This is a genomic window from Halovivax asiaticus JCM 14624, assembly GCF_000337515.1.
Classification (GTDB): Archaea; Halobacteriota; Halobacteria; order Halobacteriales; family Natrialbaceae; genus Halovivax; species Halovivax asiaticus.
Genome location: NZ_AOIQ01000014.1, coordinates 1 through 109,583, shown reverse-complemented (window position 1 = coordinate 109,583; position 109,583 = coordinate 1). Strand labels below are relative to the sequence as shown.

The 109,583-nt window shown below is 66.5% G+C and carries 123 protein-coding genes and 2 pseudogenes (1 of these 125 running past the window's edge); 66 read left to right on the top strand and 59 right to left on the bottom strand.

Annotation, left to right across the window (positions count from 1 at the left end; all coding sequences use genetic code 11):
• A protein-coding gene (gene arsN2, locus C479_RS08140; protein WP_007700759.1) for an arsenic resistance N-acetyltransferase ArsN2 crosses the window boundary here: on the top strand, positions 1–316 show its 3' portion. It extends 134 nt beyond the left edge of the window; only the last 316 of its 450 coding nucleotides appear in the window; the start codon falls outside the window, past its left edge; it ends in the stop codon at positions 314–316.
• Between the two features lie 20 nt (positions 317–336).
• Here arsN2 and C479_RS08135 read toward each other — a convergent pair whose 3' ends face one another.
• From C479_RS08135 to C479_RS08120, 5 genes are all read right to left on the bottom strand, one after another.
• Positions 337–1,641: an MFS transporter gene (locus C479_RS08135; RefSeq protein WP_007700757.1), complete on the bottom strand. Its 1,305-nt coding sequence runs from the start codon at positions 1,639–1,641 to the stop codon at positions 337–339.
• Between the two features lie 115 nt (positions 1,642–1,756).
• Entirely contained in the window at positions 1,757–2,623 is an 867-nt protein-coding gene (locus tag C479_RS08130; RefSeq protein WP_049907168.1) for a DMT family transporter, read from the bottom strand.
• Positions 2,624–2,759: 136 nt separating this feature from the next.
• Complete coding sequence (locus tag C479_RS16515; RefSeq protein ID WP_007700749.1) at positions 2,760–2,924, bottom strand: hypothetical protein; 165 nt, start codon at positions 2,922–2,924, stop codon at positions 2,760–2,762.
• 238 nt (positions 2,925–3,162) lie between these two features.
• On the bottom strand, positions 3,163–3,498 hold the full coding sequence (locus C479_RS08125; protein ID WP_007700746.1) for a hypothetical protein: 336 nt from the start codon (positions 3,496–3,498) through the stop codon (positions 3,163–3,165).
• Positions 3,495–3,890, bottom strand: a complete 396-nt coding sequence (locus tag C479_RS08120; RefSeq protein WP_007700743.1) for a hypothetical protein — start codon at positions 3,888–3,890, stop codon at positions 3,495–3,497. The genes C479_RS08125 and C479_RS08120 overlap by 4 nt, the downstream gene beginning before the upstream one ends.
• Before the next feature lie 238 nt (positions 3,891–4,128).
• Here C479_RS08120 and C479_RS08115 point away from each other — a divergent pair, with 238 nt between their 5' ends.
• The 7 genes from C479_RS08115 (at position 4,129) to C479_RS08090 (ending at position 8,391) form a co-directional block, all read left to right on the top strand.
• Complete coding sequence (locus C479_RS08115) at positions 4,129–4,356, top strand: hypothetical protein (RefSeq protein WP_007700740.1); 228 nt, start codon at positions 4,129–4,131, stop codon at positions 4,354–4,356.
• Positions 4,353–4,508, top strand: a complete 156-nt coding sequence (locus C479_RS16245) for a hypothetical protein (protein ID WP_161607166.1) — start codon at positions 4,353–4,355, stop codon at positions 4,506–4,508. Before C479_RS08115 ends, C479_RS16245 begins: the two co-directional genes overlap by 4 nt.
• A gap of 355 nt (positions 4,509–4,863) precedes the next feature.
• On the top strand, positions 4,864–5,061 hold the full coding sequence (locus C479_RS08110; protein ID WP_007700739.1) for a hypothetical protein: 198 nt from the start codon (positions 4,864–4,866) through the stop codon (positions 5,059–5,061).
• Between the two features lie 152 nt (positions 5,062–5,213).
• Positions 5,214–5,492 carry a type II toxin-antitoxin system HicB family antitoxin gene (locus C479_RS08105; protein WP_007700736.1) on the top strand — a complete coding sequence of 93 codons (279 nt, stop codon included), beginning with the start codon at positions 5,214–5,216 and terminating at the stop codon, positions 5,490–5,492.
• A complete protein-coding gene (locus C479_RS08100; RefSeq protein ID WP_007700733.1) occupies positions 5,489–5,938 on the top strand; it encodes a type II toxin-antitoxin system VapC family toxin in 450 nt (149 codons plus the stop codon). The genes C479_RS08105 and C479_RS08100 overlap by 4 nt, the downstream gene beginning before the upstream one ends.
• 96 nt (positions 5,939–6,034) lie before the next feature.
• Positions 6,035–6,874, top strand: a complete 840-nt coding sequence (locus tag C479_RS08095; protein WP_007700731.1) for a DUF6997 domain-containing protein — start codon at positions 6,035–6,037, stop codon at positions 6,872–6,874.
• 227 nt (positions 6,875–7,101) lie between these two features.
• Entirely contained in the window at positions 7,102–8,391 is a 1,290-nt protein-coding gene (locus C479_RS08090; RefSeq protein ID WP_241430174.1) for an HNH endonuclease, read from the top strand.
• Between the two features lie 20 nt (positions 8,392–8,411).
• On the opposite strand, the gene C479_RS08085 is transcribed toward C479_RS08090, so the two are convergent.
• Positions 8,412–8,648: a hypothetical protein gene (locus C479_RS08085; RefSeq protein ID WP_007700725.1), complete on the bottom strand. Its 237-nt coding sequence runs from the start codon at positions 8,646–8,648 to the stop codon at positions 8,412–8,414.
• 561 nt (positions 8,649–9,209) lie between these two features.
• Here C479_RS08085 and C479_RS16240 point away from each other — a divergent pair.
• Positions 9,210–9,350: a hypothetical protein gene (locus C479_RS16240; RefSeq protein WP_161607165.1), complete on the top strand. Its 141-nt coding sequence runs from the start codon at positions 9,210–9,212 to the stop codon at positions 9,348–9,350.
• Between the two features lie 15 nt (positions 9,351–9,365).
• Here C479_RS16240 and C479_RS16910 read toward each other — a convergent pair whose 3' ends face one another.
• The 3 genes from C479_RS16910 to C479_RS08080 all read right to left on the bottom strand — a co-directional run bounded on the left by C479_RS16910 (position 9,366) and on the right by C479_RS08080 (position 11,102).
• Entirely contained in the window at positions 9,366–9,491 is a 126-nt protein-coding gene (locus tag C479_RS16910; protein WP_275039661.1) for a hypothetical protein, read from the bottom strand.
• A 16-nt stretch (positions 9,492–9,507) separates the two neighbouring features.
• The gene (locus C479_RS16905; RefSeq protein WP_007700723.1) at positions 9,508–9,630 is read right to left on the bottom strand and encodes a hypothetical protein; all 123 of its coding nucleotides are present in this window, start codon (positions 9,628–9,630) and stop codon (positions 9,508–9,510) included.
• A 296-nt stretch (positions 9,631–9,926) separates the two neighbouring features.
• A complete protein-coding gene (locus C479_RS08080; RefSeq protein WP_007700721.1) occupies positions 9,927–11,102 on the bottom strand; it encodes a S1C family serine protease in 1,176 nt (391 codons plus the stop codon).
• A 175-nt stretch (positions 11,103–11,277) separates the two neighbouring features.
• Between C479_RS08080 and C479_RS08075 the strand changes: the two genes are divergently transcribed.
• From C479_RS08075 to C479_RS08055, 5 genes are all read left to right on the top strand, one after another.
• On the top strand, positions 11,278–11,826 hold the full coding sequence (locus C479_RS08075; protein ID WP_007700719.1) for a metallophosphoesterase family protein: 549 nt from the start codon (positions 11,278–11,280) through the stop codon (positions 11,824–11,826).
• A 224-nt stretch (positions 11,827–12,050) separates the two neighbouring features.
• Entirely contained in the window at positions 12,051–12,785 is a 735-nt protein-coding gene (locus tag C479_RS08070) for an SCO family protein (RefSeq protein WP_007700715.1), read from the top strand.
• 3 nt (positions 12,786–12,788) lie between these two features.
• Positions 12,789–13,355 (top strand): TlpA family protein disulfide reductase, encoded by a 567-nt coding sequence (locus tag C479_RS08065; protein WP_007700712.1) that lies wholly within the window; start codon positions 12,789–12,791, stop codon positions 13,353–13,355.
• A 137-nt stretch (positions 13,356–13,492) separates the two neighbouring features.
• Complete coding sequence (locus tag C479_RS08060; protein ID WP_007700709.1) at positions 13,493–14,173, top strand: cytochrome c biogenesis CcdA family protein; 681 nt, start codon at positions 13,493–13,495, stop codon at positions 14,171–14,173.
• Between the two features lie 195 nt (positions 14,174–14,368).
• Complete coding sequence (locus C479_RS08055; protein ID WP_049907167.1) at positions 14,369–14,548, top strand: hypothetical protein; 180 nt, start codon at positions 14,369–14,371, stop codon at positions 14,546–14,548.
• A 60-nt stretch (positions 14,549–14,608) separates the two neighbouring features.
• Here C479_RS08055 and C479_RS08050 read toward each other — a convergent pair whose 3' ends face one another.
• Positions 14,609–17,170 carry a heavy metal translocating P-type ATPase gene (locus C479_RS08050; protein ID WP_007700706.1) on the bottom strand — a complete coding sequence of 854 codons (2,562 nt, stop codon included), beginning with the start codon at positions 17,168–17,170 and terminating at the stop codon, positions 14,609–14,611.
• A 102-nt stretch (positions 17,171–17,272) separates the two neighbouring features.
• Positions 17,273–17,467 carry a hypothetical protein gene (locus C479_RS08045; RefSeq protein WP_007700702.1) on the bottom strand — a complete coding sequence of 65 codons (195 nt, stop codon included), beginning with the start codon at positions 17,465–17,467 and terminating at the stop codon, positions 17,273–17,275.
• Positions 17,468–17,566: 99 nt separating this feature from the next.
• On the opposite strand from C479_RS08045, the gene C479_RS08040 reads away from it, so the two are divergent.
• The 4 genes and pseudogenes from C479_RS08040 (at position 17,567) to C479_RS08025 (ending at position 20,233) form a co-directional block, all read left to right on the top strand.
• Entirely contained in the window at positions 17,567–17,764 is a 198-nt protein-coding gene (locus C479_RS08040; RefSeq protein ID WP_007700699.1) for a hypothetical protein, read from the top strand.
• Positions 17,764–18,270: pseudogene (locus C479_RS08035) on the top strand (cytochrome c oxidase subunit II); the annotation flags it as partial. The gene C479_RS08040 and the pseudogene C479_RS08035, both read left to right, overlap by 1 nt.
• A 68-nt stretch (positions 18,271–18,338) precedes the next feature.
• Positions 18,339–20,030: a b(o/a)3-type cytochrome-c oxidase subunit 1 gene (locus tag C479_RS08030; protein ID WP_241430178.1), complete on the top strand. Its 1,692-nt coding sequence runs from the start codon at positions 18,339–18,341 to the stop codon at positions 20,028–20,030.
• Positions 20,030–20,233 (top strand): hypothetical protein, encoded by a 204-nt coding sequence (locus C479_RS08025; RefSeq protein WP_049907166.1) that lies wholly within the window; start codon positions 20,030–20,032, stop codon positions 20,231–20,233. The genes C479_RS08030 and C479_RS08025 overlap by 1 nt, the downstream gene beginning before the upstream one ends.
• A 146-nt stretch (positions 20,234–20,379) precedes the next feature.
• On the opposite strand, the gene C479_RS08020 is transcribed toward C479_RS08025, so the two are convergent.
• Positions 20,380–20,679 (bottom strand): winged helix-turn-helix domain-containing protein, encoded by a 300-nt coding sequence (locus C479_RS08020; protein ID WP_007700688.1) that lies wholly within the window; start codon positions 20,677–20,679, stop codon positions 20,380–20,382.
• 210 nt (positions 20,680–20,889) lie between these two features.
• Between C479_RS08020 and C479_RS08015 the strand changes: the two genes are divergently transcribed.
• On the top strand, positions 20,890–21,117 hold the full coding sequence (locus tag C479_RS08015; protein ID WP_049907204.1) for a DUF2249 domain-containing protein: 228 nt from the start codon (positions 20,890–20,892) through the stop codon (positions 21,115–21,117).
• Positions 21,118–21,308: 191 nt separating this feature from the next.
• Complete coding sequence (locus tag C479_RS08010) at positions 21,309–22,031, top strand: hypothetical protein (RefSeq protein WP_049907203.1); 723 nt, start codon at positions 21,309–21,311, stop codon at positions 22,029–22,031.
• 135 nt (positions 22,032–22,166) lie between these two features.
• On the opposite strand, the gene C479_RS08005 is transcribed toward C479_RS08010, so the two are convergent.
• A complete protein-coding gene (locus C479_RS08005) occupies positions 22,167–23,501 on the bottom strand; it encodes a hypothetical protein (RefSeq protein ID WP_007700680.1) in 1,335 nt (444 codons plus the stop codon).
• A gap of 187 nt (positions 23,502–23,688) precedes the next feature.
• Here C479_RS08005 and C479_RS08000 point away from each other — a divergent pair, with 187 nt between their 5' ends.
• The 3 genes from C479_RS08000 to C479_RS07990 all read left to right on the top strand — a co-directional run bounded on the left by C479_RS08000 (position 23,689) and on the right by C479_RS07990 (position 27,043).
• The gene (locus tag C479_RS08000; RefSeq protein ID WP_007700676.1) at positions 23,689–24,063 is read left to right on the top strand and encodes a CGCGG family putative rSAM-modified RiPP protein; all 375 of its coding nucleotides are present in this window, start codon (positions 23,689–23,691) and stop codon (positions 24,061–24,063) included.
• Between the two features lie 390 nt (positions 24,064–24,453).
• Positions 24,454–25,719 (top strand): hypothetical protein, encoded by a 1,266-nt coding sequence (locus C479_RS07995; protein ID WP_007700673.1) that lies wholly within the window; start codon positions 24,454–24,456, stop codon positions 25,717–25,719.
• A 127-nt stretch (positions 25,720–25,846) separates the two neighbouring features.
• Positions 25,847–27,043 (top strand): TIGR04053 family radical SAM/SPASM domain-containing protein, encoded by a 1,197-nt coding sequence (locus tag C479_RS07990; protein WP_007700670.1) that lies wholly within the window; start codon positions 25,847–25,849, stop codon positions 27,041–27,043.
• A gap of 154 nt (positions 27,044–27,197) precedes the next feature.
• Here the strand turns inward: C479_RS07990 and C479_RS07985 are convergent, their stop codons facing one another.
• The 3 genes from C479_RS07985 to C479_RS07975 form a co-directional block, all read right to left on the bottom strand.
• Positions 27,198–27,905, bottom strand: a complete 708-nt coding sequence (locus C479_RS07985) for a helix-turn-helix domain-containing protein (RefSeq protein ID WP_007700657.1) — start codon at positions 27,903–27,905, stop codon at positions 27,198–27,200.
• Between the two features lie 105 nt (positions 27,906–28,010).
• Complete coding sequence (locus C479_RS07980; RefSeq protein WP_007700647.1) at positions 28,011–28,883, bottom strand: ABC transporter permease subunit; 873 nt, start codon at positions 28,881–28,883, stop codon at positions 28,011–28,013.
• On the bottom strand, positions 28,880–29,797 hold the full coding sequence (locus C479_RS07975) for an ABC transporter ATP-binding protein (RefSeq protein WP_007700646.1): 918 nt from the start codon (positions 29,795–29,797) through the stop codon (positions 28,880–28,882). The genes C479_RS07980 and C479_RS07975 overlap by 4 nt, the downstream gene beginning before the upstream one ends.
• Before the next feature lie 301 nt (positions 29,798–30,098).
• On the opposite strand from C479_RS07975, the gene C479_RS07970 reads away from it, so the two are divergent.
• Positions 30,099–30,710 (top strand): nitrous oxide reductase accessory protein NosL, encoded by a 612-nt coding sequence (locus tag C479_RS07970; protein WP_007700645.1) that lies wholly within the window; start codon positions 30,099–30,101, stop codon positions 30,708–30,710.
• Between the two features lie 71 nt (positions 30,711–30,781).
• On the opposite strand, the gene C479_RS07965 is transcribed toward C479_RS07970, so the two are convergent.
• From C479_RS07965 to C479_RS07950, 4 genes are all read right to left on the bottom strand, one after another.
• Positions 30,782–31,693 (bottom strand): ABC transporter permease, encoded by a 912-nt coding sequence (locus C479_RS07965; protein ID WP_007700644.1) that lies wholly within the window; start codon positions 31,691–31,693, stop codon positions 30,782–30,784.
• Complete coding sequence (locus tag C479_RS07960; RefSeq protein ID WP_007700643.1) at positions 31,690–32,496, bottom strand: ABC transporter ATP-binding protein; 807 nt, start codon at positions 32,494–32,496, stop codon at positions 31,690–31,692. The genes C479_RS07965 and C479_RS07960 overlap by 4 nt, the downstream gene beginning before the upstream one ends.
• Before the next feature lie 13 nt (positions 32,497–32,509).
• Positions 32,510–34,444, bottom strand: coding sequence for a right-handed parallel beta-helix repeat-containing protein (locus C479_RS07955; RefSeq protein ID WP_007700642.1), 1,935 nt, complete (start codon positions 34,442–34,444; stop codon positions 32,510–32,512).
• A 78-nt stretch (positions 34,445–34,522) separates the two neighbouring features.
• On the bottom strand, positions 34,523–35,215 hold the full coding sequence (locus C479_RS07950; RefSeq protein ID WP_007700640.1) for a LiaF transmembrane domain-containing protein: 693 nt from the start codon (positions 35,213–35,215) through the stop codon (positions 34,523–34,525).
• A 103-nt stretch (positions 35,216–35,318) separates the two neighbouring features.
• On the opposite strand from C479_RS07950, the gene C479_RS07945 reads away from it, so the two are divergent.
• The gene (locus C479_RS07945) at positions 35,319–35,768 is read left to right on the top strand and encodes a universal stress protein (protein WP_007700638.1); all 450 of its coding nucleotides are present in this window, start codon (positions 35,319–35,321) and stop codon (positions 35,766–35,768) included.
• Positions 35,769–35,867: 99 nt separating this feature from the next.
• Here C479_RS07945 and C479_RS07940 read toward each other — a convergent pair whose 3' ends face one another.
• Positions 35,868–37,019: an aminotransferase class V-fold PLP-dependent enzyme gene (locus C479_RS07940; protein WP_007700635.1), complete on the bottom strand. Its 1,152-nt coding sequence runs from the start codon at positions 37,017–37,019 to the stop codon at positions 35,868–35,870.
• Positions 37,019–38,485, bottom strand: coding sequence for an FAD-dependent oxidoreductase (locus C479_RS07935; RefSeq protein WP_007700623.1), 1,467 nt, complete (start codon positions 38,483–38,485; stop codon positions 37,019–37,021). Before C479_RS07935 ends, C479_RS07940 begins: the two co-directional genes overlap by 1 nt.
• A 310-nt stretch (positions 38,486–38,795) precedes the next feature.
• On the opposite strand from C479_RS07935, the gene C479_RS07930 reads away from it, so the two are divergent.
• Together C479_RS07930 and C479_RS07925 are read left to right on the top strand one after the other, a co-directional pair.
• Positions 38,796–40,049, top strand: coding sequence for an MgtC/SapB family protein (locus C479_RS07930; protein ID WP_007700621.1), 1,254 nt, complete (start codon positions 38,796–38,798; stop codon positions 40,047–40,049).
• A gap of 168 nt (positions 40,050–40,217) precedes the next feature.
• Complete coding sequence (locus C479_RS07925; protein ID WP_007700619.1) at positions 40,218–40,688, top strand: Hsp20/alpha crystallin family protein; 471 nt, start codon at positions 40,218–40,220, stop codon at positions 40,686–40,688.
• Between the two features lie 92 nt (positions 40,689–40,780).
• Here C479_RS07925 and C479_RS07920 read toward each other — a convergent pair whose 3' ends face one another.
• From C479_RS07920 to C479_RS07905, 4 genes are all read right to left on the bottom strand, one after another.
• Positions 40,781–41,248: a VanZ family protein gene (locus tag C479_RS07920; protein ID WP_007700617.1), complete on the bottom strand. Its 468-nt coding sequence runs from the start codon at positions 41,246–41,248 to the stop codon at positions 40,781–40,783.
• A gap of 203 nt (positions 41,249–41,451) precedes the next feature.
• Complete coding sequence (locus tag C479_RS07915; RefSeq protein WP_007700616.1) at positions 41,452–41,703, bottom strand: HalOD1 output domain-containing protein; 252 nt, start codon at positions 41,701–41,703, stop codon at positions 41,452–41,454.
• A gap of 89 nt (positions 41,704–41,792) precedes the next feature.
• Positions 41,793–42,488 carry a DsrE/DsrF/DrsH-like family protein gene (locus C479_RS07910; RefSeq protein WP_007700614.1) on the bottom strand — a complete coding sequence of 232 codons (696 nt, stop codon included), beginning with the start codon at positions 42,486–42,488 and terminating at the stop codon, positions 41,793–41,795.
• A gap of 1 nt (position 42,489) precedes the next feature.
• A complete protein-coding gene (locus C479_RS07905) occupies positions 42,490–42,735 on the bottom strand; it encodes a sulfurtransferase TusA family protein (RefSeq protein ID WP_007700612.1) in 246 nt (81 codons plus the stop codon).
• A 254-nt stretch (positions 42,736–42,989) separates the two neighbouring features.
• Between C479_RS07905 and C479_RS07900 the strand changes: the two genes are divergently transcribed.
• The 6 genes from C479_RS07900 (at position 42,990) to C479_RS07875 (ending at position 47,846) form a co-directional block, all read left to right on the top strand.
• Positions 42,990–44,183 (top strand): MBL fold metallo-hydrolase, encoded by a 1,194-nt coding sequence (locus tag C479_RS07900; protein WP_007700610.1) that lies wholly within the window; start codon positions 42,990–42,992, stop codon positions 44,181–44,183.
• 20 nt (positions 44,184–44,203) lie between these two features.
• Positions 44,204–44,722, top strand: a complete 519-nt coding sequence (locus C479_RS07895; RefSeq protein WP_007700608.1) for a YeeE/YedE family protein — start codon at positions 44,204–44,206, stop codon at positions 44,720–44,722.
• Between the two features lies 1 nt (position 44,723).
• On the top strand, positions 44,724–45,194 hold the full coding sequence (locus tag C479_RS07890; protein ID WP_007700607.1) for a YeeE/YedE family protein: 471 nt from the start codon (positions 44,724–44,726) through the stop codon (positions 45,192–45,194).
• Positions 45,195–45,246: 52 nt separating this feature from the next.
• Entirely contained in the window at positions 45,247–46,422 is a 1,176-nt protein-coding gene (locus C479_RS07885; protein ID WP_007700605.1) for an inorganic phosphate transporter, read from the top strand.
• 461 nt (positions 46,423–46,883) lie between these two features.
• Complete coding sequence (locus C479_RS07880; protein ID WP_007700603.1) at positions 46,884–47,408, top strand: DUF7342 family protein; 525 nt, start codon at positions 46,884–46,886, stop codon at positions 47,406–47,408.
• 3 nt (positions 47,409–47,411) lie between these two features.
• Complete coding sequence (locus C479_RS07875) at positions 47,412–47,846, top strand: hypothetical protein (RefSeq protein WP_007700596.1); 435 nt, start codon at positions 47,412–47,414, stop codon at positions 47,844–47,846.
• Positions 47,847–47,878: 32 nt separating this feature from the next.
• On the opposite strand, the gene C479_RS16510 is transcribed toward C479_RS07875, so the two are convergent.
• On the bottom strand, positions 47,879–48,037 hold the full coding sequence (locus tag C479_RS16510) for a hypothetical protein (RefSeq protein WP_007700588.1): 159 nt from the start codon (positions 48,035–48,037) through the stop codon (positions 47,879–47,881).
• Positions 48,034–48,312 (bottom strand): hypothetical protein, encoded by a 279-nt coding sequence (locus C479_RS16380; protein ID WP_007700581.1) that lies wholly within the window; start codon positions 48,310–48,312, stop codon positions 48,034–48,036. Before C479_RS16380 ends, C479_RS16510 begins: the two co-directional genes overlap by 4 nt.
• Before the next feature lie 412 nt (positions 48,313–48,724).
• Here C479_RS16380 and C479_RS07865 point away from each other — a divergent pair, with 412 nt between their 5' ends.
• Together C479_RS07865 and C479_RS07860 are read left to right on the top strand one after the other, a co-directional pair.
• Entirely contained in the window at positions 48,725–49,531 is an 807-nt protein-coding gene (locus C479_RS07865; RefSeq protein ID WP_007700575.1) for a hypothetical protein, read from the top strand.
• Between the two features lie 144 nt (positions 49,532–49,675).
• Positions 49,676–50,236, top strand: coding sequence for a DUF7342 family protein (locus C479_RS07860; RefSeq protein ID WP_007700573.1), 561 nt, complete (start codon positions 49,676–49,678; stop codon positions 50,234–50,236).
• Between the two features lie 84 nt (positions 50,237–50,320).
• Here the strand turns inward: C479_RS07860 and C479_RS07855 are convergent, their stop codons facing one another.
• The gene (locus C479_RS07855; RefSeq protein WP_007700556.1) at positions 50,321–51,043 is read right to left on the bottom strand and encodes a hypothetical protein; all 723 of its coding nucleotides are present in this window, start codon (positions 51,041–51,043) and stop codon (positions 50,321–50,323) included.
• A gap of 106 nt (positions 51,044–51,149) precedes the next feature.
• Between C479_RS07855 and C479_RS07850 the strand changes: the two genes are divergently transcribed.
• Both C479_RS07850 and hemE read left to right on the top strand, forming a co-directional pair.
• Positions 51,150–51,785: a metal-dependent hydrolase gene (locus C479_RS07850; RefSeq protein WP_193788368.1), complete on the top strand. Its 636-nt coding sequence runs from the start codon at positions 51,150–51,152 to the stop codon at positions 51,783–51,785.
• 102 nt (positions 51,786–51,887) lie between these two features.
• Positions 51,888–52,895, top strand: coding sequence for a uroporphyrinogen decarboxylase (gene hemE / locus C479_RS07845; RefSeq protein WP_007700545.1), 1,008 nt, complete (start codon positions 51,888–51,890; stop codon positions 52,893–52,895).
• Positions 52,896–52,972: 77 nt separating this feature from the next.
• On the opposite strand, the gene hemH is transcribed toward hemE, so the two are convergent.
• From hemH to C479_RS07825, 4 genes are all read right to left on the bottom strand, one after another.
• The gene (gene hemH / locus C479_RS07840) at positions 52,973–54,040 is read right to left on the bottom strand and encodes a ferrochelatase (protein ID WP_007700542.1); all 1,068 of its coding nucleotides are present in this window, start codon (positions 54,038–54,040) and stop codon (positions 52,973–52,975) included.
• 55 nt (positions 54,041–54,095) lie between these two features.
• Positions 54,096–55,415, bottom strand: coding sequence for a protoporphyrinogen oxidase (gene hemG, locus C479_RS07835; RefSeq protein WP_007700539.1), 1,320 nt, complete (start codon positions 55,413–55,415; stop codon positions 54,096–54,098).
• A gap of 219 nt (positions 55,416–55,634) precedes the next feature.
• Positions 55,635–56,006: a hypothetical protein gene (locus C479_RS07830; protein WP_007700536.1), complete on the bottom strand. Its 372-nt coding sequence runs from the start codon at positions 56,004–56,006 to the stop codon at positions 55,635–55,637.
• Between the two features lie 126 nt (positions 56,007–56,132).
• Positions 56,133–56,972 carry a universal stress protein gene (locus C479_RS07825; RefSeq protein ID WP_049907200.1) on the bottom strand — a complete coding sequence of 280 codons (840 nt, stop codon included), beginning with the start codon at positions 56,970–56,972 and terminating at the stop codon, positions 56,133–56,135.
• 140 nt (positions 56,973–57,112) lie between these two features.
• On the opposite strand from C479_RS07825, the gene C479_RS07820 reads away from it, so the two are divergent.
• A complete protein-coding gene (locus C479_RS07820; protein ID WP_007700529.1) occupies positions 57,113–57,868 on the top strand; it encodes a ZIP family metal transporter in 756 nt (251 codons plus the stop codon).
• A 189-nt stretch (positions 57,869–58,057) separates the two neighbouring features.
• Entirely contained in the window at positions 58,058–59,701 is a 1,644-nt protein-coding gene (locus C479_RS07815) for a potassium channel family protein (RefSeq protein WP_007700526.1), read from the top strand.
• A 29-nt stretch (positions 59,702–59,730) separates the two neighbouring features.
• Here the strand turns inward: C479_RS07815 and C479_RS07810 are convergent, their stop codons facing one another.
• Together C479_RS07810 and trxA (C479_RS07805) are read right to left on the bottom strand one after the other, a co-directional pair.
• Positions 59,731–60,291 carry a DUF1684 domain-containing protein gene (locus tag C479_RS07810; RefSeq protein WP_007700518.1) on the bottom strand — a complete coding sequence of 187 codons (561 nt, stop codon included), beginning with the start codon at positions 60,289–60,291 and terminating at the stop codon, positions 59,731–59,733.
• Between the two features lie 77 nt (positions 60,292–60,368).
• The gene (trxA, locus tag C479_RS07805) at positions 60,369–60,806 is read right to left on the bottom strand and encodes a thioredoxin (protein WP_007700514.1); all 438 of its coding nucleotides are present in this window, start codon (positions 60,804–60,806) and stop codon (positions 60,369–60,371) included.
• A 262-nt stretch (positions 60,807–61,068) separates the two neighbouring features.
• Between trxA (C479_RS07805) and C479_RS07800 the strand changes: the two genes are divergently transcribed.
• Together C479_RS07800 and C479_RS07795 are read left to right on the top strand one after the other, a co-directional pair.
• On the top strand, positions 61,069–62,508 hold the full coding sequence (locus C479_RS07800; protein WP_007700511.1) for a cytochrome ubiquinol oxidase subunit I: 1,440 nt from the start codon (positions 61,069–61,071) through the stop codon (positions 62,506–62,508).
• A 14-nt stretch (positions 62,509–62,522) separates the two neighbouring features.
• Positions 62,523–63,642 (top strand): annotated as a pseudogene (locus tag C479_RS07795) (cytochrome d ubiquinol oxidase subunit II).
• Positions 63,643–63,733: 91 nt separating this feature from the next.
• On the opposite strand, the gene C479_RS07790 reads toward C479_RS07795, so the two are convergent.
• The gene (locus tag C479_RS07790; RefSeq protein ID WP_049907198.1) at positions 63,734–64,687 is read right to left on the bottom strand and encodes a ZIP family metal transporter; all 954 of its coding nucleotides are present in this window, start codon (positions 64,685–64,687) and stop codon (positions 63,734–63,736) included.
• A 177-nt stretch (positions 64,688–64,864) separates the two neighbouring features.
• On the opposite strand from C479_RS07790, the gene C479_RS07785 reads away from it, so the two are divergent.
• On the top strand, positions 64,865–65,332 hold the full coding sequence (locus tag C479_RS07785) for a cupredoxin domain-containing protein (RefSeq protein ID WP_007700489.1): 468 nt from the start codon (positions 64,865–64,867) through the stop codon (positions 65,330–65,332).
• Positions 65,333–65,422: 90 nt separating this feature from the next.
• Here C479_RS07785 and C479_RS07780 read toward each other — a convergent pair whose 3' ends face one another.
• Positions 65,423–66,268, bottom strand: a complete 846-nt coding sequence (locus C479_RS07780; protein ID WP_007700488.1) for a universal stress protein — start codon at positions 66,266–66,268, stop codon at positions 65,423–65,425.
• A gap of 389 nt (positions 66,269–66,657) precedes the next feature.
• Here C479_RS07780 and C479_RS16505 point away from each other — a divergent pair, with 389 nt between their 5' ends.
• From C479_RS16505 to C479_RS07755, 6 genes are all read left to right on the top strand, one after another.
• Positions 66,658–66,807 (top strand): DUF7512 family protein, encoded by a 150-nt coding sequence (locus C479_RS16505; protein ID WP_007700484.1) that lies wholly within the window; start codon positions 66,658–66,660, stop codon positions 66,805–66,807.
• Positions 66,808–67,851 carry a sulfite exporter TauE/SafE family protein gene (locus tag C479_RS07775; protein ID WP_007700483.1) on the top strand — a complete coding sequence of 348 codons (1,044 nt, stop codon included), beginning with the start codon at positions 66,808–66,810 and terminating at the stop codon, positions 67,849–67,851.
• A gap of 202 nt (positions 67,852–68,053) precedes the next feature.
• Complete coding sequence (locus C479_RS07770; protein ID WP_007700480.1) at positions 68,054–68,455, top strand: helix-turn-helix domain-containing protein; 402 nt, start codon at positions 68,054–68,056, stop codon at positions 68,453–68,455.
• Between the two features lie 5 nt (positions 68,456–68,460).
• Positions 68,461–68,784, top strand: a complete 324-nt coding sequence (locus tag C479_RS07765) for a hypothetical protein (protein ID WP_007700477.1) — start codon at positions 68,461–68,463, stop codon at positions 68,782–68,784.
• A 62-nt stretch (positions 68,785–68,846) separates the two neighbouring features.
• Positions 68,847–70,346 carry a dihydrolipoyl dehydrogenase gene (locus C479_RS07760; protein WP_007700473.1) on the top strand — a complete coding sequence of 500 codons (1,500 nt, stop codon included), beginning with the start codon at positions 68,847–68,849 and terminating at the stop codon, positions 70,344–70,346.
• Between the two features lie 245 nt (positions 70,347–70,591).
• Positions 70,592–71,110, top strand: a complete 519-nt coding sequence (locus tag C479_RS07755) for a DUF2243 domain-containing protein (protein WP_049907164.1) — start codon at positions 70,592–70,594, stop codon at positions 71,108–71,110.
• Positions 71,111–71,175: 65 nt separating this feature from the next.
• Here C479_RS07755 and C479_RS07750 read toward each other — a convergent pair whose 3' ends face one another.
• Complete coding sequence (locus C479_RS07750; RefSeq protein ID WP_007700465.1) at positions 71,176–72,336, bottom strand: MBL fold metallo-hydrolase; 1,161 nt, start codon at positions 72,334–72,336, stop codon at positions 71,176–71,178.
• Positions 72,337–72,719: 383 nt separating this feature from the next.
• Here C479_RS07750 and trxA (C479_RS07745) point away from each other — a divergent pair, with 383 nt between their 5' ends.
• The 3 genes from trxA (C479_RS07745) to C479_RS07735 all read left to right on the top strand — a co-directional run bounded on the left by trxA (C479_RS07745) (position 72,720) and on the right by C479_RS07735 (position 74,657).
• Positions 72,720–73,079: a thioredoxin gene (gene trxA, locus C479_RS07745; RefSeq protein WP_007700463.1), complete on the top strand. Its 360-nt coding sequence runs from the start codon at positions 72,720–72,722 to the stop codon at positions 73,077–73,079.
• A gap of 11 nt (positions 73,080–73,090) precedes the next feature.
• Positions 73,091–74,179, top strand: a complete 1,089-nt coding sequence (locus C479_RS07740; RefSeq protein ID WP_049907197.1) for an NAD(P)/FAD-dependent oxidoreductase — start codon at positions 73,091–73,093, stop codon at positions 74,177–74,179.
• 64 nt (positions 74,180–74,243) lie between these two features.
• Positions 74,244–74,657 carry a hypothetical protein gene (locus tag C479_RS07735; protein ID WP_007700460.1) on the top strand — a complete coding sequence of 138 codons (414 nt, stop codon included), beginning with the start codon at positions 74,244–74,246 and terminating at the stop codon, positions 74,655–74,657.
• A gap of 66 nt (positions 74,658–74,723) precedes the next feature.
• Here C479_RS07735 and C479_RS07730 read toward each other — a convergent pair whose 3' ends face one another.
• From C479_RS07730 to C479_RS07720, 3 genes are all read right to left on the bottom strand, one after another.
• Entirely contained in the window at positions 74,724–75,173 is a 450-nt protein-coding gene (locus C479_RS07730; protein ID WP_049907196.1) for a universal stress protein, read from the bottom strand.
• 68 nt (positions 75,174–75,241) lie between these two features.
• Complete coding sequence (locus C479_RS07725; protein ID WP_007700456.1) at positions 75,242–76,024, bottom strand: ABC transporter permease subunit; 783 nt, start codon at positions 76,022–76,024, stop codon at positions 75,242–75,244.
• On the bottom strand, positions 76,024–77,076 hold the full coding sequence (locus C479_RS07720; protein ID WP_007700452.1) for an ABC transporter ATP-binding protein: 1,053 nt from the start codon (positions 77,074–77,076) through the stop codon (positions 76,024–76,026). Before C479_RS07720 ends, C479_RS07725 begins: the two co-directional genes overlap by 1 nt.
• A 125-nt stretch (positions 77,077–77,201) precedes the next feature.
• Here C479_RS07720 and C479_RS07715 point away from each other — a divergent pair, with 125 nt between their 5' ends.
• Complete coding sequence (locus tag C479_RS07715) at positions 77,202–77,624, top strand: universal stress protein (protein WP_007700450.1); 423 nt, start codon at positions 77,202–77,204, stop codon at positions 77,622–77,624.
• Between the two features lie 54 nt (positions 77,625–77,678).
• On the opposite strand, the gene C479_RS07710 is transcribed toward C479_RS07715, so the two are convergent.
• Positions 77,679–77,927, bottom strand: a complete 249-nt coding sequence (locus C479_RS07710; protein WP_007700448.1) for a hypothetical protein — start codon at positions 77,925–77,927, stop codon at positions 77,679–77,681.
• Between the two features lie 136 nt (positions 77,928–78,063).
• On the opposite strand from C479_RS07710, the gene C479_RS07705 reads away from it, so the two are divergent.
• Both C479_RS07705 and C479_RS07700 read left to right on the top strand, forming a co-directional pair.
• The gene (locus C479_RS07705; protein WP_007700446.1) at positions 78,064–78,942 is read left to right on the top strand and encodes a YqcI/YcgG family protein; all 879 of its coding nucleotides are present in this window, start codon (positions 78,064–78,066) and stop codon (positions 78,940–78,942) included.
• The gene (locus tag C479_RS07700) at positions 78,939–79,523 is read left to right on the top strand and encodes a cysteine hydrolase family protein (protein WP_007700440.1); all 585 of its coding nucleotides are present in this window, start codon (positions 78,939–78,941) and stop codon (positions 79,521–79,523) included. The genes C479_RS07705 and C479_RS07700 overlap by 4 nt, the downstream gene beginning before the upstream one ends.
• 12 nt (positions 79,524–79,535) lie before the next feature.
• Here C479_RS07700 and C479_RS07695 read toward each other — a convergent pair whose 3' ends face one another.
• Both C479_RS07695 and C479_RS15850 read right to left on the bottom strand, forming a co-directional pair.
• Entirely contained in the window at positions 79,536–79,919 is a 384-nt protein-coding gene (locus C479_RS07695; protein WP_049907162.1) for a helix-turn-helix domain-containing protein, read from the bottom strand.
• A gap of 83 nt (positions 79,920–80,002) precedes the next feature.
• Positions 80,003–80,143, bottom strand: a complete 141-nt coding sequence (locus C479_RS15850) for a DUF7560 family zinc ribbon protein (protein WP_007700434.1) — start codon at positions 80,141–80,143, stop codon at positions 80,003–80,005.
• Between the two features lie 181 nt (positions 80,144–80,324).
• Here C479_RS15850 and C479_RS07690 point away from each other — a divergent pair, with 181 nt between their 5' ends.
• Positions 80,325–81,062: a helix-turn-helix domain-containing protein gene (locus tag C479_RS07690; RefSeq protein ID WP_007700431.1), complete on the top strand. Its 738-nt coding sequence runs from the start codon at positions 80,325–80,327 to the stop codon at positions 81,060–81,062.
• 91 nt (positions 81,063–81,153) lie between these two features.
• Positions 81,154–81,618: a pyridoxamine 5'-phosphate oxidase family protein gene (locus C479_RS07685; protein WP_007700429.1), complete on the top strand. Its 465-nt coding sequence runs from the start codon at positions 81,154–81,156 to the stop codon at positions 81,616–81,618.
• Between the two features lie 121 nt (positions 81,619–81,739).
• Here C479_RS07685 and C479_RS07680 read toward each other — a convergent pair whose 3' ends face one another.
• The 5 genes from C479_RS07680 to nirK all read right to left on the bottom strand — a co-directional run bounded on the left by C479_RS07680 (position 81,740) and on the right by nirK (position 85,212).
• Positions 81,740–81,877, bottom strand: a complete 138-nt coding sequence (locus C479_RS07680; protein ID WP_049907195.1) for a DUF7560 family zinc ribbon protein — start codon at positions 81,875–81,877, stop codon at positions 81,740–81,742.
• 127 nt (positions 81,878–82,004) lie between these two features.
• Positions 82,005–82,541 (bottom strand): TlpA family protein disulfide reductase, encoded by a 537-nt coding sequence (locus tag C479_RS07675; RefSeq protein WP_007700424.1) that lies wholly within the window; start codon positions 82,539–82,541, stop codon positions 82,005–82,007.
• The gene (locus C479_RS07670) at positions 82,538–83,395 is read right to left on the bottom strand and encodes an SCO family protein (protein ID WP_049907194.1); all 858 of its coding nucleotides are present in this window, start codon (positions 83,393–83,395) and stop codon (positions 82,538–82,540) included. Before C479_RS07670 ends, C479_RS07675 begins: the two co-directional genes overlap by 4 nt.
• Before the next feature lie 56 nt (positions 83,396–83,451).
• A complete protein-coding gene (locus C479_RS07665; protein WP_007700418.1) occupies positions 83,452–84,036 on the bottom strand; it encodes a plastocyanin/azurin family copper-binding protein in 585 nt (194 codons plus the stop codon).
• 90 nt (positions 84,037–84,126) lie between these two features.
• Positions 84,127–85,212 (bottom strand): copper-containing nitrite reductase, encoded by a 1,086-nt coding sequence (gene nirK / locus C479_RS07660; RefSeq protein WP_049907161.1) that lies wholly within the window; start codon positions 85,210–85,212, stop codon positions 84,127–84,129.
• 628 nt (positions 85,213–85,840) lie between these two features.
• Between nirK and C479_RS07655 the strand changes: the two genes are divergently transcribed.
• The 3 genes from C479_RS07655 to C479_RS07645 all read left to right on the top strand — a co-directional run bounded on the left by C479_RS07655 (position 85,841) and on the right by C479_RS07645 (position 89,962).
• The gene (locus tag C479_RS07655) at positions 85,841–86,275 is read left to right on the top strand and encodes a DUF3054 domain-containing protein (RefSeq protein ID WP_241430173.1); all 435 of its coding nucleotides are present in this window, start codon (positions 85,841–85,843) and stop codon (positions 86,273–86,275) included.
• A gap of 60 nt (positions 86,276–86,335) precedes the next feature.
• Positions 86,336–88,987, top strand: coding sequence for a heavy metal translocating P-type ATPase (locus C479_RS07650; protein WP_007700410.1), 2,652 nt, complete (start codon positions 86,336–86,338; stop codon positions 88,985–88,987).
• A 102-nt stretch (positions 88,988–89,089) separates the two neighbouring features.
• Positions 89,090–89,962 (top strand): arylamine N-acetyltransferase family protein, encoded by an 873-nt coding sequence (locus C479_RS07645; RefSeq protein WP_007700408.1) that lies wholly within the window; start codon positions 89,090–89,092, stop codon positions 89,960–89,962.
• A 26-nt stretch (positions 89,963–89,988) separates the two neighbouring features.
• On the opposite strand, the gene C479_RS07640 is transcribed toward C479_RS07645, so the two are convergent.
• From C479_RS07640 to C479_RS07615, 7 genes are all read right to left on the bottom strand, one after another.
• Positions 89,989–90,711 (bottom strand): hypothetical protein, encoded by a 723-nt coding sequence (locus C479_RS07640; RefSeq protein ID WP_007700407.1) that lies wholly within the window; start codon positions 90,709–90,711, stop codon positions 89,989–89,991.
• A gap of 28 nt (positions 90,712–90,739) precedes the next feature.
• The gene (locus C479_RS07635; protein WP_007700404.1) at positions 90,740–92,485 is read right to left on the bottom strand and encodes a cytochrome c oxidase subunit I; all 1,746 of its coding nucleotides are present in this window, start codon (positions 92,483–92,485) and stop codon (positions 90,740–90,742) included.
• A gap of 1 nt (position 92,486) precedes the next feature.
• Complete coding sequence (locus C479_RS07630; protein ID WP_007700401.1) at positions 92,487–93,032, bottom strand: hypothetical protein; 546 nt, start codon at positions 93,030–93,032, stop codon at positions 92,487–92,489.
• A gap of 4 nt (positions 93,033–93,036) precedes the next feature.
• Positions 93,037–93,186: a hypothetical protein gene (locus C479_RS16500; protein ID WP_007700399.1), complete on the bottom strand. Its 150-nt coding sequence runs from the start codon at positions 93,184–93,186 to the stop codon at positions 93,037–93,039.
• Positions 93,187–93,387: 201 nt separating this feature from the next.
• Positions 93,388–94,881: a heme o synthase gene (cyoE, locus tag C479_RS07625; RefSeq protein ID WP_007700396.1), complete on the bottom strand. Its 1,494-nt coding sequence runs from the start codon at positions 94,879–94,881 to the stop codon at positions 93,388–93,390.
• Entirely contained in the window at positions 94,874–95,173 is a 300-nt protein-coding gene (locus C479_RS07620; protein ID WP_007700393.1) for a DUF2249 domain-containing protein, read from the bottom strand. Before C479_RS07620 ends, cyoE begins: the two co-directional genes overlap by 8 nt.
• 145 nt (positions 95,174–95,318) lie before the next feature.
• On the bottom strand, positions 95,319–95,552 hold the full coding sequence (locus C479_RS07615) for a DUF2249 domain-containing protein (RefSeq protein ID WP_007700391.1): 234 nt from the start codon (positions 95,550–95,552) through the stop codon (positions 95,319–95,321).
• Between the two features lie 145 nt (positions 95,553–95,697).
• Between C479_RS07615 and C479_RS07610 the strand changes: the two genes are divergently transcribed.
• Complete coding sequence (locus C479_RS07610; protein WP_007700389.1) at positions 95,698–96,372, top strand: helix-turn-helix domain-containing protein; 675 nt, start codon at positions 95,698–95,700, stop codon at positions 96,370–96,372.
• 90 nt (positions 96,373–96,462) lie between these two features.
• Here C479_RS07610 and C479_RS07605 read toward each other — a convergent pair whose 3' ends face one another.
• Complete coding sequence (locus tag C479_RS07605) at positions 96,463–97,197, bottom strand: helix-turn-helix domain-containing protein (protein WP_049907160.1); 735 nt, start codon at positions 97,195–97,197, stop codon at positions 96,463–96,465.
• A 247-nt stretch (positions 97,198–97,444) separates the two neighbouring features.
• On the opposite strand from C479_RS07605, the gene C479_RS07600 reads away from it, so the two are divergent.
• From C479_RS07600 to C479_RS07590, 3 genes are all read left to right on the top strand, one after another.
• Positions 97,445–98,734, top strand: a complete 1,290-nt coding sequence (locus C479_RS07600) for an MFS transporter (protein ID WP_007700385.1) — start codon at positions 97,445–97,447, stop codon at positions 98,732–98,734.
• A gap of 144 nt (positions 98,735–98,878) precedes the next feature.
• Positions 98,879–99,535, top strand: coding sequence for a trimeric intracellular cation channel family protein (locus C479_RS07595; protein ID WP_007700382.1), 657 nt, complete (start codon positions 98,879–98,881; stop codon positions 99,533–99,535).
• A 117-nt stretch (positions 99,536–99,652) separates the two neighbouring features.
• The gene (locus tag C479_RS07590) at positions 99,653–100,996 is read left to right on the top strand and encodes a sodium-dependent transporter (RefSeq protein WP_007700379.1); all 1,344 of its coding nucleotides are present in this window, start codon (positions 99,653–99,655) and stop codon (positions 100,994–100,996) included.
• A 104-nt stretch (positions 100,997–101,100) separates the two neighbouring features.
• Here the strand turns inward: C479_RS07590 and C479_RS07585 are convergent, their stop codons facing one another.
• Together C479_RS07585 and C479_RS07580 are read right to left on the bottom strand one after the other, a co-directional pair.
• Entirely contained in the window at positions 101,101–101,442 is a 342-nt protein-coding gene (locus C479_RS07585; protein ID WP_007700377.1) for a cupin domain-containing protein, read from the bottom strand.
• An 81-nt stretch (positions 101,443–101,523) separates the two neighbouring features.
• A complete protein-coding gene (locus C479_RS07580; RefSeq protein ID WP_007700375.1) occupies positions 101,524–102,831 on the bottom strand; it encodes a hypothetical protein in 1,308 nt (435 codons plus the stop codon).
• 362 nt (positions 102,832–103,193) lie between these two features.
• Here C479_RS07580 and C479_RS07575 point away from each other — a divergent pair, with 362 nt between their 5' ends.
• From C479_RS07575 to C479_RS07565, 3 genes are all read left to right on the top strand, one after another.
• Entirely contained in the window at positions 103,194–103,937 is a 744-nt protein-coding gene (locus C479_RS07575) for a DNA polymerase sliding clamp (RefSeq protein WP_007700373.1), read from the top strand.
• Positions 103,938–104,206: 269 nt separating this feature from the next.
• Complete coding sequence (locus C479_RS07570) at positions 104,207–108,109, top strand: S8 family serine peptidase (protein ID WP_083893851.1); 3,903 nt, start codon at positions 104,207–104,209, stop codon at positions 108,107–108,109.
• A gap of 66 nt (positions 108,110–108,175) precedes the next feature.
• Positions 108,176–109,583: CARDB domain-containing protein (locus C479_RS07565; protein ID WP_007700361.1), on the top strand; the 1,408-nt coding region annotated here is incomplete at its 3' end.

The following is a 109,583-nucleotide window of genomic DNA, read 5'->3' as shown; positions in this document are numbered from 1 at the left end:
CGGCGGCGACCGGGTCGGCGTCGGCGGACTGGAACGATACGGCGACGCTGGGCTCCTTCGATCCCTCGTCGTCGAGGAATCCGCACGCGGCCTCGGCTACGGGACGGCGATCTGCGACGCGCTGGCGGATCGTGCGCGGGCCGACGGCGTCGAGACGCTCTATCTACTCACGACGACCGCCGAGGATTTCTTCGCGGCTCGCGGGTACGAGCCGATCGATCGCGACGCGGTCCCCGAGGTGATCCGCGAGACGCCGGAGTTCGCCGACCTCTGTCCCGCGTCGGCCGTCTGCATGCGGCGGTCGCCGGAGACGTGACGTGAACGTCGCTGTCGCCCTTACCTCTCTTCCTCGGTGCTCGCCGCCGTCTCCGGCATCACTAGCGTGAGACCGACGACGACGGCCATGATCGCGGCCAGGAGGAGGTAGCCCTCGTCGAAGTAGCCGTTGTCGCCGAGGACGCCGAAGACGACCGGGCCGGCGGCGCCGAGGGTCGCCGTCGTCGTCCGGACGACACCGAGGCCGGTCCCCTTCCGTTCTTCGCTGAACGCGTCGGCGATGAACGACTGCGTGACGGCGCCGGAGCCGAGCATCGTGCTGATCAGCGCTGTCGTCGGGACCAGCAACCAGAACCCGGAGACGAACGGTAAGATCGCGAGGCCGACCGCCGGCGGGGCGAGGACGGACACCAGTGCGCCTCGCATCCCGATTCGGTCGTAGGCGGCGCCCGCGACGGGTTTGACGACGACACCGACTGCGAAGAAGAAGCTAAAGAGCAGGCTGGTGGTGGCGGGAGAGAGCCCCTTCACCGTCTCCAGGTAGATGGGATACAGCGCCGTCACCGACTGCCAGATGAAGATGTACAGAAAGAGGATGACCGTCATGAACCCGAGCGAGGGGTCGCGCAACTCACCGAAGACCGCCAGCGTCTCTCGGAGGACGCCCTCGTCCGAGTCGGCTCCTGTCGCGTTGTTCGCCGCTGGAGCGTCGGGATCGTGGGGACCGTCGCCGTCGGTCGCGGTGTCGTGGCCGTCCATCGATCCAGGTCCCGTCGCCGGGACGACGAGGAAGAGTGCGAGGGCGCCGACGAGCAACAGCGGGGCGACGAAGCCGAGGCCGGCCTGCCAGGCGACCGCGGCGGCGACGGCGACTGCGATCGGTGGCAGGATCGTCTGGCCCACGTCGCCGGTCGCCATCGTCACGCCGAGGGCGCTCCCCAGCCGGTCGGGGTAGAGCTTCGAGAGGATGGTGATCCGCGCGATCGGGTACATCGAGTGACCGAGTCCCCAGGCTGCGACCGCGCCGAAGAGGACGATCGGCGTCGGTGCCGTGACGACGAACCCGAGTGCGACGGCGACGATGGCTGCTCCGGTTGCCATGACCGCCCGTTCGCTGTACCGATCGGCGAGGAGCCCGCTCGGCAACTGCCCGACCGCGGCGAACAGCCAGAGGACACTCACGAGGAGGCTGGCGACCGAGAGGCTGAGTCCGTAGGTGTGCCGGAGATCCTGCAGGAGTACCGGGAAGATCATTCGGGCGCCGACGAACAGTCCCCACGTGCTCGCGACCACGGCCAGCGACGGACCGCGCCCGTCCGCCCACAGGGCCCGCGCCTCCGTCGTCAGCGTTCCTCGGACGTCCATACGAGAAGTCGTAGTGGCCGCTCCGGCGCGCTCGTTTGTAAGTGACTCTTCCGCGGTTCGGCTTTCCGCTTCCCAGGTCTCGACGCCGTGATCGTCGTGCGGCCGTCTCGCACCCTCACGCCCGTTCGCGCTGGACGAGGACGACGCCGCCGACGACGAGCGCACCGCCGAGGAGGGTCACGACCGTGATCGGCTCGCCGAGGACGGCCGCGCCGAGGGCGACGGTGACAGCAGGCTCTGCGGCACTGATGATACTTGCTCGACTCGCGCCGATTCGTTCGAGGCCGGCGAAAAAGGCGAGGACGGGGATCGCGGTCGCGACGACGGCGATCGCGATGGCAACGCCCCACGCGGTCGCGTTCGCCGGAGCCGCGAGGGTGTCGGTCGCGAGGCCGAAGGCGACGAAGCTCGCGGCCGCCGCGGGGAGGACGAACGCCGTCAGCGTCTCGGCGTCGACGGATGCGAGCGTCCGCTGGCTCACCAGAATGTATCCCGAGTAGACGATCGCCGCGCCGAGTACCACGAGGACGCCCCGCGGATCGGCTCCTGCGGGGTCGGCGCCGGTGATGAGTGCGACGCCGCCGAGCGAGCACCCGAGCGCGGCAAGGAGCGTCCCCGTCACCCGGTCGGGGTGGGTGAGGAGGACGAACCCGACGACGAACGCCGGGTAGGTGAAGAGGACGATCCCGACCAGCCCGGCCGTCATGAACTCCAGCCCGAGGAAGTAGAGGCCGCTCTGGGCTGCGTAGCCGACCGCGCCCAGCCCGAGCGCGACGGCGAGCGTGCGCCCGCGGAGCAGCTGGAGTCGACCGCGGTACCACAGGATCGTCCAGAGGAGGATCGAGGCGATGGCAAAGCGCAAGGCGAGCACCGACGGAATCGAGAGGCCGGCGTCGGCGGCGAGGACGCCCAGCACGCCGAGCGTCCCGAAGCCGACGGCGGCGGTGAGGACCAGCCCGATCCCGACCGTCTCCTCGTCCATGCACGCTGGCTGTCCCGCTGGCTCATAAACGGGGTCGGTTCGCGACGACTCTCGCTTCGCGCCCGTCGCACGCTGGTGATCGGCGCGTTCCACCGGATCGAAAAAACGGGGACGGGGGCGAGCCGCCTCGCCGCGGTTACAGGCGTTCTCGAAGTTCGCCGATGCGTTCTTCGAGCGTATCGATCGCATCAGTGACTTCCTGACGAGCGGTCTCGCTCATCTCGTCGGCTTCGTTCGCGGCCGTCTCGAACGTGTCTCGGACGCGTCGAAGCGCTTCGTCGGTGGTATCTGAGTCACTCATGCTGCACGCGGGGTGTGTGACTCGTCGCTCATAAAATCACGTGGTTGGTGTATTAATAGCGCTTATTTTCACAATGGAGAGATGAACGTCGACGGCTCGAACAGGTTCGGTGGGACAGTCCGTGACCTTTCGGCCCTGAGGGCGCGTCCGTGTCGACGATGCAGTAGCGGTCGTCGACTTCGAACCGGCGCTTCGAGAGTCGTGTGAATCGGCTCTGGTGGTCGGGGCCGACGGTCGATTATTCGCCGTCGACGTACGAGAACAGTCCCTCGAGTGCAGCGTTTACGACGTCAGGCGTGAGGTGTCCCTGTCGAAATTCGACGTCGCGCTCTTTCGGTGAGTGCGTCGACCAGGGAAGGATGTAACTTCGTCGTGGGGTACCGCCATCGATCCAGTCCTCGTCGGATAGTGGGATGGCTCCGTCGTGCCCACTCGTCGAGAGTGCGAGCGTGATGTACTGTTCGTCGTCGAACGGGTGCGATCCGTTGTTCACGACGACCCACGGTCGACCGGCGTCCGGATCGGTCTTGAACGGATCGCGACACCAGACGACTGCGCCACGGTCGTGCGTCATTCGTGGTCTCGTGCTCCACTCCCCTCACCAGTTGATTCGTCTCCATCGGCTGGGTCCGCCGCGTGGGCGAGCCACTCGCTTCGGTCTTCGAATCCGAAGCGCTCGTCGAGACTGGCCGTGATGCGGTGGAGGGCGGCCGCATCGTAGAGCCGATCTCGATCGTCGGTGATCGCCCAGTACGATCCCCGGTGTCGGACGAGGTCCTGTTCGCGGAGTCTGACCAGCACCGGCCCGATCGACCCCTGGGCGATTCCGACTCGATCGGCGATCTCGCCCGCCTTCCAGGCGCGATCGTCGCGGGCTGCGAGGAATGCGAGGACCCGCTCGCCGTTCGTGGGCTCCTCCCACGTGTCGGGATCGGTTTCCTCGAACTGCTCGATGTCGATCGACATGAATAGCACTTCGTCGTCCAGTGTATTGGGTGTATTGGAAAACCTACGGTATCTTGTGTATTGGGTCGATCGAGGTAGCTGTTCCCTCTGCTTGACCCACGGGAGGCCGTTCTCGCCAGTTATTCACGGACGCAATGCGTCGGAGCCGCCGTATTTTCGAGCGATCGTCCGTTTCCTGTCGATCCAGCCGATAGAGAATGTAACAACTATTGGGATTGCAGTCACGACATTCTTGTAGATGAGCACGCAGTCGGGATGGATCGCTCCCGATCACGTCGAGCTAGTCGGTATCGTCGTGATCGGACTGATCTTCCTCGCGATGGCGCTCCAGCGCCTCGACGACCCGACTAGCAGGCAGGGAATCGCCACGATAATCGGCACGTTCGGAGTATTTCTCCTGTTTCTCTGGTATCTGTACGCCAAACCGACATCAGAACTGACGCTGCCCCCCTGTGGCTCGGCGTGAGTCTCCTCGTCATCGTCGGTATCATCGCCGGCGCGGTGCTCTCTGCCAACAGGCCGATCGACCGGGAACTGGTCGCCAATTTCGCTCCTGCCCTCGCGATCGGTGTCGTACTGGCACTCGTCTACGTCGCCCGATCGATGCTGGACCGCTGATCACGAACCGACAGCGAGCGGCGACTATGGTTGGCTCTGGTCAGGGATTGGCTCCGTCGATTCGCTAGTAAGCGGGAGAGATGGAAGGTCCCGTATCCTGTCGAGTACCAACCGGAGTGCGTTAGTTGCCATGTATCCGGGTCTTCGGCCAGACAGGCGAGGCAATCGACCTGCGATTCAGCGTCGTTCCATCGGCGTCGCGACTCCTCCCCTCAAGATTGGTGTTCGTTTCCTTCTGGGGTTTGGTAGGCAGGCGCTCGCCAAACTGCCGTACTGCCCGATACCCGACGAGCGCACGCCCTGGTGTCAACCAGTTAACCACAGGTTCTTACGTGATGGCGATTAACACTGGTGTATGAGCGATGCAGACGATGTCGCCGATCTGGGTCGGCGAGCGATTCGGACCTCGCGAACGGAGGCCCTTCGAGAGCGGATGCGAGCGGTGATCGACGACCACGACCGAACGGTCGACCTGAAGGCCGTCAGGCAGGAAACGAGCGGCGGTGACTCCCTTCAGTCGATCGTCGACGACGGCCGATCGGAACGGGTCTAGGCGATTCACTCGAGTCGTTTCTTCTGAACGCGTCTCGCGTAATCGATTCTATCGGACACGACCGGCGGAGGTTTATATGCGATCGTGCCCAACAATCGTTTAGGAACGCCCCGCCGACCACGTCGCAACCGACTCCACTCCACCCCAGTCCAATGAGTACCGACACAGGTGACACGCCCGAATCGACGGCCATCCACCTCACCTACGAGGACGAGCGGTGGGTGGCGACCGACGAGGGGACCAACGTCAGTGCTCGCGGAAAGACCAGAACGGAGGCACTCGCTGCTCTCGACGCGAAACTGGCGGGGGACTCCAACACCGTCCCAACCGAGGATCCGTTGTTTACCGCACCCTCGTTTTCGAGCGGGCTAGACGACACCTCCGTCGACGTCGATGCCGCGCTCGACCGAACGGCCGACTCGGACCGATGAACGACTCCACCGTCGATTTTCACCCACTGTTCGTGGATACCGGCCCGCTTTACGCCCGATTCGATTCAGCAGACAGACACCACGACCGAACGGTCTCCGTTCTCTCGCGCATTCGCGAGGGCTCACTTCGGTATCGACCACTGTACACCAGCCGGTACGTCCTCGGCGAATTGACGCGGCTGTTGTTGTACAATATCGGCCACACCGCCGCGTCGACGGCGCTTTCGACGATCCGAAACAGCGACCTGTTCGTCGTGCTGTCAGACGAACAGCGCTCCTTTCAGGCCGCGTGCGAAACGTTCGCTCGATACGACGATCAAACCATCTCACTCGTCGATCACCTTTCGGCTGCACTGGCAGAGACGCACGATATCGACCACGTGTTCTCGTTCGACTGTGACTTCGATACGCTCGGATACGTCCGCGTCCCAGACATCCACTCCTGATCACCCACCGCGGTGAACGCGTGCCACGGTGTAACGACGTGATGCCCGCTTGGCCAGTGGCTTCACGTATACTCTCGAAAACGGGACGACTACTGCATGGTCTTCGAGTCGGCACTTGCGGAGTTACGCGAGTCGGAGCAGGGCGTCTTTGGCCCGACGTCCTTTCGCGGCTACGTCGACCGCCACGGGATCGAGGCGGGGCGGACGCCGCGACACATCTCCGTGGATTCGCTCGCGGATCTGGATCCGGAGTTGCGAGACGAGGACGTGATGGTCCTCCGGATGGGGTCGACGCCCGACGGCCGCGGGACGGGCTTCGTGCTGGTCGAGGCTCGCGACGGCGTCGGAGAGTTCTTTCTGGAGGACGAGGCGCTCTTCGGCGGGGTCGAGGCGACGTCGATGGACGGGCCGGTGGATCGGGAGCGGCTGTTGAGCTTCGAGTTGCTCCCTTCGCTGTCGGAATCTTCACTCGTGAACCTCGGACTGGCGTCCGGCGTACTTTCGGAGGCTCTTGATCTCGATCGGACGGGGGCGCTGGCACCGCCGGCGACTGGCCAGTCGACGTTTTCGTTCGACGTGCGTCCGCGGAGTGACCTGCCGGAACCGGTTCGGCATCGATCGGGCCAGGTCGAGATCGACACGCTGTTCGCCGAACGGCGGGACGGCGAGCTGGCGCTGTTCGTCATCGAGGCCAAGACCGGTCCGCGGGCGTCGCTCGCGAAGCACAAACTGGTGTACCCGCTGCTGGCCATCGCCGACTCGGTCCCTGCTGAGATCGAACTGGTGCCGGTGTACCTGCGATGCCGGCGGGCCGAGGGACAGGTTCGGTTCGATGTCGCCGAATGCTCGTTTCCGGATCTCAGGGAACGGGTCGGCGGGGTGGAGGAATTGTCGAGTTGTCGTGAGCGGGCGATCAAGTTGGAACTGGGGGCGTGAGGAAGATATTGGCTTTCAATTCCGGGTTTCCGTGGGCAGACCCACTCGCATGACTGCAATCTGGGGCGGTTGCGTCCACTGGTACGAGCGCGTCTGGAAGTCAACCTCTGACTTCGGAATTTACTAAATCTATGCCGGGAAAATGGCTTTGATATTCCTACCATAGTACAGAATTGCCAAATATTATAAGACAAATTGCCTATCTAGCCGAATATTATATGGCTCGGATGACTGCCGAACGATTTTTCGGTGGGGTCGACGGTCGGCTGTCGTATCTCCACTCTACGCTCCAGCACATTTCGGAGTCAACGCCGTCTCACTCCGACCTTCAGGCCTGGGTTCAACAGCAGACGCCTGCGGGATCGTCACAGGCTATCCGCCGGAATATTGCGTTTCTCGAGCAGATCGATCTGATCGAGGAGGTTGATGGACGCTACCGCCCGACGAACAAGGGCGAGGTGTTCTGGCAACGGGACGAACCGCTCGTGATGTACGAAGGGCTGGCGACGAACGTGGACGGCTTTCGGGAGATCTGTCGCGCGATCTCGAGCGGCGCACGAACCAGTTCGGCGATTCGGGACCAACTCAAGCAGGCGTTTCCGGACTACGAGCTTTCGGACGGGGTCATCGCGAAGCATCTGGAGTGGTTGCGGGCTCTCGATCTGGTCCCTGAATCGGATGGTGTCTACTCCATCCCGATCGAGGACGGCAACTTCAGAGTCGGGGAGATGTACAACCGGTGGTTCATCCACGATGTGTTGAAAGGCGAACGGTACAAGGGAATCGCGACACCGAGTGCGCTGGACATAGTCATGCTCTTTACCGGCGAATCGGGGTCGGCGTACGGCTACGAGGACACGTTCCTCCCGGACGACCGGTTCGTCTACACGGGCGAAGGCGTCGAGGGCGATATGACGATGGACGGCGGCAACGCGGCGATTCGCCACCATCGGGAGAACGGCGAATCGCTCCACCTCTTCGAGTCGACGGACATGCCGTGGCTGGTCACCTATCTCGGCGAATACGAGTACGAAAAGCACGTCATCGACGCGCTTCCGGACGAGACGGGCACCGACAGGGACGCGATCCGCTTTACGCTCGCGCCGGTCGGCGGGACGGATGTGGAGATTGCAGAAGGGTCACCGGAATCGCTCTCGTTGGATCACCTCTACGAAAAAGCGAAGCAGAGCTCCCCGACGGTCCGCGGCGACGAATCGAGATCGACCACGACTGCAACTCGCCGATCGTACCAGCGCTCTCGGATTGTCCAAGAGTACGCGCTTCGCCAGGCCGACGGCGTGTGCCAGGGCTGCGGCGACGAGGCGCCGTTTCTCGACAGCGGCGGCGAGCCATTTCTGGAGGTACACCATCTCACCCGCCGCAGCGACGGCGGTCCCGACGATCCCGATAACGTGATAGCTCTCTGTCCGAACTGCCATCGGCGCGTCCACGAGGGGCGAGACGGCGACGCATTCAATCGGAAACTGAAAGAAGAAGAGGCGAACCGCGACCGCTGAACGGGATTGCTTCGTCTTGGTTAGCTCTGCCCCGCCTGCCGTTTCACCCGATCCGAAAACTCGGAGAGATTCATCGCGGCGGCACAGTGCGGACAGCAGTACCGAACGGCGTGCCTGTATTCGGCCTCCAGCACCTCCGGCGGCTCGACGTCTACCCGAAAGAGCCGCGATGGTGCCACGTTCCGATCACACCGGTAACACCCCTGGGAGCGAGGCGCATCGCCGGTCCCGTCGCGCGTCCGTTCGACGGATTTCATCCGAGGTCACCCCGGTCCGCCTCCACGAACCATGCGGTGACACTCGGCCCCCATCCCCGAAAACGAAGCTGAACGACGGGTAGCGATACGACTCTCTAAACCAGTGGCGTGCGAGACCTTTTTGTCTCGAAGGTGTCTTTCGGAACATGGCAACCAGGCTCTCGTCTGGAAGCCACGTCTCGGGTGCTAGGACACCCGGGGCATTTCCTCTTCGCGCATGCCCCCGCGACGTGATGGAGACGCGAGCTTCCGGGTTTGGATACGCGCCAATATGTAATATATCTACTGGATAGTGGGTGGATTTTGTGTCTGTGGCCGATTTTGTGCAGCCGCTTCTGGTATTCCTGGTCTCGCGGCGCCTAGGGCCATCTTTCGCGAAATGAATGCAGGTTTGGTTTTGGTCACGAATAACGGTGCGTCACTGCCCGTTACCCATCCAACCCTGTCTGCATTTGACGGCTGACCGGAACGCTCCTGCCGTCCGGATTTCACAGTCGACTCCCTACCGGCTTCTGGAGCGTGGGGAACGGTTATGCGAACCAAGGATGAACTGAAGCTAGCATGAGCAAGTCTGACCCGCCAGATGGCGATCAGCAGGCGGACGATCCCGAGGAGTCAGTCCACCCACTGAAAGCGGGCATCGACGCCGCGAAGGACGGAGACACGGCGTCGCTCGAAACCCATCTCGACGAAACGGAATAGCGGGCTTGCCGGGCCCTACGTCTGAAGCGCTTCTCTCACGGCTTCGAGCGATGTGAAGTGACAGTCGAGAGCTTCCTCGATAGCCCGGTCGATGGTTTCTAATTCCTCGTCTTCACCATCGCGGCCGTCTACGCCACTCATGATTCGAAATAGAGTATTACTCGTCCCCGTCAGTGTCCGCCATCTCTCTAACGGCTTCCCGATCCTTCAGCAATTGTGCTTTCGACTGACCGGTCGTTTCGACCAGATCGTCGACGGTCGGGATATTCGTTAGGGTCATTCTCGTCTCCAACTTCTTGGCGTACTACTGTATAGTTTTCGCCTCCTACACATGCTGGGAATACCTGCCTACTGCGAGTGTATATCGCAAACGTTCCCTCGTATCGACGATCAGTGGGATCACGACGGACCCGACAGTCAGACTCCACTCGTCGAGCGCTAGTCTGGTAATACTAACGCTTCTAACGGTACGACGCCCAGCGTGGCGTCTCCCCGTCGACCAAGACGAAGACCAGAAACCATCTGGTGTCTGGATCGATGGTTTAGTCTCTCACTTTCGATAATCGCCGAATCCCCTCACGCCCCGTTCATCTGCGGTCGTTCCCCAAGCGTGACCTCGACGGTCTGTTCCTGCCCATCACGGACGATGGTCAGTTCGATCGTGTCTTCGGGTGCCGTCTCGGTCAGCAAGTACGAGAGCAGGTCGTCCCGCGTCGACACCGACTGGCCGTCCACGGCGACGATGACGTCACCGCCGACGGGGACCGTCGCGCCGTCGACCTGCACCGACTGGTCCGCGCCCTGGAGGGCGTCGCTGGCGGGTGTCGCGCCGAGCACGCCGGCGACGTAGACGCCCTCGGTGACCGAGAGGTCGTTCGCCTCGACGATGGGCTGGGAGAGCGGGAGCGCCCGAACGCCGAGGTAGGGATAGGCGTACTCGCCGGTCTCGATCAGTTCGGGCACGATGCGATCGACGAGGGCTGCCGAGATCGCGAAGCCGATGTTCTCGCCGCCACCGGCGCGGTTGACGCCGAGGACGTCACCGGTGGCGCAGTCGACGAGCGGGCCGCCGCTGTTGCCCGGATTGATCGGTGCGTCCGTCTGGATCGTGTTGGGTAGTCGGCCCGCCTCGGTCGGCATCGAGCGGTTCACCCCGCTGACGATGCCCGAGGTGATGGTGCTTTCGAGGCCGTATGGACTCCCGAGTGCCGCCACGCGCTGACCGGGCTGGGGCGTCTCGTTCGCGACATCGAGCGGTTCGAGGGCGTCGGATGTGGCGTTCACCCGGACGACCGCGAGATCGGCGAACGCCGACGCGCCGACGACCGTCCCGTTGTGGAGGCCGCCTTCGCTGTCTCTGATGCCGACCGACTCGTTCTCGCCCACGACGTGCTCGTTAGTCACGACGTACGTCGCGTTTTCGCTCGTCTCGTAGACGAACCCGGAGCCGAGTCCCTGCCCGAGCTGGATCTGGACGATCGAGGGGATCGTCTCCTCGTAGAGGGAGACGTAGTTACAATCGGTGCGGTTTCGCGCCTGCTCGCCCCCGGACTGATTGTCCTGTGACTGGTTTGTCTGTCCTTGCGCCTGTGCTGCGGGCGAGTCACCAACCGCGTGCAGGTCGTCGCTCGCCGCTGTCACGCCACCGCTCGCCCGTGTCTCGTCGCCACCCACCGCCACTCCCGCGGCCGGAACGCTGGTGACCATCGCCAGGGTCACGAGGAGGAGCGCCAGGATTCGTATCCGATGCATACCGTATTGTCGCCACCGACGATTCAGAAATAGGGTCGGCCTGCGAACGGCCCGGCCGATCGCCGAGCCGAATCGTCCTCCGTGCCGGTCGCCGGGCCGAATTGCCGGCCGGAGCGGTCGCCGACTCGAAAGCTGCTCCCAGCAGATTTTTCAACAGGCCGATCGATTCCGGAACGTGACACTCGCGATCATTGCTGATTCTCACATTCCCGAACGTGAGGCCGACATTCCGGATTCGTTCCGCGAGCGTATCGCCGATGCCGAGCACACGATCCACGCCGGCGACTTCGAGACGCCGGCGGTGCTCGACGAGGTCCGCGACCTCGCGACGGCACTTACGGCCGTTCATGGAAACGCCGATCCGGCAGATATGGGACTGCCGTCGGTCGCCGAACTCACTATCGACGGCGTCACGTTTGTCGTGACACACGGGACGCTAAACCCGGTGGAAGCGGCCGTCTACGGTGACGACGGATTCGTCATGAGCGGCGAGGACTGGAACCGGGCCATCGCCGATACGGCTCGCGCCCGTACTCGCTCGTGGGACGGCGAGGGGGTTGTCGGCGTCGGCGGCCACAGCCACCGCGTCGAAGACGCCGTCTACGAGGGCGTCCGGGTGCTCAACCCTGGGTCCGTCACCGGCGCCGACCCTGCGGAGCGGGCGACGATGCTGACCGTAGAGGTCGACGAGGGCGCCATCGACGTGACGCTCCACGAAGCCTGACTCCCGTCGCTGACGTGCCGTGTTCGGTCCTGGTACACCCGGGCGGAACGATGTATCGACCTCGCTCGTGACTCTCGAGACTCCTGGCTCGTGGCCCGGTTTGGCCCATCGTCGAACTGTGCGGGGGACAGACACAAACCCACGCTAGACCGTTCCTGCGCTCCGTTTCCCACGTTCAGGGAACAACCGTCCCTTCTTTACCGCTCGTCTCCTCAGGATCGAGCATGAAGCGGCGCACGTATCTTGGCGCGAGCGGCCTTGGGGGGCTGTCGGCGCTTTCGGGTTGTCTCGAACCGTTTTCGGCAGCGACCGCCGACGAACCCGAGACTGCCGATGGGGCCGTCCTCCCCCCGCCAGACCAGACACGTGGAGAAGCCAGTCACCCGACGTATGGCGACGAGATCCCGTCCTACTCGGTCTCCGACGCCCTCTCCAGCGAACCGGTCTCCGACGAGGACTTCCGTGGCGAGCGCGTCCAGCTGTACACCTTCGTCTACACCAACTGTATCATGGGCGCGTGCCCGGGGCTCATCCGGTACCTCATCGAGATCAACGAGGGGGTTCGCGACGCGGGCTATCGCGACGAGGCGGCCTTCGCCCCGTTCACGTTCGATCCAAAGCGTGACACGCCCGAGATCCTCCGGACGTATCTGACCGATCGAAACGTCGACCCGTCGGCCGATGACTGGTTCTTCCTCCGTCCTGAGACACAGGAGGCGGCACACGAACTCCTCTTCGAGCGGCAGGGCGGCCGGTTCGGCCTGCCGATCCAGCAGGCGCCGGCAGAGGAGATCGCGGCCGAGGGCACGGATCCGGACGTCGAGTACGGGTTCACACACTTCGTGTTCATTTTGCTCGTGAACGAGAACGGGATCGTCGAACGGTCGTATCCGGGCGCGACGGATCGCTACACCCCGACGGACATCGAAGACGACATGCTCGCGGTCATCGAAGGCTAATCCATGAAGCGACGGGAAGCCATCGCCGGCGCGGCGAGTCTGGGCGTGCTGGGGGCGGGCGGAGCCCTGGCAGTCGGCGGCTTTCCCAGTTTCGGCTCGTCGTCGGACGGTTCGAACGAGAACCCACAGATCGACGAGCCGGTCACCGTCCCAACGGTCGACCTCTCTTGGAGCGACGGCGAGCCGGTCACGGTGCCGATCGCCGACACCGTAACGGTCCTCGAGTTCTGGGCGACGACCTGTACGGTCTGTCCGGACGCCGTCCCGAAGGTCACCGCGGCGGCCGAACGAACCGGCGACGACGTCGCGTTCGTCGCGATCACCGCGGAAGACGTCGGTCCAGACGACTTCTCCCCCGAGTACATCGAAGACACGTGGCGCGAGTTCGGCGGCGGCGAGTGGCCGATCGGCTACGGAACGTTCGAGGTGCAGGTCCAACTCACGTCGGCTGCGACGCCGGCGACGGCGATCATCGACGCCGACGGCGTGACCCAGTGGACGCACACGGGCATCGTCTCGACCGAGACCATCCTCGAAGAGATCGAGGCGGCCGGCGGCACGGTCAGGTGATCGACGCATGTGTCCCGACACTCCCCGACGCGCGACGGTCGACGCCCGAATGTGGACGTTGGTCGGGGCCCCGTCGACCGATGGTGGTGTCCGGCCTCACGCTGCGGCCACGCCGACCGATGGCGGGGTGAGCTACCGTGGCTGATCTCACGACGATCGGCGCGGTCAGCTTCGCCGTCTCCGCCGGCGTGTTGACGTTCTTCTCGCCCTGTGCGTACGCGCTCCTCCCGGGATACGTCGGCTTCTACGTGGGCCGTTCGGAGGGCGAATCCACGCTCGTCGGGTCCGTCGTTCGGGGTCTCGTCGCCGGGGCGGGTGCCGTCGTCGTGCTGGGCGCGTTCCTCGCGGCGACCTACGCCATCGGCTCTCGCGTCGCCGACGTCCTGTCCGTGGTCGAACCCGCGGTCGGCGTCGCGCTGGTCGCGCTCGGGATCCTGATCGTCTTCGATCGCGCCCCGTCGCTGTCGATCCAGCTACCCGAGCGCCGGACCGGCATCCTCGGCTTTGGCCTCTTCGGCGCCGGCTACGCCGCCGCCTCCGCCGGCTGCGTCGCGCCGGCCGTCATCGCCGTCTCCGGACTGGCACTCTCTGGCTCGGCGACGTACGCGCTGGCCGTCATCGGGAGCTACGTCGTGACCGTCGCCGTCCTCATGGTCTCGGTCACCGTCGCCGCCGGAACGGGGCTCTCGGCGGGCGGTGACTGGGTGATGGCCCACCGCGGCCGCCTCGAACAGGCTGCCGGCGTCCTCCTCGTCCTCGCCGGCCTCGGGCAGCTCTACGTCTACTACGCCGTCGACTTTTCGTTCGCGGGGCCGTAGACGGCCCTCTCCGCTGGTCCTGCTGTTCTCTACTGGACCTGTGAAACGGATCGGATCACGGTTCGTTTTCTACTGACGAAATGTGAGGAACGGCTCGATCGGCGGCACTTCGACGCGTGTCGGTTGGTCGGGACGCTTCGGTTAGTTCTCGTGAAAACAACGGGTTTCTTCTGCCGTGAATTCCCACCGTGCGGTATGTCAGACCGAGAGCACACCTGGGTTGTCCTGTTGGTTGCGGGAATGACTTTCACTGTCGTCGGGCTGACGCTGCTGGGATCGACCGTCTGGTACCTCCAGTACGGGGCACTGCTGGCCGGGTTGGTACTGGCTGCCCTCTCGGTGTACCAGCAGGTGGCTGAAACGACTCCGACATAATTCGATCGCTCCGCTCGTTTCGATCGGCCGTGCGGTCGGTCGAACACCCCGATCGATCGGTTACGGAAGCGATCGCGTCGAATTCCCGACGACGAGCAGGCTGCTCGTCGCCATCGCGACCGCGGCGAGTAGCGGGTTGATGAGGCCCGCGACGGCCAGCGGGATCGCGACCGCGTTGTAGACGAACGCCCAGCCGAGGTTCTGCCGGATGCGGCCGTTCGTCGCGCTCGCGAGGTTGAAGACGGCCGGCACGTCGCGCACGTCGTCGGTCGTGAGGATGGCGTCGGCGGCGTCGCCAGCGAGGTCGGTGCCGCTGCCCATGGCGATCCCCAGATCGGCCGCGGCGAGGGCGGGCGCGTCGTTACTGCCGTCGCCGACCATGGCCACGGTCCCGCGGGCGCTCAGTCGGCGAACCGTCTCGGCCTTCCCTTCGGGCGGGACGCCCGCGAACACCTGATCGATCGCTGCCACCTCGCGGTAACGGTCGGCGCTCGCCCCCTCGTCGCCGGTCAGGACGGTGACCGTCCGGTCCTCGGCGAGTACTTCGACCGTCTCGCGCCAGCCTGGCCGCGGCTCGTCGCCAACGGTCACGACGCCGCGAGCCCGACCCGACCAGCCGACGACGACCGGGACGTCGCCCTCTGCTCGAATCGACTCGACGTCTCCGACCAGGCCGTCCGGCATCGCCCACCCTCGCTCGTCGAACAATGCGGGGTGGCCGACGACTGTCGCCTCGCCCGCGACCATCCCGGAGACGCCGCGGCGGTGCGTCTCGACGTCGCTCGCGTCGGGTAGCGTCGCCGCATCGCCGACGGGCTCGTCGCGCTCCGCCACGTCACCAGTCTTGTCTTCCTCGCTTCCAGCCACGATCGCGTCGGCGATCGGGTGCGCCGAGTGCGCTTCGAGCGCGGCCGCTCGTTCGAGGAGCGTCGACGCAGCCTCGCCGTCCGCCGGGACCACGTCGCGGACCGTCATCTCGCCGGTCGTCAGCGTTCCCGTCTTGTCGAAGACGACGACGTCGGCCTCGGGGGCCGCTTCGAGGACGTGCTCGCTCGCCAGGACGATCCCGCGGTCGGCGGCCGCGCCGACGCCCGAGGCGATGGCGAGCGGGGTCGCGAGCCCGAGCGCACAGGGACAGGAGACGATCAGGACCGTGAGCCCGGCGAGAAGTGCGTCGGACGCCGCCGCGCCCATCCACAGCGAGCCGGCGGTCACGACGGTGGCGAGACCGAGCACCACCGGGACGAAGATCGTCGCCAGGCGGTCGGCCAGGCGCTGGACGCCCGGTGTCGCGCTCTGGACGTCCCAGAGGAGTTCGACGAGTCGGTCGAGCGTGCTCTCGGCCGTCTCGCCGACGGTGACGGTGAGTGGCGTGTCGGTGACGACGGTCCCGCCGCGGATGTCGTCGCCGGGGGCTTTCGTCACCGGGAGCGCCTCGCCCGAGAGCAGCGACTCGTCGACGGCGGCCGTTCCGGTCGCGACGGTGCCGTCGAGGGGCACCCGTTCGCCCGGCCTGACGAGGAGCTCGTCGCCCGGCTCGACGGCCTCGATCGGGACGGTCTCGAACGCCCCGGCGTCGGGCGGGGCGTCGTCCACGGCCGATAGCACTCGCGCCTCGCTGACCCGGCCTTCGGTCAGGTCGCGGACCAGGCCAAGCGAGCGACGTTTCACCCGCCCCTCGTACCAGGTTCCCGCGGTGACGACGAGGACGATCGCGACGGAGACGTCGAAGTAGAGGTGCGGGCCGCCGAGGGCCATCGCCAGTGTGCTGTAGGCGTACGCCGACAGCGCCGCGGTGGCGACCAGCAGGTCCATGTTCGGCCGGTGCGCCCGCAGGCTGACGACGGCGCCCCTGAGGATCGGATACCCCGTGTAGAACAGCACGATCGAGGTCATGAGCCAGATGTTTCCGTAGAGGTACGGCCCGACGAGGCCGCCCAGGCTCACCACGGGGTCGAATCCGAGGTACTCGGGGTAGAGGAAGATGGCGTACCACAGCATGACCATCATGCCGAACAGGCCGCCGAGCAGGAGCCGGCCGACCGTCTCCTCGCCGTGGGTGTCGCCGACGGTGCCGTCCCGATCGTGAGCCTCGTAGCCGTAGCCGGAGAGTCGGTCGGGGAGTTCCTCGGCGGTGACGCGCTCGGGATCGTACGCGACGCGCACGGTGTCGCTCGCGTAACTCGCCGTGGCCTCGCTGACACCCTCCACGCCCTCCGCTCGCAGTTCGAGGAAGGCTTCGCAGGTCGAACAGTGCATCCCGTCGACGGCGAGGAAGGTGTGTTCGCCGGCCCTGGCGTCGGAGACGGTGTCGCCGGTGGCCGTCTCCTGGTGGCCAGTGTCGGTTTCGGGGCCCGTCGATCCCGGCCGGTCGGCGTCCGTCGAACGAGCGGCTCCGTCGCGGTCCCACCCGTCCGGTGGCCCTTCGACCCGCTCGCGAACGCTCGTCTCGTCGACGTCGTCGAGATCGGAGAGCGCGCTCGCTACCTGCAGACAGCCGTCACAGCAGAAGTGGCCGGGAACCTCGTCGTCGGTGATCGGCGGGTCGGGAGTCGCCAGCCCACAGAGTCGACAGCTGCCAGCAGTAGTGCCGGACGACGTCGATGCGGAAGACTGGGTCACGTGTCGAGATCACCGTTTCCAGGGTGACTGCACCCCTGTTCGCCGGAACGACGGGCGACCGATCGGTTGGTGGGGCGGCACTTGCCGGGTCGGCCGGCGGGTTCAGTGAGCAGGCTCGGCCGTACTGGCGCCGGTCGGTCCCATCGCGATCCAGAGCGAACCGGCGATGAGCAGGACGTTGACCGCCGCGACGGCGCTGACGGTGCTCGGGCGGCCGAGGACGTACCAGAGCGCGGGGACGAGTGCGGCGACGGCGATCGTCGTGACGACTCGCGGGGCGAGCGATTCGAAATCCATACGCCAACTTGGCACGGGCTTTTATTAATATTGGCTTGAATTCCCAGAGACGTGGAACGGGGATGTCCGTTCATCTCGGTTCTATTCCACCCCCTACACATGAGCCAGCCAACCGACCCGCCTGGCACGCCGCCGGATAGCGCTATCGAACGGGAACTCACGCACGACGAGTTCGATCCGATCGGGACGGCTGTCCTGATCACGCTGTACTTTCTGATCCTCGTCGGCATGTGGCTCTTCACGTACTTCGTGGAGTTCCTCGGCAATGGACCGACAGTCGTTGGGGTGATCGGCTGATGGACATTCACACCTACGAGAAGGCCTGGCTCGGCGCCGCGCTGGTCCTGATCGTGTTCTTCATCGCGACGGTGACGTACGGCACGGTGGGTGCGGGCGTCGAGATGATCGACGACTCCGGCGGTACCGTCGATCCGAACAACCTCGCCGATCACGAACGGTTCGGCGACCCGGGCGTCGAGCAAGTGGGTGAGAACGAGTACGAGGTGAACGTCATCGCCTCCGCGTTCTTCTTCAGACCCGGCTCCGACCAGCGCGGGTTCGACCCGATTCGGGTTCCCGCCAACAGCACGGTCACGTTCTACGTGACCAGCAGCGACGTGATTCACGGCTTCTCCATCCCGGGGACGAACGTCAATACGATGGTCATCCCGGGTGAAGTCGCGGAACTCACCGTCGAGTTCGACGAACCGGAGACGTACGGTCTGCTCTGTAACGAGTACTGCGGCTTCGACCATCACAACATGGAAGGGACGGTCGAGGTCGTTCCCGAAGACCAGTACGACGGAGGTGACGGCCAGTGACGTCCTACATCGATCAGTTCCCCGAGGAAGCGCGCCTCGTGAAGGCCGCGATGGTCTCCGCGTTCCTCGCACTGGCGGTCGGGGCCACCTTTGGATTGCTCCAGGTGCTCCACCGGACCGGGATGGTCCGCGTGCTCTCCTCGGCTGATTACTACACCGCACTGACAGCTCACGGAGTGTTGCTGGCGCTGACGTTCACCATCTTCTTCCTGGTGGCCCTGTTCACCTGGGGGATCACCACCAGCCTCGATCGGAACCTCCCCAGCATGCGCTTCGCGTGGGGCTGGTACGGCACGATGGTCGTCGGTGCGCTCATGGCGGTCGTCGCCATCTTCGCCGGCTTTCTCACCGAACCGCCGACGCTGTTAGGTGAGGAACTGTCGGCGAGCGTACTATTCACCTTCTACGCGCCGTTGCAGGCACACCCGCTCTTTTACCTCGGGCTGGCCATCTTCGTGATCGGCACGTGGATCGCCGGCTACGACTGGTTCCGCACGTACTGGGCCTGGAAGCGGGATAACCCGGACGAGCGGACGCCGCTGCCGGCGTTCATGGCGCTGACGACGATGCTGTTCTGGTGGCTCTCCTCGGCAGGCGTCGCCATCGCCATCGTCGTCTTCTTGCTCCCGTGGTCGCTCGGGATCGTCGACTCGGTCAATCCGCTGCTCACCCGGACGCTCTTTTGGTTCTTCGGCCACGCAGTCGTCTACTTCTGGCTGATGCCGGCGTACATGCTGTGGTACATCCTGCTGCCGAAGCTCTCGGGCGGCAAACTGTTCAGCGATCCGCTCGCCCGCGTCGTCTTCGTGCTCTTCTTGCTTCTCTCGACGCCGACCGGGATCCACCACCAGTACATGGACCCCGGCATTGCGGAGGGATTCAAGTTCATCGTCATGGTGAATACGATGTTCCTCCTGCTGCCGAGCCTGCTGACGGCCTTCACCGTCGTCGCGAGCATGGAACACGGCGCCCGCCAGCGCGGCGGGACGGGCAAACTCCGCTGGCTCGGGAAACTCCCGTGGCGTGATCCCGTCTTTACGGGCATGGCGCTCTCGGGCCTGTTGTTCGCCGCGGCCGGCTTCTCCGGCATGATCAACGCGGGGATGAACATCAACTACCTCGTGCACAACACGTTCTGGATCGTCGGTCACTTCCACCTCACCGTCGGCACCGCGGTCGCGCTGACGTTCATGGCCGGCTCGTACTGGTTCATCCCGCAGGTGACCGGCAAGCCGCTGTGGAATCGGACGGCGGGACTCGTCCAGGTCCTCCTCTGGTTCCTCGGGATGGTGTTCATGTCGAACGCGATGCACCGTGCCGGCCTGCTCGGCGTCCCGCGTCGCACGGCCGAACCGCAGTACGAGAACTTTGCGTTCGAGGGCGCCATCGGCAGCGTCGGCGAACTGGACGCCCAGGTCGTCCTCGGCGGGACCCTGCTCGCGATCTCGACGATCATCTTCCTCGTCACGATCGTCATGACGATGCTCGGCGATCGCGGCGAAGTCCCGGATAACTCCTACGCCGGCACCCTCTCCGGCCCGGAGCACTCGCCGGCGATCCTCGACAACCTCAAACTCTGGACGGCGATCGCGCTCGTCTTGATCGTCCTCGCGTACTCGCTCCCGCTGGCGGCGATCGTCCAGCGTGGCGGGCTCTTCGGGCCCGGTATCGACGGCATTACCCGCGTCTTGCCGCCGATCGACACGATCGGCGGCCTCGTCGAGTGGGTGGTGGGCCGCTGATGCGGATCGACCCTGCCCTGTTGCTCGTCGTGCTCGTGCTGGCCGTGCCGTTCATCGTAGAACTCCGGACGGTCGCCGCCTGGGTCGGCATCGACCTGTCGCTCCTCCAGACGGCGATCATCGGCGTCGCGATACTCGGTGCGATCGTCGTCTGGGCGATAACGGGTGACTCGAACGGGAACGGGCCTGAGTCGCCTAGCTAACCACCCGCCGGATTCTCGGGCTCAATCTGCACACACGCACGGTCACTTTCTGACGCTGCTCTCCGCCAGTCGCTACTCCCCTCCACGCCGCGGCCGTCTTCTGATCGACCGAGCCACCGTCACGATCTCGCTACCGCTACCCTGCCTCACCGCCCGTCTGCGGCGAGCTGGGCGGCTCGAAGGTCGTCGACGCCGATCGAAATCTCGTCGAACGTCGTGGCGTACCTGACGGTCTGGCTGAAATCGGCTCGGATCACGACGCGACGTTCGACGAGGCCGGCACGCTGGAGTCGCTCGAGTTTTCGGTACACTGTCGAGGAAGAGACGTCACAGCGCTCCGCGAGCGTGGCGGCGGCCGTCGGTTCGTCGAGCGCCTCGAGGATTGCTCGACAGGTCGGGTCGTCGAGCGCCGACACCGTCGCCCGCAGCCGCTCGTCGCCGGTCATTGGTACCCCGAAAAATGGTGGGTGGGCGGACAACCGTGTCGCCGAACCTGTTCGGATCACGGTGCGCGTCGTCGGTCCGCGCGCCATTGGTACGCGCGTTCGCCGGCGTCCCCGGTCTCGAGGCCGTCGTCGATGGTGGCCACCCTGGACGCCTTCGAGGCGAATATGATCGGCGGAAGGGCCACCCCGCCGGACACCGGACGAACAGCTATGGCGACAGTCCAGGCCGACCGCACGCTCGACGCCCGCGAGATCGACGGCGAACCGTTTGCCGACATCACCGCGGAACTCGACGCGCTCGACCCCGACGAGACGTTCCTGCTGATCAATCACTTCGAGCCGAAGCCGCTGTACGCGGTGCTCTCGAAACGCGGGTTCGACCACGAGACGACGCAGGTCGCCGACGACGAGTGGCACGTCGCGATCACCCACGCCTGAGCGGCGTCGGCGCGGCGCCGTCTCCGGCGGGCCGCTCTCGGTCGACGTCTGTTCCCAGCGAAGGGTCGCCCTCGGACGACGTCCGTTTCCGACCCATATACGCTTCCAGCGGACGCTCGCGCTCGACTGCGGTACTGGCCGCGAACATGTTCGTCACCACCGGTAGCAGGCTTCGGCTCGTCCGTCTCCGTATGGCTGGATTTGCCAATCCGTTCGCCAGGGGCGACGACGGTGGCCTCTTCGACGACTACGACGAGTTCGTCCCGGACACGATCCCCCAACCCGGGCCCTTTCTGGCGGGACTGTCCGTGTTGACCGGTGACGACCACCTCGCCTTCCACCGACTCACGCGCGAGCTCTTCGAGGAGCGCGGCGTCTACGACATGACGTTCAACTACAACCTCGCCCGGCTGAACCTCGATACGCGCCACCCCGACGCCGGCTATCGCTACGCTCGGGAGCAACTGGACCCGACGGCGCTCGTCGCCGACGGAGATCCGTCCAATGCTGACGACTCGTGCCACCGCGCCGCCTCCCGCCGCCTCGACGACTCGTTCCCGACTGGCGAACTATCCGTCCTCCGCGCGGAGTTTACGCCGACGACGCCCTTCTGCCCGCAGTGTCACACGCTCGCCATCGGCTCGTTCCGGGCGTGGAACGGGCTCGCCGATCGCCACGAGTACGATCTCGTCCGCGTGCGGGCCCACCCGATGCATCACAAGAGCGAGTCGATCAACGAGGAACTCGCCGCGATGGAGGCGGCGTATCTGGAGACGGGCGACACGTCGGTGAGCGTCGAGGCCGGCGACGTGGATGGAGGCACCGACGATGGGATGGCGCCCGGCGAGACCGGAATGGACGGGATGTACGACCAGTCGACAGACCGTCAGCGAGACGTCGATGCGCCGTTCTGAGGCGGAGCGTTGCAGTCTTCGTTCTGATCCCACATCGTGCGCTGCTCGCACGACCGCGATCGGGCCGTCTGTCCGGCGGGCGATAGCGGTGGGTGAGCGGGTCGCCAACGAGCGTCGTGGCGGGGACTGACCGGCTCACTCCGCCGAGCGAGCGAGGCGTTCGCCGAACAGGATCTGGCCGAGGCCGTCGGGACTGTGGCGGTACAGCACCAGGCCCATGTTCGCGACGAAGAGCGCGGCGCCGACGCCGACGGTGATCCCGCCCGCGGTCGCAACACCCTCCGGCAGGGTGAGGAAATCGCTCGCGACGAGTGCGGCGGTCCCTCCGCCAAGGGCGACGGCGTCAGCGGCGGCGAGACGGTCGTCGTAGAGGTCGTCGATCATGGGTACGGGTTCGAGCCCCAGCCGGTCGCTGTAGCGTTCGACCCAGACGATGAACGGAACGACGTGGTAGAGCGTCCCGAGGACGACGAAGCCGACGAGGCCGAACGCGAGCAGGTGGACGCTTCCCGGTGCGCCGTAGCGCATCGTGTACGTGAGCGGGTCGTCGATCCACGCGGGAATCGCGAGGAGTGCCCAGGCGAGCATGGCACCGGCGACGACGGCGTAACGGGTGAGCATCGGCGTCCACGCGACCTGCGTCTCGACGAGGCGGCGAGCGAGCAAGACGCCGTAGGCGCCCACGGCGACGGCGACCAGCACGCCCCCGACGCGAGCCAGCGGCGCGTGTTCGAACAGCCGGCCACCCGCCAGCGCGAGCACGCCGACCGGATAGGCCACCGTCTCGAACCGGCGGATCCAGCCATCGACGCCGTGGAGTTCCGTCTGGGTGAACATCGTCCCCAGCTGGTAGAGCGCCCCGAGGACGGTCGTGAGGACGGCGCCGAAGATCGCGAGTGTGACGTGGGCGTCGATCACGCTCATCCGGGTGACCGGCAGGTCGACGAAGACGGGTCGCGTGAAGTCGACAGCCAGCGCGAGGCCGAGGGTCGTGAGCGCGAGGAAAAATCCTAACGCGAGTGCGAAGTGGCGCTCCGTGACGTCCCACGGTCGGACAGTGAGGAGCGTTCGTCCGATGTTGTACGCGAAGACCCAGAACCCGGCCAGCATGAGCGTCCCGCCGACGGGGAGCAGGGCCAGCCGTTCGGTGAGCAGCGCCGTGGCGAAGGCGACGAGCCCGGTGGCGACCAGCGGGAGTTGTGCGGCGGCGAGTCGCCGGGAGTGAAGCGTCGCGTTCGACCAGACGGGAACGAACTGGACCATCGCGCCCATGATCGTCACGCAGACCCAGCCGACCAGCAGCAGGTGGACGTGCGCGAGCGTCCCGGTCCAGGGAACGCGGTCGAGTCCCGTCGCAGCGCCGACGAGCGCGCCGGCGAGCAGGAAGCCGAAACCGACGACGAAGTGCCGGATCGGGATCGCGAGCGGCGGTCCCCCATCGGTGTCGACCTCCCCGAGTATCGCGGCCATACACGACCTTGAGGCGCCGCGTCCCTCCCTCTCGTCGCGAACATATTCGGACTGTCGCGGACGCCACGCCGGGGCTCCGAGCCGAGGTGGCCTGGAGTGGACTGGCTGGGGCGAACATCGGGAATCGTCTGCCCAAGCGAATATGTTCGGGGATACGAGGAGGGACGCAGGTCGCCTAGTTGATCGTATGAGCAACGCCCAGAAACGAGTGAGCGGAACCGGAACGCGGACGACCGACGACGGGTCCGACGACGCGGCCGGCGAGGACCGCGAACCGATCACCAGACGCGTCCACGAGAACTCCTGGTCGGCCAATCTCGAAGAACCGCGCCACGCCGACGACCCCGACCTCGTCGTCGCGGAGGCGATCGACGCCGTCGAGGCGACGGCGGCGGGCTATCACGTCAACCTCGTCACGCACGCCGACCACGGTCACCCCGAGGGCTACCTCTGGCCGGAACTGTCGACGTACGACGACGCGGCCGAGACGCCGTCGCTCGAGTGGCGCTACGTCGATCAGTGCGGGTGTGGCGGTCACGTGACCCGCGTGCAGGTGTCCTGACTGGCAAGTCGTCGGTACACGACAGATCGACGGTACTCGGCGGGGCGACCGAACTGAGTCGCCAGCGAGACCTGCTGGGCCGGTTTCCACGGTACCGTGAACGTACACCTGCACTCGACCGGCGTAACGCGACCCAACACCGTCGGGTCGGGACTAACGATTTCGTACAGTCGCCAACCCGCGCCGCTCAAGTGTGATTCGGCCGTTGTTTTTGCCACACGGTGCCCAAGCGTGCGATTCTCGTTCCGTCCCGACACTGGCTGTGTCCCGTCGGCTCCAGCTTCCCGCCGCGATTGCGATCTCACGGCTCGATGTCCCCGGCGCCGCGTGCCTGTCCGGCCAATCGGACGGTAACTATACCGGTCGGTATGGCGGTCTCAGCCGCACACGATGACAGATCGCGATTCCACCCGGCCGCCGGGGACCGATTCCGATGACTCACCCAGTTCGGGCACCGACGAGCGACGACCGGCCCGCGACGATCCACCGGCGACAGACACCGGCCAGTCCGCTGGCGACGACGGCGGTACGAACCAGGAGGCAGACGGGGACGTCAAGCGTCGAACGTACCTGCAGGCAATCGGCGCGGCGGGTGCGGCCGGAGCGATCGGGGGGGTCGGACTGAGTGGCCTGGGGGCGCGGTCGGTGAGCGCGCAAGCGGATCCGAACGGGAGCGTCTTCGCGACGTTTTGCGGGACGTTCGCCGGTGGGCCCCAGGTTCAACAGTGTATTGCTTGCGTCGAGGACGAGTGCCAGGCCGAAGATGTCAACCCGCTGTATCCGATCGTTATGGGTCTGACTGGATCGTGTTTCACACCGGATACCATCCCGGACGGCGCAGACTACGTGACGCTCAAAGCCGGCACTGGCTGCTACGTCGCCCCTGTGAACGGAAACACCACGTTTTGCCTGCCGCCCGGCTCACCGGATATCTCCAACGCGACGTTCTACAGCTGTGGTGGCGACCCGACGCACGCGGTGACGGCGGTAGACGTCACGTGCGATCAGCTCACCGTGACCACCGAGAACGTTGCGGACGGAACGCCGATCACTGCCACGGTGGTATTCTTAGACGGAGATGGGATGGAATCCGAGGAGACCTACGAGACGACGGTCACGGACGATTCGGCGACGTTCGACCTCCCCGGCGACCTCAACCCGGCACACCTCGTACTGTCGATCGGTGATACGGTCCTCTATCACCAAGAACTGCCGCCGCAAGATCCACCGTGCGCCGAGCCGTCGCCACCGCCGACGCCGGACCCACACCTCGAGGCCATCGACATTACATGCGACGAGATTACGATCGCGACCCTGGACATCCCCGAAGGCGACGAGCTCTCCGTCCGGCTTACATTCGCCTCCGAGCTCGTCCAAACGTATACTGTTCCGGTTGATGCGGACGGCGTTGCTTCCATCCCGCTTCCAGGCGACCTTGATCCGTCTCATCTCGTAATTACGTATCAGACGGAGACGTTGTTCAATATGGACGTCATGGCGCTCGACGCGCCGTGTGCAGAACCGATGCCGCCGGAACCGCCGGAGCCGCCGGAGCCGCCCGCGCCGAAACCGCCGAAGAAGGAGATCCGCAAGAAGATGATGCGTCACAAGCGCAAGTACGAGAAGTACAAGAAGATGCTCGAGAAGTCGGACTGAGGGCTGACCGGGCACAGTCCGGATCTATCGACGCATCTGTTTCGCATCCCGAACCAGTTCGCCCGCCTTCCAGCGAACTGGGACGAGCCACCTCGATATAGGTCGGTGGCGTGTCGACCTCGGCTCGATGACCACCGGATCGCTGGACACGGCCGATCGCCCGCTCGTGCTCATCTGGGAACTGACCCAGGCCTGTGACCTGGCGTGTGAGCATTGCCGGGCCGAGGCGGACCCGACGCGCCATCCCGACGAGCTCTCCACCGCCGAGGGGAAGGCGTTACTCGACGACGCGGCCGCCTTCGGTGAGGGCCAGCTCGTCGTCCTCTCCGGTGGCGACCCACTCGTCCGCGACGACGTGGCCGACCTCGTCGCCTACGGCACGGATCGGGGCCTCCGCATGACGATCACGCCGAGCGGGACGACCTCGCTCACCGCGGACGCCATCGGCGACCTGGCCGATGCCGGGTTGCGTCGGATGGCGGTCAGTCTCGACGGTGCCTCGCCCGAGCGCCACGACGCATTCCGCGGCGAAGCGGGTAGCTTCGCGGAGACCATCCGGGCCGCCGAAGAGGCGCGCGAGGCCGGCGTCCCGCTGCAGATCAACACCACCGTCTGCGCCCAGACCGTGACCGACCTCCCGGCGATCCGCGACGTCGTCCGGGAACTGGACGCGGTCATGTGGAGCGTCTTCTTCCTCGTCCCCGTGGGACGGGGCCGCGTGCTGGATCCTATCTCGCCCGAGCGTGCCGAGGCGGTGATGGAGTGGCTCCACGCGGTCAGTCGGGAGGAGTCGTTCGGTCTCAAGACGACCGAAGCGCCGATGTATCGGCGTGTCGTGGCCCAGCACGGACGGAATGGTGGTGGAGACAGGGGTGCTGCCGGCGGACGGGCTACCGCGGATGGCGAGCGTGATAGTGACGACCGAGACCGTGACGAAATCGGCCAGCGATCTGGCGGCCCGCCCGCCGGTGTCACCCGCCGCACCGGCATCGTCGCCGGCGACGGCTTCTGCTTCGTCAGTCACACCGGCGAGGTCTATCCGTCGGGCTTCCTCCCGGAATCCGCCGGAAACGTCCGGGAGACGCCCGTCACCGAACTCTACCGCGAGAGCGACCTGTTCCGCTCGCTTCGCGATCGCGACCGCTACAGGGGCAAGTGCGGTGCCTGCGAGTTCCGCGCACTCTGTGGCGGCAGTCGCTCGCGAGCCTACGCGGCGACGGGCGACCCCCTCGCGAGCGACCCCCTCTGTCCGTACGTTCCCGCGGGGTACGACGGGCCGTTACCGTGGGACGAGGGTGGGACAGCATCGTCGGCGAGCGACTGAGTTGCCCTCGGTTGACGCCTCCTCCGTTCTCAGTGACTGGGGTGCTTGCGATTGGCAGCATCAGACGGGTCGGCAGCGTAATCGACAGGGTCCGCCCCACAGCTACCGCCGGAGCTATCTGCGGCGGCCGCTGTCCTCGTCACTCGCGTCCTCGTCAGTCGTCGAGAATCGCGCGCAGCAGTTTCGACTGGGCGGCGGCGAGGTGTTCGGCGAACGTCGAGCCGCTGATCAGCAGTTCTTCGGCCACCTCTCCCGCGTTCGCGCCTTTCGGATACTCGAAGTAGCCCATCTCGTGGGCCGTCTCGACGACCTGGCGCTGTCTGTCGGTGAGGCGGGCCCGATCGACCAGGACGGGATCGCTCCCACCGCTCCCGTCGCTCTCGGTCAGTTCCTGCAGGCTGACCCCGCCGAACTGGGCGTTGAGGTCGGTGATCGTCTCCGAGAGGGCGTCGACGTCCGGCGCGTTCACCGTGACGTGCAGGGCGCCGTCTCGCGCACGCAGCGACGAGACCGGGTTCCCGCCGTGTTCGACGACTTCGCAGACGCAGGCCGTCGACCAGTCGCGCTCGAACCGGTACGTTCGCTCCGCATCGGTCGCCGCGACTGTCTGCAAGGCGACGTCGTGGCCTCGATCGCGGGTGTGTTCGTCGGATTCCGGCCGCTCGAAAGCGTCCGTCTCACCGGCGTCGCCGGCGAGCGAGCCGTCCGGGTCCTGTACGGTGAACTCTTCGACGACCGTCTCCGCGTCGCGCGTCGACGACCGTGAGATCGAGTCGACCGGCGCGTCGAGTTCGTCCGCCGCGACCGCGACCGGACAGCCGCCCGGGTCGTCGACGACGATCGTGGCCTGGTACCCCGTCATATCCGGCTAGTCGGTATCCGCGGGCTTAACGGGTGATCACCGTTCCCAGGGCCGTAGAACGTGGCGAACGTGTTCGGCCGTGTGTCTCCCTGCCAGGCGTGACGGCTAGAGGTCGGCGGTGTCGAACCGGACGTAACCGACGACGAGCGGGAGGACCAGCCAGCACGCGAGGACGACGAACCCGATCTCCGGGGACGCGAAGAACGACTCCCCGCCGGCGGCGCCCGCTTCGGTGCCGGCCTGTGCGGGTTCGGCGTTCGCCCGCGAGGCGAGGTCGGGCAACAGGGCGACGATACTCGAGAAGTACGCGGCCGAGGGTGGGATCTGTGACACCGTGAAGGCCCACTCCGGCATCGTCGCGGGGTTCGGCATCGAGAAGCCGCCGGCGACGTAGAGGATTCCCAGGACGACGGCGTCCCACAGCAGTTCGAAGACGACGAAGAAGCCGAGCGCGAGCGTCGTCGCCCGGCTCGTCGACCCCGTCGTCGCGGAGAGTCCGACGACGATCGTGGCGTAGACGGCGACGAACGCGAGCGTCACGAACAGGAACGTGATCGCGGCGACGACATCGAGTGCGCCGAGCATCGCCGCCCCGAATCCGAGGCCGACGATCAGCCCGACGCCGAGACCGAACCCGAGGACTGCGGCCCTGCCGAGCACCTTCCCCGCGAACACGTCGGCCCGCGTGGTGGGCAGCGAGCACAGCAGCTTGATACTCCCGAGCTCGCGCTCGCCGGCGACGGACTTGTAACAGCCGACGATGGCGGCGATCGGGACGAACAAGCTGGCGATTCCGGCGGTGAAAAAGAGGAGGCCGCCGAACGTCGCGCCGCCGGGCTCGCCGAACAGTTCGGGCGCCTCGACGTATGCGAACGAAGAGAGGACCGAGACGATCACGAAGACGGCCACGAGCGCCCACAGTGCCCGCGACTGGACGGCGTCGCGGAAGTCCTTCTTCGCGACGATGCGCCAGGTCACGCGTCCACCTCCTGGGTCTCGGTCGTGTAGCGGACGAAGAGGTCCTCGAGCGACGACTCGATCACCGAGAAGTCCTGGACGGCAGCGATCTCGTCGACGGATTCGAGGACGGCGAACTTCGAACCACCCGTGATCGTGAGTCGGAGCTGGCCGTCGTCGATCGCGGCCGACCCGACGCCGTCGAGGCCGGCGACCGCCTCGCGAACTCCCTCGTCGAGTTCGGTGACGGAGACGTACAGCGTCTCCCCGGTTTCGGTCGCGTGGCGTAGTCCGTCGATGGTGTCGACGGCGACGAGTTCTCCCCGGTCGATGATCGCGACGCGGTCGCAGACGGCTTCGACTTGCTCCATGATGTGACTCGAGAAGAAGATCGTCGTTCCGCGGGCGTTCTCCTCGCGGATGATCTCGCGCATCTCGCGGGCGCCATTGGGATCCAGCCCGGTCGAGGGTTCGTCGAGGACGAGCAGGTCCGGATCTCCCACCAGGGCCATCGCGAGGATGAGCCGCTGGCGCATCCCTTTCGAGTATCCACCGGCCTTCCGATCCGCCGCGTCGGCGACGTTGACTCGATCGAGCAGCGCTACCGGGTCCTCGTCGACGCCTTTCATCTCCAGGGCGAACTCGACGTGCTGGCGACCGGTGAGTCGATCGTAGACGTGGTAGGCGTCGGGGAGGACGCCAGTTCGCTGACGGACGGCGCGCCCCTCGGACTGGGCGTCGTGGCCCAGAACGGTCACCGTTCCCGACGTGGGTCTGATGAAGTCGAGCAGGATGTCGATCGTCGTCGACTTGCCGGCCCCGTTCGGGCCGAGGAAGCCGAATATCTCGCCCTCCTCGACGACGAGGTCGAGGTCGGAGACAGCGACGACGTCGCCGAACCGCTTCGTCAGCCCCCTGGTTTCAATCGCGGCCATGGAGGCCCCTCTTCGGGTTCGTCACTCGGCGCATCGATGTGGTGGCTTGCACGCCGACTAATGCGAATCCCGCCCAGATAAGCGTTGGCGCCGTTCCCACCGGGCCGAATCGGTCCGATAGAGCTTCCCGTGATGCAGCACGGTCGGTTGGTGACAGTCATCGTGGTGAGCCGACCCCGGTCTCGATCGAGCGCGGCGACGCGGTCGATTCCACGAGTGAGTCGTCGCTCAGTGACTAGTTCCTTTTGAGTGGGAATGAAACACTGACCCTATTGTCCGGGACACCGTAGCCTCATCCAGCATGTGTCCACGCGACTCGCCGTCGTCCGACAACGATCTCCACCGACGTGCCGTGCTCGCCGGCACGGCCGTGGTCGGCTTCTCGGCCCTCGCCGGCTGCCTCGACAGTTCGGATGGAGACGCTGACGCACCTGATCCGATCGCTATCGACCCGGATCACGCCTGCGACAACTGCACGATGCGTATCGGCAACTTCGGCGGGTCGGCTGGCCAGTCGTTCTACGACGACCCAGAAGCGGTCCTCGGACCCGATGACGATACGGATCGCCCGGCCCAGTTCTGCAGCGCCCGCTGTACCTACACCTTCACGTTCGATCACGAGGCCGAGGCGGAGCCGGTGGTGAGCTACCTGACCGATTACTCGGCCGTCGACTGGTCGGTCGACACCGGCGGCGATGCTCCCACGATGAGTCGACACCTCGACGCCGACGCGTTCGCGCCGGCCGCCGACCTCACGCTCGTCGTCGACAGCGACGTGGGAGGTGCGATGGGCGGCTCGCTCTTCGGTTTTTCGACTGCCGACGACGCCGAGTCGTTCCAGGCCGAGTACGACGGCGAGCTGTACGATCACGAGGACGTCTCGCCCACGCTGATTCAGTCGTTGATGGGCTAACCGTCGCCAATCGATCCGATAGTCGTCCCTGTTTTGCGGCTAGTCAGTTCCAAGCAACGGGCCGATCGCCGCTATCGCCCGACACTCCAGCTCGCGATCGCCAGCGAACCGACGAGCCAGGTGACGAACCCGACGAGGCTGGCGAGCGGCGAGGCCGCCCGCGGGCCGGTCCCGGCGGCGGTCGTGATGACGGTCTCGAAGACCAGCCCACGATAGGCGCTCAACGGACTCACCGCGAGCGCGTCGACGAGTGCGGCGTCCGGGATCACACCCTCGACGAGGCCGAGGACGAGCGCGAGATCGAGCCCGACCAGCAGCCCGACCAGCGCGACGATAGCGAGCGCGAGCGCGCTCCGGGCACCGTTCGCGAGCGCCGAGAGGGCGATGGCGACCGCGAGGACGACCAGCGCGAACGCGGCCGTGAGGACGACGAAGCGAGCGAACAGGATCGGCGAGTCGACCCCACGCTGGGTCGCGTAGATCGCGGCTGGCTCCTCCCGGGAGACGGCGACGGCCGCGCCGGCGAGGGTGAGGGGCGCACCGACCGCGACCAGGAGGCCGACGGCACGGCCCGCGTAGACGCCGAGCACGTGCTCCCAGGCGGTGACCGGGTACGTCTCGAGGACGTCGAGTTCGCCCCGTTCCGCGTCGCTCACGATAGCACGGTAGCCGAACGCGACGGCGACGACGGGAACGAGCGCTTCGAGCGGCGTCTGGAGGTCGGCGACGGTCGGCACGTACCCCGCCGTCGCACTGCCAGTAACCGTGAGTCCGAGCAGGACCGCAGCGAGCGCCGCGGCGAGGACGACGTACGTCCGGGTCCGGGCGACGGTACGGACTTCGCGGCCGACGACGCGCCCGATGCGGCCGAGCGACCCCGGAACGCGCGATTCGTCGACAGCGGTCCGGTTCGCTGTCGGCCGGTCGTGCGACGTGGGGCCGGATTCCGTCGGCATGTCGGCGTCCGCGCGATCGGCCGTCACGCCGTCTCACCCCGAACGCGCACCCTGGAGGAGTCACCCGAGACCGCCGCCTCGTAGACGTCGAGCAACGAGTCGACGTCGAAGCGATCCGCGAGGGTCGTCGGGTGACCGCTGGCGGTGACGCCGCCGTCGGCCAGGACGGCGACGACGTCGACCGACCGCTCGACCAGTTCCATGTCGTGGGACGTGACGAGGACCGCCGTGCCGTCGGCGGCGATTTCGCGGGCGACGTCGTAGATCCGGCGGCTCATTCCCGGATCGAGGCCGGAGCCGGGTTCGTCGAGGACGACGACGGGCGGATCGCCGATGGTCGCCTGGGCGATCCCGGCCAGCCGCGTCATCCCACCCGAGAGCGCCTCGACCTGCTTGTCCGCCGCGTCTCCGAGGCCGACGCGGTCGAGTCGTGCCAGGACGTCCGCCCGGGACTCGCCGACCAGCGACCCGTAGAACGAGAGCGTTTCGGCGACGGTAAAGCCCGGCCTGAACGCCGGTTGTTGGGGCAGGTACCCGATCTCGCGTGGCACGTTCGGGCCGTGGTAGTGCACGGCGCCGTCCGTCGGTTCCTCCAGTCCGGCCAGCGTGCGGAGGAGTGTCGTCTTTCCCGTCCCGTTCGGCCCGATCAGTGCCGTCACTGTGGCGGCGTCGACGCTGAGTGAGACGTCAGAGAGGATCTCGACGTCGCCGTAGGCGAACGAGAGCGACTCGGCTTCGAGGATCGATCGTCGAGCCCGGTCGGGTCGCCGTTCGCCGTCGCTGGCGTTCGGATCGGGCGGTCGTGGCGTATCCGGTGTGTTTCCTGTCATGTGTGGCTCGTCGTCACGGCTCCGTCACCGCCGTTCCGTCGCACGCGACGGCCTCGTCGGCCCACGCGGTCCGGGCGAGCAGGTCGGGATTGTTCGGCTCGCAGCTCGGTGCGGGATCTGTGATGGACCCCGAGCGCATGCCGGAGACGGATCGTTCCAGCCCGGCGAGCGCGTCGACTGCCGGCGCGCGGGCGAGCGTGGCGGCCCCCGGCGTCGTGTGGAGTCGTCGATCGATCGGGTCGGTCGGCGAGTAGGCCCGACCCGGCGGCGTGCCGTCGGCCGGACTCGTCGCGCCCTGCCAGAAGTTACCGTCGCCGCCGTCGGCCCAGACGCGGAGCGGGCCGTGCCCGGCGGTCGCGTGCCGGTCGTTGGCGACGAAGTCGTTGGCGGTGACGCGGTTCGTCGGGAGCGCGGCCCCAGCGTGAACGCCGACGTCGTTGCCGGCGAGGACGTTTCGCTCGTACAGCGACCCCTCGGCCAGGAGCCGGAGGCCGAGATCCGTGTCGGTGACGGTGTTTCGAGCGACGTAGGACTGGGTTCCACCGACGGAAATCCCGATCCCGGCGTCGGAAACATCGTTTCCGACCACCGCCGTTCCCGTCGGGCCGGTCATGACGTAGATGGCCGTCTCCGTGACGTTTCGGACCTGGTTGTCCGCGAGCAGTGCGTCGTTCGTGTGCATCAGGTGCAGTCCGAGGGTCCCGTCACGAATGTCGGACTCCCGGAGGACCAGCCCGTCGGACTCGTCCAGATAGATCGTGTCGCGCCCGCCGACGAACGTCGAGTGTTCGACGACGGCCGGCGAGTAAAACGCCAGCAGGCCGGCGTAGGGCTCCTCGGCGTCGGGCGCCTCGGTGACGGTGACGTTGCTGACGACGACGTCCGGGCTCTCTCGCAGGATGACCCCGTTCGCCCGGGTCTCGATGGAGACGTTCGCGATCGAGGTGCCGTCGGCGACGTGGGCGCTGATGCCCGCGTCGGCCCCGCCGTAGTACGTCAGCGAGCGGTCGTCCGGATGTTCGCCCTCGTCGCCGGGGAGCGACTCCGCGCCGCGTGAGCGGGTTCCGGTCCCCGTGACGAGGACGTTCCGGATGCCGACTTCGGGTTCGGTGATCGTCACGACGGAGCCGTTGCCGTCGCCGCGGATCGTCACCGCGCCCTCGCCAGCGAGCGTGATCGGTCGATCGATCGTGAGCGTCTCGTCGTAGGTCCCCGCGGGGACGCGGACGGTGGTGTTCGGTGGGGCCCGATCGATCGCCGACTGGATAGTGGCCGCGTCCTCGCCGACGACGACCGAGACGGGGCGGTCGTCGTGGGCCGCGGCGTCCGCGACGGTTTCGTTCGCCGCGGCCGCCTGCCGGGAGACGCGCTCGCGGGCTGCATCGGCGTCGCCGCGTTCGAACTGCCGGTCGGTCAGCTGGGTCCAGGACTCGACCGTCCCGCCGGCGGACGCGGCGAAACGCTCGGCATCGGCCCGCTCGTCGAACGAGAGGATGGTTTCGCCGCCGGGGGTTCGTGCGTCGCTACCGAGGACGTACCACGCCGCATCGGCCGGAATCCAGGCTGGATCGTGTTCGACGACCGGGTAGCCTTCCTCGGAGAGTTCGACCCCAGTTCCACCGTAATCGGTGACGTAGGTGGCCAGCGGATAGCCAAAGCGCGCCTGATGGCCCGCCTGGCGCTGTGTCGCGAGATAGGTGTCGACGCCCCAGTAGCCGACGACGTACTCGTACTGCGAGTAGAAGGTCTGGACGCGCGGCAGGGAGACGTTCGGCCGATCGAGCAGTTCGTACTGCTCTTCTAACGTGAGTCCGACGGTCACGGTGTCGTCGAATGCCGCGGGTTCGGGCGACTCGGCGCCGGTTTCGACGCTGAAGAGCACCCCGATCCCCCCCGCCGCGAGCACGACGACTGCGACGAGCGCCACCACCCGGACCCGTTCGTTCACGCGCACTCGTTCGATCGCCTGGCAAAAAGATAGTCCGGTCCGTTCCCGACCGCCGGGAGTCGGGCGATCGGCTGTCGCTCAGTCCGAGACGGAGACGCCGCCGAAGGCGACGAAGCCGGTCACCACGAGGTCGACGCCATCGTTGGGATCCGTGCTCCTGGGCCGCTCGTCGGTAGCGGCGCCCAGTACGGGCAGGACGTCCATTCGCACGTTCCACTCGCGGGGGACGATGATGTCCACGCCGCCGAAGAGGGCGACGGCGTTGATCCGGCCTGGCCGCTCGTCGATCGCCGCGTCGCGCAGGTCGAGCTGAGCACCGCCGAACGCGGCGATCAGGTCCGCGCCTGCGAAGTGTCTCGAGCTGTTTCGCTTTTCGACGCCCCCGAACGCGGCGAACGCCGAGGTGAACGAATCGTCGACGTCGAGCACGGTCGACCGGTACTGCCCGAGCACGATGGACAGGCCGAACGCGATCAGCAGGAGCGGCCAGAGGTCGACGACCTGCTCGACGGTGACGTACCCAAGGGCGACGAGCTGCCACCCGCTCGCGACGCCGATCAGCACCAGGGGGCCGACGAAGTTGCGGAAGCCACTGGTGACGAGCGCCCAGACGCCGACGAGGATGAACAATGCCGGGACGAACTGCAGGAGGCTTCGTGTGGGCGCGAGCCCGGTCGTTTCGAGGAGGAGTATGACGCCGATCAGGACCACGAGGGCCCCGAGGAGGAACTGGCTCGTCGGGAGCCGGCGGGATGGTGTTCCAATAGACATGGTGTTGACACGCTTCCGGAGAAGATAAACGTCACCCCCTGCTCCAGCGGGCCGAGAGTCCCGCCCAGTCCTATTTGGGCGTCCGTCGTAGGAACACATCGTCATGCACGAGACGATCCTGGTCACGACGGACCTGAGCTCGGGTGTCGACAACGCTGTCGAGTACGCCATCGATTCGGCGGCCGCGTCCGACGCGACGCTGCACGTGCTGTACGTCGTCGACGCCGAGGCCTACAGCTCGTATCCGGGCGACGAGTACGTCCACGAGTTCGAGGGGCTGGAACACGCGCTCGAGCAGGCCGGCCGGGAGGCCGTCGAGTCGATCGCCGAGCGGGCGGCCGACGCTGGCGTCGAGACCGAAACCGTCCTGCGTCGCGGCGTTCCCCACGAGGAGATCCTCGCCTACACCGACGAGGCCGACGTCGACCTCACGGTCGTCGGATCGAAGGCTCGCTCGGGTGAATACCGTCGCCTCCTGGGGAGCGTCGCCCAGCGGGTCACCTCGATGGCCGAGCGGCCGGTGACGATCGTCAAGACGCCCGTCCAGGATTGAGGGCTCCGGGTACCGTCGTCCCCGTTCGCGGACGATTTTCCGCACCAAGCCGCCACGCCACCGGACGAACCGTCCGTTCGAAAGCGGGTCGAACCGTTCTCAGAGAATTCGCTCCAGCGCGTCGAGCAGGTCGTCGACCTCGTCCGCGGTGTTGACGGCGTGGACGGACGCCCTGACGGCGTCCGGTTCGGGAAGCGGGCGAACGACGATGCCGTGCTCGCGGACCCGCTCCGTGACGGCCTCCGGATCGTCGACGGCGATCGTCACCAGGCCGGATTCGGGTTCGGCGGGGCTCAACAGCCGGTCGTCCGGGACGCCGTCGGCGAGTCGGCTCGCCAGTCGCCGGATCTCCGACTCGATTCGCTCGACGCCGATCGCCTCGGCCGTCTCGATGGCCGTCCGGAGCGCGACGTGCGGGGCCGGGTTGATGGTCCCGATCTCGAACCGCGGGGCGCCGGGCTCCAGTTCGTAGCGCTCGGCGGTCGCCTCCACGACGCCACGGTAGCCGATCTGCCCGGGGACGAGCCGGTCGGCGACCGTCTCGTCGACGTACAGAAATCCGCCGCCCCAGGTGCCGAGCAGCCACTTGTGGCCGGCCGCGGCGACCGCGTCGGCGCCCCAGTTGGTGATGTCGAGCGGGGCCTGGCCGGGCCACTGGACCGCGTCGACGAGGACGAGTGCGCCCGCGTCGTGGGCGATGTCGACCAGCTCGCTGACCGGGAGCCGGGTCCCGTAGTTCCACGTGAGCGCGCTGAACGCGACGAGTTTCGCGCCCCGAACGGCCTCGCGGTAGGCGTCGAGATCGAGCCGGCCGCGGTCGCTCTCGACGACGCGCACCTCGGCCCCGCGCTCGCGCTCCAGGCGCTCCCAGGGGAGGATCCCGGCGGGGTGCTCCATGTCGGTCCGGACGATCGCGTCGCCGGGTTCCCACTCGAGGGCACAGGCGACGCGGTTGATCGCGTCCGTCGTGCTCTGGGTGAGCGCGACCTCGGTCGTCTCGGCGCCGACGAAGTCGGCGACCGTCTCGCGCACGTCGTCGTAGGTCTCGAACGCGGCGGGGTACATCCCCTCGCCGCTCGGCGCGTCGAACTCGTGGTACTCGAGGAAGGCCTCGGCGGCCTCGACGACCGGGCGCGGACTCGGCCCGCTGGCGCCGAAGTTCATGTAGGTCACGTCCTCGAACGCGGGGATCGTCTCCCGGAGCGCTGCCGCGGACGTCGGTGGGTCGGGCGTCTCGATTCGATCCGTCATTATTCATCCTCCATGCGTCCGCGGAGGACCTTCGCCGCCGTCAAGATCGGGTCCCAGACCGGGCTAAAGGGTGGGGCGTACGCCAGGTCGGCGTTCTGCAGTTCCGCGACGGTGAACCCGCCCGTGATCGCGGTCGCGACCGTATCGATGCGTTTGACGCCGTCGCGACCCACCACGCTGGCGCCGAGGACACGCGCCGAGTCCGCGTCGGCGACGAGCGTCACGGAGAGCTTCGCCCCGCCGGGGTAGTAGTGCGGCCGGGTCGGCGCGTCGATCGTGACGGAGACGGGGTCGAAGCCGGCCCCTCGGGCGACCTCCTCGTCGATGAGCCCCGTCCTGGCGGCGCCCAGGTCGAACGCCTTGACGATGGCCGTCCCGGCGGTGCCACCGGTCGGCGTCGGGTCGCCCCCGATCGTCGCGCCGATGGCTCGCCCGGCACGGTTGGCCGTCAGCGCCAGCGGGACGTGGTCTGGCTCGCCCGTGACGACGTTGTCCGCTTCGGCGCAGTCGCCGGCGGCGTACACGTGTTCGAGCGTGGAGCCGTCCGCGGCGTCGTACGTGCGGCCGTAGTCGTCGGTCGCGATCGCGCCGGTCGGACCGAGCTCGATGCCCGCCTCCTCGGCGAGGGCGGTGTTCGGGGCGACGCCGACGCCCACGATCACGAGGTCCGCCGCGGCGGTCGCGCCGTGGTAATCCCCGTTGGCCTCCGCTTCACGACCGCCGTCGGTCGCGCCGTCGTCACCGTCGTCGGTCTCGGCCCCATCACTGTCGTCGGTCTCGTACCGTACAGACTCGACGCTGTCGTCGCCGGCGAAGCCTTGCACGGCGGTCTCGAGGTGGAGCGCCACCCCCTGTTCGCGCAGGTGGTCTTCGACGGTGCGGGCCGTCTCCTCGCCGAACGGCTGGAGGGTCCGGGAGAGCATCTCGTACATCGAGACGTCGAGGCCGCGGGCGTCGAGCGCTTCGGCCATCTCGACGCCGACGTAGCCGCCGCCGACGATGGCGGCCGTCTCCGGGTCGTGTTCGGCGACGTACGACTCGATCGCGTCGGCCTCGTCCATGTCGTGGATCGTGAAGACGCCCGTCAGGTCGAGACCGTCGAACGGCGGTTCGATCGCGCTCGCGCCGGTGCCGATCAACAGGTCGCCGTAGGCCTGCTCGAACGTCTCGCCGTCTTCGGTCTCGACCGTGACCGACCCCGCGTCGGTGTCGATTCCGACGACCTCGTGGCCGGTCCGGAGGTCGACGTCGCGCTCGTCGCGGAACTCCGCGGCCGTCACGGCGACGAGATCGTCGAGTTCCTCGACCTCGCCTTTGACGTAGTACGGCATCCCACAGGCCGCGTAGGAGACCCACTCGCCCTTTTCGAAGACGATCACCTCGCGGTCCGGCGTCTCCCGCTTGGCCTTGCTCGCGGCACTCATCCCGGCTGCGTCTCCGCCGACGACCACGAACGGATCTGACATACGTGAACGGACGGCGGCCAGCGGTAAAGTATTTTGGAATGTGCACAATACTGTTCCGTTCGTGGGGAGGAGAGACGAGCGCGGGCTGTTCTCTCCGTGAGTCGCTGTCGCTGTGTTCTCCCCGCGAGTCGACGTCGGTACGTGGTTTCGGCCGCGCCAGTCTCCCGTCGTGAGGGGCGACACGCCCTTTTTAGGCGTCGCCGCTGTACGCGGCTGTCGGACCGCTCGAGGCGGATCACTCGCGAAGAGTCGCTATCGATACACTGCCACGTCGTCAGTTATCGGTTCCTGTCTCCGGGTCCCAGCCGCGATGATCGAAACGCTCCCCGTTCCCGATCTGTTGCTCAGGGTGTGCGTAGCCATCGCAACGGGCGGCCTGATCGGGCTCGAACGCGAGCGCCTGCCGACGCGGAAGTTCGCCGGACTGCGAACGCTCGCGCTCCTGTGCGGGGCTGGCCCGCTCGTCGTCTCCGTCGGCGACCGGGCCGGCGAACCGGCGCTGATCGGCGTCTACCTCGCGCTGGCCGGTGCGTTCGCGGTGCTCGTGGCGTACATCCGCTTCTCGCTGGACGGAGCGGACGTCGGGCTCACCACGTCGGTCACCGTCTTCGTCGTCGCGCTGCTCGGCGCGCTCGTGGGCTACGGGGCGTACTTCGAGTCGACGTCGATCGCCATCCTGCTGGTCGCCCTCCTCGCCGAGCGCGACCGGCTCCACCGCTACGTCGGGGCCATCACCGATCGCGAACTCGAGGACTCGCTGAAACTCGGCGCGCTCGTGTTTATCCTGTATCCGATCCTCCCGAGTGAGCCCGTCGATCCCTACGGCGTGCTGGCGCTCCGGGAGGTGCTGACGTTCACCATCTTCGTCCTCGTGATCCAGTTCGGCGCGTACGTGTCGATGCGCCAGCTCGGCGGCTCACGTGGCCTCGCCCTCACGGGATTGCTCGCGGGCGCGGCCAACTCGTTCGCGGCCGCCGGCGTCCTCGCCCGACTGTCGACGCAGTCGCGGGAGGCGATCGACGCCGTCTCGGCCGCCCTGTTGCTCGCGACGACCTCGATGATCGTTCGGAACGTCGCCATCGCGGTCGTCCTCGGAATCGGCCTGACGCTGCCGCTGCTGGCCCCGACTGCCGCGATGGTCACGCTCTCGCTCGCACTCGCGGCCTATCACTGGCGATACGGTGACGTCACCGGCGTGTTCGACCTCGATATCGGCTCGCCGCTGTCGATGCTGGCCGCGGCCAAGTTCGCGGTCGCGTACGTCGCGATCCTCGTCGTCTCGGTCGTCGCCGAGGAACTCTTCGCCGAGCTCGGTCTGTACGCGACGGCGTTCGCGGGCGGTCTCGTCTCGTCGGCCGCCGTCTCGGTCACCGCGGCGACGGTGTTCACCGGCGGGACGATCGGGGCCGAGAGCGCCGCCGGGATGGTCGTCCTCGGGATCGCCGCCAGCCTGGCCTCGAAGCTCGCTCTGATCGACAGGGTGGACAGCCGTCTCCGTCGACCCGTCGCGATTCCGCTGCTCGGTGTTGGGCTGGTGGGCCTCGTCGCGTTCGTGCTCATCTAAGGCGCGTCGGTTCGACTCGAATGGGCGGCCGATCCGGCGACGCCGTTGTCGGCCCGCACGACGTCGCGGCCGCTCGTGACGCGTCCCACCTTCGACCACCGCGGCATGCGCTTCACTGTGAAACGTTTAGGATCGCGGTCGGTGGAGTCCTGTGCAGGTGTTACCCACATGCGTACCGATCGCAACCCGTTCAGATCGCTCGAAGCGCAGTTCGACCAGCTCCGCCGCCAGTTCGAGTCCATGATCGAGGGCTGGGACGGCGAGGGCTACGACTCGTCGGAACTGCTGTACGCCGCTTCCGGGATGGGCGTCGATCTCGAAGATCGCGAGGACGAGTACGTGTTGACGGCGGACGTCCCGGGATTCGAACGCGACGAGATCGACGTTCGCCTCGTCGACGACACCGTCCACATCACGGCCGAGCGAGAGCGCTCGTCCCGCGAGGGGTCGGACGATCGCTACCTCCGGAGCGAACGCGAACACGAGACGATGCGACGGTCGGTCCGGCTCCCGTCGGCCGTCGAAGCTGCAGACGCCGAGGCGACCTGCCACAACGGCGTGTTGACGATCACGCTCCCGAAGGCGGACCCGGAGGAACTCGACGGGCAGCGAATCGACGTCCGATCGCCCGACCAGTGAGTTCTCGCCACCGGTGCTGAGAACGATCCCGTCGATCCTGCCGCCGTGGCTTACTGCGACCGTCGATTCAGGCTGCTCTTACTGTCCAGTTGCTACTCGCGCTGCCAGCCGTCGCGGCTGGACGGTCTCGCGACCGGTCCGTCCGATCGTATCGACCGCGATCGCGTCCGTTCGGCGTTCGAAGCCGGTTTCACGGCTGGCTGGTGCCGGTACCAGTACAGGACGCCGAGCACGGACCCGAGCGTGCCGGCGGCGACGTCGGCCCGTTCGTGCGCCCGGCCGGGGACGTAGGTCTGGAGTCGTCCCGTCGCGGTCCCGATGGCGGTCGACCAGATGACCGCCAGGAACCCGCTCCAGGCGTGGTCGACGCCGTCTTTTGCGAGCGCGTCGGCGACGGCTACCGACAGGCCGAAGTAGCCGAGCAGGTGCAGGGCCTTGTCCGGCCCGATCAGGTCGAACTCCGGGCGACGACGAAACGGCAGGGGAAGCAGCGACCCGCCGACCACCACCAGTGCGATGGCACCGACTGCCGACCAGCGTCGTGCGGGAGCACGGCTCATGTGCGTACGTCGGCAGCCGGCTATTTCATACCCGTGCGGCGTCGAGGTGTGTGAGAATCGAGCCGGGCCGTCGAGGCCGACGCCTCTTCCGGCGCAGACCGGATCGCGGTCAGGCGAGCGAGCGGCTCGGTCGGCAGATGTTGTCTGTTGTGATCGGGTACTGGTCGGTCACGAGCCGGGAACCGTATCGGCGCGTGGCGGCGTCACTCGAGTTCGACGCGGCCGTCAGCGCCGACGGTAACCTCGTGGCCACGGTAGGAAAACTGGATCGTCCCCTGTCGTGAGCCGCTGGACGAGTTCTCGAACAATTGGTCGAGCGCCGTCGGGTCGACGGCCGAGTACAGTGGGGGATCGAGCGTCGCCGGGTCGGTGTCGTCAGCCGTGGCGACGGCCCGGACGACGCGCAAACTGGGTTGTTCGTCGGTCGTGGCTGCGGGAGGGATGTTCGCGTTCATGGGTTGTAGTGGGGTGTCCGGGAGGTTCTGCGGTAGTAGGGTTCCTGTGAGCGTCTCTGACGTCGTATCCGGGTTTCGGTGGATGGTGGTTAGACCAGCAACTGGACGTCCGATTCGGCCATGTGCTGGATCGCGGTGGCGGCGCCGACGCCGGTCGTGACGCCGTCGTAGAAGTCGTCCTCGTCGTAGTCCATCAGCTCGATGGTCATCTGGCAGGCCTGGAGGTCGACGCCGCTCTCTAACGACAGGTCAATGAGTTCCTCGATGGTGGCCGTGCCGTTCTCGTCGATCTTCTTCTCCATCATCTTCGTCGCCATCGCGTCCATGCCGGGGAGCGCAGCGATCGCGTTCGGGAGCGGCATGTTCGGGTTCCCGACGGCGGACAGTTTGAGATCCTGTGAGTTCTCCTCGTGGAGGATGTCGAGACCCCAGAACGTGTGGAAGACCACGACGTCCCAGCCGAAGGCGGCGGCCGTGCTCGCCAGGATGAGCGGCGGATAGGCCATGTCGAAGGTTCCCTGGGTCGCGACGATGGTCATCTTCTTGCCGTCGTCCCCGGTGTCGGTCTCGACGTCGTTTCGCGGCTGGGCCGTCTGCTTGCGGGCCGATGGCCCGCTCGCATGGTCCGAGGGACTCTGTGAGTCCCTCGCTACTCGATCTTCCGCGGCGCGTTGCGCCGCGCTCTCTTCGAGTTCTTCGACGCGCTCGCGCAGCGCCGCGAACTCCTCGGGGTCGATCTCCGAGCCGGCGGGTCCCGTCGCGGATGGTTCGTTGTCCGTGCTCATCTTACGCGGTCTTCTCGACGTAGTGTTTGTAGACGTCGTCGCCCTCGACCTGGTCCAGGAGTGTCACGCCCTCGGTCCCCTCGGCCCAGCCCGCGAGGTCGCTCATGCTGCCGGAGTCGGTCGCGACGACTTCGAGGATCTGGCCCTCGTCGAGGTCGTCGACCGCCCCTTTCGTCTTGACGACTGGCATCGGGCAGGACTGTCCTTTCACGTCGAGCGTCTCGGTGATGTCGTATTGCGAACTCATGTTGTATCGGTGCTCTGTATTGGAGCTACCACACAATATTGGGGCAGCCCATAAAAGAATGTCGATTAGTGGGGTGGATACGAACAACCGTGATATCGAGGGGGCGAAATAGTGGGTCTATATTGGCGTATAACACACGCATACGAACAAATAACAGGCCTATCCCACACAGGGTTGGTGTGCAGTATTGTGTGGCTGGGGGATTACTATGAAAACTCTTATGTGCGAGCACCCGGTACGGAGCGGTGTACAACATGGCCGACATGGACTTACCAGAACTCGACGTGGAAATCGAATCGATCGAGCCGAGCGAGCTGAAAGCCCAGATCGACGACGGCGAGCAGGTCACACTGCTCGACACGCGAATGGAGTCGGAGTACGACGAGTGGAAGATCGACGGTGAGACCGTCGACTCAATCAACGTCCCCTACTTCGAGTTCCTGGACGACGAGATCGACGACGACGTCCTCGCACAGATTCCCGACGACCGCGAAGTCACGGTCCTCTGTGCGAAGGGGGGATCCAGCGAGTACGTCGCCGGCGTCCTCAAAGAGCGCGGCTACGAGACGAACCACCTCGAAGACGGGATGAACGGCTGGGCACGCATCTACGAGCGCGTCGAGGTCTCGCGCTACGACGGCGCCGGAACGCTCTACCAGTACCAGCGTCCCTCGAGCGGCTGTCTCGGCTACCTCCTCGTCGACGGCGACGAGGCCGCCGTAGTCGACCCGCTTCGGGCGTTCACCACCCGCTACCTCGACGACGCCGACGAACTCGGTGCCGACCTCGCCTACGCCATCGACACGCACATCCACGCGGACCACATCTCCGGTGTTCGTGCGCTAGACGACGAAGGCGTCGAGGGCGTGATCCCCGAGGCGTCCGTCGATCGCGGCGTCACCTACGCCGACGAACTGACGCTCGCCGCCGACGGCGACGAGTTCGCGGTCGGCGACGCGACGATCGAGACCGTCTCCACGCCCGGGCACACCTCCGGGATGACCTCGTACCTGTTCGACGACTCGCTGCTGGCCACCGGTGACGGCCTCTTCATCGAGAGCGTCGCCCGTCCCGATCTGGAGGAGGGCGACGACGGTGCCCCCGAGGCCGCGGGACAGCTCTACGACTCGCTGCAAGAGCGTGTCCTGACGCTACCCGACGACACGCTGATCGGCGGCGCCCACTTCAGCGACGCGGCCGACCCCGCCGCAGACGGAACCTATACGGCTCCAATCGGCCAATTGGAAGACGAGATGGACGCACTCACGATGACGAAGGACGACTTCGTCGACCTGATCCTCTCGGACATGCCGCCCCGTCCGGCCAACTACGAAGACATCATTCCGACCAACCTCGGTCAGCAGGCCGCTACCGACGACGAGGCGTTCGAACTTGAGCTCGGCCCGAACAACTGTGCGGCCAGTCAGGAATCACTGGCCGGTGACTGAACACCGTGATCGACATCGCAATGCTCGCTGACCTCTCCCCGCTGCTCTCGGCGACCGACCTCGCCCCCCTCGCCATTCCGACCGAACCGTTCCCCAACGGCATCAGCCGCTACGCCATCGGGGGGCTGTTCGTCGGCCTGGGCGCGGTACTCATCTACCTCGGGACGGGGATCATCGCCGGCGCGAGCACCTTCCTCGAGTCGACGCTGTCGTACGTCTCGGACCAGTCGCGCTTCGCGAAGTATCGCTACGATCGCGACTGGCGCGTCGTCTTCACCGTCGGCATCGTCCTGGGAGCGGCAGTCTACGCCGTCCTCTGGCAGGGCGGCGCCTGGATGACGGACGTCCAGCCCTGGCGGCTCCTGCTCGGCGGCGTGCTCGTCGGCATCGGGACCCGCATCGGGAAGGGTTGCACCTCGGGCCACGGCGTCTGCGGCGTCGGCTCGGCCTCGAAAACCTCGATCGTCGGCGTGATCACGTTCCTCGCGGTCGCGATCGTGACCGCACAGGTCGTCGCCGCACTGGGGGTGAGCCCATAACATGTCTTCGCCGGACAGAACCGAGCACCCGCTGTTCGCACCGCTCGTGCTCGTCGGCGGCCTCATCTTCGGGTTCGGACTCGCCTACAGTCAGATGGCCCGACCGGAGGTCGTGCTCGACTTCCTTCAGTTCGAGGACTTCGGCCTGGTGTTCGTCATGTTCGGTGCGGCGATCGTGACGGGGATCGCGTTCTTCCTCGTCCCCCGGATCCGCGATCGCGCGCCGATGACGGGCGACGCGTACGAACGCCGCCTCAAGTCCTTCGATCGCAACGTGCTGATCGGCGGGTCGATCTTCGGCGTCGGCTGGGGCCTCTCGGGGATCTGTCCTGGTGCGGCCTACGCCAGCCTCGGCATCGGTAACGTCACCATCCTGTGGGCGCTCGTCGGTATGTTCGCCGGCGCGTACCTCCAGGGCGTCTGGCGCAGCCGCTCGCAGGACACCGACGCAACGGCCGCCTCGGCCGACTGAGCATCACGTTTCGAACCACACTCGCTTACACATTCTATACGTGAGACGATAGATGGATCTAGCGACCGTTCTCCTGTTCGGTCTGGCCGCGCTCGCCAGCCTCTTCATGGCCTGGGTCATCGGCGCCGGTTCGAGCGGCGCGACCCCCTTCGCCCCCGCCGTCGGGGCCAACGCCATCTCGACGATGCGGGCCGCCTTTGTCGTCGGGATTCTGGGCTTCGTCGGGGCGGTGACGCAGGGTGCGAACGTCTCGGAGGCCGTCGGCAGCGGCCTCGTCGACGGTGTCTCGCTCCCGCCGACCGGCGTCATCGCCGTGTTGCTCATCGGCGCCGGCCTGATGGCGATCGGGATCGCGACAGGCTACCCCATCGCGACGGCCTTCACCGTCACCGGGTCGGTGATCGGCGTCGGGCTGGCCCTGGGTGGGTCGCCCGCGTGGGCGAAGTACGTCGAGATCGGCGCGCTGTGGCTCTTCACACCGTTCGTCGGCGGCGGGATCGCCTACGCGATCGCGACCGTCCTTCCCCGCCCGTCCGTTCCTGAGGCCCGGAGCGTCCCGATCCTCGCCGGCGTCGTCGGGGCCGTCCTCGCGAATCTGGAGTTTTCGTTCCTGGCGCCGATCGGCGGAAGTCTCGCGGCCGGCGGCGCCCGCGCGCTGCTCATCGGCGCGACCGCGAGCGCGATTGCGACCTCGTTCGGCGTCGGACTCCTCGCCGCGGCCGTGGTCCGCTGGGACGTCGGTCGCGACCTGCACGGCGGCCTCCGACGATTCCTGCTCGTCCTCGGCGGCCTCGTCGCCTTCTCTGCCGGTGCGAGTCAGGTCGGGCTCGCCGTCGGACCGCTGTTGCCTCTGCTCTCCGAGGTGTCGATGGTCCAGCCGATCGTCGTCCTCATCGGCGGCGGCCTGGGGATCCTCGTCGGCTCCTGGACCGGTGCACCCAGAATGATCAAGGCGGTCTCTCAGGAGTACGCCTCGCTGGGTCCGCGGCGCTCCATCGCGACGCTGGTCCCCTCGTTTCTCATCGCCCAGACGGCCGTCCTGCTTGGCGTACCGGTCTCGTTCAACGAGATCGTCGTGAGCGCAATCGTCGGCAGCGGCCTCGCCGTCGGCGGCGCCGCGTCCGTCAGCCCCAGAAAGCTCGGCGTGACGGTCCTCGCGTGGATCGGCTCGTTCGTCCTCGCGTTCGTCCTCGGGTACGGCGGGATGGCGGCCGTCGGTGCGGTGTAGGGCACGCGAGGTAGCTGTGGCCGCCGCGGACACTGCCATCTCGAGCCTGCAGGAGACGGCGAACTAGTGAGGTCGTCGTATTTGACGACGGATCATCGATAGAATGATGGTAATTGTCACCGGATAGGTTCCTATGGGGTCGACCGCAGAAAATCCCGACGATGGCGAGAACAGTTAGGAGGTCCCGTTGGGAACTTTCCTCTACGAGTCGCTTTCGGATCCAGAGACTGACTCGGTTGCGGTGGTCCGCGAACTCCGTGAGCAAGTGTGACGGTATTTTTCGATTTGAATGCTTTCGTCGTCGCTACTGCCGGTAGCTCGAACGCGACCTCTCCCCGATTGTATCTCAGTCGGCGAACGGACTCGCGACCTCACGGTCGCAGTGATTGATCGTCCCTGAACAGGAGAGAAGATATATTCTACCCACTGGATATATGTTCTCCGCCGCCGTAGTACCGACCATGTCCGACGATACCGGAACCGGTGACGATTCGGCCGGTCCTTCGATGACGCGCGGAGAGCGAGTCCGAGCGGCAGCGCGGACGCTCAGAACGCCGCGTACTGCCTCCTGGATCGCGGACGAGACGGATGTCTCACAGAAGACGGCCCAGAAATACCTCGACCAGCTTGTCGAAGACGACGTCCTTCGGCGGCTCGAACACGGTGGTCAGACGCTCTACTGCGTCGATCAACTCATGGCCACCTACCGGGAGGTCGCCAGTCTTCAGCGCGAACACGACCGCGAGGAGTTGACCAGCGCGCTCGAATCGATGCGGACGACGATCGCGGACTGGAAAGTCGAATACGACGTCGATTCACCCGGGCAGCTGCGTGCCAGCATCTCCGAAGTCGACGATCCGTCCGAGCGAACGGCTCGACGAGACGTCGCCGGCGAGTGGGAGCATCTGGCCGATCGGATTCCGGTCGTCAAAGCTGCCCTCACCGAATACGACTGGGCCACCGAACGGGACGCCGTCCCCGTGTGACCGATGGGCCTCTCCGGAACCATCGACGGCTCGGTGTACGTCGGGCTGCGAGACGTGTTGCACCGACAGCCAGCCGTGACGACCGTCACGTACGAACCCGATAGCATCGTCAAGCAGTTTCTCCGGGCACGGGTCGATCCCGATCGTATCGAGCCACCGACGGGACCGGATGCGCCGACGCTCGACGTCGAATGGCGGTTCGACGACGGGACGCAGTACTACCGCATCCACTACGCGGATCCGAACACGGGATTCAACTGCGGCTGGCACCGCGACGAGGACCACCCCGACCTCGGTCCGGTCCACTTCCAGTACGAGCACCCCGGTACCGGCGACAGTGGCCGTGAATCGGCGCAGTTTTCGAAAATGCTTCCGACGGAGGTTCTCTGGACAGCCCTCGATCGATTGTTCCAGAAACGGATTCCGCGCCATCACTGAGACGACCGCTTCGATATTGTTTCCGGTGCTATCTACCCTTGCAACTCCTGGACGTCCGCGAGCGTCAGTTCACAGCCGCAGGGACTCGCCGAGTGCGAGTGCGGCCCCGTCGAGGTGATGCTAACGACTGGCGTGCCACAGAACGGACACGGCGGGAACGAACTCTCCTCGGGGTCGGGCAACTCGGTCATCGGTTCGGCCCTCCGAGCATCGACGTGACGGTCTCTCTGCCCAGCGGACAGCCGCACGGATCGGCCGCGTGGAGGTGCGGCCCCAGCGTCCGGATCGTGATCACCGGCTCGTCGCAGTGCGGACAGGGCGGATACTGGTCACGCGAGACGATCCCGAGTCGGTTCGGATCGATCGGCTGCTCGACGTCGACCCACAGCTGGTCGTCGGGAGTGCCGGCGGTCGCCGTGTGGACGCGGTTCGGGTCAGGAATTGGCCGGACCGAATCGAGAGACACGTCACTACGAGGATATTGAAGGTAGGCGGGCTGTGCGCGGGGTTTATGGTGGTCTGGTGTATACGGTGTCATGGCTTGCGTAAAACCCGTTGTGGGGTTTCGGAAGCCACGTCTCGGGTGCTGCTACACCCGGGGCATTTCTACCCGCTCCGGAAGACCGGAGCCAGCGGCTTCCGCGTGGGACTATGGGTTGATTCATATTACATTTATTGGAAATTAGTACAGTTTAGAAAATCAATATGATTGGGTTACGATTATAGAAAACCTACAATGACTTCCGGGTCCAGTTCCGACCGAGTGAAAGATCCGATGACTACAGTCGATGTCGTCCGTGTGGGCAACCCGCTGGGGCGACAGTGGGTAGGGGTTCGATAACCGCAATGGTTAGTATTGATTCCCCTAATACGAAAATATGGCAGGTGGGGATACCATCACGGGGCGTGTTTCCGAGATTACGACGAAGCTGGAGGCCGACGAAACCCTCGACGCTGATGACGTCACGTTCCTTTCCGGTTACGTCTCGACAATCAGGGACTACAGAGCGTTAGACGGCTACAGGGACGAGATTGACGACGCCATCACCGGCGGTATCGGGCACGCGGCGTACGTGAAAATCCTACAGGAGTTCGAGGCCACTGGTGTTCTCGACGAACTCCGGTCAGATTTGATCGATCCCTCGCTTGACCCCAACGGCTTCGAACGAGTTGAAGTGAACGGCACGATTCACTATCGGAGTGTGATGATTGGAGAGCAGGCGTCGGAAGGGGTCGGGTGGATCCACCCGCCCGACAAACAGCCGGCGACACTCGTACGTATCCGCGATTCCCTGTTCGACTACCTGTTCTGTACCGGCCGGGGATTCCGTCTCGACGCGGAGATGATCTACGCGTACGAAGCGGATTATGAGGCGTTCCTCCGTACAGTTATCGACTGTACAGAGGGCCTCGACGACTACCGGCTCTCGGTTCACGCCGACGAGAGCGGACAGCGAGTAACGATCAGTGTCACACTGCGTTCGGGCGGTCGCTCGTATTCGACAGAATTTGACCACGGGACCGATTGGCTCCAATTTGCGGCATTAGATCCAGTCCAAGATGCCCTCGATCAAGAGGGCGTAGAGACAGTTCACTACCGAGGTGGAAATGACGGCTGGATACTAGTGCTGGACGATCAACTTGAAGAGCAGATATTGAAACGCCTTCCAGAATGGTACTCGTGACACCGAATGGGTCCCGTGAGGTGAGGTAATCCTGCGCTCGAATCCAGTATTCCACACCGCAATAAATCTGGATAAGGATTGAGGGCCACTCGATATACACCGAACTTCTAAATTTATAGTAAGACTTGACTCGAACGAGTGCGTATGAACGAAGACGAATCGGATGCGGACGCGGGACTACGAGACCGGCAGACAACCGGCGAGGACCGCGTTCGGATGGCCGCCCGGCAGCTGTCGCAACCCCGGACGGCGAACTGGATCGCCGCCGAGGCGGAATGGTCGCACGGCCCCACAAAGCGCGCCCTCGAGCGACTCGTCGAGGACGGGATCCTCCACCGTGACGACGGCGGCACGCACACGACGTACTACCCGGACTACCGCCGGCAGGCGATGCAGGAGTCGATGCGGCTTCGAGACGGCGACCATACCGTCGAGGAACTCACCGACCGTCTCGCCGACATGAAGGCCCGGATCAGAGGGTGGCAGGACGAGTTCGATGTCGAAACACCGAACCAGCTTCGCGGCACCATCGCCGACGAGGCCCTGGACGCCGATGAGGAGGATCGCCGCCGCGAGATCGCCGGCAAGTGGGATCACCTGCAACGACGCATCGAGATCGTCGGGTTCGCCGTCCGCGAGTGGGACTTTCTGGCACCCACGACGGAGCCCGCCGAAGTCACCGGCCACTTTCTGAATGCGGACTAACGCGTAGGCTCGATATGCGACTGTCCCGGCGTCGATATACCTTATCGTCGACGTTCACAGGAACGCTTCGGGTTCGCCCCTAGCTCACCCTTCGCGCCCGGCGACGACGATCACCGCCGAGGCGGCGGCGATCGCGCCGATGGCCACGACGAACCAGGAGAGCAACGTCCGCGACAGGCCGGGAATCGGCTCGAACAGCGGCGTGAAGATGCGGCCGTCCAGCGCGACGACGGCGACGGCGCCCACCCCGTCGAAGAGGAGGTCGAGCGGCGTGTCGAATCGGCCGTAGTGTTCGAGGACGCGCTCGATCCCGGCGCGGTCGCTGGCGACTCTGGCGGCGTGTTCGAGGACCTCCCAGGCGACGCCGGCCGCGAGGGTGAGCCCGATCGTCGCCGCCCCGACGGACCGGCCGAGCGGGCCCGGCAACACGTCGGCGCCGGCGACGACCACCCACGCGTAGACGAGCGCGGCAACCAGTGCCGCCGAGACGGTGTGGGTCACGTGATCCCACCACCAGACGGTGTCGTACCACCCGTGCATGCCGAGCATGTGGAGCAATCCGGCCAGGGCGATGCACAGCGGCAGGACCGGCCCGAAGTCGACGCTGGCGTCGACGAGACTGGCGATGCCGTACTCTACGACGAGCGGGCTCGCAGTCGCGGCGAGCGCGGCGGCCGCGTTGACGGCGACGTCCGCTTCGCGGCGGTCGACGCCGAGCCAGAGCGAGGTCACCAGCCCGCCCACGACGAGGGCGAGTCCGACGGGCACGAGGGTGGTCGACGAGAGGAGGGGCACGTCGCTGCCCACACGTCGGGGCGCATTCGCCCTAATCCTTGCCATTGGAGTCGATCCCGGCCCGCCGTCTTTTGGGCCGCGAAACGGCTATAGGGTCAGCCTTCCTAGTTCAGGTACAATGATGGCGACGACGCACGCGTTGCTGGGAATGGCCCTCGCCCTTCCCGTCGTTGTTGGCGCGCCCGAACTGGCGCCGGTCGCGATCCTCGCCGGCCTCGTCGGCGGCCTCCTGCCGGACTTGGACCTCTACGTCGGGCACCGGCGAACCCTCCACTACCCCGTCTACGGCTGGCTCGCGGCGATTCCCGCGATCGCCGCTACGCTGGTCGCCCCGTCGGCCGTGACGGTGGGCGTCGCGATCGCGCTCACCGCGGCCGCGCTCCACGCCGCGACCGACGTCGCTGGCGCCGGCCTCGAGCTCCGGCCCTGGCAAGCCGGCAGCGACCGCGCGGTCTACAGCCACTACCACGACCGCTGGCTCACGGCCAGGCGCTGGGTCCGCTACGACGGCTCTCCGGAGGACCTCGGGCTCGCGAGCGTCGCCGGCGTCGCCGTGATCGGCCTGGCCGCCGAGCCCGCCGGCCCGATCGCCTGGGGCCCCGTCGGCGCGCTCCTCGCGGTCTCGACCGTCTACGTCCTCCTTCGCAAGTCGCTCGCTGACCTCGCCGTCAGGCTCGTCCGGTACGTCCCCGCCTCGCTCAAGGTACACGTCCCCTCCCGGTATCTCGAAACCGGCGCCGTCGACGGGCGGTGACCGGCCGGGAACCGTCGTCCCGAACGGTTCGTCGCCATCCAGTCCCGGCGACCGCCGACGGCCTTCACAAGGGTTAGGCCCGCTCCCCCCGAATCACCGCCCATGAGAGACCTGTTTCTCCGGGCGGCCCGCGGGGAGCGAACCGAGCGGCCGCCGGTCTGGATGATGCGGCAGGCGGGGCGGTACCTTCCCGAGTATCGCGACCTCCGTTCGGACTACTCCTTCCTCGAGGCCATCTCGACGCCCGACGTCGCGGCCGAGATCAGCCTCCAGCCCTACGAACGGTTCGAACCGGATGCCGTCGTCATGTACTCGGACATCCTGACGGTGCTCGAACCGCTCGGCTTCTCGTACCATCTCGAATCGGGCGTGGGTCCGGTGGTCGAGAACCCGGTCGAGTCGCCGGCCGATACGGACCGGACGGTCGAGGACGTCCGCGAGCACCTTCCCTACGTCGGCGAATTACTCTCCCGACTCGCCGCCGAACTCGGGTCGGACGCCGCGACGCTCGGCTTCACCGGCGGCCCGTTCACCCTCGCCGCCTACACCTGCCAGGGCGAGCCCTCGCGGAGCTTCATGGCCGTGCGCCGACTGCGCGCCGAGCACCCCGAGGCATTCGAGCGCCTCCTGCGCGCGTTCACCGACGTGATCGTCGATTACGTCGAATTCCAGGTCGAGTCGGGTGCCGACGCGATCCAACTGTTCGACACCTACGCCGGCCTCCTCTCGCCCGCGGACTACCGGGAGTTCCTTCTCCCGCTGCATCGCGAGATCGTCGAGGCGACGGACGCGCCGACCATCGTCTTCGCCCGGAACCTCTCGGGCAACCTCGACCTGCTCGCCGACACCGGCGCCGATGTGGTCGGCCTCGACTGGACGGTCGACGTCGCCGCGGCTCGCGAACAACTGGGCGACAGACCGATCCAGGGCAACCTCGATCCCGCGCTGCTCTACGGCGAACCCGACGCCGTTCGCGAGCGCACGCGGGCGGTCGTCGACGCCGCCGGCGAGGCGGGGCACATCCTCAACCTCGGCCACGGCGTCGACCGGCACACCCCGGTCGAGAACGTCGCGGCCTTCTTCGAGGCGGCGCAGTCGGTCTCGCGGTAGTGTGGATGACGACGTTGGTCTCGCAATAGTTTGGACGGCGCAGCGATGGGCCACTCGGTGGAAAATAGGACCGGTGACTACCGCGTTTCCGGCCGCACGCCGGCGTTCAGGCAGTAGGTTCCCGGTTCGGCTCGACACTCGCACTGGCGGAGCTGGTAGTACGCCGGATCGAAGCCGGCGCAGAAGGGTTCGAGCAGGTCGGCCAGCAGGTCGGCGAAGCGGGGGTCGTCGTGGGGGACCGGCACACGGTGGAGGTCGAGGCCGACGTCGGCGGCGTCTTTCGCGAGATCGACGTCGAGTTCGGCGAGGGTCTCGGACTGTTCGTGCATGAAGCTCATCGGCTCGACGACGACGCGGTCGGCCTCGTCGCCGAGTGACTCGACCACGTCCTCGGTCTCGGGGGCGGTCCACTCGATACCGCGGTTGGCGTGGTTCTGGTAGCCGATGTGGTAGTCCTCGAGGCCGAGCAGCCGGGCCATCGTCGCCGCGTGTTCCTCGACGTACTCGTCGTAGCGGCTGCCCGCCTCCAGGTACTTCGTCGGCGTGCCGTGGGCCGAGAAGACGAATGCGGTGTCGGGATCGTGCAGGTCGACACCGGTCTCCTCAGTGTACGCGGCGATGCCGTCCGCCCGCAGGCGGTTGTACGCCGGCACGCGGTGCCAGCCGGTGATCGACGCGAACTCGGGGTCGTAGCCGTCGACCTCGTCGATCGCCGATTCGACCGCGTCGATCGACGAGACGGTCGTCGAGGGGCCACACAGCGGGTAGATGGGGAGGGCGACGACCTCGTCGATGCCGTCGGCGGCGAGGTCGGCCGCGACCTCGGGGATCAGCGGCTCGGTGAACTGCATCGCGTGGCGGACGGTCACGTCGTGGCCGCGCGAGTCGAGGCGCTCGGCCAGCGCGTCGGCCTGGGCGACCGCCTGGTCCTGGAGCGGCGAGCCGCCGATCTCCTCGTACTCCGCCATGATGCTCGGGAGGCGTCGCTCCGCGAGTTCGCGCGATCGCTCCCTGGCCGCCGCTTCCGACTCGGCTTCCTCCAGGTCAGCGTTGTCGAAGAAGATCCGCGTCAGATAGTCGAGCACGGTCTCGCGGTCGGGCGTCGCCGGTTCGCCGAAGTTGCACAGGACGATCCCGGTTTCCATGCCCGACGCTTGCCGCCGGAGCGGTTTAGCCACTTCGGACCCGGAGGCCGGTCCGTTACTCGCTTGTGCCGCCGACGAGTTGTTCGGCGAGAGCCGCTGCGTTGCGGATCCGGCCGGGGATCCCGGGCCGACCCACGTAACTGGCGCAGAGGTGGATCCTTGCCGGGGGTTCGAGGTCGTCCATCGCGGTCCAGGAGCGGTCGTAGGCGGGCATGCCCGGTTCCCAGCGGTGGACGTGGATCGGCTCCGCCGATGCGCCGGTGATGCGCTCGAACTCCCGTGCCGCGACCTGCCCGAGTTCGCCCTCGGTCGCCTCCAGCAGCGGCGGATACGACAGTGGATCGAGGTAGGCCGTGTAGAGCCGGTCGCGATCGAGGATACTGGCGTTCCAGGTCAGTCCGCTGATCGAGACGTCGTCGGCGTCCGGCGGGACGAGCGTGCCGAGGCCCTGGCCCTCGAAGTCCGAGTCGAGAAAGACCATCCCGATCGGATTGTAAGTGAAGCGATCGAGGGTCGCGGCGAGGTCGGCGTCGACCGGTTCGAGGAGGTCGGCCGCGACTGGTGCCGGCGTCGTCACGACGACGTCGTCGACGCGCTCGATTCCGTCGGCCGTCTCGAGTTCGTAGCGAGCGGTACCGCCGTCCCCGCCAGCGCTGCCGGACTCGTCGTGCCCATCGACCGGTCGGATCGCCTCGACCGGTGTCCCCAGGTGGATCGAATCGGCGTGGGCCTCGTACAGAGCGTCGACGAGTTCACCGACCCCGTCGTCGAAGGAGACGATCGGGGGCGTCTCGCGGTCGGATCTGATCGACGCGAGCACGTTCAGGAGGATGCTGCGCTCGATGCCGCGTTTTTCGAGCACGCGGCCGAGCGAGTACTCCATCAGCATGTTGCGCGGGTCGGTGCCGTAGAGGCCGCTGTACAGCGGGCCGGCGTACCGCCGAGCCGCTTGCGTCCCGAACTTCCGGACAAGGAACTCGTCGACGGTCTCGCCGGGTTTGGGCGGGCCGAACAGCGGTTCGAGCAGCATTCGGAGCTTGCCCAGCGGGCTGATGAGATCGGTCGTGATCGCCTCGCGGACCGACAGCGGTGCGACCTTCAGGTCGCCGTCGTGGTAGACGTAGATCGGCTGGTCGTCGGCGCCGTACCGGAGACTGTCCCCCAGGTCGTAGTCGTCGATCATCGACTCGAGGCCCGGCGTCAGGCGCAGCCGTTGCGGCCCGAGCTCGACGACCCGGCCGTCGACCTCGCGACTCTGGACGACGCCCCCCGGCTCGTCCCGGGCCTCGAACGCGATTACTTCCTCGCCGTGCTGTGCTATCGCTCGCACGAGCGCCAGTCCGGACATCCCCGCGCCGACGACTCCGACGGTCATCTCCCGAGAGTTTCGAGTCGATACATTTCGGTGTGTCGGGATCCGCGCGGCTATGCCATCGAGTCGCTCGGGTGCTCACGAGTGCAGGGCCGGTCGAAAACCCGATCCGGCCGACCCGGCGTGGGTGCTGTCGTCACACTCGTCGCGAGCGGCAGTCTCACTCGCGGTCCGACCCTCGCATTTCTCGTCAGAAAGGCCACTCGCAGTCAGCACGGTTCCTCACTCGCCGTCCGCAGCGTCCGGCTCCGTGATCGGATCGATACGAAAGACGTAGTCGGGGGTGGCGTCGTCGAGGTTCGCCGGCCCTTCTTCGGCGGTGTGATCGTGACACAGCGCCGCCACCGCCGCGACGGTGCCGTGGCCGGTTTCCTCCTCGTATCGCTCGAGCACGCGGAACGCCGCCGGCTCGTTGCAGTCTCGGCGGTGACACGTCGGCGGATCCGCGGTTTCGAGGGCCACTGCTCCCTGCTCGCTATCGGCCGCCGGCTCGTCCTCGTCGCCGCGTTCGAGTTCCTGCTCGAGCGCCCGCTCGCGCTGGCGTTCTTCCTCGTCTTGCGCTTGCTTGTCTCGACCGCGCTTCGTGTCTGCCATGCTGAACGAGACGACACCGAGCGGGATAGGGTTGTGTGTACCGTTCGGATCGCCGATGGATTCGGGTAGAATCGAGAGGGATCGAACTGGGGTCCGGGGAGCGCGGTGACGTCTCGTTCGACGGACTCAGTCGCCGGTCTGGGAGCCGACCGTCAGTACGGGAACCGGGGCACTCCGGAGCACGCGGTCGGTCGTCGAGCCGAGGAGCCGCTCGTTCACGCCCTGGCGGCCGTGGGTGCCCATGACGATCAGGTCGGCCCCCGCGTCCGTCGCGACCGTCCGAATCGTCTCCGGAACGGCGCCGCTTTCGACGACCGTCTCGACTGGGACGTCGTCGATGTCGGCCATTGCGGCGTCGAGGAGTTCACGGGCGTCTTCGTCTCCTGTCGACGAGCCGAAGGCGCCGAAGGTTGGTTCGTCGACGACGCCGAGCAGGTGCAGCGTCGCTCCGGTGTCCGCGGCGACGGCCGTCGCCAGCTCGAGCGCATCGCGGGCGTGGGGACTGCCGTCGAACGGGACGAGCACCCGCTCGTGGGGGTACGTCCACGTCGCCTTCTCGCGGACCGTCACCACGGGCGTCTCGGTCTTTCTGACGACGTGTTCCGTGACGCTTCCCAGGAGGTAGCCGTCGATCCCGCTCCGGCCGTGGGTCCCCATCACCACGAGGTCGGCGCCTTCGGACGCGGCGACGATCTCGTGGCGCGGATCGCCCTGCACGAGTTCGTCGTCGACGGTAACCCCCGCGTTCGTCGCCCGCTCGCTGGCGTCTGCGAGCACCTCTTCGCCTTCCTGCTCGAGGACGTCGAGAACGGCGCCCTGGTACTGTACCTGGCTGGGCTTGTTCGTGTCCGCGACGTACAGCAGGTGGGCCGTCGCGTCGTACGCGGCTGCGACCTCGAGCGCGTACGTGAGGGCGACTGACGACGGTTCGCGATCGTCGACGGGGACGAGCACTCGGTCGTACATACGCGACGGTTGGGCCGCGAGTGACATACGTGTAGGGGACATCGTCAGCGACGTGACCGTCGCTCTAAGCGTGAGGCCCCACTCCGCTCGACCGAACACGCAGAAGCTATGACGGTTCGCTCGCAAGCCCCGGTATCAATATGGGTCCGCTCGGCTGGATACTCCTCACGACGCTGCTCATCAGCCTGTTCGCCTGGATCGGCGTCTTCACGCTCTATCTGGCCGACCATCTGGTCGAACGGCTGCTCCTGTGGCTCGTCGCGTTCGCCGCCGGCGCGCTGCTCGGGGGCGCCTTCTTCCACCTGCTCCCGCGGGCGATCCGCTCGCACGGATCGCTCCACACCCGAGGCCTGTTCGTCGCTCTCGTCGTCGGGTTCGCGTTCTTCTACGTGCTAGAGCAGTTCATCCACTGGCACCACCACCACGGCACCGACCACGAACACGAACCGGTGACCTACCTCGTGCTGGTCTCGGACTCGCTGCACAACTTCATCGACGGGATCGTCATCGCCGGCGCGTTCCTCATCGACGTGGAGGTCGGGCTGGTCACCGCGTTCGCGATCGCGCTGCACGAGATCCCTCAGGAGATCGGCGACTTCGGCATCCTCGTCTACGGCGGGTTCGACAAGGTGCGCGCGCTCGCCGTCAACTTCGCGACCGCGCTCACGGTCGTCCTCGGCGGCCTCGTCGGCTACGCGCTCTCCGGCGTCGTCGGCGAACCGCCAGTCGCGCTCCTCACGTTCGCCGCGGGTAACTTCATCTACATCGCGAGCTCGGACCTGATCCCGGAGATCAACGCCGAGGCCGAGGTTCGCAACCGACTCGGCTACTTCGTCGTCTTCGTCGCCGGCCTCGGCGTGATGTACGGGATCGCCCTGCTCGGCCACAGTCACTGATCGTCGGCCGAACCGTTCGACAGTCTGCGAATCGATCAGGTTCGGGAGTCCACGCTATGCCAGCGTCGCTCGGCCATCGCGCCGGCTATGGGTGCCGTTCGCGTCGGACGGGCCGTGGATCCGCTCGCTCCGAGACGGGTGCGCAGGAGAGCCGGTATCGGTAACTCCGTAGGGTGCCCATTCGTTCGTATGTCGCTGCTCCGATCCCGTCGGACCGCCTACTACCTCGGGCTGGTAGCCGTGACGACGGTCTTCTTCACACTCCTGTACGCGTACGGGATGGCGACGTGGGAGGGGCGTCCACGTCCGTGGTATCAAGCACTCGAGATAGTCTTTCAGTCGTTCACGACCACTGGCTACGGCCAGGATGCGGGCTGGGATACGCCACAGATGAACGTCCTCGTGATCACCATGCAACTGACTGGAATCGGACTCATCCTCACGGCGGTGGACGTCTTCGCGGTTCCGTGGTTGCAACGCGCTCTCGAAGAGAGCCTCCCGACGGCTGCGCCCGACGCCGACGACCACGTGATCCTCTGTACGTACTCCTCGCGCGGCGAGGCGTTCCTGGACGAACTCGATTCGCGCGGACGCGACGCCGTGGTCCTCGAACCGGACGAAGCCCGTGCACGCGACTTACACGACGCCGGACGAACGGTCGTCCACGGCGATCCGGAGTCGATCGACGTCCTGCGCGACGCCGGCATCGAACGAGCGGCGGCCCTCGTTTCCGACGCGGCGGACGACTCGAGCGCCAGTATCGTCCTCACTGCGCGGGAAGCCGTTTCCGACATCGAGGTCGTCACCATCGTCGATGACGCCAGCGTGGCCCACTACCACCGGATCGCCGGCGCGGACGCCGTCCTCTCACCGCGCCAGTTACTCGGCGAGAGCCTCGCGCATCACGTGCCGACCAGCGTGACGACGGTCGTCGAGGACGGCGTCGAACTCGGTGACGACCTCGAACTGATCGAACTCTCGATCGATCCCGGCAGCGACCTCTGTAACCGCCGCGCCGGCGAGGTCGAACTCGGCGATCGCTTCGCCGTCGACGTCGTCGGCGCGTGGATCGGCGGGAGCTTCGAGAGCCCGATCCCGCCGTCCGTCGAACTCGACGAGGACGTCCGATTGCTAGTCGCTGGGGCACCGGACCGGATCGCCGTGTTGCGCGAGGAGGCGACGTCCACCATCCGTTCACTCGCTGGCCGTCGCGTCCTCGTCGCCGGCTACGGCGACGCCGGAGCGGCCGCCGCTGCTGAACTCGCGGAGACGGCAGCGGCCGTGACGGTGATCGACAGGGAAGCGGGCCCGGCGGTCGACGTGGTCGGCGATACACGGGAGCCAGACGTCTTTCGCGAGGCCGGCGTCACGGACGCGTCGGCCGTCATCGTCGCGGTCAACGACGACACGACGGCGATCTTCACGACACTGGTCGTCGCGGAACTGAACCCCGAGGCCGAGGTGCTCGTGCGGGCGAACGATCCCGAGAGCGAACCCAAGCTCTACCGGGCCGGGGCGGACTACGTGCAGTCGCTGGCGACCGTCAGCGGCCGGATGCTGGCCTCGACCGTCCTCGACGACGAGACGGTCCTCACGTTCGACACGCGGATCGATCTCGTTAGACTCCCCGCCGGTCGTCTGTCGGGATCGACGGTCGTCGACGCCGACGTGCGCGCCGAAACCGGCTGTACCGTCCTCGCCGTCGTTCGGGACGGAGAGATGATCACGTCGTTCGATTCGGCGTCGTTCGCGCTCGAACCGGCTGACGAGGTCGTCCTCGCGGGCACCGACGAGAGTGTCCGTCGATTCGAGGCGACGTTTCTCGCCGAGTAGGGGCTCAAAACGGGTGTCCGGTCACGTTCTCAGAACGGGCGCCCCGAATCGGGTTCGTACGCCCGTTCGCCGGCTTCGATCGCCACGTCGAGCCAGTTCTCCGTTGGCGGGAGCGGACACTCGTACTGGTCGGAGTACGCGCAGGTGGGGTTGTACGCCTCGTTGAAGTCGAGGACCCACTCGCCGTCGGCCGTCCGGTGGTGGTCGGTCTCCAGGTCGATGTACCGGCCGGCGCCGTAGGTTTCGTCGCCGCTGGTCTCGTCGCGGAAGGGTACCCAGAGCCGGTCGTCGTCGGGATCCGCCTTGTACGCCTGGATGGCGACGTCCGCGCCGTCGATCGTGACCGTGAACGCACCACACCGGTAGTAGGTCTGCTCGCCGTCCGTGCTCGTCCCGACGGTGACGGGTTCGGGGTCGTCGTCCCGATCGAGCGGGACCTCGAACCGGTAGTCGGCGTCGATCGCGTAGTACGAGAGGCCGTCGAAGCTCTCGCGTTCGGCGGGCGGGATCGGCGAGTGCGGGTGCTCGCCGAAGTACTGCGATTTTTCCTCGCGCTGGGCCTCGATCGCTCGTTTCCAGTCCTGGCTCATTGGTGAATGTGTGGTGTCGCAGTCGGTCGTGGGTGATCGGTGACGGTCGGACGTACGTCTCCGGCGGTGGAATTCGATTACGTGTACTGCCCGATCAGTCGCTCGAGCGTGGCGCGGTCCTGGACCCCGCTGGTCCGTTCGGCGGGTTCGCCGTTCGCGTAGAGGACGAGCGTCGGGACGCCGCGGACGCCGTGTTGCTGGGCCATGCGCTGGTGGGCGTCGATGTCGACCTTCGCGACGGCCGCCTCGCTTTCTTTGGCGAGCGCCTCGACCGTCGGTTCCAGCATCTTGCAGGGGCCACACCAGTCGGCGTAGAAGTCGACGAGGACGACGTCGTTCGTCGAGACGACCTCGGAGAGGTGATCGGGGCCGTCGACGTGGATCGGGTCGGTCGGCGTCCCGGTCGTCTCACTCCCGGTGTCGTCGAGACTGGCCCCGTCTTCGAGGCGCTCCTGGAGTTCTCGCTTCTTCTGCTCGCGGATGCGAGCGCGCTCGTCGTCGAGTGATTCGCTCATACGCGACACGTACGGACTCGACCGACATAACAGTTGTGCGTAGAGGGCACAATAGCGTCTGGCGTGGTGCGACCGATAGCGATCGTCATCGAGGGGCCTCTCTCCCAGTTGTCAGCTATTGTCAACTCGGTCCGCTGGTTCGTCCGGTGAGAGCCAGCGCAACGGCTACCCGTGCGAACGATGCAGGATCGGGACGAGTGACTCCGTCCTTGCCCCGATGCAGCCCCGACGGCGCGGTCGTCACGAACGCGCTCGACACGCCATGATCGACCCAGTCCTCGCCAGTCGGTTGCAGTTCGCGCTGACGACGATCGTCCACATCGTCTTTCCGGTACTCACGATGGGGCTCGCTCCCTTTCTGATCTACTTCACCTGGAAGGACATCCGGACGGGCGAGGCGATCTACGAGCAACTTCGCCGATTCTGGACGCGCATCTTCGCCGTCAGCTTCGCCATCGGCACGGTGACCGGACTGGTCCTCGAGTTCGAGTTCGGGACCAACTTCGCGGCGTTCTCGACGACCGCCGGCGACCTGTTCGGTGGGCCGCTCGCGCTGGAGGGACTCCTCGCGTTCATGCTCGAAGCGACGTTCCTCGGCGTCTTCGTCTTCGGTCGCGAGCGGGTCGGAAACGCGCTGTACATGCTCTCGGCGATCGCCGTCGGCGTCGGCACGTGGCTCTCGGCCGTCTGGATCCTGATCGCCAACTCCTGGATGCAGACGCCGCGCGGATACGAACTGGCCAGGGAGGGTGGCCAACCGATCGTCACGCTGGTCGACCCGATCGCGGCCTACGCCAACCCGCGCTTTCCCTGGATGTTCGTCCACATGCAAAACGCCGCCGTCGAGTCCGTCGCGCTGTTCATGGCCGGCGTCGGCGCCTACTACGTCTTCCGACACCACGTCTGGGGCTACTCGATCGAGAACGTTCGGTTCTGGGAGGCGACCCTCAAGTACGGCCTCATCGCACTCGTCGTCACCGCGCCGCTGCAGGTGATCCACGGCGACCTCTACGCCCGCCACGTCTTCGAGACCCAGCCCCAGAAATTCGCGGCGATGGAGGCCGTCTGGGAGACCGACGCCTACGTCCCCGAGTACATCGTCGCGTTCCCGACCGACGTGAACGACCTGCTCGATCCGAAGGCGAAGGACATCTTCGGCATCGGCATCCCCGGCGGGGCGTCGTGGCTCGCGAGCGGCGGCGACCCGCAGGCGGTCATCCAGGGCTTAGAGGAGTTCCCGGGGCCACAACCGCCCGTCGCCATCGTCTTCTGGTCGTTTCGCGTCATGGTCGCGTTGGGCTTCTGGTTCGTCCTCCTCGCGTTCTGGGGCGGCTTCCGCTGGTGGCGCGGCGACCTTCTGACCGACGACCTCCTGCACAAGGCGCTGATGCTCTCCGCACCGCTGGGGATCGTCGCGGTCGAACTCGGCTGGATCGTCACGGAGGTCGGCCGCCAGCCCTGGGTCATCCAGGGCGTCATGCGCACCCGGGACGGCGTCTCGCCCGGCCTGACTGGCGGCGAAGCCGCGCTCACGCTCGCCGGGTTCGCCGTGGTCTACACCGGTATCTTCGTCGTTCACACCTACGTCCTCTATCGGATCATCCGCGCCGGCCCGCCGGCGGTCGGCGGTGACGAGTCGTCGGACACCGACCGGCCGGCGTCGACCGACGGACCGACGGGAGCGGGGGAGGGAGGCGGCTGATCGGGATGGTCTTGCTGACATCACCGCTCCGTGCGGCTGGTCCCGTACTGGCGACACCCGGCTGGTCGCCGTCGATTCTCGCCGACGGGCCGCTGTTCGGCCTGCCGCTCGCGGACGTCTGGTTCGGCCTGCTCTTCTTCCTCCTGGCGACGTTTCTTTTCCTCGACGGGTTCNGCCATCAGAGATGTGTATAAGAGACAGGGCCTGCTCTTCTTCCTCCTGGCGACGTTTCTTTTCCTCGACGGGTTCGACTTCGGCGTCGGCGCGCTCTTTGCCACCCGCGACGACCCGGCCGAGCGCGAACAGTTCCTGACCGCGATCGGGCCGTTCTGGGACGGCAACGAGGTCTGGCTCGTCGTCTTCGGCGGGACCCTGTTCGCCACGTTCCCGCCCGTCTACGCCACGTTGTTCAGTCGCCACTACCTCTTGATGTTCGCCATCCTGGGCGCACTCATCCTCCGCGGCATGGCCCCGGAGCTGTACGAACAGCGCCACGACGAGGCCTGGCGGCGCTGGTGGGGCCGGTCGTTCGTCGTCGGCAGCCTCACTGCACCGTTCTTCCTCGGCGTCTTCGTCGCCCACTGGCTGTTCGGCGAGACGGCGCTCGTCTCCCTCCCGGGACTCGTCGTCGGGCTCACCGTCGTCGCCCTGACGATCGTCGATGGCGCGGCCTTCCTCCGGCTCAAGACCCGCGGTGCGCTCCGCGACGACCTCCGGACGGACGCACTCCTGTCGCTCGGGGCCTACCTCGTCCTGCTGGTCCTGACGCTCGGTCTCCTCTACGCGTCACCGACTATCCGTCCGGCCTTGCTCTCCGTCCCGGCGGTCGCACTCGTACTCCTCACGATCGTCCTCGCCGCCGTCTATGGGGTCGCGACCCGGGCCGACAGGTACTACGTCGCCTTCGGCGCAGCCGCCGGCCTCGTCTTCGCGCTCGTCGCCGTCGTCGCCGTCCTCCTGTACCCCGAACTCGATCCCGTCACGGGACTGACCGTCGAGGATGCCGTCGTCTCGACCATCCCGCTCAACCTCATGACGATCGGGATGGCGATCCTGCTGCCGCTCATCTTCGTGTATTTCGCCGTCCTTTATTCGGCGTTTTCCGGACCGGCCGAGGAGGGGGAAGGGTACTAGACGGAAGACGAAAGCGGAGGAAAGGGGCGGGGAACCGGGATGAGCGAACGTGGCTGCTACTCGAATTGGGCCACGAGTTCTCGGTGGTGACTCATCCGAGACTCACGTCGAGGTAGAGCATGACGATCACGCCGGCCATGACGCCGAGGGTGGCGATCCGCTCGTGGCCGCGGGTGTGGGTCTCGGGGATGATCTCGTCGGAGATGACGAAGAGCATCGCGCCTGCGGCAAAGCCCATCGCGTAGGGGAGCAACGGTTCGACCGTGGCCACGGCGAGCGCACCCAGCACGGCGAGGGGGATCTCGACGACGCCGGAGCGCAGGCCGGCGAAAACGGCGTAGATGCGTCGATCTAGCCCCGCATTGATGGCGGCGACGGAGACGGCGAGTCCCTCCGGAACGTTCTGGATCCCGATCGCGAGCATGAGCGCGAGTGCGTTCTCGACGTTGCCGGAGCCAAAGCCCACGCCCACGGCTAGCCCCTCGGGCATGTTGTGCAGTGTGATGGCGAGGATGAACAATACGACGGGGGCGAGGCGCTCCGAGCGCTCTGCGGCGGTTTCGATCGCTCTCGATTCGGTCGGCTCGCCGGGGTCTGTCTCCCGGCTGCCTGCGTCCCCGTCCCCGATGTCGCCCCGCTGGCTGACGGCACCCGGTTCTCCGGGGTCAGCTCCCTCGTCGGCGACCGGATCTCCGATGTCGGGTCGCCTGCTGCCCGTCAGGAGGTAGTGGGCGTGGGGGACGAGGATGTCCGCCCGATCGAGGAAGGCGACGCCGAGGGCGACCCCGACGAGGGTCGGAATCGGGTCACCGCCGGAGTACTGCTCGATGCCGGGGATGATGAGGCTGGTAAACGCCGCAGCGAGCATCACGCCGGCCGCGAAGCCCAGTGCGCCATCTAGCGCGCGTTCGGATGGGTCCCGCCAGACGAAAACGAGCGACGCGCCGAACAGGTTTAGCGTGGCGATGACGACGCCGCCGACGAACGCCTGTCTGACGGGATTCTCGCCGACCAGACCGACGAAGCCGTCGACGAGGGCTAGCACGGTCGGCGGGCTCGCTATCGTCGGTCCGATCACGGTCGTGGGCCGTGACTACGACGTCCGTCGGGAAATACGATCGGTCGATTCGCGCCACTGTCCGTCGTCGGTGTCAGTCTCGACCGGGAGAGACTCATCGGTACGGCACCAGCGGTTTATCACCAGTTTCGGTGTTCGTTCGGTATGAGTGCTCGACTCACTCGACGAGCGGCGTTACGAGCCGGGGCAGCGGTTGCAACGGTATCCCTCGCAGGCTGTGGCGGCGATGGCGGTGGCGGTGGACCGGGTGGTGGCGACGGCGGTGGCGGCGCGATCGAACTCGAACCCGGCGCACAGATCGAACTCGACGGCATCACGGCCGGATGGGAAGGGCTCGCGCCGAGTGCGATCGAGGGGTCGACGAACCCGACGCTCTCGCTCGTCGAGGGTGAGACCTACGAGATCGGGTGGACCCAGGGCGACGGGGCGAATCACAACATCGCGATCTACGACGACAGCGACGCGGTAGTCGACGACCTCCAGACGGAGATCGTCGCCGAACCCGGTGACGACCAGTGGCTCGAGTTCGACGCCAGCAGTGAGATGACGACCTACATCTGCGAAGTTCATCCGACGACGATGGTCGGCGACATCGAACTTCGAAGTGGGTAGGCGACGGCGAACGGTGACGGGTGGGTCGGATCGAGTGCGTGTTCGAAACGACGGTGAGCGGAGCGGGGAGCGTTCGGCGCGGGTCGGGGCTTACACGTGCGCGCCCGGCGGCACGAGGAGCACGTTCCCGTTCGCGCGAGCGACGATGTCCTCGGAGACGCTGCCGAGCAGCAGCCTGCGGAGTCGGCTGTGTCCGCGCGAGCCGACGAGGGTCGTCGACGGCTCGTAGTCGGCTTCGGCGGCCATGATCTCGTCGGCCGGGTCGCCCTCGCGAACCTCGGTCTCGACCTCGATGTCCCACGCTTCGAGCTGGGTCGCCAGTTCGTCGAGGCGGACCTCTGGGTTCGCGTCCTCCGGCAGGTCTGGATCCTTCGGGGTCTGTACGTGGACCAGCCTGGCCTCCTCGGTCGCGTTCTCGAGAACGGAGAACAATTCGAACGCGTGTTCGGCGTTCTCGGAGAAGTCAGTGGCGTAGAGCAGCCGCTGAAATAGGTGCGACTCGAGCAGGTCGGGCGTCTCGGCCTCGCGTTCGACGCGGTTGACCAGCAGCGGCGTCTCCGTCGTCCGCGCGAGGTTGCGCGCGGTCGAGCCGATGACGCGGTTCTCGAGCGGGCTCTTCCCGCGCGACCCGACGATCGTCAGGCTCGCACCGATCGTCTCGGCGATGCCCGTGATGCGCCGATGCGGTGTCCCGCGGACGACGTGGGTTTCGACGTCGAACCCGGCGTTCTCGATGACGGTGCTGTACCGATCGAGGGCGCGCCGGCGTCGGCCCTCGAAGTCCATTCCGGGCATGCCCGCGTGGACGTTCGAGGGGACGACGGTCACGAGGTGGATCTCCTCGATACCGATACGCCCGAGACAGTCGAGACAGGTCTCGTTTTCGATCATCGCCTCGCTGGCGGCCGAGAGGTCGGTCGCGATGACGGCCTTCATACCCGTTCGTACGATCCGAGGGTATAATATTGTTTGGTGGGTCCAATACCGGTCCCTCGATAGCGCACCAACGACACGCGAGTCTGTGCGGGCTCGGCCCGCCTGTTACCGGTCGTTCCGTTCAACCGATGGGTCTTGCTACTGGCCCGACAACCGGTTCAGTATCAGGCCATTGACTGAACGCCGCGCGTTCCAGTGTGGGTGATTCCTCGTCCAGACGGCCCTATATTTGGAGAACTTACTGGAATATTCTCGTCGGTTTCGCGTTGGATACTCCGCAGTAATATTGTGCGCCAATCCCAAAAGCGTTATACGTGCTCTCCGGGTACGATGCACCGAGCAGAATTCCATGATTCACGCACAACCGGAAATCGACGAGGTCGATATCGATGATTGACTTCGCATCGCTCTCACCGACAGCACAGGCGCTCGCACTCGTCGGCGTCATCCTCGTGGAGGCACTCGTCCTGTACGGCGGGTACGGGCTCCTCGAGCGCGTCGTCGCACCACCACTCGTCCGCAGGATCACGGAGTCATAGATGGAGCTCTTCGGAATCGCGCTCACGATGCTGCTCGTCTTCGTGGGCTTCGGCTTCATGGTCGGCGTCCTGTTCGGGTTCTTCGGCATGGGTGGATCCTTCCTCGTCACGCCCGCGCTGCTGGTGATGGGGTATCCGACCACCACCGCCGTCGGGAGTGGGATGGCGTTCGTCTTCGGGACGGCCGTCATCGCGACTCTGAAACACAGGGACCTCGGACAGGTCGACTACAAACTCGGCGCGCTGATGGTGGTCGGGACGACCGCCGGCATCGAGCTGGGGAAGATGATCGTCGAACACCTGGAGGAACTGGGGCTGGCAGGCGGTGTCATCGGTGTCACGTACGTCTTCATGCTCGGTGGCATCGGGCTCTTCGTCAGCTACACCGCGCTGAAGTCCGACGGCTCGGACGATAGCGGCGGTGGCGGTCACCACGAAGCGGCGAACGACGAGATCGATCCTGACGACATTCCGGACATCGCCAAGAAGATCCAGTCGTACAACGTGCCGCCGATGATGACCCTCGGTGGCGGGATCCGGGTATCCCTCTGGATGATCCTCGGTGTCGCCTTCGCCACGGGCTTGCTCTCGGGCTTCCTGGGCGTCGGTGGCGGCTTCATCCGGATGCCCGCGTTGTTCTACCTGATCGGCGTCCCGGTCCCGATCGCGGTCGGGACCGACCTGTTCGAGATCGTCATCTCGGGCGGGTTCGGGGCGTTCACCTACGGATTGAGCGGCGGTGTCAACCTCGGCATCGTCGTGCCGCTGTTGGCCGGGAGCGCGCTCGGGGCCCGGATCGGCTCCGCAGCGACCAGCATCGTCAACGAGGACGACATCAAGATCTACTTCGGTCTGATGCTCCTCGGTGGCGCCGTGGCCGTCGCCTTCCAGCAGTCCGCCGGGGTGTTCGAGATGCCCATCCTGGACACGGTCGGGATCATCCTGATCATGCTCTCGGCGATGCTGGTCAGCGGAGCCGTGATCTTCAGTACGATCACCGAACTGCGAGCGAACGCTCGCTCGACCGCACCAGCGGCGGACTGATCGACTAACCGACCCGACGTTTTTCTCACAGCGCCCGCTCACAGGGTATAGCGACGGTGTTCGGCCAGTGGTTTCGTGTCCACACGGTTCCCGACGACGAGCCGGTAATTTCCGCGATATCGTCCGCCTCGCCCGGCTCAGCGAGATTGTACAATATACACACAACCCTTTTATCGCTGTGGCCCCACCCTCCAGCTAGAAAATGGCACAGTCGATGGCGGAACAGCTTCAGCAGGACATGGAGTGTGAGGGCCTCCTGGAGTGCATCCACGGACTCAAGCAGCTCGACAAGGACTGTTTCAGGGCGGTCGTCGAGAGCGACGACCCGCTGACGATCGACGAGATCGCCGACGATGTCGACCGCGAACGCTCGACGGCGTACCGGTCGATCCAGCGGCTCCTCCAGAGTGGCTTCATCCAGAAAGAACAGATCAACTACGAGCAGGGCGGCTACTACCACGTCTACCGGCCCACCGACCCCGACCAGATCGCGAGCGACATGCAGCGCAAGTTGAACGACTGGTACGCGAAGATGGGCCAGCTCATCCAGGAGTTCGAGAACAAGTACGAGGCCCCCGAAGACATCGCCGTCGCCGACAGCTAGCCACGATGTCCGATCCCGCTCCCAGGTCCGATCCCGAGACCGATGCGTCGAGTTCGACCGACGACGAGACAGTTCGCGTCTGGCTCGTCGAGCGGACCTACTCCGACGACGAGCAGAACCTGATCATCCTCGTCTACGCGACACCCGACGGCGAGCGCTACTTCCGCAAGGAGCGCGCGTTGACGAGCAGCACCGATATCCGCGAGACGACGGCCGCCCTCGACGTGGCGGCCGACGACCTCGGAACCGTCCAGGACGACGAGCGCGAGCGCTACGCGGTCGAGGCGACGCGCATGGCCGACGAACACGACCCCGACGACGCGATCTGACGCCGCATCTCGCCTCTCCGACTGCCTGCTAGTTTCATTCCCGTCGCCGTGGTTCGATCCCCATGACGTCAGGAACCGAAGCGGTCGACTTCCTCGTCGTCGGCTCTGGATCCGGGCTCGACGTGGCGAACGCCGTGGCGAACCAGGACCAGTCGGTCGCCGTCGTCGAGAAGGACCCGCTCGGGGGAACCTGTCTCAACCGGGGCTGTATCCCCTCGAAACGGCTGCTGTATCACGCGACCGTGCGCCAGACGATCGACCGCGCCGAGGCGTTCGGGATCCACGCCGACGTCACCGGCGTCGATTTCGCCGAGATCGTCCGCGAGGTGAACGACGACGTCTCGGGCAGCGCCGAGTCGATCCGCCGCGGACTGCGCTCGTCGAACCGCCACACCCTGTTCGAGGGGATGGGTCAGTTCGTCGACGACCACACGATCGAGCTCGTCGAGGGACGAGACGCCGGCGAGCGCGTCCGCGCGGAGACCATCCTCCTCGCCGCCGGGTCGCGCCCGTCGATCCCCGACATCGAGGGAATCGAGGACGTCCCATACCTGACGAGTCGGGAGGGCCTGCAACTCGAATCGCCGCCCGGACACCTCGTGATAATCGGCGGCGGGTACATTGGGGCCGAACTCGCGCACTTCTTCGGCACCTTCGGCAGCGACGTAACCATCGTCGGTCGTCGGCCCCGGCTGTTGCCACACGCGGACGAGCCCGTCGGTATCTCGTTCACCGAGCGCTACAGAGAGCGATTCGACGTTCACGTGGGCTACGAGGCCGTCACCGTGTCGGGGGACGACGACGCGGTCACCGTCGAGGCCCGACCCTACCCGCCCGCGTGGGACGACATCTCCGAACTCGACGACGTGACCGTCACCGGCGACACGCTCCTCGTCGCGGCGGGCCGCCGACCCAACTCGGACACGCTCGAACTCGACGTCCCGGGCGTCGAGACCGACGAGCAGGGGTTCATCGAGACGGACGAGTACCTCCGGACCACGGCCGACGACGTCTGGGCACTCGGGGACATCGTCGGCGAGTACCTCCTGAAACACAACGCCAACCACGAGGCCAGAACCGTCGTCGGGAACGTTCTCGGTGACGACCTCGACCCGATCGACTACACGGCGATCCCCTACGCCGTGTTCGCCTCGCCGGAGGTCGCCGGCGTCGGCACGACCGAACAGGCACTGGTCGCGGCCGACCGCGAGTACGCCACGACCACCTACGACTACGCGGACACGGCCCGCGGGATGGCCATGAACGCCCAGGGCTTCGTTCGAGTCCTGATCGATCCCGACGGGACCATCCTCGGGTGTCACATCGTCGGCCCCGGCGCCTCTTCGCTGATTCAGGAAGTCGTCGTCGCCATGAAAGCCGGATCGGGAACCGTCCACGACATCCGCGAGTCGGTTCACATCCACCCTGCGCTCCCCGAGGTCGTCGACCGCGCGTTCTCGAGCCAGTTCGTCCTGGCCGGTGAGCACGAAGGTGTCCATCACCACGATCACGGTACCGGACGCGACCACGACGATGAGCGTGGGCACACCGGACACGGTTGACGGGACGGGTCGCTTTCACGACGAGCCCGAACAGCGCGACGGGGGTGAACCCGGCGAGGAATCGCCGGACTATTGATTTATCGACGGCACTGCCGGAGCCACTCGCGGCCGTGAGGGTGCGGAGTCGGGCTGGTCGGGTTCCCGCGGATCGGCGGTTTGGCAGCGAGTCGTCTTCTGGCGGCGAATCCGCCGGCTTGCACCACCACGTCCGGTGTTGATGGCCAGCGGCGGTGATGGGGCACCTGATGGCTGACGACGTGACGACGGACGCGACCCGATTCGGACTTCCCGTGCGAGTCGTGCCGTTGGTCAAAGCGGGCGTCGTGCTCGGGATCGGGCTGGGCGGGTTCGTGGACGGCATCGTCCTGCATCAGCTCCTCCAGGTCCACCACATGGTGTCGGCTCGGCGGCCGCCGACCACCATGGCGGGGATGGAAGCCAACGTCGTCGCAGATGGGCTCTTTCACGCCGGCACGTACCTGTTCACGATCGTCGGAATCGTGCTGCTCTATCGCGCCTGGCGACACCCGGCGGTTCCGCCGGCCGGCCGGACGATATTCGGATCCGTCCTGATGGGCTTCGGCCTCTTCAACCTCGTCGAGGGGGTCGTCGACCACCACCTCCTCGTCCTGCACCGCGTCTGGCCGGCGGGGCCGGGTCCACCACTCCTCTGGGACGTGCTCTTTCTGCTCTCCGGCGTGGCCTTGCTCGTCGGCGGCTACGCGATCGCCCGCTCGGACTCGGCCGTCGCCTCCGAGCGGTAACTGGAGACGGCGACGCTACTGGAAGTGACGATGCTCCCGCGAGACGTGTAGCGACGGACTGCCGCCTAGTTCGCCGCGCAGTTGTTCGGCCCGAGTTCGAGTGACTGGGCTTCCTCGGTCAGCGCTTCCTCGCCCCAGTTGATCGCCTTGATCCGGTTGTAGTTCGCGGGTTCGTCGGAGAGGCCGTCGACGATTGTCTGGATAAAGGCTTCCTGGTCGTCTTCGCCGAAGAGGTCGTTCTCGGCCTCGAGTTCGCCGAGCGTCGTCGCGAGCGGGCGGATTTCCTCGTCGCTCATGTGGCCCGGCAGGACGGCGGTGTCGTCGGGTAACGCGGCGAGGGTCTCGAGGCTCGAGAAGAGTTCGGTCGCGCCCTCGCGGACGTCGGCTTCCGTGTTGCCCTCGAGGTCGGGCCGGCCGACGCTGCGGATGAACAGCGTGTCACCCGAGAGGAGGCCGTCTTCCCAGCGCAGCGAGATGCTGCCGGGCGTGTGACCGGGTGTGTGGAGCACGTCGAGCGTGCGGTCGCCGACGGGGATCGAGTCGCCGTCCACAACCGACTCGAAGTCTTCGAGGTCGCCGCCGTCTCCCTCGTGGAGGTAGTACGGGATTCCCCACTCCTGGGACATGACGCGGCCGCCGCTGACGTGGTCGGCGTGGGCGTGCGTGTCGACTGCAGCGACGATCTCGACGTCTCGCTCGTCGGCGAGGGCGCGGTACTCGTCGACGTAGAGACTCGGGTCGACGACGACGGCCTCGTCACCGGCTTCGACGAGGTAGGAGACACACCCCGTTCCGGGTCGGACGACCTGCGTGACGCCGTCGACCGACGGCGCGTCGGTCGTGGTCGGCTCGCTGACGCGTGTCCCCTCACCGTCGACTGAGTAGGCTACGTGGACCTGGCCCCAGCCGGTCATCCCGTCGGCCATCGAGCGGGCGTCGAAGCCGTGCTCGCGGAGGTGTGCGGCCGCGGTGGCCGAGGTGACGCCTGCGGCACAGACGACGGCTACCTTGTCGTCCTGCGGGATGTCGTCGATGGCGGCTTCGAGACCCGAGAGTTCGTTCTCCAGGAGGTCGTCGTAGATCGGCAGGTTGGTACTCCCCTCGACGTGCCACTCGTCGAAGTCCGCCTCACGTCGGACGTCGAGGACGTAGAAATCGTCGTCGTCGCGGCGAGCGGCCACTTCGTCGGGGTCGATCGTCGGATCGGATTCGGCTGTCTTGCTCATACGGTACAATAGTCCTCGGTCACGACCTTAACTCTGCTGGTGCGACTGCAGATGCAGTATCCGGGCATGTGAAGCCTGAAATTCTCGGTGAAATCGTCCAACAGGCCCGATTTTTCTCGGTTTCTTCGATCGAGTGTGGGGCCGACCGGGAAATCCAAATTCAGGGTGACTCTGCATTTTCCGTGAACCGTGATCGGTAACGTACGACCCGTCTCCACTCCCTGTCCTGGGTGTTCGTTCCACGGGCGACAGGTCGACCGGAACCCGAAAGTGAGCGTCTTCGTGCGTACAGGTGACGAACGCCGGTCGAGAATACTTTTGTGGCACTGTATTGTACAACACTCACAAAACCTTTAAACACGCTCGGCCCCAACGGGTGAGTGATGACAACCGAGACGACCGCAACCAACGAGACAGGCACCGACGAACCCGTCTATATCGACGACCAGGACCACCTGGATAGCGTCGTCGCCGAGAACGACGTGGTCCTCACGGACTTCTACGCGGACTGGTGTGGGCCCTGCAAGATGATCGAGCCGGCTCTCGAGAAACTCGCCGCCGAAACCGACGCCGTAATCGCGAAGGTCGACGTCGACGCCCACCAGCCACTGGCGGCCGAGTACGGCGTCCGTGGCGTTCCGACGCTCGTCCTCTTCGCCGCCGGCGAGCAGGCCGAGCAGGTGACCGGCGCGCTGCCGGAGGACCGGCTCCGCGACCTGATCGAGGGTTACACTGCGGCATGAACGGTGAGACGATGAGCGAGCCGTCCGCCGAGACTGACGAGTCCGTCCGCGACGTCGTCATCGTCGGCTCCGGCGTCGCCGGCCTCTCGGCCGCGGTCTATGCCGCACGCGCCGACCTCGAGCCGCTGGTCCTCGAAGGCCCGGAGCCGGGCGGTCAGCTCACGCTGACGACCGACGTCGAGAACTACCTCGGCTTCCCCGAGGGCGTCGGCGGCATGGAGCTGATTCAGCGCGGCAAAGCGCAGGCACAGGCGTTCGGCGCCGAGTTCGCCCATGCGACCGTCGAGGACGCGACGCTCGACGATCGGCCGTTCACGCTCGGGCTGGCCTCCGGTGAGCGCCTCCGGACCCGCGCGCTGATCGTCGCCACCGGCGCGAGCGCCCGCTGGGTCGGCGCCGACGGCGAGGACGAGTTGATGGGGTACGGCCTCTCGACGTGTGCGACCTGTGACGGCGCGTTCCACCGCGGCGACGACGTCCTCGTGATCGGCGGGGGCGACTCGGCGATGGAGGAGGCGCTCTTCCTCACGAAGTTCGCCGAGAGCGTGACGGTCGTCCACCGCCGCGAGGAACTGCGCGCCTCCGACATCATGGCCGACCGCGCCCGTGAGCACGAGGACATTTCCTTCCGCTGGAACACGGAACTCCTCGAGATCTGCGGCTCCCAGGAAGACGGCGTCACCGGTGCGACGCTCCTCTCTCACCCCGAGGGCTACCCGAAGGAACGCTACGAGGAAAGCGCGTCGCAAGGCGACGCGGAAGGACGAGCGGGGGGCCCGCGAGACGGCGAGGACGTCACGAAAGAGACCGTCGACGTCGGCGGCATCTTCTACGGCGTCGGCCACGTCCCGAACACGGACTTCCTCGCGGACACGCCCGTCCCGCTCACGGAGTCCGGTCACCTCGACACGCTCACGGGCATGACGACCGAGACGGCCGTCGAGGGCGTCTTCGGCGCCGGCGACGTGATGGACCCCGACTACCGGCAGGCGATCACTTCCGCCGGGACCGGCAGCATGGCCGCGCTCGACGCCGAGGAGTGGCTCGATACGGTCGACGCCGCGGCCGAGCGGACCGAGGCCCCGCTCTCGGCCGACTGAGCGGGAGCCCGCCCGGTCGGGAGCGAACCGCGCGTTTTACGGACACTCCGACGAACCGTTCAGTATGGCGACCGATCGTCCGGATACGGTTCTTTGGATACTGCTCGGTATCGGCGTCGTCGGGACGCTCTTTACCCACCTGCGATACCTTCCACGGTACGGACTCGACGTCACACTCGAAGGTGCACCGATCGTCGTCAGTGGCTGGCTTTCCTTTACCCTCCTCTTCTACGCACTCGGGCGCGTCCTCTCGGACCCGCCGGAACTGCCGAACATGCGCGGCGGCGACATCGGCGTCGCCCTCGTCGTCCTCTCCTTGCTCCTGGCCGGCGGACTGAGCAACTACGGGTTCGTCCCGCGGGCGGTACCCGCCCTCTACGTCGTCCTCGGGATCGCGCTGTACGTCGGACTCGCGCTCGTGGGCTGGTCGTTCGGTCAGCGGACCCGGGCGGTCAACCGACTCGTCGAGCGAACGTAGGCCGCCGGCGGTCGGACGGGCGGTTGGTATCCTGATCGCCGGTGTCCACGCGTGTTAGCGAACCGTTCACGCGTCGGCGGCGTCCTCACCGGCGTCGACGACGAGGACGCGGAACTCGCCGAACCGGATGACGTGATCGGCGACGCTGCCGACGGCCATGCGGTGGAGGCCGCCACGACCGCGGCTCCCCATGACGATGACGTCCGCGTCGATCTCGCGACCGTACTCGAGGATCTCCGACGACGGCGGGCCGTTCCGGACCGTTCCGGTGGCCTCGACGCCTGCCGCTTCGGCCCGTTCGACGGCGTCGTCGACGAAACCCTGCGCCCGTTCGGCCAGTGCCTCGCTCGGATTCGCCGCCTCGCCGGGCAGGCGCACGTCGCCGAGCGGGCCGCTGTCGGCGACGGAGAGTGCGTGCAGGGTGGCGTCCTGATCGGCCGCGAGTTCGATGGCGTCCTCGATAGCGGTCGTCGCGTGGGGGCTGCCGTCGGTCGGCACCAGAATCCGTTCGAACATAGTGATACTTCGCAGGCCCGTCACGTCAACGTTCGGCTTCGTCGTCACCCCAACGGTCCGCGGATTCGTCACACGTCCCGCCGTCGGAACCACAGCTGCGAGACGACGACGAGGACGAGCGTTCCGGCGACGAGGATCCCCGCCCCGACGAGATCGTATTCGGCGTCCAGGAGGATCGCGTTCGGGTCGAAGTACCGCGTCGGCGAGATGGCACCGACGGCCTCGTAGTCGGTCCCTTCCAGGAGCGATTCGAGCATGTAGAGTCCGAAGATGGCGCCCAGGGCGACTCGCTGGGCGATGGCGGCCCGATCGGCGACGACGGAGGCGAGCAGGCCGATCGCCGCACAGGCGAAGAGGTACGGGATCGAGAGGGCGTGCACCGCGGCGAGATCCGCAGCGCCGATCGGATGGTCGACCAGCCGGGTACTGACGTAGACGACGATCGGCGTGATCACGTTGACGGCGACGATCGGGACGGCCAGCGCGGCGAACGTCTGGGCGACGACGCTGGCTCGCGAAATCGGCAGCGTGAGCAGGATGTCGGTCCGTTCGCGGTCGATATCGTCGGCGATCGTCCCGGCGGCCAGGTACGCCAGGTACAGCCCGAGGAGGATCACCCAGCCGAACGTGTACAGTTCGAACGAGAGGAACCCCTCGATCGACCCCATCGTCTCGATGTCGAACACCTGGAGGACCTGCGGGGGATAGGCCTCTAGCAACTCGTCCTCGCCGAAGGCGTCGGCGAACGAGGGGTATACCCAGATCACCATCGCCGCGAGCAGTGACATGGCGAGGGCGAGGGAGACACTCCCGCGAACTCGATTTCGTCCGTAATAGGCAGCGAGCTCCATCAGTGCGACGCACCTCCGGCGGCGTCGGAGGCGGGCGGCGACGCACGTGACCCGGTCTCACTGGGTTCGTCGCCGTAGAACCTGAGGAAGACGTCTTCGAGCGGCGCCTCCTCGATCGTACAGTCGTGCAGCGAGTACTCGCCGAGGCGTGCGAGCAACGCGTCCACTTCTCCCGTGTACGTGAAGGTATACTCGTGGAAGTGCTCGTCCGTGTCGGCTTCGGCGGCAATTCCCTCACCACCAGCACCCGCGCTGTCCGTCTCGCCCGTCTCGTCGCCTGCGGCGGGTCCAACCGCAGCCCCGGCGACGCCAGCCGCCAACTCGTGGACGCCGTCTACGCCTGCGAGCGCCGACTGCGGAATCGCGTCCGCGGCGACCAGCCGGACGACCTTCCCGCTGCGTTCGAGCAGCGATTCGACCGGCTCGACGGTAACCAGTCGGCCCTGCCGGATGATGGCGACGCGATCGCAGAGGCGCCTGACCTCGCCGAGGATGTGCGAGGAGAACAACACGGTGAGGCCGTTCTCGCTCTCCCGGCGGAGGAACTCGCCGAAGCGCTGTTTCATGAGCGGGTCGAGTCCGCCCGTTGGCTCGTCTAAGATCACCAGCTCGGGATCGTGCATGAACGTGAGCACGAGCCCGAGCTTGCGGACGTTGCCGTGGGAGTACTCCCGGATGGCGCGATCGAGCGGCGGCTCGAACAGTTCGACCAGTTCGTCGCTCCGCCGGTCACCCTTGATGCGTGCGTGGAGGTCGATGAGCTCTCGGCCGGTCGCCGTCTCGTCGAACTGCGGGTCGTCGGGCAGGTAGCCGATCCGGCGGCGCGCCTCGATGAGCGCCGATTCGTCGCGTACGTCGGCGCCGAGCACCGTCGCCGAGCCGGCCGTCGGCGAGATGAGACCGAGGAGCATCCGGATAGTCGTCGTCTTGCCGGCGCCGTTCGGCCCCAGATAGCCGAAGATCTCGCCGGTCTCGACGGCGAACGAGACGTCGTCGTTCGCGAGCACCTCGCCGTAGTCCTTCGTCAATCCGTCCAGGGTGACCGCGTCCATACGCCCAGTTCGGGCCGACGGGTCGTAACTGTCGGGGGCCGTTCCCGGCCGACCTGCCGGGTGAGCCCGTCGAGGCGGCCGGAATCGGCGCCTGGTTTTATACCGAACCGCTCGAATCAGGGGGTATGTACCACGTCCTGTTACCACTCGACGCAGACGAAGACCGTGCGCTCGCCCAGGCACAGTACGTCGCCGACCTCCCGAACGCGAGCGAGTCGGTCGAAGCGATCGCGCTCTTCGTCTTCCACGGCGAGGGCGAGGATCTCCCCGACGAACTGAAGCAGTTCAACTCGGCGACGCGCGTCGGCTCCGTGCGCGAGGCGACCGAGTATCTGGACGAACGGGGCATCGAGACGAGGGTCGTCGAGGACAGCGGCGACACGGTCACGGACATTCTCGACGTCGCCGACGAGCACGACGTCGACTCGATCGTCCTGGGCGGTCGCAAACGCTCGCCCGTCGGGAAGGCGCTCTTCGGCAGCGTCGCCCAGTCGGTCATTCTGGAGACGGACCGACCCGTCGTCGTCACCGGGAACGGCCACGATTGAGTTGTCGACTTCTGCGTTGTCGGACCGCGTCGCGGTAGTTCGTGATCGTTGCCGCTAGCCGATAGCGACGATGACCGCCCAGACGACCACCGCGTGCCAGACGATGGCCGCGGTGACGCGTGGGGCCGGCTCCGTCGGCCGCGGCGGATTTCGAAAGAGTGCGTCGTAGACGAACGGTGTGGCGGCGAGGACGCTCACGATGCGGGCGAGTTGCATCGGCACCGCGGTGAGTGCCCCGACGAGCACCCCAGCTACGAGGAGGAGTGCGATCGCGAGGAGCACGCCGTCGTAGTGTTCGACCATCGGCACTCACAGTGACTACCCGTCTGACCGTGGTGAGCGCTGTGCTTGCTATTCTGGACTCCCGGGGCTGCGTGACGATTACCGGCGCCACTCGCCCGATCAACGGATAGTTACTGTCCGGCACCCTTGTCGAACCATGAACGAGCCGGGCCTTCAGGTGCTGATGGATCAGGAGACGCTCGCGGCTCGCCACGAGGCCGGCGAACTCCCGGACTGGGTCGGCGCTCACTGGGAGACGTTTCGCGACGGGCTCACCGGCGAGCGAAACGAGTCGCCGTTTCCTTGCTTCTTTGGGGCGGAGTCGGTCCGGGGCGGCGAACCGCTGTACACAGCCGTTCCCTCGCTGACGGATCCCGACGCGCTGCTCGGCCTGCGCGACGTCCTCCGGGAGTACATCGAAACGTTTCGCACGCACAGCGATCGCGCGTCGCTCGTGACCTTCTTCAAGCCGTCGGCCAGCGTCGCCGCGGAAGCCGAGTATCACGAAGCGCTCTGGCACGTATTGCAGTTTCTGCACGTCCACGACCCGGATCCTTGGCCGGCCGACATTCCCATCGACCCGGACGATCCCTACTGGGAGTTTTCCTTCGCTGGCGAACCGATGTTCCCCACTTGCCGGGCTCCGTTCTACGACGAGCGCAAGAGCCGATTTTGTCCGATCGGTCTCGAGATCACTTTCCAGCCGCGGGCGCTGTTCGCGTCGCTCGACGTCACCGCGGACACGCCCGCCGGCCAGCACGCCCGCGAGGTGATCCAGGATCGACTGGACGAGTACGACGGTGTTCCACCCCACCCAGACCTTGGAGACTGGGGCGTCGAAGAAGACCGCGAGTGGCTGCAGTACATGCTGTCGTCGGAGCCGGAGCAGGCGCCCGAGACGTGTCCGATCACGGTGACGCGTGAGCACCCGAAGGTCGACCCGTCGATCGACCCCGGGATCGTGATCGAGCGCTCGACGCCCGCGCAAACGTGTTCCGGCGCTTCCGGAAGCGAGAGCGCGGAGGTGGGTGAATGACTAACGCGTCCGCGTCGAGCCGGTCGGGATCGGCCCTCCCGCCGCTCGTCTTCGTCGATTTCCAGCGTGGCTTCGACGAGCCGACGTGGGGCGAACGAAACAATCCCGGCGCCGAAGATCGAGGTCGCGACCTCCTCGACGCGTGGCGCGAGCGAGCGGGCCCGGTCGTCCACGTTCGCCACGATTCGACCGACCCCGACTCCCCACTCGTGGCCGGCCAGCCGGGGTTCGCGTACAAAACCGGATTCGAACCCGAACCGGGCGAACACGAGGTCGAGAAGTCGGTAAACGGCGCGCTCGTCGGTACCGGCCTCGGCGACTGGCTCCGCGCGAACGACCACGATCGAATCGTCGTCTGCGGACTCACCACGGATCACTGCGTCTCGACGACGACCCGAATGGCGGAGAATCGCGGATTCGACGTCACGCTCGTCGCCGACGCCACGGCCGCGTTCGACCGGTCGTACGACGGCGAGCACTTCGACGCGGACACCGTTCACCGGACAGCGCTCGCGCACCTCGCGGGCGAGTTCGCGACCGTACTCGACGCGGCGGCCGTCCTCGACCGTCTCGTCGGCTGATCGGCGATCCACTCAGACCGCGCCGACGCCGTCGACGGATTCCCCCTCGGCGATGCGCAACTGAACGCCGTCTTCGGGGGAGACCGAGAGGACGAACTCGTCGAGACAGGCGGTGTACTCGGCCGTGTGGTTTCCGGAGCGTCGGAGGCGCAGTCCTTCTTCGAGGAGGCCCGTCTCTTCGAGCTCGTCGAGCTTTCGGTAGGTCGTCGAGAGCGCCAGGTCGGTGGTCTCGGCGATTTCCTTCGCGGAACGGGCCTCGCCGCTGGTCGCTTCGAGGATCTGCCGGCAGGCCGGGTCGTCGAACGCACTGACGACGGCGGCGACGTCGTAGTCGGGAGTGGTCGTCGAGTAGGGCGTCTTCGGGGTCCGGGTCGGCGCCTGCATGGATTGGCTCATACTACACTGTCGGGACCGGAGGGAGACGAGTTGACACCACCGCTATTGGGGGTGGTTTATATACTCCGGCGTAACGGGGCCGCTCAGGCGAACGCGTCGGGGGTGAGTGCGGTGCCACAGCGCACGCACCCGTGTTCGACGAGCGCCGCTCGCTTGTCGTCGTCCACGACAAACGACGAGGTACACTCCGGACAGACGAACGTCGAGTGCTGGGTAGTTCCCATGGTCTATTGCAACGTAGTCGGCCCACGGATAAGGCCCTGGGGTGCGTTCTCGCGTGGCTGGAATCCACACGCTGGCACACCGGCGTTGCCCCGTCTGCGAGGAGAGCGACCGCCCCTGGGTCACCAGCGGAGTGGTGCCACCACTGGACTAAAGGGAGCGCGACCCCAACGCCGGACACGAATGGGCGAGGGAATACGTGCGACGGTCGCGATCACGGCGCCCGACGGCTGTCCGATCGCCCGGGAATCGGCGCGGACGGGCTCGGTCATCGACCAGACGTCGACGAGCGTCTCACCGGCCGCCTCGAGTGGGAGCGTCACCGAATACCTCGCTGCGGCGGACGAACCTGCCGTCGATGCCGAGACAGTGGATGATGGCCCCGACGCCGACGCTGCGTCTGCGGACGCCGAATCCGCGACAGACGCGACGTCCGCTGCGGACGAACCCACTGACGAGGCCGTGTTCTCGTACGGATCGACCGCGATCTACCGCACGGCTCACGAGGAATCCGACGGCTGTCCGTGCGCGTGTCTCGGGTCGTACGGCTGTCCCGTCCATCGATACGTCGCGGACGACGGGGAGTTGACGCTCGTCTTCCACGCCGAGTCGTTCGACCAGCTTCAGGACGTGATGGGTGACTTGCGGGAGCGATTCCCGTCGGTCGACGTCAGACGGCTGCTCCAGCCACCGCTCGAGGGGACGCCCGACGACGGCGTCTTCGTCAACCGGGGGAAACTCACCGACCGTCAGCGGGAGGTACTCGAAACCGCCTACGAGAACGGCTACTTCGAACGACCCCGGGGCGCCAACGCGTCGGAACTCGCGGCCGAACTCGGTATCTCGCAGTCGACGTTCACCGAACACCTGGTCACCGCCCAGCGCAAACTGCTCGACGACGTGCTCGATCCGAGCGCGTAGAGCGCGCTCGCCCGGGTTCGCCGACCGGACTGGCGGTTCGGGGGCAGACGGTGGGATTAAGATGGCCCGGGCGCACGAGCAACGTACGACGATGTCACTCGCACGGGAAACGGAAATGACGGCGGGCGAACTGGACGAGTTCCTCGGCGGGCAGGAGACCGGGGTCCTCTCGCTCGCCCGCGACGACGAACCCTACGCGATTCCGATCTCGTACGGCTACGATCCGGACGAGCGCGTGTTCTATCTGCGACTGGTCTCGACGCCGGAGAGCGAGAAGCGCGAGTACCTCTCCTCGTCGCCGCGGGCCAGGCTGGTGGTCTACGACGAGAACCACGCGGCATCGACCTATCAGAGCGTCGTCGCCGTCGGTTCGCTGACGGAAGTGCCACCCGAGGCCCTCACCGTCGATCGGATCGAGCAGTACGGCGAGGCGAAGCGACCGCTCTTCGAGATCTGGGCGAACTCGAAGCCGGATCTCGACATTCAACTCTACACGCTCGAACCGGTGGATCTGAGCGGTCGCCGGACCGTGATCGATCGGGACGAAAGCGAGTGAGGCGCCCGCCTGGCGGTCGATTTTCGACGCCGAACTGCTCCGCCAGACGTCGGTCCCCGGAAAACGTGGGTGGAGGCGCAGCCACGGCGATTCGCAAAACGAACTGGTGAGTCGACGGTGCTTACGCCGGGGCGAAATTGTCGTCACCGACGGACGCAGAACAGATGGGACAGCCGTTCGACAGAATCGCCGTCCGCATCGGCCCGTTGATCTCGATCTGCTGGCCGCACGCCGGGCACGTGAACTCGTACTCCTTCATTGACTCGCTCTCCATGTCGGCTTCACTGGGGTTTCGTCCTCGGGTGTCATATGGGTTCCCCCTCGATATGCGGGGCGGTTCACGTGCGCCCGTGGCCGGCCCCGACCGTCGCGGTGGTGGGCGGGAATCACGCCCGGGCCTCCTCGAGCCGGTCGAGCAGGGTCGCGTCGTCGGCGTAGCCGCTGTGGCGCCAGTCGACCCTGTTCTCGGCGTCGAGAACGACCGTGTAGGGGACGCTCACGGCGTTCAGCGCACTCGTGAGGTCGAGGTCCGCGTCGTGGGCGACGGGCCAGGTTCCCTCGTGAGCGGTCCACCAGTCGGCGACGTCCGCCCGGGTGATCGTCCCGCCGAGGGGCTCGTTCGTCACCGAGACGACCTGGACGTCGTCGCCGACGCGATCTGCGACGCGGCCGAGCGGCGCCATCTGACGCGAACAGACGTCACACGAGGTCGCGAACAGCTCGACCAGACTCACTCGACCGCGCTCGGGGACGGTAACGGTGTCTCCCCCCTCGGCCTGCCCGGAGATCGCCGCGAGTTCGACCGGATCGACTCCCTCGCCGTCCGATCCGGGTTGCCAGTCGGTGACGGCCAGCGCGCCGGCACCGCCGAGGGTGGCCAGTGCAGCGCCGCCTGCAATCAGCTCGCGTCGTCGCACGATCATCCCTCCTCGACGACCGTGCGGGCGTCGTCCAGCACGGTTCGTGGGGCTGGCGGCCCGCCAGCGTAGGCTCGCTCGACCAGCCCGTCTCTGTTCACCAGCAACACCAGCGAGGTGTGAACGAAGTGACGGTGGTTGCTTCCGCGTACGTCGTGGGTCTCGTCGGTGTCACCGTCGCTTTCGTCCGTTCCGTCGTGGTCGGTATCGCCCGTTTCGCCGTCGCTCCCGTTCATCCCGTCGTGATCGTCACCGGTCGTCTCGTGCTCCGATTCGGTCGGGTCGCTCCCGTCCGCGCGCTCGAACGCGACGCCGAACGTGTCCTCGACGACCGATTTAGCTCGCGCGGGCGTCTCCGGCCGGAGGAAGTACCAGTTCCCGACGTCGAAGTCGACGCCCTGTTTCTCCCCGTACTCCCTGAGGACGTCCGTGGTGTCGTACTCGGGATCGAACGTGACCGTCTGGAACGCGATCTCGTCGGCGTAGCCCCGATCGATCGAATCGGCCTGGATCCGACGGAGCGTCGAGGTGAGTCCCGGACAGACGGTCGTACAGCTCGTGAAGACGAACGTCAGCATCGTCGCCCGGTCGCCGACGAACTCGGTGGTCGTCACCGAGCGGTCGTGTAGCGGGGCCTGGACGGTCGCTTCCGGGAGGTCGTCGCCGTAGATCGGGTGCGGGACGTCCGTTTCGCGAGCGCGGTCGTGACTCGCTGGGGCTGCCAGTACGAGGTCGTCGCGGGCCGCCCCCGATTCATCTCCAATCCGTTCGATACAGCCCGCGAGTGGCAGGCTGAGCGCGGTCGCTCCCGCTAGCCGCAGCATCGTTCGTCTGTCGACGGTCGGTCTGTTCACGTTCATCGTCTTGCCTCGGGTCGGGTTGTTTCGGGCCGTCGGTTCCGCCGGCCGATCGATCGTCACGGTCCGGCGTCCAGCACCGGCCGCGTCTCCTCGTTGAACATACTGAGCGCGTTGATGGCTCGCTGGGGCATGTCCTCGGGCGGGTCGTTCATCGCCGGCTCGGCGTCGGGATCGGGCCAGCCGACGACGACGCGTCCGATGTTGCCCGCGACCTCGTGTGAGGTGCAGACCTGCTGGGTGTCGACGTAGTCGTAGACTCCTTCGCGCTCGAACGTGTGTTCGAACGTCTCACCGGGCTGGCTGAGCCGCTCACTGCCCCAGGGTTCGATCCCGTTGGGCGTCCGATGGGGTGGGTGGGTGTCGCGGTGGTAGGCCGCCACGTCGTGGCGACCCGTCTCGACGACCCACTCGACGGTGGCGCCCACGCTCACGTGGACGATCTGGGGATCGAACTCGGGGAACGGTCGGGACGTCGTCGTGACGGTGATCCGGTCCGTCGGGGTACCGAGTTCGCCCGCGTTTTCCGGTTCGGCCGTCTCGGTCGTCTCGTCGCCTCGGTCGAGACACCCGGCCAGAACGATACCGGCAAGGCCGGCGCTAGTGCCGAGTGCGTCGCGTCGAGTGAGGCGGTTGGGTGTCATGGCGTGTGTCGTGGGCGACTGCACTATCCGTCCGTTCGCGGGCCGGTCGTCGGTCCGCGACCGCTCTGAATCGGCGGGTTCGTCACCCGCTCAGGGCTCCGGGTTGAAGATCTCCGGTTCCGCCTCGCCTTCCACCTGGATCACGCCGAGCATGCCCTTGCGGACCACTCGGCTGAGCGCGTGGTCGACCAGCTTGATCGGCCCGGGCACCGGCGTGTCGATCACGGCCGTGGCCACGGATCCGGGGACGACCGGCGCCGTCTCGACGTAGTGGTCGGGATCGGAGGCCAGCGCGCCGTTGGGGTAGTAGGTCTCCCAGACGTTCCCGATGGCGTGCCAGGAACTGGTGAGGTTCGGTCCACCGTTGGCGTAGAAGAGCCGAACCCGCTCTCCTTTGTCGACCGTGATCGGCCCGTAGCCACCCTCGGTGAAGGCGTACGCCTCGCCGTTCAGCGCGACGTAGGTGGGTTCTTCGCTGGTCATCCCGTCGTAGTCGAACTCGTGGTGACCATCCTCGCCAGCGGCGCCGTTCGTGTAGATCTCGTTCTGCCCGAAGTACAGCTCGCGGTCGACCTCGGGGAGGCCGTCCTCGGGCTCGACCAGGATCGCGCCGAACATGCCGGCGCTGATGTGCATGTCCATGTCCGGGACCGCACAGTGGTAGACGTGGACGCCGGGGTACATCGCTTTGAACTCGATCGTCGCCGACTGGCCCGGGTCGACCATCGTATCGTCCGCGCCGCCGCCGGGTCCGTAGACGGCGTGGAGGTCGATGTTGTGGACGACCGCCGATTCGGCGGCGTTCGTCAGGGTGAGCCGGACGGTGTCGCCGCGTCGGACCCGGATCATCGGCCCTGGAACCTGGTCGTCGAACGTCATGTATTTGAACGTGACGCCGGGTTCGATCTCGGCGATGCGTTCGGTCGTCGTCACTTCGATCTCGTGGGTCCGCGGGGACGACCAGTCGACCGGGTCGGGCAGGTCGGTCGGATCGGCCGCGATCCGGTCGACGTCCGTCGGTTTCGCTGGGTCGAGCCCCTCGTCGCTCGTCTTGGTCGTCGGTTCGCTCGTCTGTTTCGGCTCGCTTTCACTGTTGAGACAGCCCGCTAACGCTACCGCACTGGTCGCGCCCATCGCAGCCATGAGTCGTCGTCGATCGATTGAGAGGGAAGTCATTGTTACATGCGGTAGTAGGGGACTACATATGTTCAACCCTGAAGATGATTCCATGACAACGAGAACGCTGTGTAGCTGTTCGGTTCGTCCTCTTAAACCTATAAAAAGACACACAGTATAACCCGCCGAGGGCTCGGGTGTTCCGCCAGTGGGTCCTCACGGACTCGAACCCTGGAGTGGCGGGGTTTCGGGGCAGCTTGCCCATCGCTCACGCCGGCGGGTCCGGTCGCTTCCACATGTTCGGTCCGTCTGGGACGCGACCGTTCTCGGCTGGGCGTTCTTCTTGCCTGGCCCTTCTCTCGTGATCGAGCCGATCTGAAATAGTAGTGGGTCACACGCGACACGCGGGAATCAACAAGAAGGATCGCCGACAATGAGCGTGTTCGAGCAGCTCAGCCACCGACAATGCGAGTGTTCGAACGGCGTGATCGAACGGACCAGCCATCGTGGTCGGTCGAAGTCGGTACCGAGCGATCGGAACACGTTCGGGAGTAGTTCTGTGTCGGTCCCACCCCTCGATCCGGACGACGGCCGGGAGACTCCGTGCGACGGGATCGGCCCGACCGGGGCCGCAGGCCGACACTCCCTCGAACCACCTATGTCCGAGTCACACGCGCACGTTCGTCGGTTGGCACGCACCGTCCCACGCTCGCCCGTGTTGCCGGTCCTCGACCTCGTCGTCATCACAACGTTCATCGGGTACGGGCTCACCAGGCACGGGCTGGATCCCTGGGCGTTTCCGACCTACACCGTCAAAGCGGTGACGCCGTTCGCGATCGGCTGGCTGCTCGTCGCGCCGCTTCTCGGCGCCTACAGCGAGCGCACGCTCGGTTCGTTCGCCTGGACGGCCGTCGTCGTCGCTGGCGCCTGGGTCGTCGCCTCGCTCCTCGGTGGCGCGATCCGATCGACGTCGCTCTTTCCGGGCGGTGCAACGCCGATCTTCCTGGTGGTCATCGTGGGATTCGGGCTGGCGTTCGTCCTGGGGTGGCGACTCGTAGTGACTGCCGCTCACCGGCGATGGCGAGGACAGCCCCGTTCTCCAGTTGGGAGCCGGGCTGACTAGCGTGGCGGTCAACCATGTTCGGGACCACGGCTACCCCTGGGTAGGTTGTATCGTCCGCCAATGAGCGACTGTTCGCTCTGTGAACTCCCGACGCCCGATCCCCCGGTGATCGATCCGGACGTCGATGGGACCTTCTGCTGTCGCGGCTGTCTCGAGGTGAGTCGGACGCTGGACGACACCGACAGCGTCGATCGTGGCGACGTTCGTGCTCGCGTCGAGGCGGCCCGGGCGGATTCCGTCGGCGATACGGCTCGGGAGGATGCCGCCGGCGAGGCGGCCTCTCCGGCGGCTGGCACGGACGCCGTCCCGACCGGGTTCGAAACGGCCTTCCTCGCGGTCGATGGGATGCACTGTGCGACCTGCGAAGGGTTCGTCTCGCTGCTAGGCGAGCGCGAACCGGCCGTCCACACCGTCGAAGCGAGCTACGCGACCGATACCGCGCGCGTGATCTACGATCCGGATCGGCTCGATCGCGACGAACTCCCGGCGGTTCTCTCGGGTTACGGTTACGAGACCCGACTGCGCGACGGGGCGGGCCGCGACGCGCGTGCCGACGAGGCGCTGGTCCAGCGGCTGCTCGTCGGTGGGTTCCTCTCGATGCTCGTCATGCCCTGGTACGTCTTCTACCTCTACCCGAGTTACGTGGGGATCGAGACTGGCGTGCTCTCGACCGGTGCCGGATCGGCCGCCGGGAGTTCCGTCCCGCTGGCGCTCCTCGGGGTGTTCTCCGGGGGCGTACTGTGCTACACCGGCTATCCGGTGCTCAGGGGTGCCTACGTCAGCCTGCGGGTCGGCCGGCCGAACATGGACCTGCTGATCGCCATCGCTGCAGGGTCAGCGTACGTCTACAGCACGATCGCGCTCGTCTTCGGGCGGACGCACCTCTACTACGACGTGACCGTCGCCGTGATCATGGTCGTCTCGCTGGGGGGGTACTACGAGGGACGGATCAAGCGCCGGGCGACGGGGCTGCTCGCGGACGTGACGAGCGCCGGCGTGCGAGCGGCGACCCGGCGGACCGCCGACGGCGAGACCGAGACCGTCTCCGTCGATCATCTCGAACCCGGTGAGGCGGTCGTCGTCCGTCCCGGCGAACGGGTGCCGGTCGACGGAACCGTTCGGGAGGGGACGGCCGCCGTCGACGAGTCGGTCGTGACCGGCGAATCGATGCCGACCACGAAGCGACCCGGCGACGCGGTCGTCGGCGGGGCGATCGTGACCGACAGCGCGCTCGTCTGCGCGGTCGGCGACGACGCCGAGAGCACGCTCGATCGGATCGCCTCTCTCATGTGGGAGATCCAGAGCGAGACGCCCGGGATCCAGCGGTTCGCCGATCGCCTCGCCGCCGTCTTCGTCCCGCTCGTGCTCGCCACCGCCGTCGCCGTCACCGGCTGGCGGGTCGCGAGGGGCGTTCCGGCGGACACCGCCGTCCTGACTGGGTTGACGGTCCTCGTCGTCTCCTGTCCGTGCGCGATGGGGCTGGCGACGCCGCTGGCCGTCGCTTCCGGGCTTCGGGACGCCCTGGAACGGGGGATCGTCGTGGCGAACGCGACGTTGTTCGAATCGGCGCCGGCCGTCGAGACGGTCGTCTTCGACAAGACCGGGACCGTGACGACGGGCGAGATGACCGTCCGCACGGTTGCCGGCGAGGAGGCGGCGATCGACCGCGCCGCGGCCGTCGAACGCTACTCGACCCACCCGGTCGCCGACGCGATCGTCGCCCGTGCGGCCGCGGGTGCAGACCACGACGAGCTGGCGGGGCCCACAAACGCCGTCGCGCCCGATGGCGGGGCGGAGCGTGGCGGCGGGACCGTTTCGGACGGCGACCCCGTTACGGCGGCTGGGTCGACAGCCCTGTCCGAAGAGAGCGGCCACGACGCCGAGAACGGCGGTCACGCCACGGAGACTACCGCGCTGGACGCCCGGGACTTCGAACGCCATCCCGGTGAGGGCGTCAGCGCCGTCGTTTGTGGTCTCGACGAGCGCGGGGCGGGGACCGACGGCGTCGACGAGCGGCCCACTGACGGTGACCGCGTGGTCGTCGGAACGCCGACACTCGTCGAGCGGATGGTCGGCCCGATTCCGGCCGACCTCGGTGACGCGATCGACGTCGCCCGGGAACGCGGCCGACTGCCGGTGGTGATCGGCTACGCCGGCCGGGCGCGAGCGGTCGCGGTCGTCGGCGATCGGCCCCGGCGCTCGTGGCGAGCCGTCCTCGAGTCCGTCGCCGACCGCGAGGTCGTCGTCCTGACGGGCGACGACGAGTCGGCGACGACGGAACTCCGCGAGCATCCTGCCGTCGATCGCGTCTTCGCCGGCGTCCCGCCGGAGGGGAAAGTCGCGACGGTCCGTCGCCTCTCCGCGGCGGGTGTGACGGCGATGGTCGGCGACGGGACGAACGACGCCCCTGCGCTCGTAGCGGCGGACGTCGGCATCGCACTCGGTACCGGGACCGCCCGCGCGACCGACGCCGCCGACGCGATCCTCGCCGACGGCGACCTTGCAACCGCCCCGGCCGTCTTCGAACTGGCCGAGGGAACCCGGCGGCGAATCCGTGAGAACGTCCGCTGGGCGCTGCTGTACAACGCCGTCGCGATCCCGCTGGCCGCCGCGGGCCTCATCAACCCGCTCTTCGCCGCGCTCGCGATGGCGGGGAGCAGCGCGATCGTCGTCGTGAACTCCTCGCGGCCGGTGCTGAGGGACGGGGAGTAGGGCCGTTCGGCGGCACGTCCCGGCTCGTCGTCTCACTTTGTGAACGTAACCCAAGTTCGGCGAGCCACTAAGGGGCGGGAGTGGGACGGTTCGCGTAGGACAATGTCGTCGCCCAGCGTCGCCCGGTACCTCGACAGAATCGGCCTCGACCCCGACCGATCGCCCGAGCACGACCGGGCCGGCCTCGAACGTTTGCAGCGGGCGCACGTCACCTCGATTCCGTTCGAGACGCTGGCCGTCACCGGCGACCCGTTCGATCGGTTCGAGGGTGCTGGCGTCTCTGTGGCAATCGACGACCTCTCCGAGAAGATCGTCGAGCGCGGACGGGGCGGCTTCTGTTACGAACTCAACGAGCTCTTCGCGCGGCTGCTCGACGCCCTCGGATTCGACGTCACGGGGGTCGCCGCGCGGATGGTCGGCGGCTCCGGGATCCCCGCTGCTCACCGGAGTACGCTCGTCTCCCTCGAATCGAGCGAGTACGTCGTCGACGTCGGGATGGGGACGCCGACGATGCGGCGGCCGACGCCCCTCCCCGACGAGGGCGGTGAGCGGACCGACTCGGGGTCGAGCGACCGCCCGGTCACGGCAGCTGGGCCGCCACAGGTCGACACCGTGGGCGTTCACTGGCGCGCCGTCGCCGTCGATCGTCCCGACGCGACGTACCTGACCCAGTACCGGGAACCGGGTGACGACGACTGGTCGGACCGCTATCTTTTCGACACGACGCCCCGTGAGCCACGCTACTTCGGCGCGACGCGCGAGTACCTCGTGACGGCGCCGGAGTCGCCGTTTACCGGTGAGCCGGTCGCCTCGATCGCGACGGATCGCGGCCACGTCAAACTCCGCCCGGACGCACTGATCCGGACGGCGGGTCGCGAGCGCTACGAGCGCACGATCACGAGCGGCGAGTGGGACGCCCTGCTCGGGAGCGAGTTCGGCATCGACGTCGAGCGACTGGTGAACCGGCGGTCCTGATCGTCGATCCTTCTGGTCGTGGTGTCCTAGCCGTTCGAGACCGAAGCCGCGTACTTCCGATACCGCCGCAGCGTCTCCCCGTCTTCGTCCTGAAGCTCGACGACGAACTCCTTCTGGCCGACGACCTCCTCCAGGTCGTCCTCGCGGATCGTGAACTCGTAGGGCGGGTCCTCGACACGCTCGAGTTCGGCATCACCGCTGGTCACCACGACGCGCTCGATTCCGGTCGGGTCGGAGAGCTCGCAGCTGATCTCCTCACCGATGCCCTCGCACGTCAGGTCGGGATCGACGTCGGGGCTCGAGTCGCCCGACAGCGCGCTCTGGAAGTCGAGCACCATCGGCGAGATCGGCGCCGCCGTCAGGAGCAGGACGATCGTCAGGAAGATCGAGAGGTTGAGCTTCGAGCCGTGGCGTGCGATCACCCGCCGGACGCCGCCGTCGGCGGTTCGGCGCAGCCGGATCACCGACGGGACGATGACGGCGTGGGTCAGCGGCCCCCAGAGAATGAGGACGAACCCGTACGCGCGGAGGACGTAGAGGACGCCCCAGTCGATGCCGTACGAGAGGACGAGGCTGCTCGCCGACCAGCAGAAAAAGCCGAAGAAGAGCAGGCCGACGCTCTTCAAGAGGCGCCAGATCGGCGTGTTCGCGTAGTAGATGGAAAGTAGGTCCCGCCACGCTCGACCCAGGCTCCGCTTCAGGACCGTGATCGGCGATGCAGTCGCGTCGGCGTCGGTGGATGGAGTCATGTGGGGAAATCGATCGAAGTGGAACTGATCAGGCGCCGATAGCCCAGAGCTGGGTGAGCAGGTACCAGTTGAGCAGGTACGTGATCACGAACGCGGCCAGGAAGACGAGACAGAGGACGAACGTCCCGCGCATCTCGTAGGCGTGGACGGGATCGTCGGGGTCCTCGGCCAGCGCTAACCCGCCGTCGGCAACGAGGTCGGAGACGTTGGATTCGTCGTCGATCCGCTTACCGAACAGCAGCGAGCCGACGGCGAGCAGGATGAACAGAACGCCGGCGGCGATCGCGAGCAGCGCGAAGATCCCGAAGATGGCGAACAGCGGACTCGCCGCCGCAAGGTCGAACTCGGTGCCCTGGATGTTGCTCACGACTTCGACGGTCCGGCGCGGGACGCCGTAGAGGATGCCGACGTACATCATCATGAGGACGGCGACGCCCATCGCGCCCGCGTAGAGATACGGCTGGATCGCTGCGAGACGGGTCGAGAGCCACTGGCGTCTGAACATCGTCCGGATCAGGAAGAAGAGGAGGCCCATGAACGCGACCGTGGTGCCGAGGACGACCGTCGCGTGGAAGTGTCCCACCGTCGCGAACGTGTTGTGCCAGGTCATGTTGAGCTGCAACTGCCCCATCATGACACCGGTGATCCCGCCGAGGAAGCCAAAGAGGATGATCGAGAAGATCGTCGACGAGAAGACTGGGTTACCCCAGGGAGCGGAGGTGAGCCAGCCGAAGAGGCCGCCGCCCTTGCCGCGCTTGCGACGACCGGCCTCGATGCCCGCCGGAATCGCGAAGGCGTGGATCAGGCTGGCGAACGTCGCGCCGTAGAACGCGTAGGAGGTGTTCCAGATGCGCCACCCGGTCGAGACTGCGGGGTCCGACAGCAGGTGGTGGGCCGCCCCGAGGTTGATGAAGAAGAGATAGAGGATGAAGGCCGTCCGCGAGACCTTCTCGCTGACGACTTCCGCGCCGGCGACGACGTGGGTGAGGAAGTACCAGACCGTGATCATCGCCACGAGGTTGATCTGCTGGGTGCCGTGGCCGATGATCCAGTACATCTGCCGGTACCAGGCGGCGTCGACCCACTCGATGATCTCTAAGCGCCAGAGCATCGCCGGCGCGAACGCGACGAGCCCGCCGACGAGCGCCTCGACGGCGATGATCGAGGTGACGAACGCGGCGAACGCGACGAGCGGAAGCGTCTTTCCGGGATGCTCGCGCTTCTCGCGCCACATCGCGACGAAGAACGGTAGCGCCGCGATCACGGTGCCGACGATGAAGAGACAGGCCGCCGCGTAGAACCACGGCGAGACCGGCATCGGGACGTACGCGGTCAGTAACGGGGCCTCGTTGGGCGCCGACGTCGTCCAGATGGTGTAGTTGACGGCGACCGCACCGGCGACCATCGTGAGCCAGCCCGCCGTCGCCACCTTCGTCCACGGCAGTCTGCGACCCAGCACCATCGGCCCGCCGACGTAGAGGATCGCTACCTCCATGAACACCATCCAGAAGATGAGCAGGTTCCAGGCGTGCATACTCAGGTGCGTGTAAAAGGCGTCGGGCCCGAGGAGACCGATCGCCTCCCACCTGGTTGTCGCGACGGTGAACGCGAAGATGCCGCCAACGAGGAGGGCGACGACCGCCGTCAGCCCGAACAGCTTCACGTGGTTCTCGACGGTGCGGTGGATCCGGAGCCCGGTCACCGAACACGTCCGGAAGCCTTCGTCGTCGTACTCGTTGTCGAACAGGCCGAGGACGTCGTATCTGTGCGCCATCTTAGCTTCCCTCCGTCACGATGATCGTGCCGTGCATCGTCCGGTGGCCCTGCCCGCAGAACTCGTTGCAGATGATGTGGTAGGTGCCCGGCTCGTCGAAGGTCATCGGGACGACCCACTCGTAGCCCGGCAACACCTGCAGGTTGATCTGCTTGCTGAGCGCGTCCTCCGGTCGCAACGAGAAGCCGTGCTGGACGTCCATCGAGTTCAGGTGGATGTCGTACTCGGTGCCGGCCTCGAGGACGACCGGCGCGCCGTCCCAGTAGAACCGCATCGCCTGGATGTAGACGTCCGTCCCCGGCGGGACGAGCCCCTCGTCGGTCTCCGTCGCCGCATCCTTGTAGGCCGACAATTTCTCGCGAAACGCCTCGGACTCGATACGGTAGGTCTCGCCGATGGGGTTTTGCTCACCGGCGGTGGTCCAGACGCTCATCCAGCCGAAGAGGATCACCGACCAGACGGCGCCCAGCCCCAGCCAGATAGACTCGCGTCGATTCACCGGTTGACTCCACCAGTCGCCTTCGGGTGGTTTGAGTGGTGACGTCATCGAATCACCCCGTGGGAATCGAGAAGACGTCTGCCCAGCCCCAGCCAACGTACGAAATCGCGAAGAACAGGAGTGCTGCGGCCGCGAGCAGCCAGATTCGGTCGTAGAGACGTTGCATCACGGGGACGGTGTCGGTCGTATCGTCGGGAGCCATAGTGCAATCGTCCGACGATCCTCACGGTACGTGCATAGCCCCTGTCCCGCACATATTCCGTAGTCGCGCCCCGTAACCGCCAAATTGTGGGGTTTTATCCGTCACGGTCGACGTGGACCGTCGCTGGTGTCGATGTGCCACGATTCGCCGAACGGCGACTCGCTCGGTTGTGACGGGAAGTTGCCGTCTCCGGAACCGAGCCTAGGCGAACACGAGCGTCTCGACGACGATGGCGACGAGTATCGCGCCGAGGTAGTAGTTCGAGACGTAGAACGATCGGAGCGTGCGCTCGTCGGTGGGGTGGCGGTACTGCCGGAGCACCGACCGGAGAAAGACCCCGCCGAGTGCGATCGACGTCACCGTGTAGAGCCAGCCGAGCCCGGCCACCCAGCCGAGTGCGCTCGCCGCGAGCAGCGTCGCGCCGAGGTAGAGTGTGAGCTGTCGTCGAGCGGCGGCGACCCCTTCCACGACGGGGTACATCGGGAAGCCCCCACGCGCGTAGTCGTCACGGAACGCGATTGCAAGGTTGTAGAAGTGCGCGGGCGTCCACAGGAAGATCACCGCGGCGAGGCCGATCGCCGGCCACCCGATGTCGCCGGTGACGGCAGCCCACCCGATGACTGCCGGGAGCGCACCCGCGCCACCGCCGAGGACCGTGTTCCACGCCGTGTTCGGCTTCAGTACCACGGTGTAGAGAACGGCGTAGTAGCCGATGGCTGCGAGCGTCAGCGCCGCCGCGAGGACGTTCGTCCACGTCACGAGGACGGCCATCGAGGCGACGACGAGCGCAATGGCGAACGCCAGCGCGTTCCCGACCGGGACCAGCTCGTGGACCAGCGGCCGGTCGTTCGTCCGGTTCATCTTCCGATCGCGATCGCGCTCGTAGACGTGGTTGAACGTTCCGCTCGCGCCGATGGCGAGGACGCCGCCCGCGAGCGTGGCGAGGACGGTCGTCGCGGAAAGCGTCGCGCCGGTCAGCGTAGCCAGTCCCATCCCGGCGATGGCGACGAGACAGAGTAGCCACATCAGTCGCGGCTTCGTCAGCGTCAGGTACGCACCCGCGAGGCGGCGCAGTCCGGAGCGCCCGTCGGTCGGTGTGTCGCCTTCGGCGTCCGGGTCGGCGCCCGCATCGACCGACGGTTCCTCCACTGGCTGGTCGACGTCCGTATCGACTGCCGTCTCCAGCTCAACTGGGTCGATGTTGGACGCCCGATCACGCCTCGAAGCTGACGCCGCGTCGAGCGTCCAGACGAGCGCGACGAGGAGCGTCGCGAAGATTCCCATCGCGAGTACGAGGTGGACATCGTTCGCCAGCGACGGTCCGCCGACGACGATGACGGCGCCGAGGCCCACCTGTACCGGAAATGCGACGACTGCTGCGTAGACGGCCACGCGGATACGCCGACCGAGTCTCGCCCGTCGAACTGCCAGTCCGGACGCGGCGACAAGCAGGCCGGTCACCAGCGCCGCCGCCCGGTGGGCCCAGAAGAGAAACTGCTCGCCCGAGAGGGGTCCGAGCGTCGGATCCGTTCCACAACTCGGCCAGGTCGAACACGTGGTCCCGCCCCCGGCGGAGACGGCCGTCCCGAGGGCCACGAGGGCGTACGCCGCGATCGTCGTGACCGCGAGCAACGTGGCGACTCGAAAGCGCCCGTTGCCCTGGGGATCGCGCTCGGTGAGTGGACCGTTACGCATCGCGCCAAATCAGCGTCACGACGTCGTCTTCGCGCTCGACCGACTCGTACGCGTAGCCACGCTCGTCGAGTTTCGGGAGGAGAAATTGCGGGACGCGGTCGTTTCGCTGGACGAGGACGACATCGTCGTCCAGCTCGGGCAGCCGTTCGAGCGTCTTCGCGAGCGGATTTGGCGGCCCCATCGACCGCACGTCCAGGTGGTCACGCGGCCGATCCGCCGGTGCGTCGGTCCGGTCGAACACGCCCTCGATCGAGTACATGCTCGTCTGTCGGGTCGCCAGCCGTGTGTGCATCTCCCCGAACGAGTTCGGGCGGGGCAGGATCCGTCGCAGCTTCGGTCGTCTCGCTCGCTCTCGCTGCTCTAAGACTGATCACTCGCCCCTCACGGCTCCCTACGGTCGCCGTTCGCCGTCCGAGACCTTCGCTCGCTACGCTCGCTCAGGTCTCGCGCTTCGGAAACGTCGCTCTGAACTCCGCATCGTCGACCTGTTCGACCTCGTAGCCGTCGGCGTCGAACGTCTCGACTTCGGCCTGGAACTCGTAGAACAGCGGTTTGGGTTCGTGGTCGTTGACGATCGTGAGGCTCTCACCGGCGGCCAGGTCCTCGAACGCGTCGTGAATCTTCGGGTGGCGCTCCATCGGCGGCACGTCGCGGACGTCCAGTTCTGTCATGCGAGTTGATCTCTGTCCTCGGTCCCTATCGGGGTTCGGCCGAACTGGTTCGGCACGTTGCCGACGCGAGCGATGCCAGCCACGGGTACCTGTGCGAATATATTCGGGCCAACACCTTTTGGCATCTCCTCCCGAACGTGTTCGTATGGCACATGCGACGCTTTCGGTGACGCTGCCCAGGCGTGTCTGGATCGCACAGATCTCTCGCGACCATCCGGAGGCGACGTTTCGCGTCCTCGCCGGCGTTCCAGGGAAAGAAACCGGCTTCGCGCTGGTGAACATTACCGGCCCCGACGTCGAGTCGGTGGCCGAGTCGATGGCTGGCCACGACCAGATCACGGAACTGACGCCCGCGCAGGTGAGCGAGGGTGAACTCACCGTTCACTTCGAGACGACCGCCCCGCTTCTGCTCTTTTCCTCGAAGGAGTCGGGGATGCCGCTCGAACCGCCGATCGTCATCCGCGACGGCGAGGCGGAGGTCGACGTGACCGGCTCGCGAACTCGACTCTCGGAACTGGCCGACCAGCTCGAAGCGTTCGGCTTCACCTACCGCGTCGAGCACGTCCGCGAGCGCTTGCACGACAGCCAGCTCCTCTCCGAGCGCCAGCGCGAGGTCCTCGTCGCCGCCGTCGAGGAGGGCTACTACGACACGCCTCGCTGTTGTACCCTCACGGAACTCGCAGAACGACTCGACATCGCGAAATCGACCTGCAGTGAGACGCTCCACCGGGCCGAAGAGACGGTCATCAAGCGCTTCGTCGCCGACCTGCCGACGGAGGACGAAGACGGCGAACTGGCCGCTGCGCTCGCCGAATCGTAGCCGGGTATCGACGTGGGCGGCCCGCTCCGACTCGTCGAGAACGCCGAGACGACGCTCGTTCGGATCGTTCTCCCGGAAACTGCCGGCGGGCTAGTCGGCGGCTCGTTCGGCCCGTCGGGAGCGGTCGACGCCCAGCGGGTTATCCGTCGCCGTCGCCGTGACGAGGCGCAAGAACTGCCCCGCGTTCGTGAGCAGCTTGTTCTCGGCCTTTCGGAGGTGCTCTTCGTACGTCGAGCGAGCGACGGCCGTCCTGTCAGCTAACTCCCGGAGGGAGGTCCCTCGCGGCTGTTCGTAGTAGCCGCTCTCCAGCGCGAACTGGAGCGCCGCGAGTTGGCGGTCCGTGAGGTCCTCGAACAGGTGGCTCGCCGGGGCCAGCATGCTGTGGGGGATCTGCGTCTCCGAAATCGAGGTCTTCGAGAGGAGTTCGATCTCTCTGTCGCTGCGCAAATCGCCAAGCAGCGCCCGAACGTCTTCGCTATCGAAGGCGACCAGCGTGTAGTGTTCCCAGCCCTGGCGATAGATCGTCGGCGACTGGTACAGGCAGTTGTGCGCCTCGAACCGGTCGACGATGGACTCCTCGAGCGAGCAGAGACACGACTGCGTGACGACGTGATAGCCGTCGTCGTCCGCGGATTCGTGCAGCACGGTTCCGAGTTGGTCGATCTCGTCGAGTAGCGCGTCGGTCGGCGTTCCCTCCGCGGTGAGTTCGAGCACCTGGCAGTCGGAAAGCGGCCACTCGCGGATCGTCAGGTCCGGGTGCCGTTCGGAAATCGCCCGATACGGACACTCGTGTTTGACCCGGATCGAGGCTTCGTACAGGCTCATACGAACCACTTCGGACTGTACAGCCGTAACGGTGCCGGTCATGTCCGGCAGTGCCCATATGCGAATCTCCCTGTTATTCTGGTATATCGATGCACGCGCTTTCGCCAGTCACACGTCGTACTCGCAATCGAACGCGATCGCAGCCGAACCGGAGCGGGGACAGACGGAACCGACGAACACCCTGGTTCGACAGTCTCCCTGGAAGCGCCGTCGATGACCGCCACCGTCGAGGCTGCGGCACCGATCGATGAGTGACACAGCCGACCTCAGACAGGGAATCCGCGAGCACCTCGGACAGTTCTCGCTACACGTCCTGCTGGTGTTCGCGACCGGATTGACCATCGGATCCGAACGCACGGTCGTCCCCATTCTGGGCGAGGACGTCCTCGGCGTCGAGTCGTTTCTCGTTATCGGTTCGTTCGTCGTCTCGTTCGGGATTGTGAAGTCGATCCTCAACCTCTACGCTGGCAAATGGGGTGAGGAGTACGGCCGCAAGCCAGTTCTCGTCGCCGGGTGGGCGACGGCGCTCCCGTTGCCGCTCATTCTCATCTTCGCCCCCAGCTGGGGCTGGATCACGGTCGGGAACATCCTGCTGGGTATCAACCAGGCGTTGACGTGGAGTATGGCGATCAACGCGAAGATCGATCTCGCAGGACCCGAGCAGCGCGGCCTTGCGGTGGGCATCGACGAGTCGTTCGGATACACTGGTGTCGCTGTCGGTGCCTGGCTCACTGGCGTCATCGCTGGGCAGTGGAGTCTCCGTCCCGAGCCGTTCTACTTCCTCGCAGTCGTCGTCGTGCTGGCATTCCTCATTTCGATCTTCCTGATCAAAGAGACCGTCCAGTACGCCCAGGCCGAAGGTGACGACGATCACCACGACGCGAACCTCCCCTTCAACGAGGTGGTGAAGCGAGCGACCTACGGTGACCGAACCCTGTTCGCTGCGGCTCAGGCTGGCCACATCGAGAACTTCGTGGACACGCTGTTCTGGATCGCCGTGCCGCTGTACCTGACGAGCGAGGGACTCCCGATCGCCGCCGTCGGGGTCGTCGTCGGCGTTCACAGCGCGATGTACTTCTTCCAGATCGCGACCGGCGGACTCGCGGACCGCATCGGCCGGCGCCCGCCGGTTATCTGGGGCATGTTCCTCGCAGGCGGGGGCGTCCTCGGGATGGTGCTCGTCGAGGGCTACCTCCCGTGGGCCGTTCTGGCTGCCGCCTCCGGGCTGGGTATGGCGCTCCTGTATCCTAATCTGATGACCGTCCCCAGCGATGCGGCCCACCCGTCGTGGCGCTCGGCCGGCATGGGCGTCTACCGGATGTGGCGCGATTCCGGCTACGCCGTCGGCGCGATCCTGATCGGGCTCTCGATGGAGTTCGTGAACGCCGAAGCCGCATTCTACATGACTGCGATTCTGATGTTCGTCTCCGGCGGTATCGTCTACCTCTGGATGGAGGAGACTCACCCCGACTTCGGCACGCACGAGCCGCCGGCACCCGCGAGCGACCAGGTGACCGGGTCGGTTTCGCAGGACTAAGGCGACGGATCGTTCGTCCGGGGCCCACTCGGCGCAGCTCGACGGATGGCTGGCCCTTCGACTCGATCGGCGCAGTTGCCCGGATGGCGGCAACACGCCGCTCGGACGGTGCACTCAAGAGACGACCGTCCGTAGCGAGCGACAGTGAGTCAGGCCCTCGTCACCGTCCTGTTCGGCGATCCGTTCGCCGTCATGAACACGATCGGGCTGGTCGCGTTCGCCTTCGTCGGCGCGTCGAAGGCCATCCGCGAGGAATTCGATCTGTTCGGCATCACGATCGTCGGGCTGACGATGGCGTTCGCCGGCGGTGCGACGCGGGACCTCTTCGTGATGCGGGTACCCCTCGCGCTCCAGTCGCCGGTCGAGATCGCCCTCGGCGTCCTGGGAGTCGGACTGGCGATCGGCCTAAGCGTCGTCCTCGCCTCGCCGGAGACCCACCCGATCACGCTCGTCGCGGACGCGATCGGCCTCGCTGCCTTCGCGACCACCGGCGCCATCGTCGCGACCGGAGCAGGCGTGTCGGCGTTCGGCGTCGTCGCGATCGCGACGATCAACGCGGCCGGCGGCGGGGCCGCCGCGGATATCCTCCTCGACCGCGCGCCGTTCATCCTCTTCGAGGACTTCTACGCGAGCTGTGCGGTCCTCGGCGGGACAGCGTACCTGCTCGCCGGGGGCCTTGGGCTCGCCGACGGGACCGCCGCCGGGGCCTGTGCGGCCGTCACCGTCGGGACGCGACTCGTCGCCGTGACGTACGACTGGCACCTGCCGTCGGTGCAGGAACTGGGGCTGTTCGAGCGGTGAGTGGGTATCCGACCAATCCACGGCGATCGAAGCCGACACGGCCTCGATCACGATTCCGGCAACGGGCGTCGCGGGCGTGTGATTTTTACCCCCTGTCTGGGTACGGCGTGGTATATCATGGCAGAACGTGAAACGTGGGCCACCAGGCTGGGATTCATTCTGGCGGCCGTGGGAAGCGCAGTCGGACTGGGGAACCTCTGGCAGTTCCCGTTCAAGACATCGGCGGAGGGCGGCGCGGCGTTCGTCTTCGTCTACCTCATCGCCGCGTTCCTCATCGGTCTCCCCGCCATCATCGGCGAGTTCGTCGTCGGACGGCGGGCGAACATCAACGCCATCGAGGCGTTCGACCGGCTGAAACACCCGGCGTGGACCGTCGTTGGCGTGATCGGGCTCTTGACGGGGCTGTGGATCCTCTCGTACTACAGCGTCGTCGGCGGCTGGGTCATCCGCTTCATCGTCGACAGCGCGACGGGCGCCTACTTCACGGATCCCGGCGGCCACTTCGGCAAGGTCTCGGCGGGCTGGGCGGCCATCGCGTTCCACGCCGCCTTCATGGGTGCCACCGCCGTTATCGTGGCGTTCGGCGTCGAGAAGGGTATCGAGAGGGCGACCAAACTGATGGTCCCCTCCATCCTCGTGATGCTCGTCGGCCTCGCAATCTACGCGTTCACCCTGGACGGCTCCGGGCCGGCGTACGGCTACTACCTCTCACCGGACTTCGACTACCTGGCGAACAACTTCGGAAGCATCGTTCCGTTCGCCGTCAGCCAGGCGTTCTTCTCGCTGTCGCTGGGGATGGGGGCGATGATCACCTACGCCTCCTACCTCGGCGACGACGACAGCCTCCCGGCCGACGGGAGTCTCATCGTCGTGTTGAACACCGCGGTCGGCCTGCTCGCGGGCCTCGTCGTCATCCCGCTGCTGTTCGTGCAGTTCGGTGGCGTTCCAAGCGATGCTGCGGGTGGCGGTCCGAATGCACTGTTCGTCAGTGTCGCACAGGTGTTCGCGGACCTCGCCCTCGCTGGCCGGGTGCTCGGCGTCGCGTTCTTCGGCGTCGTGCTCATCGCTGCACTCTCCTCGGCGATCAGTCTGCTGGAGGTCGCCACCTCCTACGTCGTCGACAACTACGGCTATAACCGTCCGGGCACCGCGTTCGGCTTCGCCGGCGCCATCTTCGGACTCGGGACGCTGTCGGCGTGGAACACCGACTGGCTCGGCTGGTTCGACGCGCTCGCCTACAGCGTCTTGCTCCCAGTCTCGGTCCTGCTGGTCGTGATCTTCGTCGGCTGGGTGTACGGCCCGGAGGCCGTCGACGAGATCAAAAAGGGTACCGACAGCGGCGGGACGTTCGCGACGGCCTGGCTGTGGTCCATCCGGACCTACGTGCTCGCCGGCGTGTTCGTCACGCTGTACCTCGGCGTCACCGACATCTACGCGGCGCCCCCGATTCCGTTCCTCTAGCCGTCGATATTGTTCCTCTGGGCGTCGAGAACCGTTCTCCTGGGTGGTCCGTCGGGGACGTCACACCGATCGGAGTCCGCGACGATTCGCTGTTCCTCTCTCCGTTACGCCTCCCGCTTCGCCAGCACGAGTAGCGCGGTACTGTCCTCCAACGCCTCCGGCGAGACGTCCTGGTTGCCGTCGAAGCGGACGACGTCGCCGGCGCGAATCTCGTGTTCGTCCTCGCCCAGCGTCACCGAGAGCGCTCCCTCGACGAGGTGGAGGACGATCCGCCTGTCGGGATGCTGGTGGGCCGGGACCGAGTCGCCGGCGTCGAGCGAGAGTCGGACCGTCATCGGTTCCTCCTCGAAGCAGTGTGCGTGGGGCTGTCCGTCGAGTTCGTCGAGCGTGACGCGTTCCGTCGGTGCGACCGGGCGACTGTCAGTGGAGCCGTCTTGAGTCGTCATGGTCGTAATTCGGTGGCGGTCGGTATATGTGATGGGCCGACTACGTTCGGTTTTGCCTCGCCGCTCGCCCGGGTGCCGCCCTCACCGCCGCTGTTCGAAGATCGACAGGACGACCCACGCGTACCCGAGCGACCCGACGACGGCGAGTCCGGCGCCCACGGTCCGGACGAGCGCGGGATCGAGCACGATTGCGGGGGACGAGGGATCGATCGTGCCCAGCCCGACGCCGACCGCCTCGATGGCGAACCCGGCCGCGAGGGCCGCGATGACGACCGTCGCGCCGCGGTCCCCGACGCCGGGTGCCTCGCCGATCGCGGGCGGGTAGAACTGAAAGCTGACCCCGACGATCGTGAGGCCCAGGAAGCCGCCGAGGGCGAGTCGGTAGTGGGCGGCCGCGAGCGTCGGGTCGAGGCCGTGGACGCCCATCCCCCACCCGAGCGCCACGACGACGAGCCCGAAGGCGGCGCCCGCCGCGATTGCGGGAAAGCCCACGCGCCGGCGATCGCTGGTGACGATAAGTTCGAGGACCACGGCGGCGTAAGCGCCGATCGCGACGGCGAGCAACGTCGCGCCGACGGTGAAGAGAGCGCCGCCGTAGAAGTCGACGGCGAGGAAGAACGGTGCGACGGCACCCGCCACCAGTGCCACGACGACCGGCGCCGTGCGCGGCGTGCCGACGAGAAAGCGCGGGAGGAGTCGGAAGCCGATCCCGAAGAGCAACAGCGTGGCCGCCCCGGCCGCGAAGACGTGCGAGGCTGCCGGACCGATCGGTACGAGGGTCACCGTGACGGGGTCCGACGAGAGCGCGCCGAGGTCGAGCACGAACGGATCGGGCCGAACGTCGAACGCATCAAGAACGGGGAGGAGGCTTCCCCAGATGAGGTAAAGCGCGACCAGCGGGACGACGGCGTTCGCCGCGCGGTCGACCCGGCGTCGGTGACGGTTCGCCCCCGCCGTTCCCGTCTCCGCGCCGGTGAGGTTGTCCCGAAGGCTCCAACCGAGACTGGCGACGAAGATGCCGACGCCGGCGAGCCAGGCGAGGGCGCCGACCGCGAACAACTGGGCCGTCGCGATGTCGAGTCGCGAGAGCGGGTCGGCCAGCGGATCGCCGGGTGCCAGCCGACCGGCGAACAGCCCGACGACGCCGACCACGGCGAGCGGAAGGTGGACCAGCGGTGCCCGCGGAAAGCGCAACTGCCGGTCGAAGTACGAGGGGACGAGCGCGTAGGCCTTCCCGAAGATCACGGCGAAGACGAAACCGTAGAGCCCGATGACGGTCGCGGCCGAGCGGCTGGTGCCGGCCAGGACGGCCGCGTTGAACGCGACGAACCAGCAGACGCCGACGGCGACGAAGGCTCGTGAGCCGCGGGTCGTGGAGCCGGCACTCACGGCCGCTCGCCACCACTTCTGTGAACTGTCGCCGGGCTAATTCGCCACCGAGACACCGGAGTCCGCGTCATCTCCGTATCCATTCGCAGCCCGCCCCGTTTAATCTACCCCCGAAATCGATCGGTTCGACTCGGCGCGGCGGCGACGCACTTCTGTTTGGACTGTGCCGACGGAAACTCCCTCTAGGCAGGATCATCGTGACAACGACGGCCGCAGATCGAACCGTCACGATGGGGCCCCGCTCCATCCCGGGTCGCGGCCAGATCGGTCCAAGTTACGGCGGGTGCCACGCGCTCGGCGGTGTCGAGGCGCCCGCGCGAGAACGCAGGGCTTTTTATGTGGACCCTCCGTATCCGACGCATATGTTCAAGGCCATCGTGAGTGCGGAAACGCTCTCGAGCGCGCTGGATTCGGTGAGCGTGCTGGTCGAGGAGTGCAAGATCCATCTCGAGGAGGACGGTCTCCGGATCCGGGCGGTCGATCCCGCCAACGTGGGGATGGTCGATCTCTCGCTCGACGCCGACGCGTTCGAGTCCTACGAGGCCGACGGCGGCCTCATCGGCGTCGACCTCTCCCGCCTCGAAGACATCGCCGGCATGGCCGAATCCGGCCAGCTCGTCCAGCTCGAACTCGACGAGGAGACCCGCAAGCTCCACGCCCAGATCGAGGGGCTCGAGTACACCCTCGCGCTGATCGATCCCGACTCCATCCGCCAGGAGCCGGACATCCCTGATCTCGACCTGCCCGCCCGCGTCGTCCTCGAAGGGAAAGACGTCAACCGCGCGGTCACCGCCGCCGACATGGTCTCCGACCACATCGCACTCGGCGTCGACGAGGCCGAGGAGTACTTCTACGTCGACGCGGAGGGCGACACCGACGACGTCCATCTGGAACTCACCGCCGACGACCTCATCGACCTCGAAGTCGGGTCCGCACACTCCCTGTTCAGCCTCGACTACCTGAAGGACATGAACAAGGCCATTCCCGCGGACGCGGAGGTCGCCGCCGACCTCGGCGAGGAGTTCCCCATCAAGATGTACTTCGGCTTCGCCGAGGGCCAGGGCCAGGTCACGTACATGCTCGCACCGCGCATCCAGAGCGACTGAGGCCACTTTCCCGCTGCGTCTCTCTCTCTCTCTCTCTCTCTTGCTACCGTTCCTTTCGTGACGCGCTCGAGTAGCCGCAGTTCCGAAATGCCGAACTGAGTCTCCGCTCTGCAGACCGACCGGCTACAGCGTTTCTTCTCCGACGATTTAAACGAGGGTGTAGTGGGTGGTATCATCGACACCCGTTATCTTCGATAATGGTGATTATAGGCACAACCAACTAGGAAAATATAAGTGATATACATACTCTCTCGTGACTGGATGTCACTATGACAGGTAGACTCACGATTTCGACTGCGTTCGTCGTTATCATGGCGCTCGCGATGGTCGTATCGCCGGTTGCCATGGCTGTGGGAGGGACGGCGGGCGCGAGTGAAGCGACGGAAACCGGGGTGGAAGCGGACGACCTCGACGCAGAAGATGTACAGACGCAAGATGCAGAGGACGTATCAATCGACTCGACGCTCGAACGCGAGGCGCGCGGTGGGGACACCGTCGAAGTCTTCGTTCGGATGGACGCCAAGCAATCGTCGTTCGCGTCGGCAACGACGGCAACGGCGGAAACGACGCAAGCGACACTCGAGCAGGAAGCTGCTCAGACGCAGGCCGCACTCGAGACGTACGCGGCCGACACGCCGGGCGTCGACATCCTGAACGAATTCTGGATCGCGAACGCGGCGCTGGTCGAAGTCGATACTTCGAGGGCCTCCATCGACGAACTGGCGACGATCGACGGGGTGATCCACCTCCACGAGAACTTCGAGGTGACGAGCGATAGCACCTCGACCGCCGAGTCTGCAGATGAGCTAACTCCCTCGGACGAGCGCGAGGCAGTATCGGCCGATCGCGAACCTGGGGAGCCCGGCGAGTACGAGTACACGTACGGCCTCGAACAGATCAACGTCCCGGAGGTATGGGATGGCTTGGACGTCACCGGACAGGGCGCGTCGGTTGCCGTGCTCGATACCGGTCTCGATGCGGACCATCCCGAATTCGAGGGCTTCGACGCGGAGAACAACTGGGCCCACTTCAACGAGACGGGCCACATTACCGGGGACCCGCCGACGGACGCGGATGGTCACGGAACGCACGTCGCCGGAACGGTCGCCGGCGGGAACGAGAGCGGCACCCACATCGGCGTCGCTCCCGACACGGAACTGTACGCCGGTGCCGTGATTCCCGACGGGTCCGGGGAGGCCGCGCAGGTGCTCGGTGGCATGCAGTGGGCGGTCGAACAGGACGTCGACGTGATGTCGATGAGCCTCGGGGCCGCAGGCCATCGAGACCTCTATCTCGAGACGATCGCGAACGCTCACGCGGACGGGACGATCCTGGTCGCGTCGGCGGGGAACGAACAGGAGGGAACGACCAGTTCACCGGGGAACGACCCGCTGAGCGTTTCGGTCGGCGCCTCGAACCCGAGCCTCGGCATCGCCAGTTTTTCGAGCGGCGAACTGGTCGATACGGCGACGGAGTACGGGTACTCTGCGGGGACGGACTGGCCGGAACAGTACATCCTTCCGGACGTTTCCGCGCCGGGCGTGAGCGTTCTAAGCGCGTATCCTGACGGCGAGTACGAGCACTTGCCGGGGACGAGCATGGCGGCGCCACACGTTTCCGGCGTCGTCGCGCTGATGGTCGCCGAAAATCCGGACCTGACGATCGACGAGATCAAGAACAGGCTCGTCGAGAGCGCGGAAAAGCCACCGGCGGAGATCGCTACTCCGGCCGCCGAGGCGCTCGACGGTCAGGACACGCGGTACGGACACGGAATCGTCGACGCGTACCACGCCGTTAGCTCGGTTTCGAACGACAGCGAATCGGTGACCGTCAGCGTCGTCGACGACGGCGGCGAGCCGATGCCGGACGTTCCCGTCGACGTGATCGGCGAGAGCGACGTGGCGATGTCGAGTTTCACCAATGCGAGCGGTGACGCCGAGTACGAACTCGCTCACGGCGAGTATACAGTCACGGCGACAGAATTCGGATACTCGACGCCCGATCGGACCGTGACGGTCGACGGTACCAGTGACACCGTCGAACTATCGCTCGAACCGAACGTCGACGCGACACTGCTTGCCGACCAACCGCACGTCGTCGGCGCGAACGAGACTCTCCAGATGGTCGACACCGAGGTCGTGAACCTCCAGAACTACACCGTCGACGTCACCGATTCGAGTATCGGTAGCGACGCGATCGAGGGCGTCACCGTCCTCAACACGACGGACCCGGCCGATCCGCAGGCCATCGCATCCGGCGAACTCGGGGAGACGCTGCACGTCGCGGACGAAGCGAACGTCACGGCGTACGACGGGTACCTCGGGGTCGCGATCGAAACCGGGGCGATAGCGGACGCGGACCCTGCTCTCGAACTGGAGCACACGTTCAACGGTACCGGGGAGGACGTCACGGTCACGACCGGTCCGAGCGAGACGCTCGCTGCGCCGGAGCCCGCCAACATCACGATGGACGCCGAACTCGACGATACCATCGAAGCCGGAGACGGCGTCGAACCGGCGGTAACGATCACGAACGAGGGTGATCAAACGGCCGACGTTCCGATCGACTATCTGATCGGCGGAGCGAGTCTCCGGCTCGACGTCGTCACGATCGAGGGCGGTGAGACGTACCAGTCCACCTACCCTGTCGTCGGTATTCACGCTGCCTTCGGTGCAGGGAACTTCAGCCAGGCGATCATGGCCGGAAGTGAGATGGAACAGAACACTCTTACCATCCAGGCGGCCGGTGACGTCACCGGAACGGTGACCAATGCCGAGGGCGAACCGATCGAAGGGGTGGAGATCCGGCTCGTGGATATCGACGCCGGTAAGAACATCGCCCAGCCGACCACTGACGAAAACGGCACGTTCCACGTCGACGTCGGCGATCGTGCGCCGACCGAGTGGTACATGACGGTCGAACATCCCCAGTACGGACTCGAAGAGGTCGGAACGCCGTTCGCCGGCGTCCCGTCGACCACCGACGGCTCCGAACAGGTGATCGACGTCGAGATGGCAGCCGGAGCGACGTACACGGTCCCTGTCGACGGCGGCCAACCGACACCGATTGGGTTCCCCGGTGACACCGAGGGGACGGTCGGTGACGTGCTTCCGGACGACACCGAAGGCGTCGTCTGGGCGTTCGACTCGGCGACCGACGAGTGGACGCGGGTCGCCGCCGACGACGACATCGAGCCGCTCGACGCGATGGTGGTGACGACCAACGACGACCAGGTCGCACAGATCGACTTCGAAGGCCCGGCCGGTGAGGTCGACACGCCGTCCCCCGGCGAGGCTCAGCTCGACGAGGGCTGGAACTTCATCGCGCCGTCGCAACATGCCGACGTGAGCGAGGTGTTCGACGGCTCTGCGGATCCATCGTCCTTCCTCGACGTCTACGACGACGCCGAGAGTCCGATGACGTTCGCGGAAGACATCGACAGACCGGCGTTCTCGCTCCCCGGTGAGACCGTCGAGAACGCGACTGTCAACCCGTTCTCGGGGTACTTCGTGTACGCGAACGACGACGGAACGATTCCGTCGTACGTCTACGACGGGGCGACCCAGTCGGAGACGAACGACATCCTGAACATCGACACGGAGACGATCGACGGCACCGTCGTCGGTGAGATCTCCGGCGAACCGATCGAAACGGCGACCGTCGGGCTCGACACGACGACGCTCGGGACGTTCACGAACACGAACGGCGAGTACGTCGTCGAAGAGGTTCCGGCCGGTACCGAACAGACCGTCTTCGCCGAGGCATCGGGCTACCAGACCGAGACCGTCACGGCTACCGCCGGCGACGAAGGCATCGAATTCTCGTTGCTGGAGACCACCTACTTCACCCACAACAGTTCGGACGTTCCGGACGCGGTCGGCCAGGGTGAGGAGTTCACCGTCACCGCAGAAATCGACAACGACGGTGCGGAATCCGGCGACGCGGAGATCCAGCTCCGGATCGGGCAGAACGTCACTGCCGACGAGGGTACCATCCTGCAGGACGACGAGACGTTCGTCGTCGACGTGGTCGAACAGGAGATCGGCGCCAACGAAACGGGCACGGTCGAACTGACCGAGGAGATCCGATCGTTCCACCCGACCGGTGAGCAGAACGTCGCGATCGTTACGGACGACGAAATCGCCGAAGTCGGCACGATCACGATCGAATAACCGATTTCCCTGTCGTCTTCACTACACTCTATCATCATGATACAGATTACGACGGAGGTTGACCGCATGAGCACGGCTCGCAGCCGCTGGCTCGCGATCGTCCTCGTGACGACCGTGCTACTCTCGGCCGTTGCCATCGGGGCCGCGCCCGCACTCGCGGACGACCACGAACCGCCGGAGGTACCGGCGGCATACTACGGCGACGTGACGATTGCCGGCGAGCCGGCACCCGAGGGAACGCTCGTGACGGCGGTCGTCGGTGGTGAAGAGCGCGGCTCGATCGTCGTCGAGGAACCGGGCCAATTCGGCGGTCCGACGTACGACGACGAGAAGCTCGAGGTACCGGGGTCAGCGGACGATTCCGGCGAACCGGTTACGTTCCTCGTCAACGGCGAGGAGGTCGAACCGGCATCGACCGTGCAGTGGGAATCCGGCGCCCACGAGGAGGTGTCGCTGGACGCCGGATCGGACGTCGCCGAGCGCGATTACGACGTCTCGATCGACGAGGCCGCATCGACGACCGTGATCCGGCCCGGGGACAACGCCACGATCGAAGCCGTCGTCGAGAACACCGGCGACGCGGCCGGCCCGACGGAACTCGAGTTCGTGATCGACGGCGGTCCGTTCGAGAACGCCGTCGTCGACAAGCAGGCTGTCGAGGTCGAACCCGGCGACTCGAAGGCCGTCACGTTCGCCATCCAACTCGAGGAGGAGGGCGACTACGACGCCACGGTGGACCTGGTCCACTTCGGCAGCGCCAGTACGACGATCACCCTGGACGAGGACGCCGCTCCGGCGCCGGGGCCCGGCCTGCCACCAGCCCCGCCGGACCCGGGTGACGCGAACATCCAGGTGACGGATGCCGACCTGAGCGGCGACCAGATCGGCGTCGGTGGTGCGGTCGACATCACCGCGACGCTCGAGAACCTGGGTGGGGCCAGCGGACTCCACGCCGTCTCGCTGACCGTCGACGGGGAGACGGTCGCAAGCGACGCCATCTCGCTGGATGCGGGCGAAGAACAATCGCTCACGGTCACGCAGTCGTTCGACGAACCCGGCGAGTACGCGATCGCCGTCGACGGGGTCGCGGCGGGAACGGTGACCGTCGGCTCTGTCGACGTGTCGGTCGCCGATGCCAGCCTCGACGAGACCGATCTCGACCCCGGCGAGACGGCTGAAGTGACCGGGACGGTCGAGAACGCGGGCACTATTGCCGGTAACGCGACCGTCGAACTGCTGATCGACGGCGAGGCCGTCGACAGACAGTCCGTCAGCGTCGGTGCAGGAGCGTCTACGGACGTGACGTTCACGCACAGCTTCGACGCAGAGGGGACGTTCGATGTCGCGCTCAACGACGCGAACGCGGGGACCGTGACCGTTTCCGGGCCCGACGATGACGGTATGCTGCCGACCCCGGGCTTCACCCCAACGATTACACTGGTTGCGTTACTTGCGGTGGTTGCTCTCGGTCGCA

Excerpts from the sequence above, each read along its gene's own strand:
- C479_RS08135 (WP_007700757.1), bottom strand. The coding sequence starts at position 1,641 with ATGGACGTCCGAGGAACGCTGACGACGGAGGCGCGGGCCCTGTGGGCG.
- C479_RS08130 (WP_049907168.1), bottom strand. The coding sequence starts at position 2,623 with ATGGACGAGGAGACGGTCGGGATCGGGCTGGTCCTCACCGCCGCCGTC.
- C479_RS16515 (WP_007700749.1), bottom strand. The coding sequence starts at position 2,924 with ATGAGTGACTCAGATACCACCGACGAAGCGCTTCGACGCGTCCGAGAC.
- C479_RS08125 (WP_007700746.1), bottom strand. The coding sequence starts at position 3,498 with ATGACGCACGACCGTGGCGCAGTCGTCTGGTGTCGCGATCCGTTCAAG.
- C479_RS08120 (WP_007700743.1), bottom strand. The coding sequence starts at position 3,890 with ATGTCGATCGACATCGAGCAGTTCGAGGAAACCGATCCCGACACGTGG.
- C479_RS08115 (WP_007700740.1), top strand. The coding sequence starts at position 4,129 with ATGAGCACGCAGTCGGGATGGATCGCTCCCGATCACGTCGAGCTAGTC.
- C479_RS08110 (WP_007700739.1), top strand. The coding sequence starts at position 4,864 with ATGAGCGATGCAGACGATGTCGCCGATCTGGGTCGGCGAGCGATTCGG.
- C479_RS08105 (WP_007700736.1), top strand. The coding sequence starts at position 5,214 with ATGAGTACCGACACAGGTGACACGCCCGAATCGACGGCCATCCACCTC.
- C479_RS08100 (WP_007700733.1), top strand. The coding sequence starts at position 5,489 with ATGAACGACTCCACCGTCGATTTTCACCCACTGTTCGTGGATACCGGC.
- C479_RS08095 (WP_007700731.1), top strand. The coding sequence starts at position 6,035 with ATGGTCTTCGAGTCGGCACTTGCGGAGTTACGCGAGTCGGAGCAGGGC.
- C479_RS08090 (WP_241430174.1), top strand. The coding sequence starts at position 7,102 with ATGACTGCCGAACGATTTTTCGGTGGGGTCGACGGTCGGCTGTCGTAT.
- C479_RS08085 (WP_007700725.1), bottom strand. The coding sequence starts at position 8,648 with ATGAAATCCGTCGAACGGACGCGCGACGGGACCGGCGATGCGCCTCGC.
- C479_RS16240 (WP_161607165.1), top strand. The coding sequence starts at position 9,210 with ATGAGCAAGTCTGACCCGCCAGATGGCGATCAGCAGGCGGACGATCCC.
- C479_RS16910 (WP_275039661.1), bottom strand. The coding sequence starts at position 9,491 with ATGAGTGGCGTAGACGGCCGCGATGGTGAAGACGAGGAATTAGAAACC.
- C479_RS16905 (WP_007700723.1), bottom strand. The coding sequence starts at position 9,630 with ATGACCCTAACGAATATCCCGACCGTCGACGATCTGGTCGAAACGACC.
- C479_RS08080 (WP_007700721.1), bottom strand. The coding sequence starts at position 11,102 with ATGCATCGGATACGAATCCTGGCGCTCCTCCTCGTGACCCTGGCGATG.
- C479_RS08070 (WP_007700715.1), top strand. The coding sequence starts at position 12,051 with ATGAAGCGGCGCACGTATCTTGGCGCGAGCGGCCTTGGGGGGCTGTCG.
- C479_RS08065 (WP_007700712.1), top strand. The coding sequence starts at position 12,789 with ATGAAGCGACGGGAAGCCATCGCCGGCGCGGCGAGTCTGGGCGTGCTG.
- C479_RS08055 (WP_049907167.1), top strand. The coding sequence starts at position 14,369 with ATGTCAGACCGAGAGCACACCTGGGTTGTCCTGTTGGTTGCGGGAATG.
- C479_RS08045 (WP_007700702.1), bottom strand. The coding sequence starts at position 17,467 with ATGGATTTCGAATCGCTCGCCCCGCGAGTCGTCACGACGATCGCCGTC.
- C479_RS08040 (WP_007700699.1), top strand. The coding sequence starts at position 17,567 with ATGAGCCAGCCAACCGACCCGCCTGGCACGCCGCCGGATAGCGCTATC.
- C479_RS08030 (WP_241430178.1), top strand. The coding sequence starts at position 18,339 with ATGGTCTCCGCGTTCCTCGCACTGGCGGTCGGGGCCACCTTTGGATTG.
- C479_RS08025 (WP_049907166.1), top strand. The coding sequence starts at position 20,030 with ATGCGGATCGACCCTGCCCTGTTGCTCGTCGTGCTCGTGCTGGCCGTG.
- C479_RS08020 (WP_007700688.1), bottom strand. The coding sequence starts at position 20,679 with ATGACCGGCGACGAGCGGCTGCGGGCGACGGTGTCGGCGCTCGACGAC.
- C479_RS08015 (WP_049907204.1), top strand. The coding sequence starts at position 20,890 with ATGGCGACAGTCCAGGCCGACCGCACGCTCGACGCCCGCGAGATCGAC.
- C479_RS08010 (WP_049907203.1), top strand. The coding sequence starts at position 21,309 with ATGGCTGGATTTGCCAATCCGTTCGCCAGGGGCGACGACGGTGGCCTC.
- C479_RS08005 (WP_007700680.1), bottom strand. The coding sequence starts at position 23,501 with ATGGCCGCGATACTCGGGGAGGTCGACACCGATGGGGGACCGCCGCTC.
- C479_RS08000 (WP_007700676.1), top strand. The coding sequence starts at position 23,689 with ATGAGCAACGCCCAGAAACGAGTGAGCGGAACCGGAACGCGGACGACC.
- C479_RS07995 (WP_007700673.1), top strand. The coding sequence starts at position 24,454 with ATGACAGATCGCGATTCCACCCGGCCGCCGGGGACCGATTCCGATGAC.
- C479_RS07990 (WP_007700670.1), top strand. The coding sequence starts at position 25,847 with ATGACCACCGGATCGCTGGACACGGCCGATCGCCCGCTCGTGCTCATC.
- C479_RS07985 (WP_007700657.1), bottom strand. The coding sequence starts at position 27,905 with ATGACGGGGTACCAGGCCACGATCGTCGTCGACGACCCGGGCGGCTGT.
- C479_RS07975 (WP_007700646.1), bottom strand. The coding sequence starts at position 29,797 with ATGGCCGCGATTGAAACCAGGGGGCTGACGAAGCGGTTCGGCGACGTC.
- C479_RS07970 (WP_007700645.1), top strand. The coding sequence starts at position 30,099 with ATGTGTCCACGCGACTCGCCGTCGTCCGACAACGATCTCCACCGACGT.
- C479_RS07960 (WP_007700643.1), bottom strand. The coding sequence starts at position 32,496 with ATGACAGGAAACACACCGGATACGCCACGACCGCCCGATCCGAACGCC.
- C479_RS07950 (WP_007700640.1), bottom strand. The coding sequence starts at position 35,215 with ATGTCTATTGGAACACCATCCCGCCGGCTCCCGACGAGCCAGTTCCTC.
- C479_RS07945 (WP_007700638.1), top strand. The coding sequence starts at position 35,319 with ATGCACGAGACGATCCTGGTCACGACGGACCTGAGCTCGGGTGTCGAC.
- C479_RS07940 (WP_007700635.1), bottom strand. The coding sequence starts at position 37,019 with ATGACGGATCGAATCGAGACGCCCGACCCACCGACGTCCGCGGCAGCG.
- C479_RS07935 (WP_007700623.1), bottom strand. The coding sequence starts at position 38,485 with ATGTCAGATCCGTTCGTGGTCGTCGGCGGAGACGCAGCCGGGATGAGT.
- C479_RS07930 (WP_007700621.1), top strand. The coding sequence starts at position 38,796 with ATGATCGAAACGCTCCCCGTTCCCGATCTGTTGCTCAGGGTGTGCGTA.
- C479_RS07925 (WP_007700619.1), top strand. The coding sequence starts at position 40,218 with ATGCGTACCGATCGCAACCCGTTCAGATCGCTCGAAGCGCAGTTCGAC.
- C479_RS07920 (WP_007700617.1), bottom strand. The coding sequence starts at position 41,248 with ATGAGCCGTGCTCCCGCACGACGCTGGTCGGCAGTCGGTGCCATCGCA.
- C479_RS07915 (WP_007700616.1), bottom strand. The coding sequence starts at position 41,703 with ATGAACGCGAACATCCCTCCCGCAGCCACGACCGACGAACAACCCAGT.
- C479_RS07910 (WP_007700614.1), bottom strand. The coding sequence starts at position 42,488 with ATGAGCACGGACAACGAACCATCCGCGACGGGACCCGCCGGCTCGGAG.
- C479_RS07905 (WP_007700612.1), bottom strand. The coding sequence starts at position 42,735 with ATGAGTTCGCAATACGACATCACCGAGACGCTCGACGTGAAAGGACAG.
- C479_RS07900 (WP_007700610.1), top strand. The coding sequence starts at position 42,990 with ATGGCCGACATGGACTTACCAGAACTCGACGTGGAAATCGAATCGATC.
- C479_RS07895 (WP_007700608.1), top strand. The coding sequence starts at position 44,204 with ATGCTCGCTGACCTCTCCCCGCTGCTCTCGGCGACCGACCTCGCCCCC.
- C479_RS07890 (WP_007700607.1), top strand. The coding sequence starts at position 44,724 with ATGTCTTCGCCGGACAGAACCGAGCACCCGCTGTTCGCACCGCTCGTG.
- C479_RS07885 (WP_007700605.1), top strand. The coding sequence starts at position 45,247 with ATGGATCTAGCGACCGTTCTCCTGTTCGGTCTGGCCGCGCTCGCCAGC.
- C479_RS07880 (WP_007700603.1), top strand. The coding sequence starts at position 46,884 with ATGTCCGACGATACCGGAACCGGTGACGATTCGGCCGGTCCTTCGATG.
- C479_RS07875 (WP_007700596.1), top strand. The coding sequence starts at position 47,412 with ATGGGCCTCTCCGGAACCATCGACGGCTCGGTGTACGTCGGGCTGCGA.
- C479_RS16510 (WP_007700588.1), bottom strand. The coding sequence starts at position 48,037 with ATGACCGAGTTGCCCGACCCCGAGGAGAGTTCGTTCCCGCCGTGTCCG.
- C479_RS07865 (WP_007700575.1), top strand. The coding sequence starts at position 48,725 with ATGGCAGGTGGGGATACCATCACGGGGCGTGTTTCCGAGATTACGACG.
- C479_RS07860 (WP_007700573.1), top strand. The coding sequence starts at position 49,676 with ATGAACGAAGACGAATCGGATGCGGACGCGGGACTACGAGACCGGCAG.
- C479_RS07850 (WP_193788368.1), top strand. The coding sequence starts at position 51,150 with ATGATGGCGACGACGCACGCGTTGCTGGGAATGGCCCTCGCCCTTCCC.
- hemE (WP_007700545.1), top strand. The coding sequence starts at position 51,888 with ATGAGAGACCTGTTTCTCCGGGCGGCCCGCGGGGAGCGAACCGAGCGG.
- hemH (WP_007700542.1), bottom strand. The coding sequence starts at position 54,040 with ATGGAAACCGGGATCGTCCTGTGCAACTTCGGCGAACCGGCGACGCCC.
- hemG (WP_007700539.1), bottom strand. The coding sequence starts at position 55,415 with ATGACCGTCGGAGTCGTCGGCGCGGGGATGTCCGGACTGGCGCTCGTG.
- C479_RS07830 (WP_007700536.1), bottom strand. The coding sequence starts at position 56,006 with ATGGCAGACACGAAGCGCGGTCGAGACAAGCAAGCGCAAGACGAGGAA.
- C479_RS07825 (WP_049907200.1), bottom strand. The coding sequence starts at position 56,972 with ATGTACGACCGAGTGCTCGTCCCCGTCGACGATCGCGAACCGTCGTCA.
- C479_RS07820 (WP_007700529.1), top strand. The coding sequence starts at position 57,113 with ATGGGTCCGCTCGGCTGGATACTCCTCACGACGCTGCTCATCAGCCTG.
- C479_RS07815 (WP_007700526.1), top strand. The coding sequence starts at position 58,058 with ATGTCGCTGCTCCGATCCCGTCGGACCGCCTACTACCTCGGGCTGGTA.
- C479_RS07810 (WP_007700518.1), bottom strand. The coding sequence starts at position 60,291 with ATGAGCCAGGACTGGAAACGAGCGATCGAGGCCCAGCGCGAGGAAAAA.
- trxA (WP_007700514.1), bottom strand. The coding sequence starts at position 60,806 with ATGAGCGAATCACTCGACGACGAGCGCGCTCGCATCCGCGAGCAGAAG.
- C479_RS07800 (WP_007700511.1), top strand. The coding sequence starts at position 61,069 with ATGATCGACCCAGTCCTCGCCAGTCGGTTGCAGTTCGCGCTGACGACG.
- C479_RS07785 (WP_007700489.1), top strand. The coding sequence starts at position 64,865 with ATGAGTGCTCGACTCACTCGACGAGCGGCGTTACGAGCCGGGGCAGCG.
- C479_RS07780 (WP_007700488.1), bottom strand. The coding sequence starts at position 66,268 with ATGAAGGCCGTCATCGCGACCGACCTCTCGGCCGCCAGCGAGGCGATG.
- C479_RS16505 (WP_007700484.1), top strand. The coding sequence starts at position 66,658 with ATGATTGACTTCGCATCGCTCTCACCGACAGCACAGGCGCTCGCACTC.
- C479_RS07775 (WP_007700483.1), top strand. The coding sequence starts at position 66,808 with ATGGAGCTCTTCGGAATCGCGCTCACGATGCTGCTCGTCTTCGTGGGC.
- C479_RS07770 (WP_007700480.1), top strand. The coding sequence starts at position 68,054 with ATGGCACAGTCGATGGCGGAACAGCTTCAGCAGGACATGGAGTGTGAG.
- C479_RS07765 (WP_007700477.1), top strand. The coding sequence starts at position 68,461 with ATGTCCGATCCCGCTCCCAGGTCCGATCCCGAGACCGATGCGTCGAGT.
- C479_RS07760 (WP_007700473.1), top strand. The coding sequence starts at position 68,847 with ATGACGTCAGGAACCGAAGCGGTCGACTTCCTCGTCGTCGGCTCTGGA.
- C479_RS07755 (WP_049907164.1), top strand. The coding sequence starts at position 70,592 with ATGGCTGACGACGTGACGACGGACGCGACCCGATTCGGACTTCCCGTG.
- C479_RS07750 (WP_007700465.1), bottom strand. The coding sequence starts at position 72,336 with ATGAGCAAGACAGCCGAATCCGATCCGACGATCGACCCCGACGAAGTG.
- trxA (WP_007700463.1), top strand. The coding sequence starts at position 72,720 with ATGACAACCGAGACGACCGCAACCAACGAGACAGGCACCGACGAACCC.
- C479_RS07740 (WP_049907197.1), top strand. The coding sequence starts at position 73,091 with ATGAGCGAGCCGTCCGCCGAGACTGACGAGTCCGTCCGCGACGTCGTC.
- C479_RS07735 (WP_007700460.1), top strand. The coding sequence starts at position 74,244 with ATGGCGACCGATCGTCCGGATACGGTTCTTTGGATACTGCTCGGTATC.
- C479_RS07730 (WP_049907196.1), bottom strand. The coding sequence starts at position 75,173 with ATGTTCGAACGGATTCTGGTGCCGACCGACGGCAGCCCCCACGCGACG.
- C479_RS07725 (WP_007700456.1), bottom strand. The coding sequence starts at position 76,024 with ATGGAGCTCGCTGCCTATTACGGACGAAATCGAGTTCGCGGGAGTGTC.
- C479_RS07720 (WP_007700452.1), bottom strand. The coding sequence starts at position 77,076 with ATGGACGCGGTCACCCTGGACGGATTGACGAAGGACTACGGCGAGGTG.
- C479_RS07715 (WP_007700450.1), top strand. The coding sequence starts at position 77,202 with ATGTACCACGTCCTGTTACCACTCGACGCAGACGAAGACCGTGCGCTC.
- C479_RS07710 (WP_007700448.1), bottom strand. The coding sequence starts at position 77,927 with ATGGTCGAACACTACGACGGCGTGCTCCTCGCGATCGCACTCCTCCTC.
- C479_RS07705 (WP_007700446.1), top strand. The coding sequence starts at position 78,064 with ATGAACGAGCCGGGCCTTCAGGTGCTGATGGATCAGGAGACGCTCGCG.
- C479_RS07700 (WP_007700440.1), top strand. The coding sequence starts at position 78,939 with ATGACTAACGCGTCCGCGTCGAGCCGGTCGGGATCGGCCCTCCCGCCG.
- C479_RS07695 (WP_049907162.1), bottom strand. The coding sequence starts at position 79,919 with ATGAGCCAATCCATGCAGGCGCCGACCCGGACCCCGAAGACGCCCTAC.
- C479_RS15850 (WP_007700434.1), bottom strand. The coding sequence starts at position 80,143 with ATGGGAACTACCCAGCACTCGACGTTCGTCTGTCCGGAGTGTACCTCG.
- C479_RS07690 (WP_007700431.1), top strand. The coding sequence starts at position 80,325 with ATGGGCGAGGGAATACGTGCGACGGTCGCGATCACGGCGCCCGACGGC.
- C479_RS07685 (WP_007700429.1), top strand. The coding sequence starts at position 81,154 with ATGTCACTCGCACGGGAAACGGAAATGACGGCGGGCGAACTGGACGAG.
- C479_RS07680 (WP_049907195.1), bottom strand. The coding sequence starts at position 81,877 with ATGAAGGAGTACGAGTTCACGTGCCCGGCGTGCGGCCAGCAGATCGAG.
- C479_RS07675 (WP_007700424.1), bottom strand. The coding sequence starts at position 82,541 with ATGATCGTGCGACGACGCGAGCTGATTGCAGGCGGCGCTGCACTGGCC.
- C479_RS07670 (WP_049907194.1), bottom strand. The coding sequence starts at position 83,395 with ATGAACGTGAACAGACCGACCGTCGACAGACGAACGATGCTGCGGCTA.
- C479_RS07665 (WP_007700418.1), bottom strand. The coding sequence starts at position 84,036 with ATGACACCCAACCGCCTCACTCGACGCGACGCACTCGGCACTAGCGCC.
- nirK (WP_049907161.1), bottom strand. The coding sequence starts at position 85,212 with ATGACTTCCCTCTCAATCGATCGACGACGACTCATGGCTGCGATGGGC.
- C479_RS07650 (WP_007700410.1), top strand. The coding sequence starts at position 86,336 with ATGAGCGACTGTTCGCTCTGTGAACTCCCGACGCCCGATCCCCCGGTG.
- C479_RS07645 (WP_007700408.1), top strand. The coding sequence starts at position 89,090 with ATGTCGTCGCCCAGCGTCGCCCGGTACCTCGACAGAATCGGCCTCGAC.
- C479_RS07640 (WP_007700407.1), bottom strand. The coding sequence starts at position 90,711 with ATGACTCCATCCACCGACGCCGACGCGACTGCATCGCCGATCACGGTC.
- C479_RS07635 (WP_007700404.1), bottom strand. The coding sequence starts at position 92,485 with ATGGCGCACAGATACGACGTCCTCGGCCTGTTCGACAACGAGTACGAC.
- C479_RS07630 (WP_007700401.1), bottom strand. The coding sequence starts at position 93,032 with ATGACGTCACCACTCAAACCACCCGAAGGCGACTGGTGGAGTCAACCG.
- C479_RS16500 (WP_007700399.1), bottom strand. The coding sequence starts at position 93,186 with ATGGCTCCCGACGATACGACCGACACCGTCCCCGTGATGCAACGTCTC.
- cyoE (WP_007700396.1), bottom strand. The coding sequence starts at position 94,881 with ATGCGTAACGGTCCACTCACCGAGCGCGATCCCCAGGGCAACGGGCGC.
- C479_RS07620 (WP_007700393.1), bottom strand. The coding sequence starts at position 95,173 with ATGCACACACGGCTGGCGACCCGACAGACGAGCATGTACTCGATCGAG.
- C479_RS07615 (WP_007700391.1), bottom strand. The coding sequence starts at position 95,552 with ATGACAGAACTGGACGTCCGCGACGTGCCGCCGATGGAGCGCCACCCG.
- C479_RS07610 (WP_007700389.1), top strand. The coding sequence starts at position 95,698 with ATGGCACATGCGACGCTTTCGGTGACGCTGCCCAGGCGTGTCTGGATC.
- C479_RS07605 (WP_049907160.1), bottom strand. The coding sequence starts at position 97,197 with ATGAGCCTGTACGAAGCCTCGATCCGGGTCAAACACGAGTGTCCGTAT.
- C479_RS07600 (WP_007700385.1), top strand. The coding sequence starts at position 97,445 with ATGAGTGACACAGCCGACCTCAGACAGGGAATCCGCGAGCACCTCGGA.
- C479_RS07590 (WP_007700379.1), top strand. The coding sequence starts at position 99,653 with ATGGCAGAACGTGAAACGTGGGCCACCAGGCTGGGATTCATTCTGGCG.
- C479_RS07585 (WP_007700377.1), bottom strand. The coding sequence starts at position 101,442 with ATGACGACTCAAGACGGCTCCACTGACAGTCGCCCGGTCGCACCGACG.
- C479_RS07575 (WP_007700373.1), top strand. The coding sequence starts at position 103,194 with ATGTTCAAGGCCATCGTGAGTGCGGAAACGCTCTCGAGCGCGCTGGAT.
- C479_RS07570 (WP_083893851.1), top strand. The coding sequence starts at position 104,207 with ATGACAGGTAGACTCACGATTTCGACTGCGTTCGTCGTTATCATGGCG.